At 66.9% G+C, this 111,653-nt stretch carries 111 protein-coding genes, 2 pseudogenes and 2 riboswitches (2 of these 115 running past the window's edge); of the genes and pseudogenes, 54 read left to right on the forward strand and 59 right to left on the reverse strand.

Translation table 11 applies throughout. The features are described from left to right. From acnA to QM701_RS19660, 14 genes are all read left to right on the forward strand, one after another. Positions 1-881: the 3' end of an aconitate hydratase AcnA gene (acnA, locus tag QM701_RS19595; RefSeq protein ID WP_415168679.1), read on the forward strand. Its footprint begins 1,729 nt before the window's first position; the window shows 881 of its 2,610 coding nt (coding positions 1,730-2,610); its start codon lies beyond the left edge, outside the window; it ends in the stop codon at positions 879-881. 47 nt (positions 882-928) lie between these two features. Next, positions 929-2,221 carry an MFS transporter gene (locus tag QM701_RS19600; RefSeq protein ID WP_415168680.1) on the forward strand — a complete coding sequence of 431 codons (1,293 nt, stop codon included), beginning with the start codon at positions 929-931 and terminating at the stop codon, positions 2,219-2,221. Positions 2,222-2,528: 307 nt separating this feature from the next. After that, positions 2,529-3,602, forward strand: a complete 1,074-nt coding sequence (locus QM701_RS19605; RefSeq protein WP_415168681.1) for an isocitrate/isopropylmalate dehydrogenase family protein — start codon at positions 2,529-2,531, stop codon at positions 3,600-3,602. 181 nt (positions 3,603-3,783) lie between these two features. Then, positions 3,784-4,776, forward strand: a complete 993-nt coding sequence (locus QM701_RS19610) for a tripartite tricarboxylate transporter substrate binding protein (RefSeq protein WP_415168682.1) — start codon at positions 3,784-3,786, stop codon at positions 4,774-4,776. Between the two features lie 84 nt (positions 4,777-4,860). Continuing rightward, the gene (locus QM701_RS19615) at positions 4,861-5,301 is read left to right on the forward strand and encodes a tripartite tricarboxylate transporter TctB family protein (protein WP_415168683.1); all 441 of its coding nucleotides are present in this window, start codon (positions 4,861-4,863) and stop codon (positions 5,299-5,301) included. Positions 5,302-5,315: 14 nt separating this feature from the next. Continuing rightward, the gene (locus QM701_RS19620) at positions 5,316-5,543 is read left to right on the forward strand and encodes a tripartite tricarboxylate transporter permease (RefSeq protein WP_415168684.1); all 228 of its coding nucleotides are present in this window, start codon (positions 5,316-5,318) and stop codon (positions 5,541-5,543) included. Positions 5,544-5,553: 10 nt separating this feature from the next. Next, on the forward strand, positions 5,554-6,840 hold the full coding sequence (locus tag QM701_RS19625; protein WP_415168685.1) for a tripartite tricarboxylate transporter permease: 1,287 nt from the start codon (positions 5,554-5,556) through the stop codon (positions 6,838-6,840). Between the two features lie 184 nt (positions 6,841-7,024). Then, complete coding sequence (locus tag QM701_RS19630) at positions 7,025-8,095, forward strand: Ldh family oxidoreductase (RefSeq protein ID WP_415168686.1); 1,071 nt, start codon at positions 7,025-7,027, stop codon at positions 8,093-8,095. 66 nt (positions 8,096-8,161) lie between these two features. Then, positions 8,162-8,932 carry a hydroxypyruvate isomerase family protein gene (locus QM701_RS19635; RefSeq protein ID WP_415168687.1) on the forward strand — a complete coding sequence of 257 codons (771 nt, stop codon included), beginning with the start codon at positions 8,162-8,164 and terminating at the stop codon, positions 8,930-8,932. A gap of 145 nt (positions 8,933-9,077) precedes the next feature. After that, positions 9,078-9,812, forward strand: a complete 735-nt coding sequence (locus tag QM701_RS19640; RefSeq protein ID WP_415168688.1) for an ABC transporter substrate-binding protein — start codon at positions 9,078-9,080, stop codon at positions 9,810-9,812. Between the two features lie 45 nt (positions 9,813-9,857). After that, positions 9,858-11,228: an NAD-dependent succinate-semialdehyde dehydrogenase gene (locus tag QM701_RS19645; protein ID WP_415168689.1), complete on the forward strand. Its 1,371-nt coding sequence runs from the start codon at positions 9,858-9,860 to the stop codon at positions 11,226-11,228. 22 nt (positions 11,229-11,250) lie between these two features. Beyond that, positions 11,251-11,667: a cupin domain-containing protein gene (locus tag QM701_RS19650; protein ID WP_415168690.1), complete on the forward strand. Its 417-nt coding sequence runs from the start codon at positions 11,251-11,253 to the stop codon at positions 11,665-11,667. Next, entirely contained in the window at positions 11,664-11,975 is a 312-nt protein-coding gene (locus QM701_RS19655; RefSeq protein WP_415168691.1) for an antibiotic biosynthesis monooxygenase family protein, read from the forward strand. The genes QM701_RS19650 and QM701_RS19655 overlap by 4 nt, the downstream gene beginning before the upstream one ends. Further along, positions 11,965-12,666, forward strand: coding sequence for an aspartate/glutamate racemase family protein (locus QM701_RS19660; RefSeq protein WP_415168692.1), 702 nt, complete (start codon positions 11,965-11,967; stop codon positions 12,664-12,666). Before QM701_RS19655 ends, QM701_RS19660 begins: the two co-directional genes overlap by 11 nt. 46 nt (positions 12,667-12,712) lie before the next feature. Here the strand turns inward: QM701_RS19660 and QM701_RS19665 are convergent, their stop codons facing one another. From QM701_RS19665 to QM701_RS19690, 6 genes are all read right to left on the reverse strand, one after another. Then, entirely contained in the window at positions 12,713-13,630 is a 918-nt protein-coding gene (locus QM701_RS19665; protein ID WP_415168693.1) for an FCD domain-containing protein, read from the reverse strand. 37 nt (positions 13,631-13,667) lie between these two features. Then, a complete protein-coding gene (locus QM701_RS19670; RefSeq protein ID WP_415168694.1) occupies positions 13,668-15,029 on the reverse strand; it encodes an 8-oxoguanine deaminase in 1,362 nt (453 codons plus the stop codon). 121 nt (positions 15,030-15,150) lie between these two features. Beyond that, entirely contained in the window at positions 15,151-16,071 is a 921-nt protein-coding gene (locus QM701_RS19675) for an ABC transporter permease (RefSeq protein WP_415168695.1), read from the reverse strand. A gap of 18 nt (positions 16,072-16,089) precedes the next feature. Next, entirely contained in the window at positions 16,090-17,145 is a 1,056-nt protein-coding gene (locus QM701_RS19680; protein ID WP_415168696.1) for an ABC transporter permease, read from the reverse strand. Then, on the reverse strand, positions 17,132-18,685 hold the full coding sequence (locus QM701_RS19685; RefSeq protein ID WP_415168697.1) for an ABC transporter ATP-binding protein: 1,554 nt from the start codon (positions 18,683-18,685) through the stop codon (positions 17,132-17,134). Before QM701_RS19685 ends, QM701_RS19680 begins: the two co-directional genes overlap by 14 nt. A 397-nt stretch (positions 18,686-19,082) precedes the next feature. Beyond that, positions 19,083-19,727 (reverse strand): pyridoxamine 5'-phosphate oxidase family protein, encoded by a 645-nt coding sequence (locus QM701_RS19690; RefSeq protein ID WP_415168698.1) that lies wholly within the window; start codon positions 19,725-19,727, stop codon positions 19,083-19,085. A 94-nt stretch (positions 19,728-19,821) separates the two neighbouring features. Between QM701_RS19690 and QM701_RS19695 the strand changes: the two genes are divergently transcribed. After that, complete coding sequence (locus QM701_RS19695) at positions 19,822-21,252, forward strand: PLP-dependent aminotransferase family protein (protein WP_415168699.1); 1,431 nt, start codon at positions 19,822-19,824, stop codon at positions 21,250-21,252. Between the two features lie 21 nt (positions 21,253-21,273). Here QM701_RS19695 and QM701_RS19700 read toward each other — a convergent pair whose 3' ends face one another. Then, complete coding sequence (locus QM701_RS19700) at positions 21,274-22,206, reverse strand: LysR family transcriptional regulator (RefSeq protein ID WP_415168700.1); 933 nt, start codon at positions 22,204-22,206, stop codon at positions 21,274-21,276. Positions 22,207-22,401: 195 nt separating this feature from the next. Between QM701_RS19700 and QM701_RS19705 the strand changes: the two genes are divergently transcribed. From QM701_RS19705 to QM701_RS19715, 3 genes are all read left to right on the forward strand, one after another. Further along, positions 22,402-23,412: a TRAP transporter substrate-binding protein gene (locus QM701_RS19705; RefSeq protein ID WP_415168701.1), complete on the forward strand. Its 1,011-nt coding sequence runs from the start codon at positions 22,402-22,404 to the stop codon at positions 23,410-23,412. 83 nt (positions 23,413-23,495) lie between these two features. Then, entirely contained in the window at positions 23,496-24,470 is a 975-nt protein-coding gene (gene denD / locus QM701_RS19710; RefSeq protein ID WP_415168702.1) for a D-erythronate dehydrogenase, read from the forward strand. Between the two features lie 34 nt (positions 24,471-24,504). Further along, positions 24,505-25,539 (forward strand): hypothetical protein, encoded by a 1,035-nt coding sequence (locus QM701_RS19715; RefSeq protein WP_415168703.1) that lies wholly within the window; start codon positions 24,505-24,507, stop codon positions 25,537-25,539. A gap of 82 nt (positions 25,540-25,621) precedes the next feature. Here the strand turns inward: QM701_RS19715 and QM701_RS19720 are convergent, their stop codons facing one another. Continuing rightward, positions 25,622-26,503: a GntR family transcriptional regulator gene (locus QM701_RS19720; RefSeq protein WP_415168704.1), complete on the reverse strand. Its 882-nt coding sequence runs from the start codon at positions 26,501-26,503 to the stop codon at positions 25,622-25,624. 127 nt (positions 26,504-26,630) lie between these two features. Between QM701_RS19720 and QM701_RS19725 the strand changes: the two genes are divergently transcribed. Both QM701_RS19725 and QM701_RS19730 read left to right on the forward strand, forming a co-directional pair. Then, positions 26,631-27,938: an MFS transporter gene (locus QM701_RS19725; protein WP_415168705.1), complete on the forward strand. Its 1,308-nt coding sequence runs from the start codon at positions 26,631-26,633 to the stop codon at positions 27,936-27,938. A 40-nt stretch (positions 27,939-27,978) separates the two neighbouring features. Then, the gene (locus QM701_RS19730) at positions 27,979-29,301 is read left to right on the forward strand and encodes a mandelate racemase/muconate lactonizing enzyme family protein (RefSeq protein WP_415168706.1); all 1,323 of its coding nucleotides are present in this window, start codon (positions 27,979-27,981) and stop codon (positions 29,299-29,301) included. On the opposite strand, the gene QM701_RS19735 is transcribed toward QM701_RS19730, so the two are convergent. Further along, positions 29,298-29,753: a MarR family winged helix-turn-helix transcriptional regulator gene (locus QM701_RS19735; RefSeq protein ID WP_415169435.1), complete on the reverse strand. Its 456-nt coding sequence runs from the start codon at positions 29,751-29,753 to the stop codon at positions 29,298-29,300. The genes QM701_RS19730 and QM701_RS19735 overlap by 4 nt on opposite strands. A gap of 169 nt (positions 29,754-29,922) precedes the next feature. Between QM701_RS19735 and QM701_RS19740 the strand changes: the two genes are divergently transcribed. Continuing rightward, a complete protein-coding gene (locus QM701_RS19740) occupies positions 29,923-31,548 on the forward strand; it encodes an MFS transporter (RefSeq protein WP_415168707.1) in 1,626 nt (541 codons plus the stop codon). A gap of 12 nt (positions 31,549-31,560) precedes the next feature. Here QM701_RS19740 and QM701_RS19745 read toward each other — a convergent pair whose 3' ends face one another. The 3 genes from QM701_RS19745 to cysK form a co-directional block, all read right to left on the reverse strand. Then, entirely contained in the window at positions 31,561-32,625 is a 1,065-nt protein-coding gene (locus QM701_RS19745; protein ID WP_415168708.1) for an alkene reductase, read from the reverse strand. Continuing rightward, positions 32,622-33,653: a zinc-binding alcohol dehydrogenase family protein gene (locus tag QM701_RS19750; RefSeq protein WP_415168709.1), complete on the reverse strand. Its 1,032-nt coding sequence runs from the start codon at positions 33,651-33,653 to the stop codon at positions 32,622-32,624. The genes QM701_RS19745 and QM701_RS19750 overlap by 4 nt, the downstream gene beginning before the upstream one ends. 177 nt (positions 33,654-33,830) lie before the next feature. Continuing rightward, positions 33,831-34,763 carry a cysteine synthase A gene (gene cysK / locus QM701_RS19755; RefSeq protein WP_415168710.1) on the reverse strand — a complete coding sequence of 311 codons (933 nt, stop codon included), beginning with the start codon at positions 34,761-34,763 and terminating at the stop codon, positions 33,831-33,833. A 286-nt stretch (positions 34,764-35,049) separates the two neighbouring features. Between cysK and QM701_RS19760 the strand changes: the two genes are divergently transcribed. Both QM701_RS19760 and QM701_RS19765 read left to right on the forward strand, forming a co-directional pair. After that, complete coding sequence (locus tag QM701_RS19760; protein WP_415168711.1) at positions 35,050-35,301, forward strand: type II toxin-antitoxin system Phd/YefM family antitoxin; 252 nt, start codon at positions 35,050-35,052, stop codon at positions 35,299-35,301. Beyond that, entirely contained in the window at positions 35,298-35,552 is a 255-nt protein-coding gene (locus QM701_RS19765; protein WP_415168712.1) for a Txe/YoeB family addiction module toxin, read from the forward strand. Before QM701_RS19760 ends, QM701_RS19765 begins: the two co-directional genes overlap by 4 nt. Positions 35,553-35,586: 34 nt before the next feature. Here the strand turns inward: QM701_RS19765 and QM701_RS19770 are convergent, their stop codons facing one another. The 9 genes from QM701_RS19770 to QM701_RS19810 form a co-directional block, all read right to left on the reverse strand. Then, on the reverse strand, positions 35,587-35,991 hold the full coding sequence (locus tag QM701_RS19770; RefSeq protein WP_415168713.1) for a hypothetical protein: 405 nt from the start codon (positions 35,989-35,991) through the stop codon (positions 35,587-35,589). Positions 35,992-36,072: 81 nt separating this feature from the next. Then, positions 36,073-37,005 (reverse strand): hypothetical protein, encoded by a 933-nt coding sequence (locus tag QM701_RS19775; protein ID WP_415168714.1) that lies wholly within the window; start codon positions 37,003-37,005, stop codon positions 36,073-36,075. Positions 37,006-37,224: 219 nt separating this feature from the next. Continuing rightward, positions 37,225-37,902: an HAD family hydrolase gene (locus QM701_RS19780; protein WP_415168715.1), complete on the reverse strand. Its 678-nt coding sequence runs from the start codon at positions 37,900-37,902 to the stop codon at positions 37,225-37,227. 57 nt (positions 37,903-37,959) lie between these two features. Next, complete coding sequence (locus QM701_RS19785) at positions 37,960-39,156, reverse strand: alpha-hydroxy acid oxidase (protein ID WP_415168716.1); 1,197 nt, start codon at positions 39,154-39,156, stop codon at positions 37,960-37,962. A gap of 4 nt (positions 39,157-39,160) precedes the next feature. Continuing rightward, positions 39,161-40,561: an FAD-binding oxidoreductase gene (locus QM701_RS19790; RefSeq protein WP_415168717.1), complete on the reverse strand. Its 1,401-nt coding sequence runs from the start codon at positions 40,559-40,561 to the stop codon at positions 39,161-39,163. A gap of 62 nt (positions 40,562-40,623) precedes the next feature. Continuing rightward, positions 40,624-41,421 (reverse strand): MetQ/NlpA family ABC transporter substrate-binding protein, encoded by a 798-nt coding sequence (locus QM701_RS19795; protein WP_415168718.1) that lies wholly within the window; start codon positions 41,419-41,421, stop codon positions 40,624-40,626. Between the two features lie 22 nt (positions 41,422-41,443). Beyond that, complete coding sequence (locus QM701_RS19800) at positions 41,444-42,121, reverse strand: methionine ABC transporter permease (protein ID WP_415168719.1); 678 nt, start codon at positions 42,119-42,121, stop codon at positions 41,444-41,446. Further along, positions 42,111-43,163, reverse strand: coding sequence for a methionine ABC transporter ATP-binding protein (locus tag QM701_RS19805; protein ID WP_415168720.1), 1,053 nt, complete (start codon positions 43,161-43,163; stop codon positions 42,111-42,113). The genes QM701_RS19800 and QM701_RS19805 overlap by 11 nt, the downstream gene beginning before the upstream one ends. Before the next feature lie 151 nt (positions 43,164-43,314). After that, positions 43,315-44,475 (reverse strand): DUF748 domain-containing protein, encoded by a 1,161-nt coding sequence (locus QM701_RS19810; protein ID WP_415168721.1) that lies wholly within the window; start codon positions 44,473-44,475, stop codon positions 43,315-43,317. 150 nt (positions 44,476-44,625) lie between these two features. On the opposite strand from QM701_RS19810, the gene QM701_RS19815 reads away from it, so the two are divergent. Continuing rightward, positions 44,626-44,877 carry a hypothetical protein gene (locus tag QM701_RS19815; RefSeq protein WP_415168722.1) on the forward strand — a complete coding sequence of 84 codons (252 nt, stop codon included), beginning with the start codon at positions 44,626-44,628 and terminating at the stop codon, positions 44,875-44,877. A 9-nt stretch (positions 44,878-44,886) separates the two neighbouring features. On the opposite strand, the gene QM701_RS19820 is transcribed toward QM701_RS19815, so the two are convergent. After that, positions 44,887-45,204, reverse strand: a complete 318-nt coding sequence (locus QM701_RS19820) for a hypothetical protein (protein WP_415168723.1) — start codon at positions 45,202-45,204, stop codon at positions 44,887-44,889. 2 nt (positions 45,205-45,206) lie between these two features. After that, positions 45,207-46,061, reverse strand: a complete 855-nt coding sequence (locus tag QM701_RS19825) for a class I SAM-dependent methyltransferase (protein WP_415168724.1) — start codon at positions 46,059-46,061, stop codon at positions 45,207-45,209. Positions 46,062-46,254: 193 nt separating this feature from the next. On the opposite strand from QM701_RS19825, the gene ylqF reads away from it, so the two are divergent. Next, positions 46,255-47,148 (forward strand): ribosome biogenesis GTPase YlqF, encoded by an 894-nt coding sequence (gene ylqF, locus QM701_RS19830; RefSeq protein WP_415168725.1) that lies wholly within the window; start codon positions 46,255-46,257, stop codon positions 47,146-47,148. Positions 47,149-47,170: 22 nt separating this feature from the next. On the opposite strand, the gene QM701_RS19835 is transcribed toward ylqF, so the two are convergent. After that, entirely contained in the window at positions 47,171-47,428 is a 258-nt protein-coding gene (locus QM701_RS19835; RefSeq protein ID WP_415168726.1) for a hypothetical protein, read from the reverse strand. 93 nt (positions 47,429-47,521) lie between these two features. Here QM701_RS19835 and QM701_RS19840 point away from each other — a divergent pair, with 93 nt between their 5' ends. Continuing rightward, positions 47,522-47,737, forward strand: a complete 216-nt coding sequence (locus QM701_RS19840; RefSeq protein WP_415168727.1) for a SlyX family protein — start codon at positions 47,522-47,524, stop codon at positions 47,735-47,737. 12 nt (positions 47,738-47,749) lie between these two features. Here the strand turns inward: QM701_RS19840 and QM701_RS19845 are convergent, their stop codons facing one another. Then, positions 47,750-48,649, reverse strand: a complete 900-nt coding sequence (locus tag QM701_RS19845) for a LysR family transcriptional regulator (protein WP_415168728.1) — start codon at positions 48,647-48,649, stop codon at positions 47,750-47,752. A 183-nt stretch (positions 48,650-48,832) separates the two neighbouring features. Here QM701_RS19845 and QM701_RS19850 point away from each other — a divergent pair, with 183 nt between their 5' ends. From QM701_RS19850 to QM701_RS19875, 6 genes are all read left to right on the forward strand, one after another. After that, positions 48,833-50,248, forward strand: a complete 1,416-nt coding sequence (locus QM701_RS19850) for an NAD(P)H-dependent oxidoreductase (RefSeq protein ID WP_415168729.1) — start codon at positions 48,833-48,835, stop codon at positions 50,246-50,248. Between the two features lie 64 nt (positions 50,249-50,312). After that, positions 50,313-51,695 (forward strand): CitMHS family transporter, encoded by a 1,383-nt coding sequence (locus QM701_RS19855; RefSeq protein ID WP_415168730.1) that lies wholly within the window; start codon positions 50,313-50,315, stop codon positions 51,693-51,695. A gap of 130 nt (positions 51,696-51,825) precedes the next feature. Beyond that, positions 51,826-52,464: an aspartate/glutamate racemase family protein gene (locus tag QM701_RS19860; protein WP_415168731.1), complete on the forward strand. Its 639-nt coding sequence runs from the start codon at positions 51,826-51,828 to the stop codon at positions 52,462-52,464. Between the two features lie 141 nt (positions 52,465-52,605). Beyond that, a complete protein-coding gene (locus QM701_RS19865; RefSeq protein WP_415168732.1) occupies positions 52,606-53,082 on the forward strand; it encodes a GyrI-like domain-containing protein in 477 nt (158 codons plus the stop codon). 54 nt (positions 53,083-53,136) lie between these two features. Continuing rightward, positions 53,137-53,928, forward strand: coding sequence for an enhanced serine sensitivity protein SseB C-terminal domain-containing protein (locus QM701_RS19870; protein ID WP_415168733.1), 792 nt, complete (start codon positions 53,137-53,139; stop codon positions 53,926-53,928). Positions 53,929-53,952: 24 nt separating this feature from the next. Then, entirely contained in the window at positions 53,953-54,507 is a 555-nt protein-coding gene (locus QM701_RS19875; RefSeq protein ID WP_415168734.1) for an NADAR family protein, read from the forward strand. A 117-nt stretch (positions 54,508-54,624) separates the two neighbouring features. On the opposite strand, the gene QM701_RS19880 is transcribed toward QM701_RS19875, so the two are convergent. From QM701_RS19880 to QM701_RS19945, 14 genes are all read right to left on the reverse strand, one after another. Beyond that, a complete protein-coding gene (locus QM701_RS19880; RefSeq protein WP_415168735.1) occupies positions 54,625-55,503 on the reverse strand; it encodes a LysR family transcriptional regulator in 879 nt (292 codons plus the stop codon). Positions 55,504-55,510: 7 nt separating this feature from the next. Further along, on the reverse strand, positions 55,511-56,608 hold the full coding sequence (locus QM701_RS19885) for an ABC transporter ATP-binding protein (RefSeq protein ID WP_415168736.1): 1,098 nt from the start codon (positions 56,606-56,608) through the stop codon (positions 55,511-55,513). Between the two features lie 10 nt (positions 56,609-56,618). Beyond that, the gene (locus QM701_RS19890) at positions 56,619-58,325 is read right to left on the reverse strand and encodes an ABC transporter permease (RefSeq protein ID WP_415168737.1); all 1,707 of its coding nucleotides are present in this window, start codon (positions 58,323-58,325) and stop codon (positions 56,619-56,621) included. Further along, complete coding sequence (locus QM701_RS19895) at positions 58,322-59,641, reverse strand: ABC transporter substrate-binding protein (protein ID WP_415168738.1); 1,320 nt, start codon at positions 59,639-59,641, stop codon at positions 58,322-58,324. Before QM701_RS19895 ends, QM701_RS19890 begins: the two co-directional genes overlap by 4 nt. Before the next feature lie 60 nt (positions 59,642-59,701). Beyond that, on the reverse strand, positions 59,702-60,082 hold the full coding sequence (locus QM701_RS19900) for a helix-turn-helix domain-containing protein (RefSeq protein ID WP_415168739.1): 381 nt from the start codon (positions 60,080-60,082) through the stop codon (positions 59,702-59,704). Further along, positions 60,034-60,390, reverse strand: a complete 357-nt coding sequence (locus QM701_RS19905) for a type II toxin-antitoxin system HigB family toxin (protein ID WP_415168740.1) — start codon at positions 60,388-60,390, stop codon at positions 60,034-60,036. Before QM701_RS19905 ends, QM701_RS19900 begins: the two co-directional genes overlap by 49 nt. An 81-nt stretch (positions 60,391-60,471) precedes the next feature. Further along, positions 60,472-61,542: an ABC transporter ATP-binding protein gene (locus QM701_RS19910; protein WP_415168741.1), complete on the reverse strand. Its 1,071-nt coding sequence runs from the start codon at positions 61,540-61,542 to the stop codon at positions 60,472-60,474. A 10-nt stretch (positions 61,543-61,552) separates the two neighbouring features. Beyond that, positions 61,553-63,253 carry an ABC transporter permease gene (locus QM701_RS19915; protein WP_415168742.1) on the reverse strand — a complete coding sequence of 567 codons (1,701 nt, stop codon included), beginning with the start codon at positions 63,251-63,253 and terminating at the stop codon, positions 61,553-61,555. An 11-nt stretch (positions 63,254-63,264) separates the two neighbouring features. Further along, positions 63,265-64,353, reverse strand: coding sequence for an ABC transporter ATP-binding protein (locus QM701_RS19920; RefSeq protein ID WP_415168743.1), 1,089 nt, complete (start codon positions 64,351-64,353; stop codon positions 63,265-63,267). A gap of 10 nt (positions 64,354-64,363) precedes the next feature. Beyond that, positions 64,364-65,359: an ABC transporter substrate-binding protein gene (locus QM701_RS19925; RefSeq protein ID WP_415168744.1), complete on the reverse strand. Its 996-nt coding sequence runs from the start codon at positions 65,357-65,359 to the stop codon at positions 64,364-64,366. A 185-nt stretch (positions 65,360-65,544) separates the two neighbouring features. Further along, positions 65,545-66,063 (reverse strand): MarR family winged helix-turn-helix transcriptional regulator, encoded by a 519-nt coding sequence (locus QM701_RS19930; protein WP_415168745.1) that lies wholly within the window; start codon positions 66,061-66,063, stop codon positions 65,545-65,547. Between the two features lie 8 nt (positions 66,064-66,071). After that, entirely contained in the window at positions 66,072-67,130 is a 1,059-nt protein-coding gene (locus tag QM701_RS19935; protein ID WP_415168746.1) for a mechanosensitive ion channel family protein, read from the reverse strand. A gap of 4 nt (positions 67,131-67,134) precedes the next feature. Next, on the reverse strand, positions 67,135-67,905 hold the full coding sequence (gene otsB / locus QM701_RS19940; RefSeq protein ID WP_415168747.1) for a trehalose-phosphatase: 771 nt from the start codon (positions 67,903-67,905) through the stop codon (positions 67,135-67,137). Then, complete coding sequence (locus QM701_RS19945) at positions 67,905-70,142, reverse strand: alpha,alpha-trehalose-phosphate synthase (UDP-forming) (RefSeq protein WP_415168748.1); 2,238 nt, start codon at positions 70,140-70,142, stop codon at positions 67,905-67,907. The genes otsB and QM701_RS19945 overlap by 1 nt, the downstream gene beginning before the upstream one ends. Before the next feature lie 355 nt (positions 70,143-70,497). Here QM701_RS19945 and QM701_RS19950 point away from each other — a divergent pair, with 355 nt between their 5' ends. Next, positions 70,498-72,285, forward strand: a complete 1,788-nt coding sequence (locus tag QM701_RS19950) for a glycoside hydrolase family 15 protein (protein WP_415168749.1) — start codon at positions 70,498-70,500, stop codon at positions 72,283-72,285. Positions 72,286-72,322: 37 nt separating this feature from the next. Here QM701_RS19950 and QM701_RS19955 read toward each other — a convergent pair whose 3' ends face one another. Then, positions 72,323-72,964 (reverse strand): NrsF family protein, encoded by a 642-nt coding sequence (locus tag QM701_RS19955; protein ID WP_415168750.1) that lies wholly within the window; start codon positions 72,962-72,964, stop codon positions 72,323-72,325. Continuing rightward, on the reverse strand, positions 72,961-73,524 hold the full coding sequence (locus QM701_RS19960; RefSeq protein WP_415168751.1) for a sigma-70 family RNA polymerase sigma factor: 564 nt from the start codon (positions 73,522-73,524) through the stop codon (positions 72,961-72,963). The genes QM701_RS19955 and QM701_RS19960 overlap by 4 nt, the downstream gene beginning before the upstream one ends. Before the next feature lie 174 nt (positions 73,525-73,698). Between QM701_RS19960 and QM701_RS19965 the strand changes: the two genes are divergently transcribed. The 4 genes from QM701_RS19965 (at position 73,699) to msrA (ending at position 75,061) form a co-directional block, all read left to right on the forward strand. Then, a complete protein-coding gene (locus QM701_RS19965; protein WP_415168752.1) occupies positions 73,699-73,830 on the forward strand; it encodes a hypothetical protein in 132 nt (43 codons plus the stop codon). After that, positions 73,827-73,955: a hypothetical protein gene (locus QM701_RS19970; RefSeq protein ID WP_415168753.1), complete on the forward strand. Its 129-nt coding sequence runs from the start codon at positions 73,827-73,829 to the stop codon at positions 73,953-73,955. Before QM701_RS19965 ends, QM701_RS19970 begins: the two co-directional genes overlap by 4 nt. A 71-nt stretch (positions 73,956-74,026) precedes the next feature. Continuing rightward, the gene (locus tag QM701_RS19975) at positions 74,027-74,296 is read left to right on the forward strand and encodes a pentapeptide MXKDX repeat protein (protein ID WP_415168754.1); all 270 of its coding nucleotides are present in this window, start codon (positions 74,027-74,029) and stop codon (positions 74,294-74,296) included. A 108-nt stretch (positions 74,297-74,404) separates the two neighbouring features. Then, positions 74,405-75,061, forward strand: a complete 657-nt coding sequence (gene msrA / locus QM701_RS19980; protein WP_415168755.1) for a peptide-methionine (S)-S-oxide reductase MsrA — start codon at positions 74,405-74,407, stop codon at positions 75,059-75,061. A 6-nt stretch (positions 75,062-75,067) separates the two neighbouring features. Here msrA and QM701_RS19985 read toward each other — a convergent pair whose 3' ends face one another. Further along, entirely contained in the window at positions 75,068-76,939 is a 1,872-nt protein-coding gene (locus tag QM701_RS19985) for a peptidase U32 family protein (RefSeq protein ID WP_415168756.1), read from the reverse strand. A 216-nt stretch (positions 76,940-77,155) separates the two neighbouring features. Between QM701_RS19985 and QM701_RS19990 the strand changes: the two genes are divergently transcribed. Continuing rightward, the gene (locus QM701_RS19990; RefSeq protein ID WP_415168757.1) at positions 77,156-77,440 is read left to right on the forward strand and encodes a hypothetical protein; all 285 of its coding nucleotides are present in this window, start codon (positions 77,156-77,158) and stop codon (positions 77,438-77,440) included. A gap of 222 nt (positions 77,441-77,662) precedes the next feature. Here QM701_RS19990 and ettA read toward each other — a convergent pair whose 3' ends face one another. The 5 genes and pseudogenes from ettA to QM701_RS20015 form a co-directional block, all read right to left on the reverse strand. After that, positions 77,663-79,327 carry an energy-dependent translational throttle protein EttA gene (gene ettA, locus QM701_RS19995; RefSeq protein ID WP_415168758.1) on the reverse strand — a complete coding sequence of 555 codons (1,665 nt, stop codon included), beginning with the start codon at positions 79,325-79,327 and terminating at the stop codon, positions 77,663-77,665. A 28-nt stretch (positions 79,328-79,355) separates the two neighbouring features. Continuing rightward, positions 79,356-79,877, reverse strand: coding sequence for a glycine cleavage system protein R (locus QM701_RS20000; RefSeq protein WP_415168759.1), 522 nt, complete (start codon positions 79,875-79,877; stop codon positions 79,356-79,358). Between the two features lie 79 nt (positions 79,878-79,956). Next, positions 79,957-80,235: an Hpt domain-containing protein gene (locus QM701_RS20005; protein ID WP_415169436.1), complete on the reverse strand. Its 279-nt coding sequence runs from the start codon at positions 80,233-80,235 to the stop codon at positions 79,957-79,959. Continuing rightward, complete coding sequence (locus QM701_RS20010) at positions 80,216-81,451, reverse strand: response regulator (RefSeq protein WP_415169437.1); 1,236 nt, start codon at positions 81,449-81,451, stop codon at positions 80,216-80,218. Before QM701_RS20010 ends, QM701_RS20005 begins: the two co-directional genes overlap by 20 nt. Further along, positions 81,450-81,899: pseudogene (locus tag QM701_RS20015) on the reverse strand (histidine kinase dimerization/phospho-acceptor domain-containing protein); the annotation flags it as partial. The gene QM701_RS20010 and the pseudogene QM701_RS20015, both read right to left, overlap by 2 nt. On the opposite strand from QM701_RS20015, the gene QM701_RS20020 reads away from it, so the two are divergent. Continuing rightward, positions 81,856-82,143: a hypothetical protein gene (locus QM701_RS20020; protein ID WP_415168760.1), complete on the forward strand. Its 288-nt coding sequence runs from the start codon at positions 81,856-81,858 to the stop codon at positions 82,141-82,143. The pseudogene QM701_RS20015 and the gene QM701_RS20020 overlap by 44 nt on opposite strands. Positions 82,144-82,377: 234 nt before the next feature. Then, entirely contained in the window at positions 82,378-82,638 is a 261-nt protein-coding gene (locus QM701_RS20025) for a hypothetical protein (protein ID WP_415168761.1), read from the forward strand. Positions 82,639-82,922: 284 nt separating this feature from the next. Here QM701_RS20025 and QM701_RS20030 read toward each other — a convergent pair whose 3' ends face one another. The 4 genes from QM701_RS20030 to QM701_RS20045 all read right to left on the reverse strand — a co-directional run bounded on the left by QM701_RS20030 (position 82,923) and on the right by QM701_RS20045 (position 88,797). Beyond that, positions 82,923-83,849, reverse strand: coding sequence for a transporter substrate-binding domain-containing protein (locus tag QM701_RS20030; protein ID WP_415168762.1), 927 nt, complete (start codon positions 83,847-83,849; stop codon positions 82,923-82,925). Between the two features lie 222 nt (positions 83,850-84,071). Beyond that, positions 84,072-85,391 carry a sigma-54-dependent transcriptional regulator gene (locus tag QM701_RS20035; protein ID WP_415168763.1) on the reverse strand — a complete coding sequence of 440 codons (1,320 nt, stop codon included), beginning with the start codon at positions 85,389-85,391 and terminating at the stop codon, positions 84,072-84,074. Beyond that, on the reverse strand, positions 85,388-87,244 hold the full coding sequence (locus tag QM701_RS20040; protein ID WP_415168764.1) for a sensor histidine kinase: 1,857 nt from the start codon (positions 87,242-87,244) through the stop codon (positions 85,388-85,390). The genes QM701_RS20035 and QM701_RS20040 overlap by 4 nt, the downstream gene beginning before the upstream one ends. A 245-nt stretch (positions 87,245-87,489) precedes the next feature. Further along, the gene (locus QM701_RS20045) at positions 87,490-88,797 is read right to left on the reverse strand and encodes a dicarboxylate/amino acid:cation symporter (RefSeq protein ID WP_415168765.1); all 1,308 of its coding nucleotides are present in this window, start codon (positions 88,795-88,797) and stop codon (positions 87,490-87,492) included. 340 nt (positions 88,798-89,137) lie between these two features. Here QM701_RS20045 and QM701_RS20050 point away from each other — a divergent pair, with 340 nt between their 5' ends. Then, on the forward strand, positions 89,138-90,019 hold the full coding sequence (locus tag QM701_RS20050; RefSeq protein ID WP_415168766.1) for an HDOD domain-containing protein: 882 nt from the start codon (positions 89,138-89,140) through the stop codon (positions 90,017-90,019). 47 nt (positions 90,020-90,066) lie between these two features. Continuing rightward, the gene (locus QM701_RS20055) at positions 90,067-90,384 is read left to right on the forward strand and encodes a thioredoxin family protein (RefSeq protein ID WP_415168767.1); all 318 of its coding nucleotides are present in this window, start codon (positions 90,067-90,069) and stop codon (positions 90,382-90,384) included. A gap of 77 nt (positions 90,385-90,461) precedes the next feature. Here the strand turns inward: QM701_RS20055 and QM701_RS20060 are convergent, their stop codons facing one another. Continuing rightward, positions 90,462-91,187 (reverse strand): GntR family transcriptional regulator, encoded by a 726-nt coding sequence (locus QM701_RS20060; RefSeq protein ID WP_415168768.1) that lies wholly within the window; start codon positions 91,185-91,187, stop codon positions 90,462-90,464. Positions 91,188-91,730: 543 nt separating this feature from the next. On the opposite strand from QM701_RS20060, the gene QM701_RS20065 reads away from it, so the two are divergent. The 5 genes from QM701_RS20065 (at position 91,731) to QM701_RS20085 (ending at position 96,612) form a co-directional block, all read left to right on the forward strand. Next, entirely contained in the window at positions 91,731-92,744 is a 1,014-nt protein-coding gene (locus QM701_RS20065; RefSeq protein ID WP_415168769.1) for a TRAP transporter substrate-binding protein, read from the forward strand. A 280-nt stretch (positions 92,745-93,024) separates the two neighbouring features. Beyond that, entirely contained in the window at positions 93,025-93,843 is an 819-nt protein-coding gene (locus QM701_RS20070; RefSeq protein WP_415168770.1) for a sugar phosphate isomerase/epimerase family protein, read from the forward strand. Between the two features lie 77 nt (positions 93,844-93,920). Continuing rightward, positions 93,921-94,661 carry an SDR family NAD(P)-dependent oxidoreductase gene (locus QM701_RS20075; protein WP_415168771.1) on the forward strand — a complete coding sequence of 247 codons (741 nt, stop codon included), beginning with the start codon at positions 93,921-93,923 and terminating at the stop codon, positions 94,659-94,661. Positions 94,662-94,719: 58 nt separating this feature from the next. After that, on the forward strand, positions 94,720-95,319 hold the full coding sequence (locus tag QM701_RS20080) for a TRAP transporter small permease (RefSeq protein WP_415168772.1): 600 nt from the start codon (positions 94,720-94,722) through the stop codon (positions 95,317-95,319). Positions 95,320-95,331: 12 nt separating this feature from the next. After that, positions 95,332-96,612 carry a TRAP transporter large permease gene (locus QM701_RS20085; protein WP_415168773.1) on the forward strand — a complete coding sequence of 427 codons (1,281 nt, stop codon included), beginning with the start codon at positions 95,332-95,334 and terminating at the stop codon, positions 96,610-96,612. A gap of 69 nt (positions 96,613-96,681) precedes the next feature. On the opposite strand, the gene gcvP is transcribed toward QM701_RS20085, so the two are convergent. From gcvP to scpB (QM701_RS20105), 4 genes are all read right to left on the reverse strand, one after another. Further along, positions 96,682-99,570, reverse strand: a complete 2,889-nt coding sequence (gene gcvP / locus QM701_RS20090) for an aminomethyl-transferring glycine dehydrogenase (RefSeq protein ID WP_415168774.1) — start codon at positions 99,568-99,570, stop codon at positions 96,682-96,684. 82 nt (positions 99,571-99,652) lie between these two features. Further along, entirely contained in the window at positions 99,653-100,033 is a 381-nt protein-coding gene (gene gcvH / locus QM701_RS20095) for a glycine cleavage system protein GcvH (RefSeq protein WP_415168775.1), read from the reverse strand. A 69-nt stretch (positions 100,034-100,102) separates the two neighbouring features. Further along, the gene (gene gcvT / locus QM701_RS20100) at positions 100,103-101,194 is read right to left on the reverse strand and encodes a glycine cleavage system aminomethyltransferase GcvT (RefSeq protein ID WP_415168776.1); all 1,092 of its coding nucleotides are present in this window, start codon (positions 101,192-101,194) and stop codon (positions 100,103-100,105) included. 72 nt (positions 101,195-101,266) lie between these two features. Continuing rightward, a riboswitch (glycine riboswitch) is annotated at positions 101,267-101,366 on the reverse strand. 3 nt (positions 101,367-101,369) lie between these two features. Then, a riboswitch (glycine riboswitch) is annotated at positions 101,370-101,475 on the reverse strand. A 44-nt stretch (positions 101,476-101,519) separates the two neighbouring features. Beyond that, entirely contained in the window at positions 101,520-102,299 is a 780-nt protein-coding gene (gene scpB / locus QM701_RS20105) for a methylmalonyl-CoA decarboxylase (RefSeq protein ID WP_415168777.1), read from the reverse strand. A 167-nt stretch (positions 102,300-102,466) separates the two neighbouring features. Here scpB (QM701_RS20105) and QM701_RS20110 point away from each other — a divergent pair, with 167 nt between their 5' ends. The 7 genes from QM701_RS20110 to rluB are packed head-to-tail and all read left to right on the forward strand — an operon-like array spanning position 102,467 to position 108,289. Further along, positions 102,467-103,300, forward strand: a complete 834-nt coding sequence (locus QM701_RS20110; protein WP_415168778.1) for a 3',5'-nucleoside bisphosphate phosphatase — start codon at positions 102,467-102,469, stop codon at positions 103,298-103,300. A 9-nt stretch (positions 103,301-103,309) separates the two neighbouring features. After that, a complete protein-coding gene (locus tag QM701_RS20115; protein WP_415168779.1) occupies positions 103,310-103,936 on the forward strand; it encodes an L-threonylcarbamoyladenylate synthase in 627 nt (208 codons plus the stop codon). A gap of 4 nt (positions 103,937-103,940) precedes the next feature. Then, entirely contained in the window at positions 103,941-104,636 is a 696-nt protein-coding gene (locus QM701_RS20120) for a site-2 protease family protein (RefSeq protein WP_415168780.1), read from the forward strand. 4 nt (positions 104,637-104,640) lie between these two features. Continuing rightward, positions 104,641-105,843, forward strand: a complete 1,203-nt coding sequence (locus QM701_RS20125) for a tryptophan--tRNA ligase (RefSeq protein WP_415168781.1) — start codon at positions 104,641-104,643, stop codon at positions 105,841-105,843. A 20-nt stretch (positions 105,844-105,863) separates the two neighbouring features. Further along, positions 105,864-106,778, forward strand: coding sequence for a segregation and condensation protein A (locus QM701_RS20130; RefSeq protein WP_415168782.1), 915 nt, complete (start codon positions 105,864-105,866; stop codon positions 106,776-106,778). Continuing rightward, a complete protein-coding gene (scpB, locus tag QM701_RS20135; protein ID WP_415168783.1) occupies positions 106,720-107,325 on the forward strand; it encodes an SMC-Scp complex subunit ScpB in 606 nt (201 codons plus the stop codon). Before QM701_RS20130 ends, scpB (QM701_RS20135) begins: the two co-directional genes overlap by 59 nt. Further along, on the forward strand, positions 107,306-108,289 hold the full coding sequence (gene rluB, locus QM701_RS20140) for a 23S rRNA pseudouridine(2605) synthase RluB (protein WP_415168784.1): 984 nt from the start codon (positions 107,306-107,308) through the stop codon (positions 108,287-108,289). Before scpB (QM701_RS20135) ends, rluB begins: the two co-directional genes overlap by 20 nt. Positions 108,290-108,451: 162 nt before the next feature. On the opposite strand, the gene QM701_RS20145 is transcribed toward rluB, so the two are convergent. The 3 genes and pseudogenes from QM701_RS20145 to QM701_RS20155 form a co-directional block, all read right to left on the reverse strand. Beyond that, on the reverse strand, positions 108,452-110,020 hold the full coding sequence (locus QM701_RS20145; RefSeq protein ID WP_415169438.1) for an EAL domain-containing protein: 1,569 nt from the start codon (positions 110,018-110,020) through the stop codon (positions 108,452-108,454). A 28-nt stretch (positions 110,021-110,048) separates the two neighbouring features. Further along, a pseudogene (locus QM701_RS20150) lies at positions 110,049-111,254 on the reverse strand (PAS domain S-box protein); the annotation flags it as partial. Next, positions 111,251-111,653 carry the end of an HD-GYP domain-containing protein gene (locus QM701_RS20155; protein ID WP_415168785.1) on the reverse strand. 941 nt of this gene lie beyond the right edge of the window, so the window shows 403 of its 1,344 coding nt (coding positions 942-1,344); its start codon lies beyond the right edge, outside the window — the gene reads right to left on this strand; the stop codon is at positions 111,251-111,253. The gene QM701_RS20155 and the pseudogene QM701_RS20150, both read right to left, overlap by 4 nt.

Here is a 111,653-nt window from a genome sequence, read left to right on the forward strand (position 1 = left end):
TCGGCCGCGCGCTCGATCCGGCGGACATCGCCATCGCCTACGACACGGCCGAGGCGAGCCCGGCGTGGCGGGAACTCGACGCGCCGGACAGCGTGGTCTTTCCCTGGGACCCGAAATCCACCTACATCCGCCGGCCGCCGTTCGCCAGCGCGCGGCTGCCGTCGCGGCTGGGCCGCTACAGCGCCGCCGTGCTGCTGTCGGTGGGCGACGACATGACCACCGACCACATCTCGCCGGTCGGACAGATTCCCGCGGCCAGCGACGCCGGCCAGTACCTGATCGCCCACGGCGACGATCCGCACGACCTCAACGTCTACGCCGCCCGGCGCTCCAACTGGGAGGCCATGGTGCGCGGGGTGTTCACCAACAAGTCGGTGGTCAACCTGCTCGATCCCTCGCTGCCGCCGGGGCAGACCATCCACCGGCCGAGCGGCGAGCGGCTCTCACTGTACGACGCCGCGCGGCGCTACGAACAGGAGGGCACTTCGCTGGTGATCGTCGCCGGCGAGCGCTACGGCATGGGCTCGTCGCGCGACTGGGCGGCCAAGGGCGCGGGCCTGCTCAACGCGCGGGCGATCCTCGCCGTCGGCTTCGAGCGCATCCACCGCTCGAACCTGATCGGCATGGGCGTACTGCCGATCAGGCTGCCGGCGGGCATCACGCCGGAGCGCCTGGCGCTCACCGTGGCGGACCGCATCGAGATCGAGGCGCCGGCCGAGACCTTCCGGCCGCGCCTGCCCATCCCGGTGCGCGTGGTGCGCCCGGACGGCACGATCGTCGCCTTCACCGCCACGGCGGCCGTCGAGACCTCGCTGGAGGTGGCGCAGCTGCGCGCCGGCGGAATCATTCCGTACATCCTGCAGCGCGTCATGGCGCGCTGACGGGCAAACACACAACGAACCTATTTTCAACAGGGAAGGGGCAACGAATGAAAACGGAAGCGAACCGCTACGCCTCGATGTGGCGGAGCAAGCGGATGCTGGTCATGCTCATGATGTTCTCGGCCTCGCTCATCAACTACGTCAACCGGGTCAGCATGTCGGTGGCCGCGCCGTCGGTGAGCAAGGAATTCGGCTGGGACCCGGCCACCATGGGGCTGGTCCTCTCCGGCTTCATGTGGACCTACGCCATCGCGCTGGTGCCGATGGGCTATCTCACCGACAAGTGGGGCGCCAAGAAGCTCAATACCTTCGCCATCTCGTTCTGGTCGCTCGCCGCCATGGCCACCGGCGGCGCCGTCAACCTGTTCACCATGATGGCCTCGCGGCTGGCGCTGGGCGCCGGCGAGGCGGCGACCATGCCGTCCAACAGCAAGGTCGTGCGCCAGTGGTTCACCATCCACGAGCGCGGCTTCGCCACCGCATTGGCGCGCTCGGGCGCCGAGGCCGGCCCGGCGATCGGCATGCCGATCATCGCCTGGCTGCTGGCCGAGTACGGCTGGCGCACGTCGTTCATCATCACCGGCGCCATCGGCTTCGTCTGGCTGTTCTTCTGGCTGCGCTACTTCCGCAACGATCCGCAGACGTGCACCTGGGTCTCGGAGGAAGAACGCCGCTACATCAGGGACAACACCGATCCGCCCCGGACCGCCGAGAAGCCGGTCGACCTCGGCCTGATCCGCCGGCTGCTGAAGACGCGCACCATGTGGGGCCTGCTGCTGTCGCAGGGCTGCATCATGTACACGCAGTACCTGATCCTGACCTGGCTGCCGACCTACCTGATGAACGTGCGTGGCATGGCGCTGATGAAGGCCAGCCTGTTCAGCTCGTTCGCCTTCGTCGCGGCCTGGGTGCTGGGCATCGCGGTCGGCGCAATCAGCGACAAGCTGCTGACGCCGGAAAAGGTCCTGCAGGGCCAGCGGCGCAAGCTGGTGGTGTTCTTCATGTGCCTGGCCAGCATCTTCGTGTTCACCTCGTTCGTCGAGGGCGCGGTGGCCATCTTCGTGATCATCACCCTGGTCAAGACCTTCCTGTCCTCGACCATCGGCCTGAACATGACGCTGACCAACGACCTCGTCGCCAATCCCAAGAACGCCGGCACCGCCTTCGGCCTGCTGCTGCTCGGCGGCAACCTGTTCGGCGCCTTCGCGCCGGTGGTGACGGGCTACCTCGTCAAGTCCACGGGCAACTACGAAAGCGCGTTCCTGCTGGCCGGAGTGCTGATCATCCTCGGCGCCGCCATTTCCTCGCTGATGGCGAGGAAGCCGATCGTGGTGGATTGATCCGCGCCGTGCGCGAAGGATTTTCAGATGAGGATTGACTGATTATGTATTTAGTGAAAACATAGTACAAAAATAAGTACTCTGATCGGAGGGCGGCCCGTGCCGGTATGGACGGCTGTTCGTGGCGAGACCGCCAGGCCGCTCGCCAGGCCCCCCGGTCGGTAAAGCAAAAGAATCAGCTGGGCCGCTTGGGATGACGCAGCGATGATGTGGCAATGATTGTATTTTTATTTTGACAAAAACATGCATCGCGCCCCCGGGCGGCGCCGCCGATCGATTTGATTCACTAACTGCAAGGAGCAAGCTTATGAGAGTACTGGTCCTTCCCGCCGACGGAATCGGTCCGGAGATCGTTGACGCGGCGGTAGAGGTGGCGAAAGCGGCGAGCCGGCGCTTCGATCTCGGCCTCGTCTTCGATTACGACGATGCCGGTTTTCCCAGCCTGAAGAAGTACGGCACGACGCTGCGCGACGAAACCCTGGAAAAGGCCAGGACCTACGACGGCATCATCCTCGGGACGCAGTCGCACGCGGACTATCCGAAGCCCGAACTGGGCGGCCGCAACATCTCGGCGGGCTTCCGCATCGGCCTGGACCTGTACGCCAACGTGCGCCCGGCGCGTTCGCGTCCGTTCATCCCGACCAACATGCGGGAAGGCAGGACCATGGATCTGGTGATCATGCGCGAGGCGACCGAGGGCTTCTATCCCGACCGCAACATGACCAAAGGCTGGGCCGAGCTGATGCCGAGCCCGGACATGGCGCTCTCGGTACGCAAGATCACGCGCCACTGCAGCGAGCGGATCGCCCGCCGCGCCTTCGAGCTGGCTATGACCCGGCGCCGGAAGGTCACGGCGCTGCACAAGGCCAACAGCTTCCACATGACCGACGGGCTGTTCCTCGAATGCGTCCGCGCCGTGGCCAGGGAATTTCCGGAAGTCGAACTTGACGACCTGCTGATCGACGCGGCGACGGCGCATCTGGTGCGCACGCCGGAACGCTTCGACGTCATCGTGGCGACCAACTTCTACGGCGACATCGTCAGCGACCTGGCCAGCGAAATGTCCGGCAGCCTGGGCCTCGCCGGCTCGATCATGGCCAGCGACACGCACTGCTGCGCGCAGGCGCAGCACGGCTCGGCGCCGACGCTCGCCGGCCTGGACAAGGCCAACCCGACCTCGATGATCCTTTCCGTGGCGATGCTCATCCAGTGGATGGGCGAGCACCACGGGAAACCGGAACTGGCGAATGCCGGGAAGGCCATGGAAGCCGCCGTTGACAAGGTCCTGGCGCAGCCGGCGTGCTGGACGGCCGATCTCGGCGGCGCCACGGGCTGCAAGGCTTTCGGGAAGCACGTCGCCGACGCGGTGAGCGCGATGTGACCGTCCACGCGGCCGCGGGCCGGCGGGGGACGCCGGCCCGAGCCGGATACCCCCGCCAGGAAGCACGCAACGCCCGTCCGCCATCCGCTTCACCGCATCCGGCCGCGCACCGCAAGACCGGGTGAATTTCAGCCGTCAAACCAAGGAGAGTGCAATGACGATTTCCAGGAAAGCGAATTGTTTGTCGATCCTTCCCGCCGTGCTCGTCGCGGCGACCCTGGCCGCCCCGGCGGCCGCCGCGGAAGAAAAAGCCTGGGCGCCCAGGAAGCAGGTGACGCTGCTGGCGCCCGCCGGCGCGGGCGGCGGGCTCGACATGGTGGCCAGAACCATGGCCAAGATATTCGACGCGAAAAAAATCGTCACCCAGCCGATCACCGTCGAGAACAAGCCGGGCGGCGGGCAGGTGACGGGCACCGTCTTCTTCGCCACGCAGGAGGCGAAGAACGATCACAAGCTGATGATCGCCTCCACGCCGTTCATCCTCAATCACATCAAGAAGGACGGCAACAGCCCGATCGGCCCGGACCAGATCTATCCGCTGGCCCTGCTGCAGGTGGATTACGGCGTCATCGCGGTCAAGGAGGATTCCAGATACAAGAGCCTGAAGGAACTGTTCGACGCGGTGAAGGCGAATCCGTCCAGCGTGCAGTTCGTCGGCGGCGGCGCGCCGGGCACCTGGGACCACCTGAATTCCGTCCTGCTGGCCCGCAATGCCGGGGTAGACCTCAAGGCGGTGAAATACAACACCTACGACGGCGGCGGTGAAGCCCTGACCGCGCTGCTCGGCGGACACGCCGACGCCATGACCTCCGACGTCTCGTCGATCAAGCAGTACCTGCAGGCCGGCAAGGTGCGGGTGTTGGGCGTTTCCTCCGCCGCGCGGCTGGGCGACGACGAGATCATGAAGAACATCCCGACCTACAAGGAGCAGGGCTACGACGTGGTCACCACCAACTGGCGCGGCGTCTTCCTGGGCAAGGACGTGCCGCCCGTGGCCAAGAAATACTGGGGGGACAAGGTGGCGGAGCTCGTCGGGACCCAGGAATGGAAGGACGAGCTGAAGAAGCAGGGGGTCATCTACGCCTACAAGGACGCCAAGGGCTTCTACGACTACATCAAGGCCGACCAGGACATGTACACGAAGATCTACCAGGAGATGGGCATCGCCAAATAAGAACACCTGAGGTCATGGCGGCGGAGCCTTGCTTTTCCGCCGCCATGCATCCGGCCAATTTTCAGCGGAGGCGTCGGTAAATAAATGTTCGATCGTTATGCAAGCATCGTTTTCATGGCCTTGGGAATCTCCCTGTTCTTCTACGCGCAGACCCTGACGACGTCTTCGACGGGAGGCTCCATCGGCCCCAAGGAACTGCCGTTGTTCCTGTCGGTCGTGCTCGTCATCTTCAGCGCCGTCAACCTCGTCGCGGCGCTGCGCGCCAAGGCTGCCGCACGGAAAGACGGGCTGGAGTACCGGCAATTCCTGATCATCCTGGGGCTGCTCCTGGCCTACGTGTTCCTGCTCGAACCCCTCGGCTACGTCATTTCCACCTTCCTGTTCCTGCTGGCCGGATTCCAGGCGATGGAGAAGGGGCAGCACTGGAAATCGGCGCTCATCGCGGCCGCGTTCTCGGGCGGGGTGTATTACCTGTATGTGGACGTGGCGCTGGGAGTTCTTCCCGGACTGCCTTTCATCGATTGATACGGGGGACAGACGTGGAGGCACTACAGTATCTCGCTCAGGGGCTGGGCATCGCCCTGCAGCCCATCAACATCCTGTTCGCGTTCATCGGCTGCCTGCTCGGCACGCTGGTGGGCGTCCTGCCGGGCATCGGGCCGATCAGCGGCGTCGCGCTGCTGATCCCGGTCACCGCCACACTGACCAGCGGCATGCCGACCGCCGACGCCGCCACCAGCTCGATCATCCTGCTGGCGGGCGTCTGACTACGGCGCGATGTACGGCGGTTCGACGACGGCGATCCTGATCAATACGCCGGGAGAAAACTCCTCGGTGTGCACGACGCTGGACGGCTACCAGATGGCCAAGCAGGGCCGCGCGGGCGTCGCCCTGGCGATCTGCGCGATCGCCTCGTTCGTCGCCGGCATCATCGCCTGCGTCGGGCTGCTGTTCATGGCCAAGCCGCTGGCCGAGCTCGCCCTGAAGTTCAGCCCCGCCGGCCAGTTCTCGCTGATGATCCTGGGCCTGTGCGCCCTCTCCAGCCTGGCCGGGAAATCGCAGGTCAAGGCGTTCATTATGACCACGCTGGGGCTGATCCTGTCCACGGTGGGCGTCGATCCGATCTCCGGCGTGGCCCGCATGACTTTCGGCTATCCCGAGCTTTATTCCGGCATCGAATTCCTGACGCTGGCGGTGGGCATGTTCGCCCTCGGCGAGGTGTTCAAGACGATCATCACCCGCGACTACGCCGAAGGCGAGCCGATCAAGGTCGGGCGCATCATGCCGAGCAAGCAGGACTTGAAGGACAGCTGGGCATCGATCCTGCGCGGCTCGATCCTCGGGTTTTTCCAGGGTCTGATTCCGGGGTGCGGCGCGACGCTGTGTTCGTTCATGGCCTACATCACCGAGAAGAAGCTCAGCAAGAACGGGGCGAATTTCGGCAAGGGCGCCATCCAGGGCGTCGCCGCGCCGGAAGCGGCGAACAACGGGGCGGCCGGCGGGGCGATGATTCCGCTGCTGACCCTCGGCATTCCCGGCACGGGCACCACCGCCGTGCTGATGGGCGCCCTGATCATGTTCAACATCACGCCGGGCCCGCTGCTCTTCCAGGACAACCCGCAGGTCGCCTGGGGGCTGATCGCCAGCATGATCGTGGGCAACGTCATGCTGCTGATCCTGAACCTGCCGCTGGTCAAGGTCTTCGCCAAGGTGATCGAGACGCCGCCGAAATATCTGATCCCCGGCATCCTCGCCATCTCGGTGTTCGGCGTCTATGCCGTGCAGGTCAGCCTGTTCAACCTGCTGCTGATGGTCGGCAGCGGCGTGGCGGCCTACTTCCTGTCGAAGAACGACTACCCGATCGCGCCGCTGGTCCTGTCGCTCATCCTGGGGCCGCTGATCGAGAACAATCTGCGCCGGGCGGTGAACCTGTACAACGGCGACTACAGCCGGTTCCTGACCGACCCGATTTCCCTGGTGTTTCTCGTGATCGCGGTCCTGTGGGTTTCCGTGCCGCAGATCATGAAGCTGCGGGGCAAGAAAGTGCTGATCGAGGAAAGCTGACGGATGGCAAGAACGTTTAACCACAACGAACACGACGGGCACAACGAAAAACGAGAAACAAGTTTTTGCTTTTCGCCGTGCCCGCCGTGTCGCCGTGGTTAATTGAAGATTTTGCTTTTCGTCGTGCCCGTCGTGTTCGTTGTGGTTAATAACGCCCTTTTGTGCAACCTTCGGAGGAGACTGAATGAGCGGGGAAACGGTAATCGTCAAGGCCGCGCCACTCGAAGCCTGCGTTGCGCGCATCTTCGTCGAACACGGGGTGCCGCAGGCGGATGCGCGGCTCGTCGCCAATGTGCTGGTCCAGGCCGACCTGTGGGGGCACCAGTCGCACGGCGTATTGCGCACCAGCTGGTACGTCGAACGCCTGCGCCACGGCGTCATGTCGCCGGTGACCGCCATCGACGTGATCAGCGACCGGCGCTGCGTCGCGGTGATCGACGGCAGGGAAGGCGTGGGCCAGGTCATCGCCGAGCGGGCGATGCGGATGGCCATCGCCAAGGCCAAGGAATTCGGCGTCGGCACCGTGGCGGTGAGGAATTCCAACCACTTCGGCACCCTGATGTACTACACGCGCCTGGCGACGCAGGAAGGCTGCATCGCCTTCATGACCTCGAACGGCGGCAAGGCGATGGCGCCGTGGGGCGGGGCGAAGAACAAGATCGTCGGCACCAATCCGTGGTCGATCGCCGCGCCCGGCGGCGCGCGTCCGCCCCTGATGCTGGACATGGCCAACACCGGCGTGGCGCGGGGCAAGATCTACCTCGCCCGGCAGCGCCACGAGAAGATCCCGTTCGGCTGGGCGCTCGATGCCGAGGGCGCGCCGACGGACGATCCGGCGGCGGCCATCGCCGGGATCATCCTGCCCATGGCGGGGCACAAGGGCTATGCCATCGCCACGCTGATGGACGTGCTGGCCGGGGTCCTGCCGGGCAGCGCCTTCCTGAGCGCGGTGAACGGCCCGTACCACTACGATAAGCGCAGCGGCTGCGGGCATTTCATCACCGTTTACAACATCGAGGATTTCATCGATCCCGCCGCGTTCGACCGGCGCATCGAGGCGTTCATCGAAGAAATCAAGTCCCAGCCCCTGGCGCAAGGGTTTTCCGAGATATTCCTGCCGGGCGAAATGGAAGCCCGCGCGCATCAACGCCAGATGGAGGAGGGCATTGCCCTGCCGGGCGACACGTGGGACGAACTGCTCAAGCTGGCGCGCGAGACCGGAACCACGGAACAGCTCGATGCGGCCCGGAAATGAACCGTTGCGCGGCCGCTCTCCACGGTCCGCGCCCTTTTCGACTTGCCACGCCTGCAGGAACGCGCCATGCCCAGACTGAACGCGCATCTCGGTTACCAATTCACGGAGTTCGAGCCGCTGGAGCGGTTCGCCCAGGCGGCGAGGGCGGGCTTCAAGGCCGTCGAATGGCCCGCCGTCTATCCGTACGACCCGGTGTGGCTGAGGGAAATCATCGACGCGCTGGACCTGCAGTGGGTGCAGGTCGCGTTGCCCTTCGGCGATGCGGCCAGGGGCGAGAAAGGCTTGGCCGCACTGCCGGATCGCCGGGACGAATTCATCGGCGGACTGCGCCAGGCGATCCATTACGCGAAGGTGCTCGGCGCGCGCTGGATTCACCCGATGGCCGGGATCGTGCGCGACTGGGACGAGGCTGCCCGGACGATCTACCTGGAGAACGTCGGGCGCGCGGTCGCAGAGGCGGCGGACCACGGCCTGGGAACCTTGATCGAGGTGATCGGCAGCGGCGAGGTTCCGGGGTACGCCATGAGCACGTATGAACGCGCGGACGAGGTGATCACCGGGATCGGCAGCGATTCCCTGCGCCTGCTCCTCGACACCTACCACGCGCAGACCGTGACGGGGGACGCCATCGGGCTCGTCGGCAGGTGGGCGGGCCGGATCGGCCACGTGCAGATCGCCGACGTGCCCGGCCGCCATGAGCCGGGGACCGGGAACATCGATTTCGACCGCTTCTTTGCGGTGCTGGAAAGCACCGGGTACGACGGCTGGGTCGGCTGCGAGTACAAGCCGGCGAACGGCACGCTGCCCGGCCTGGCGCATCTGCGGCGGTATCTGTGAAAAGAGGGCCTATCATGCAGGCCATGGGCGGCCGCAGGCAGGATTCGAAGGCGAATCTCCGCGCCGTCGGGAGGTTCGGCGTCCCGGAAAAGTCCCGCCGGGGCCGGTCGTGGAGGCTTTTCGTCGTTTTCGTGAGGATCGATAAATGATTACATCAGAGCAGGCCGCGCAACTGTTCGCCCCGACGGGCGTGCTGCGCGCATCCATCAACCTCGGCAACCCGGTGCTCGCCCGCCGCGATTCGCCCGAGGCGCCGCCCTACGGCGTTTCGATCGACATGGCCAGGGCGTTGGCCGAACGCCTGGGCGTCGGCATCGAGTTCGTGGTCTTCGATTCCGCCAGCCAGTCGGTCGACGCCGTGGCCAACGATCAGGCCGACATCGGCTTCTTCGCCATCGATTCGAAGCGGGGGGAGAGCATCGCGTTCACCTCGTCCTACCTGCACATCGAAGGCTGCTATCTCGTGCCGGAGGCCTCGCCGATCCGCGACAACGGCGACGTCGACCGCGCCGGGATTCGCGTCGCGGTCGGCCGCGGCAGCGCCTACGACCTGTTCCTTTCGCGCGAGCTGAAATCGGCGGAGATCGTCCGCGCGTCCAACCCGCAGGCCGTGCTGCCGCTGTTCCTCGACCAGCGCCTCGAAGTCGCCGCCGGGGTCAGGCAGCAGTTGCAGGCCGACATGGCGCGCCATCCCGGCCTGCGCCTGCTGCCGGAGCGCTTCATGGTCATCCGGCAGGCCATGGGCCTGGCGCGCCGGCGGGGCGACGCGGCGCACGCCTATCTCGGCGCCTTCGTCGAGGAGCTCAAGGCGTCGGGATTCGTCGCGCAAGCCCTGGAGCGGCACGGCATCCAGGGCGCATCGGTGGCGCCGGCGGGCTGAGTCCGCAAGCAGCATCCGTTCTTCGCAATTCGGAGGTTCGCAGTCATGATCGTTTCCATCAATCCCGCCAATGAACAGACGTTGGCGACGTTCGCGCTGCAAACGCAGGAGCAGGTGTCCGCCTTCCTGGACAAGGCGGTCGCCGCGCAGAAGCAGTGGGCCCGGCAATCCGTCGAGGCGCGCTGCCAGCTGGTGGCCCGCGTGGGCGCGGTGCTGCGCCGGAACAAGGCGGAATACGCCCGCCTGATCACGCTGGAAATGGGCAAGCCGATCGCCGAAGCCGAGGCCGAGGTCGAGAAATGCGCCTGGACGTGTGAGTTCTACGCGCAGGCCGCGCCCGGCTTTCTCGCCGACCGGAGCGTCGCCAGCAACGCCAGCGAGAGCGCCGTGGTCTTCGATCCGCTCGGCGTGCTGCTGGCGATCATGCCGTGGAACTACCCGTTCTGGCAGTTCATCCGCTTCGCCGCGCCGGCGCTGGCGGCGGGCAACGCGGCGGTGCTGCGGCATGCCAGCAATGTGCCGCAATGCGCGCTCGCCTTGGCAGCGGCGTTCAGGCAGGCGGAGGCGCCCGAAGGACTGGTCACCACGCTGCTGGTCGAACACGCGGCCGTCGCGGCACTGATCGACGACCCGCGCATCGCCGCGCTGACGCTCACCGGCTCGACCGAGGTCGGCAGGCAGATCGCCGCGCAGGCGGGGCGGGCGATGAAGAAGCAGGTGCTGGAACTGGGCGGTTCCGATCCGTTCATCGTGCTGGCCGACGCGGATGTCGAGCTGGCGGCGAAGACGGCGGTGAAGGCGCGCTTCTCCAACACCGGCCAGAGCTGCATCTCGGCCAAGCGCTTCATCGTCGAGGCGGCGGTGGCGGACCGTTTCGTCGAGCTGCTCTGCGCCGGCGTCGCCAAACTCAAGGTGGGCGACCCCCTGCAGCGCGACTGCGACGTCGGTCCGCAGGCGCGCCGGGGCCTGCGCGACGATCTGCACGCCCAGGTCGAGCGCAGCGTCGCGGCCGGGGCGCAGCTCCTGATGGGCGGGCATCCGCTCGACGGTCCGGGCCATTTCTACGCGCCGACCGTGCTGGACCACGTGACCCCGGACATGGCCGCCGGCTGCGAGGAAACGTTCGGCCCGGTCGCCGCGGTGATCCGCGTGGCCGACGCGGAGGAGGCGCTACGGGTCGCCAACGACTCCGAGTTCGGCCTCGGGGCAGCCTTGTGGACGGGCGACCTGGAGCGCGCCAAAACCCTGGCCCGGCGCATCGAAGCCGGCGCCGTGTTCATCAACGGCCTGGTCGCCTCGGACGCGCGGCTGCCTTTCGGCGGCGTCAAGCAGTCCGGCTACGGGCGCGAACTGGGCGAGTTCGGCATCCGCGAATTCACCAACGTGAAGACCGTCTGGATCGGTCCGGCGAAATGATCGACCCCTTGAAAGGAAACCCATGACCTTCAAAACCCCTTCCGCTGCGGCCGTGCTGCCGCTGGACGACCTGCCGACCTACGAACGCGGCGGCGGCGCGCGTACCACGCCGCTGGTCACGCGCGCCGTTGGCACCACCAGCTTCATCACGGGCTACACCGACTTCGACGCCGGCACCAGGATTCCCTTCCACAGCCACAACTGCGAGGAAAGCGTGGTGCTGATCGCCGGCGACGCGATGCTCGACATCGACGGCCAGGAATACCGCCTGAAGCCGCTCGACTGCACCTACATCCCGCCCAACGTCCCGCACCGCTTCCGCAACCTGTCGGATTCGCAGCCGATGCGCATCCTGTGGATCTATGCCAGCGCCGACGCCACCCGCACGCTGATCGAAACGGGCGCCACGGCCCCGGTTTCGGCGGAGCACAGGAAATGACGCAACAGACAGTCCTCGAAGTGGCCCTGCTCACGATCAAGCCGGGCATGGAAGCGGAATTCGAAGCCGGCGTGCGCCGCGCCGTGCCGCTGTTCCAGCGCGCCCAGGGGTGCCGGGGCATGGAAGTGCGGCGCTTCGTCGAAAAGCCGCACCTCTACCATCTGCTGGTCCGCTGGGACACGCTGGAAAACCACACGGTGGATTTCCGCGGCTCGGAGGATTTCCAGGAATGGCGCCGCTGCGTCGGGCACTGCTTCCTGGTGCCGCCCGAGGTCCAGCACACCGTGGAAACCGTCCATGGCTTCTGAAGAGAACCGCGCCGCCCGCCCGTCCGCGCCCCGGATCTTCCTGATCCACGCTACGCCCCTGGCGATCGCGGCGATCAACGACAGTTTCCGGAAGCTGTGGCCGGAGGCCGGGCTGGCCAACCTGCTCGACGATTCGCTTTCCCCCGATCTGCAACGCGCCGGGAAGATCGACCGCAGCCTGACCGACCGTTTCCTCAAGCTCGCCGCGTACGCGCGCGACGCCGGGGCGGACGGGATCATCTTCACCTGCTCCGCGTTCGGCCCGGCGATCAACGCCTGCAAGGAGGCGCTGCCGATCCCGGTGCTGCGCCCGAACGAGGCGATGGTCGGGGAGGCGCTGGCCCACGGCGACCGGCTCGCGCTGATGGCGACGTTCGAGCCGGCCCTGGCGCCGATCACGGACGAGATCCATCTCTACGCCGCCTCGCTCGGGCGCCACGTGACCGTTGACCGGATTCACGTTCCCGGCGCGCTGGAAGCCGCGCAGAAAGGCGATCAGGCCCGGCACAACGACCTGATCGCGCGGGCGGCGGGCGGCGTGCAGGACGCCGACGTCATCTGCTTCGCGCAGTTCTCGATGTCGCAGAGCGCAGCGGATATGTGCGCCGCGATTTCCGGCAAGCCGGTGCTCACCACGCCGGACAGCGCGGTCAGGCGGATGCGGCAACTGCTCGCGGACTCAGGGGAATAGCTTCAGGAATAGATTCGCGGCCGGCCAAGCCGAGGCAATCGCCGGCTTACGCCGCGGCGTTCTTCCGCGTCAGCGGGACTTTGATGCGCCGTTCGTAATCGATGTGCTCGCGCAGGAAGTCGGCGGCCTGCTGCAGCCTGTTCGCCTCGATCATGTCCAGCAGCTCCAGGTGTTCCTTGCAGGTATGCACCAGGCGCGAGCGGTCGCCGTGGGCGCGGTAGTCGAGCAGCCGGCGCAGGCGGTTCATGCGCTGGATCGCATCGATGAAGAACGGGTTGCGCGAACCGGCGACGATGGTTTCGTGGAACTGCGCGCCGATCTGGAACGTCTCGGCGCGGGAGAAGCGCAGGATGCCGCCGTCGAGCATCGCCTGCTGCAGGCCGCGCAGGCGCGCCAGATCGCCGGGCGGCAGGCGGTAGCCCTCCTGCAGGAGCGCCGCCGGTTCCACCAGCATGCGGAACTGGTACATCTGATCGTAGGCCTCCTCAGAGACGAGGACCGTCAGGAACTCCCATCCCTTCCCCGGCAGGCGTTCGATCCAGCCTTCCTGCGACATGCGGCGCAGGAGACTGGCCAGCCGGGACTTGGTTACGCCGTAGCGGCGCATCAGCTCCAGTTCCGAGATTTTTTCCGGCAGCGCGCCCGCCAGCCGGTCCTCGACGATGCGGTAATAGACGAGGTCCTCGGTGTTCTCGTCGACCAGCGGCTTGGCCACCAGCGACGCGGGATCGGCCTTGACGAAGTAGCCCTTGTTGGGCCGCTTCTCGACGATCTCCATGCCAGCGAGGAAGTCCAGCGCCGCGCGGACCGGGGTCCGCGACACCCGGAGATAGGCGGCCAGCTTCTCCTCGCCGAGGTGCGTATCCCGCTCGACCCGGTTGTCGGCGATGTAGGCGAGGATCTGCTGCGCCAGCTTGCTCGGCAGCGGCGATGGCGTCTTGGCGGGAGGCGTGGCCGTATCCATGGGATCGGGAGTGGCGAAGGACCGGAAGATACCGGGATTATACGGTCCGGCCGACCAGTTCTCGCGCCAAACGGTTGTGCCGCTCGATCAGCGCCGGCAGGTCCACCGGCAGCAGCTGGCCGTCGCTGACCACCACCTTGCCGCCGATCACCGCATGGCGCGCGTTGCGCGGCGTGCAGAAGAGCAGCGCGGCGACCGGATCGTGCACGGCGGCGCCGGCCAGATCGAGGCCGCCGGTGGCGAAGGCCGCCACGTCGGCGCTCATGCCCGGCGCCAGCGCGCCGATGTCGTCGCGGCCGAGCACGCGCGCGCCGCCGAGCGTGGCGAGTTCGAGCGCCTGCCGCGCGCTCATCGCCGCCGGGCCGAAGCCGACGCGGGCGAGCAGCATGGCCTGCCGCGTCTCGCCGAGCAGGTGCGCGGCGTCGTTCGAGGCGCTGCCGTCGACGCCCAGGCCGACCGGCACGCCGGCCGCGCGCATGGCCGGGATCGGCGCGATGCCGGAGGCCAGCCGCATGTTCGAGCAGGGGCAGTGCGCCACGCCGGTGCCGCTGCGGGCGAAGACGCCGATGCCCGGCGCGTCGAGCTTGACGCAGTGCGCGTGCCACACGTCCGGCCCGACCCAGCCGAGCGATTCGGCGTATTCGGCGGGCGTCATGCCGAACTTCTCGCGGCTGTAGGCCACGTCGTTGTCGTTCTCGGCGAGGTGCGTGTGCAGCGCGACGCCGTGGCCGCGCGCCAGCTTCGCCGCCTCGCGCATCAGGTCGCGGCTGACCGAGAACGGCGAGCAGGGCGCCACGACGATGCGCCGCATGGCGTGCCGTGCCGGGTCGTGCCAGGTCTCGATCAGGCGCTGCGTGTCTTTCAGGATGGCGTCCTCGTCCTCGACCAGCCGGTCGGGCGGCAGGCCGCCCCGGCTTTCGCCGACGCTCATGCTGCCGCGCGCGGCGTGGAAGCGCATGCCGATCTCGGCGGCGGCCTCGATCGAATCGTCGAGGCGCGCCCCGTTCGGATAGATGTACAGGTGGTCGCTGGAGGTGGTGCAGCCGGACAGGATCAGCTCGGCCATCGCCGTCAGCGTGGATACGCGGATCATCTCGGGCGTGAGGCCGGCCCAGATCGGATACAGGCGGCGCAGCCAGGCGAACAGCTCGGCGTCCTGCGCGCCGGGCACCGCGCGCGTCAGGCTCTGGTACATGTGGTGGTGCGTGTTGACGAGGCCCGGCAGGGCGACGCAGCCGGCCAGCGAGACAACCGTGTCGGCGGTTTCCGGCAGCTCGCCGGACGGCCCGACGGCCTCGATCACCCCGTCGCGGACGAATACCCCGCCGCCGGGAATCTCCCGGCGCTGGGCGTCCATGGTGACGAGGACGTCGGCGTTCTTGAGCAGTAAAGTGGGCATGTCGAATTCAAAGAATTAACCACAACGAGCACAACGGACACAACGAAATGCAAGACAGCTTTTTTTCTGTTTTTTTCGTTGTGCCCGTTGTGCTCGTTGTGGTTTGAATCAAGTTTTCCGCTTACGGCAGGAACGGCTTGCCGAGCGACGCCGGCAGGTTGTTCTGCAGCACGCGGCGGTCGCGCGAGATGATCACCAGCACGACGATGGTCGCCACGTAGGGCAGGGCGGCGAGGAGTTGCACCGGCACCATGATGCCGAGCCCCTGCGCGTGGAACTGCAGGATGGTCACCGCGCCGAACAGGTAGGCGCCGAGCATCAGCCGCGCCGGCTTCCACGAGGCGAAGACGACCAGCGCGACGGCGATCCAGCCGCGCCCGGCGCTCATGTTCTGCACCCACAGCGGCGTGTAAACGGTGGACAGGTAGGCGCCGGCGACGCCGGCCAGCGCGCCGCCGAAGGCCACCGCGCCGAAGCGGATGCTGATCACCGGATAGCCGATCGCGTGCGCCGCCTCGGGCGACTCGCCGATGGCCTTGAGCAGCAGCCCCAGGCGGGTCCTGGTCAGCGTCCAGGCGATGGCGGCGAAGGTCAGCAGCGAGAGGTAGACCACCGCGTCCTGCTTGAACAGGATGGGGCCGAGCACCGGGATGTCGGCGAGCAGCGGGATGGCGATCGGCTTCAGGCCGGGCAGGCTGTAGCTGATGTAGTGCTGGCCGATGAACGCCGACAGGCCGATGCCGAAGATGGTCAGCGCCAGCCCGCAGGCCGCCTGGTTGGCGGCGAGCGACAGGGCGAAGAAGCCGAAGATCATGGCTGTCGCCGCGCCGGCCAGCGCGCCGGCCGGGATGCCGGCGAGCGCGCCGTGGCCGCTCTCGGCGGCGGCGGCGAAGCCGGCGATGGCGCCGACCAGCATCATCCCCTCGACGCCGAGGTTGATCACGCCGGTCCGTTCGGCCACCAGTTCGCCGAGCCCGGCGAAGATCAGCGGCACGGCGGCGGCGAAGGTGCCGGCGAGGATGGGGATGAGGTGTTCGATCATGGTCGTCGGCGGAGGCGGTTACGCCAGGCGGCGGATGCGGTTGTCGATGAACACGTCCGAGCCGAGCAGGAAGAAGAGCAGCATGCCCTGGAAGATGCCGGTGATGGCGGCCGGCAGCTGCAGCGCGACCTGCGCCGCCTCGCCGCCGAGGTAGATCAGCGCCATCAGGAAGCCGGCGAGGACGATGCCCAGCGCGTGCAGGCGGCCGAGGTAGGCGACGATGATCGCGGCGAAGCCGTAGCCCGGTGAGATGTTCAGGTTGAGCTGGCCGACCGGGCCGGCGATCTCGCCGACGCCGGCGATGCCCGCGGTCATGCCCGAGACGAGCAGGCAGAACCACACCGTCTGCCGGGCCGAGAAGCCGGCGTAGCGCGACGCGGCCGGCGCCAGCCCGCCGACCTCAATCTGGAAGTGCAGGAAGCTCCTGGCGTTGAAGATCCAGAAGGCGAGCACGGCGAAGATGGTGATGTACACCGAGGTGTTGACCCGCGAGCCCTCGATCAGGATGGAGAACAGCGCGCTGTCGCCGAACATGATCGACTGCGGGAAGTTCATGCCTTCCGGGTCGCGCCACGGGCCGTGCACCATGTAGGCCAGGATCAGGTTGGCGACGTAGGAGAGCATCAGCGTGGTCAGCGTCTCCTCGGCGTTGAAGCGGGTCTTGAGCAGGGCCGGGATGGCGCCCCACAGCGCGCCGCCGACCGCGCCCGCCGCGACCATCGCCGGCACGATCCAGGCCGCGTCGCTGCCGTCGTTGGCGATGGCCACCCAGCCGCCGGCCAGCGCGCCGACGATCAGCTGGCCCTCGGCGCCGATGTTGTAGATGCGCGCCTTGAAGCCGATGGCCAGGCCCTGCGCGATGAGGATCAGCGGGCAGGCCTTGATCAGCAGTTCGCTCCAGCCGTAGCCGCTGGCCAGCGGCTGCACGAAGAACACGCGGAAGGATTCGGCGACCGGCTTGCCGAGCGCCCAGAACAGCAGCGAGCCGATCAGCAGCGTGGCCGCCACGGCGATCAGCGGCGCCGTCCAGCGCATCACGCGCGACGGGTAGGGGCGGGGCTCAAGCAGGTGCATGGTGCGTTTCCATCGGGGCGCTGGCCTCGCCCGGGTGATCGAACAGGCCCGCCATCTGCAGGCCGACCTTTTCGGCGTTGAGTTCCGCCTTGGGCTGCGCGGCGGACAGGCGGCCCTGCGCGAGCACGGCGATGCGGTCGGCGATCTCGAACAGCTCCTCCAGCTCCTCGGAGACGACCAGGATGGCCACGCCGGTGCGCGACAGGTCGAGCAGCGCCTGGCGCAGGATCGCCGAGGCGCCGACGTCGACGCCCCAGGTCGGCTGCGCGACGATCATCACTTCGGGCTTCAGCATGATCTCGCGGCCGACGATGAATTTCTGCAGGTTGCCGCCGGACAGCGCGCGGGCGTTGGTCGACGCGTCGCCGCCGCGCACGTCGAAGCGGCTGACGCACTCGTCGGCGTAGTTGCGGGCCATGCCGTAGCGCACCAGCCCCCAGTGCTTCATGCCCTGGCGGTGCGCGGTGAGCAGGGCGTTGTGGCCGAGCGAGAGCGGCGGCACGGCGCCGCGCCCCAGCCGTTCCTCGGGCACGTAGACGATGCCCTTGGCGCGCCGCTCGCCGGCGTCCAGATGACCGATGGAGACGCCGTCGAGGCGGATCACGTCGCGCGCGACGGCCACCTCGCCGGCCAGGGCCGACAGCAGTTCGGCCTGCCCGTTGCCCGAGATGCCGGCGATGCCGAGGATTTCGCCGGAGCAGACGGTCAGCGAAATGTCCTTGAGCGCGGTGCCGAACGGCGAGGTCGGTTCGAGATCGAGGCCCGCGACGGTCAGCACCGGGTGGTGCTCCCCGGCGTACACCGGCGCCTCGCACACCGGCAGCTCGCGGCCGATCATCATGCGCGCCAGGCTCGCCGCCGTCTCCTCGCGCGGCACGGCCTTGCCGGTCACCCGTCCGTTGCGCAGGATCGTGGCGTGGTCGCACAGCGATTGGATTTCGTGCAGCTTGTGGCTGATGTAGAGGATCGACACGCCTTCCGAGGCGAGCTGGCGCAGGGTCTCGAACAGCTTGATCACGGCCTGCGGCGTGAGCACCGAGGTCGGCTCGTCGAGGATCAGCAGCTTGGGCTTCTGCAGCAGGCAGCGCACGATCTCGACGCGCTGGCGCTCGCCGACCGAAAGGCTGTGCACCAGGCGGTTCGGGTCGAGCGGCAGCCCGTAGTGCTCGGAGACCTCCCGCACGCGCCGGGCCAGCGCCGGCAGGTCGAACGGCTCGTCGAGCACCAGGGCGATGTTCTCGGCCACGGTCAGCGTCTCGAACAGCGAGAAATGCTGGAACACCATGCCGATGCCGAGCCGGCGCGCCTGCGCCGGGTTGGCGATGTTCACCTCCTGCCCGTCGAGCAGCACGGTGCCGGCGTCGGCCTTGACCGCGCCGTAGATGATCTTCATCAGCGTGCTTTTGCCGGCGCCGTTCTCGCCGAGCACAGCGTGGATCTCGCCCGGCTGCACCGTCAGGCTGACGTCCTCGTTGGCCACGACGCTGGGGTAGCGCTTGGTGACGTGCAGCAATTCCAGGCGGGGAACGGGGGCGCTCATGCGTGCTCCGGCGGTGCGTTACGGTTCGGGCTGGCGGTTTACGGAATGCGCGGCAAAGGAAACGCACGCAGTCGTGGACCCTGCGCCGGCACTTCCCGCGCCGGCGCGGAAGGATCGAATGATACACGTTTGCGGGGTGGGAATTCAGCCCCGGCAGACCCGTTCAGGGCAATCGCCCGGATGTCCTCTCCCTCCCCTTCAAGGGGGTGAGGACGGGGTTTCGCAGAGCACCGCTCTGCGCCGTCCGAACGGGCTGGCTGTGTAAAGCCAGCACTGCCGGGCCGGGGATGGGGTGCAAATGGCGGCTGAACCGATGTGATTTCCGGCGGAACACCCCATCCCCCACCCGACCTCCCCCTTGAAGGGGGAGGCGATCATGCGCGGAGCACTGGTGCGCTTACCCGGCAACGCATGCGGGAAGACCCGGCTGTTCCATGCCGGCGCAGCCGGCGTCGGGCTCCGGGCAGCCGGCCCGCAGGCCGAGCGGCACCACGCCGGCCCATACCGGGAGGGCCAGGTCGTCCTCGGCGTCGATGACGCCGTCCGTGCGTATCTTGGCGGCGGCTTCCCGCAGCGGCAGGCGCAGCAGGCGCGTCCCCGCCGTCTCGGCCGCCGACGGCGGCCGCACGCGCGCGGCGCGGCCGGGGCTGACGTGCTCGACGAAGGCGGCGAACTCGGCGGCCTTGACCGCCGGGTCGGTCACTTCCTCGAAGCGGCCGTAGATCGCCACGGAGCGGAAGTTCATCGAGTGGTGGAAGGCCGAGCGCGCCAGCACCAGCCCGTCCAGGTGCGCGATGCACACGCAGCACTCGCCGGCCAGCAGCGCCGCCGCCATGCGCGAGTTGGCCGCGCCGTGGATGTACAGGTGGTCGCCGGAACGCCAGCAGGCGGTCGGCAGGCAATGCACGCTGCCTTCGTGGCTGAAGGCGACCTGGCAGATCAGCGCCGCGTCGACGATGGCCTCGATCGTGGCGCGGTCGTAGTGCGCGCGCTGCGGCTTGCGGCGGATTTCGGTGCGGGGGCTGGGCGGTTGGCCGGGCATGCGCGTTCTCCTCGATTCTCGATGTGGAAGCGTCACCCTAGCCGGAGTGTGGCACCATGCACAGGTCCAGTACCTTTCATCTGAATGGAGCCAGATGCCGCTCGAACTCGTCCTGCGCGCATTGCACGATCCGGCGGCGGATCGGCAGCGCGAACCGCGGCAGGCCCGGCTGTGCCGGCTGCTCAAGGAAGCCATCCTGTCCGGCCGGCTGGCGCCCGGCACGCGCCTGCCCGGCAGCCGCCGGCTGGCCGAGGACTACGCCATGGCGCGCAACGGCGTGCTGTTCGCCTACCAGCAGCTGCTGGCCGAAGGCTTCCTGGAGGCCGACCGGGGCGGCACGCGCGTCGGCCGCCTGCCGTTTCGCCGCGCGGCGGCGGAGCCGTCCGCCCCGCCACCCGTTTCCTTTCTGGCGCAGCGCGCGCGGCGGCTGCCGGCGGCCGCGCGCGACGAATCCTTCCTGCCCTTCGCGCCGGGCGTGCCCGACCTGAACGCTTTTCCGTGGCGCGCCTGGGCCAAGGTCCTGCAGCGCGCCTGGAGCGAAGTCAGCGCCCGCCAGGTGGCCTATGCCGAACCGGGCGGTGAGCCGGAGCTGCGGCGGGCGGTGGCGGCCTTCCTGGCCGCGCGGCGCGGCGTCGCCTGTACGCCGGAGCAGGTGTTCGTCGTACCCGGCGGGCAGACCGCCCTCGATGCCTGCGCCCGCCTGCTGGCGGACGCCGGCGATACCGTCTGGCTGGAGGAGCCGGGCTACGCGCCGGCGCGCAACGTGATGCTGGCGGCGGGACTGCGCACGGTGCACGTGCCGGTGGACGAGGACGGCATGGCGCCCGGCGCGGCGTTGTGGCGCGCGTCGCCGCCGCGTCTCGTTTACGTGACGCCCTCGCACCAGTATCCGCTGGGCAGCGTGCTCAGCCTGGAACGGCGCCTCGACCTGCTCAACCGCATCGGCGGCGGCTGGCTGATCGAGGACGATTACGACAGCGACTTCAACCACGCCCGGCCGGGCGCGCCGCTGCCGGCGATCCAGGGGCTGCGCCCGGACGCGCCGGTGATCTACGTCGGCACCTTCAGCAAGCTGCTCTATCCGGGGCTGCGCATCGCCTATCTCGTCGTGCCGCGCTGGGCGGTCAGGGAGATCGGCGAGGCGCTGCGCGCCCTGCATCGCGGCGGTCAGGCCATGGAACAGCGGGCGCTGGCGCGTTTCATCGACGGCGGCCAGCTCACGCGCCACGTCCGGCGCATGGCGCCGATCTACCGTGAGCGGCAGGCCGTGCTGCGCACCGAGCTGCGCGCGCGGTTCGGCGGCTGCGAAATCCTCGGCGGGCAGGCCGGGCTGCATCTCGTGCTGCGCCTGCCGGCGTCGCTGCCGGACACGGCGCTGGTCGAGGCCGCGCTGCGCCGGGGCGTGGTCGCGCGCGCCCTGAGCACCTACTACGCCGGGCCGGACGGCGGCAACGGGCTGCTGCTCGGCTACGGGATGGCGGCGGCCGAGCGGATTCCGGAACTGGTCGGCCGGCTGGCGCCCTGAAGCCGGGCGCGCGCCGGCCGCCTACTTGCGGGCCATCTTCAGGAATTCGACGACGGCGGGCGAGAGCGTCTTCGCCTTGCGGGTGATGATGCCGAGATTGATCAGCGAGATCGGCAGGTCGATCGGCAGGATCGCCAGCAGCCCGTATTTCGCGTAGTGCCGGGCGACGTCGTGCGGCACGACGGAGATCATGTCGGAGGATTCGATCAGCGAGGTGATGGTCAGCAGCGAGGTCGTTTCCACGATGTCGAGCGTCGACGAGCGCATGTACTGCTTGAGCGCGGTCTCGACGCGCAGGCGCATCGGGCTGCCCACGGGATGCAGAATCCACGTCTGCGCCTCCAGTTCGCCGGGCGCGATGCTTTGCTTGCCGGCGAGCGCGTGCCCCGGCCGGGCGACGACGCTCATCTGCTCCGGCTGGTCGAAGAAGTCGATTTCCAGCCCCTGGTTGTCGAGCCGGTCCGGAAAGCGCCCCAGGACGAGGTCCAGGTCGCCGCGGATGAGGTGGGGCAGCAGCGTGTCGCTCGTCCCCACGTCGATCGACAGCCGGACCCGCGGATACGCCGCCCTGAAATCGAGCAGCCAGCCGGTGAGCAGCGCGGGCACCGTGCCGATGACGCTGCCGATGCGCACGAAGCCGAGCGCGCCTTTGGCCAGTTCGGCGATTTCCGCCTCGGCGTGCTCGAAGTCGTGGCTGACGCTTTTCGCGTAGCGGATCAGGACTTCGCCGTACATCGTCGGCTCCATGCCTCGCGGATGGCGCTCGAACAGCTTGACGTCCAGCCGGGATTCCAGCTGCTGCAGCAACAGGCTCGCGGTCGGCTGCGTGGTGTGCATGGCCAGGGCGGCGCGCCGCATGTTCCGGTACTGGTCGAGCGCGTTCAGGAGCAGCACCTGGCGGCTCGATATTTTCAGGGGCCTGAACGGGGCGTCGGAGGCGTCGTCGGTCGTCATTCGGGTGCGTGCGCGAAAGGAGTCGATATCTCAGGAATGATATCAATTAATACATAAATACAATTGTACTTATATACCTTGGGCGCCTACCATCGATTTCGTCGTCCATGCCGGAGAGGCGGGCGATGCCTGACAGTAGATCAAAAGACGACCCATCCAGGGTTCCCGGTCAAACAATGCGAGTCGGAGGTTGCAATGCGTATGCGTAAAGGCGTTCTTTCGGTGTTGCTCGTCGCTCTTTGTTCGGTTTCATCCCTTTCACTGGCCCAGTATGCCGAGCGCAAGATACGGATTTCGGCCGGCGTTCCCGAGGAGAACCCGGTTTCGGTCGGCGTGAAGAAGATGCAGGAAATCCTCGCCGCCCGGTCCGGCGGCAAGATGAAGCTCACCGGCTACTACAGCGGCATGCTGGGCGGGGACGCCCAGGCGGTGCAGGCGCTGCGCGGCGGGACGCAGGAAATGGTGATCACCTCAAGCTCCCCGCTGGCCGGCCTGGTCAAGGAACTGGGCGTCTTCGACCTGCCCTTCCTGTTCGCCGACGAGAAGGAAGCCTACGCGGTGCTTGACGGTCCCGCCGGCGACTACTTCAATAAGCGGCTGGAAGAGATCGGGCTGGTCAACCTGGCGTACTGGGAAAACGGTTTCCGCAATCTGACGAACAGCCGGCGTCCGGTCGGCAAGCTCGACGATCTGGCGGGACTGAAGATCCGCGTGATGCAGAACAACATCTTCATCGATGCGTTCCGGGAGTGGGGGGCGAATCCCGTGCCGATGCCCAAGTCCGAGCTATACACGGCGCTCGAAATGAAGGCGGTCGACGGGCAGGAGAACCCCTTCATCGATATCGAGACCAACAAGATGTTCGAGGTGCAGAAGTACCTGACCGCCTCGCGCCACGCCTACACGCCGTGGCTGATCCTGTACAGCAAGACGCTTTGGGACGAACTCAGCGCGGACGAGAAGGCCGCCCTGCGCGAAGCGGCCGTCGAGGCGCGCAAGGTCCAGCGGGAAGCGAACAAATCGGCCGACGACAAGGCGCTGGTCGAACTGAAGAAGCGGGGCATGGTGGTCAACGAACTGTCCAGGCAGGAACGCGACAAGATGGTCGAGAAGGTCCGGCCGGTCTATGACAAGAACCTGTCGGCCTACAACAAGGAAGGGCCGAACCTGGTGCTCGAAGCGATCAAGAAGCTCCGGGCGAACTAGGCGACGCGGCGAGGGCGGCGGGGCTGGCCTGAAGCCGGCGTCCGCCGCGGTCGAGCCAATGATTTTTGATGGAGAGTGAAAAAATGAAAGTTCTAATCACCGGCGGCGGCGGATTCCTGGGCTACCGTCTGGCGCAGGCGCTGCTGAAGAAGGGCACGCTGGCGGATGCCGAGGGCCGGCAGGCGCCGATCGCGCGGATCACCCTGTTCGACATGGCGTTCCCGGAGCACGTCGATGCGCGGCTCACCTGCGTCAAGGGCGACCTCACCGACCGGGCCGGCGTCGAGGCCGCGCTCGGCGGCGACACCACGGCGGTGTTCCACCTCGCCTCGGTGGTCAGCGGCGGCGCCGAGGCCGACTTCGACCTCGGCATGCGCGTCAACCTCGACGGCACGCGCGGCCTGCTCGACCTCTGCCGAAAACAGGCCAAACCGCCGCGCTTCGTCTTCACCAGCTCGGTCGCCGTGTTCGGCGGCGAGTTACCGGCGGTGCTCGACGACGGCACCACACCCAACCCGCAAGGCTCCTACGGCGCCCAGAAAGTCTGCTGCGAATACCTCGTCACCGACTACTCGCGCAAGGGCTACATCGACGGCCGTTCGCTGCGCCTGCCGACCATCTCCGTGCGCCCCGGCAAGCCCAATCTGGCGGTTTCCTCGTTCGCCAGCGGCATCATCCGCGAACCGCTCAACGGCGTCGAAGCGATCTGCCCGGTGGGGCGCGAGGCGAAGATCTGGCTGCTCTCCCCGGCCAAGGTGATCGAAGCGCTGATCCACGCCGGCGAACTGCCGTCGTCGGCGTGGGGCACTAAGCGGGTGCTCAACCTGCCGGGCACCACCGCGGGGGTCGGCGAGATGATCGACACGCTGCGGCGGATCGCCGGCGACGCGGTGGCCGACCGCATCCGCATCCAGCCCGACCCGCGCATCGAGGCGCTGGTGCTCTCCTGGCCGGCGGCCTTCACGACCGAGCGCGCCGCGAAGCTCGGCTTCACCGCCGACCAGGATGTGGAGTCGATCATCCGCAGCTACATCGAGGATCAGGGCATCAAGGTCTGATATCTCCCGTTTTCAAGAACCGAATGGACAAGCAATGAAGATCGAGAAACGCACACTGGCCGCCTTGAACAGCGTCTATTCCTGCAACAGCATCGAGGTGGACGGGCAGACGCGCATCCTGCTCGCTTCCGAGGCGGAGGACCGCTGCCTGGCCTGGACCGGCCCGGACTACACCGGGAGCCACACGGTCTGGGACGGCCCGGGCGGCACCATGTCGATCGTGCCGATTCCGGGCACCAACGGCGAATTCCTGGCGGTGCAGAAGTTCTTCCGCATGTTCGACTGGGAAGAGGCCAAGGTGGTGCACGTGCGCCCGCTGCCCGGCGAGAAGTATGAAGTTACCGACATCCTGCACCTGCCCTACATCCACCGCTTCGACCTGCTCACCGTGGGCGATCGGCACTACTTCATCGCCGGTACCCTGGCGACCCAAAAGGCCACCAAGGAGGACTGGTCGAGTCCCGGCAAGATCTGGGTCGGCGAATACACCGGCCCCGGCCCGCTAGAGGTCACCGTGCTCCAGGACGGCATCACCCAGAACCACGGCTACAGCCGGCTGGTGCGGGACGGCGTGATGCGCGGGCTGGTGACCGGGCGCGAAGGGGCGTTCGAAGTCACCCCGCCGCAGACGCCGGACGGGCAATGGACGGTGCGGCAGTTCATGGACTGGCCGATCAGCGACATCGCGGCGCTCGACATCGACGGCGACGGCGAGCTTGAATTCGCCACGATCGAGGAATTCCACGGCCAGTACTTCCGCATCTACAAGCGGATCGCCGGCGTCTTCAAGAAGGTGTTCGAGCACCCGGAGGTGACCGAGTTCTACCACGTGGTGGTGGGGACGACGCTGGCCGGCGAGCCGGTGTTCATCGGCGGCTGCCGACGGGGCAAGCAGCAGCTGTTCTACGTGCGGGCCAAGCAGAAGGCGCCGCTGGCGCTCGAAGCGGTGCTGATCGAGGAAGGCGTCGGGCCCAGCAACGCCTACGTCCTGCACGAACAAGGGCGCGACATCCTCGTCGCCGCCAACCGGGAAACCAACGAGGCCGCGCTGTACATCGCCACGGCGTAAGCCGCCAACGCCTCGCAGCGCGCCGAGGCGGACGCGGAGCAGGGCGTGGCGCCGGAATCCGGCAATGGATTCCGGCGTTCGCCTATGCGCCGCTCAGCAGGCGCCGGGTGCGTTCCGTGAATCCGTTGTTGATGTGTTTTTCCACGATGCTGCAGGCTTGTTCCAGGTCGTCGCCGCACAGGGCCTGAACGATGTCTCGATGCTCGGCGATGGATTTGCGCACGTACTCCTGAGAAAAGGTCAGCCGGTTGCGCATGGCCAGCACTTTGGTGCTGATCATCCGGTAGGTATCCAGCAGATAGGGATTGTCGGCATGGATCAGGAAGAGGCGATGGAAGCCGTGGTCCAGCGACCGGTAAACCGCCAGGTCGATCTTCTCCCACAGGCATTCCGAGGCCTTCAGGTTCTTACCCAGGTCCACCAGCAAGGCAGCCCGGTTGGCCTTCATCGCCGCACGGATGGCGCCTTGTTCCAGCATGATGCGCAGCGTGCTGATGTCGCTGATTTCCTTCTCGGTCAGGGAAAAGATGAAAGTTCCGCAGCGCGGCTTGGCTTCCACCAGCCGCTCGCCGGAACTCAGGCGCAATAATGCTTCGCGGATGGGCGTCTTGCTCAGCTTGAACATTTCCGACAGGCGGGTCTCGGTGATCTGTTCTCCGAATTCGAGATCTCCGCTCACGATCATCTGGCGAATCTTGTCTTCCACCACTTCGGTCAGTGATCTGGGGATTTCGATGCTGCAGGACTGATCTCGACGCATGGGTTCGTCCCCTTTCGAATTTTTTCCCTCCGCCGCACGTTCGCGCCTCGGCTGCGCATGCAATCCGTGCGAGAACAGCCGCATGGTAACGGCTAAAGCCTCTGCCATCCATCGTTTCCGCTGATATATCAGATACCGGATGCCACGTGTATCCCATTGTTTGGCATTGTTTTTTCCAGTAATCACGGAGCGGATTGGCGTCATATTTCATACATCGATGCCAGTGGATTGACGCCTGTTCGGCCCATTCCTAACGTGTTGTCCACGCATGCGACGGCAAGCCCGAAGCGCCTCGTCGCCGTGGAAATCGTTTCGTTCAAGGGAGTCTGCAATGAACAGTGCGAACCTGCCGGAGTTGGGCGAACAGACCCTTCGGATCGTCAAGCGGAAGATCATTCCGTTCGCTTTCATCCTGTACTTTTTCAATTACATGGATCGGGTCAATGTCGGTTTTGCCGCATTGCAGATGAACGAGGCGCTCAATATTTCGCAGACCGAGTTCGGCACGATCGCCTCCGCCTTCTTCATTTCCTACCTGCTGTTCCAGATTCCCGCCAACATGGCCATCCAGCGCCTGGGCGCGAGACGCTGGATCGGTTCGATCGTCGTCGCCTGGGGAAGCGTCACGCTGCTGATGTTCTTCGTCAGAAACGTCGATCACGTCATTTATGCGCGCTTCCTGCTCGGCGTCTGTGAAGCCGGCTTCTTCCCCGGCATGATCTATTACCTGGCCTGCTGGTTTCCCGCCAAGGAGCGTGCGCGCGTCACTTCGCTGTTCATGCTGGCCATTGCCGTCTCCTCGGTCGTCGCCGCGCCGATGTCCGGCTGGATCGTCGAGCACGTCAACACCCGGAACTACGAAGGCTGGCGGTGGCTGTTCGCCATCGAGGGCCTGCCGACCATCGCGTTGGGCGTGATGACCTTTTACCTGCTGCCCGATACGCCGGACGATGCCAGGTGGCTGGACGCCCGGCAGCGGCAATGGCTCGCCGACGAACTGGGGCGCGAGCGGGCAGGCGCGCAAAACACCGGGAAGCCCAGGCTGGCCGCCGTCCTGGGCGAGCTCACGCTGTGGAAGCTGGCCTTCATCTACATGTTCATCCAGGCGGCGTCGCAGGCGTCCAACTACTGGCTGCCCGGCCAGGTGAAGGGGTTTGCCGAGGGACTGACCGACACGCAGGTCGGTCTGATTATGGCCGTGCCCTTCGTCTGCGCCATGTTCGCGATGCCGTTGTGGGGAGCGCATTCGGACCGGACGGGCGAACGCAAGTGGCACGCGGCCTGGCCGATGCTGCTGTCCGGCATCGCTTTCCTCGTCATCGCCAGCGTTTCCAGCATGACGCTGCGCATCCTGGGCATGGCCATGTTCGGCATCGGCATCCTGAGCTTCTACGGACCCTATTGGGCCATTCCCCCCGCGCTGCTTTCGCCGGCCGGTCTGGCCGTCAGCATCGCCTTCATCAATTCCTGTTCCAGCCTGGGCGGCTTCCTGACCAACAAGGCGCTGGGCCATGTCGCCCAAACCTACGGTTCGCATGGCGTGTTCATGGTCGAGGCCGCCCTGTGCGCCGTCTCCTTCCTGCTGCTGATCACCATGCGCATTCCCCGGCAGGTGCCTGCCGTTCCCGCCAAGGCATGACCTGGCAATCCGTCGTAGTCGTCAATCAAGGAGGCAATACATGAAAATCACGAGCGTCGAAATTTTCGATTGCGAAGTCAATCGCCGGGACCCGCGCATGGCGCGCTTCAATCCGGTCATCATCCGCATCCATACCGACGCCGGCATCAGCGGTCTCGGCGAGGTGGGGCTGGCCTACGGCGCGGGCGCCAAGGCCGGTTTCGGCATGGTGCGCGACCTCGCGCCGCGGATACTGGGCAAGGACCCGATGAAGATCGAGGCCATCTGGGAAAACCTGTTCCGGGCGACCTTCTGGGGGATGGGGGGCGGCAACGTCTTCTATGCCGGGATGAGCGCCATCGACATCGCGCTATGGGACATCAAGGGCAAGGCGCTCGATGCGCCGGTTTACCAGCTGCTGGGTGGAAAGACCAACGATCGGCTCCGTTCCTACGCCAGCCAGTTGCAGTTCGGCTGGAGCGACACGCACCAGATGCTGACCCGGCCCGAGCATTACGCCGCCGCCGCCGGCAAGGCGGTTGCCGAAGGCTACACCGCCATCAAGGTCGACCCGCTGCAGGTCGACTATAACGGGGGGCCGCCGCTGGACTGGGAGATCAACCAGAACTATTTCGGCCTGCTTTACCCGAGCCAGCTGCGCATGGGCGTCGAACGCATCGCCGCCATGCGCGAGGCCGTCGGCGATGACGTGGACATCATCATCGAGATCCACTCCCTGCTGGGGACCAACGCCGCCATCCAGTTCGCCCGCGCCGTCGAAAAATACAACATCTTCTTCTACGAGGAGCCGGTGCATCCGCTCAACACGGACAACATGAGGCTGGTCGCCCGCAGCATCAACATCCCGGTCGCCACGGGCGAACGCTCCTATACCCGCTGGGGCTATCGCGAGCTGTTCGAGAAACAGTGCGTGGCGGTCATCCAACCCGATCTGTGCCTGTGCGGGGGACTGACCGAGGGCAAGAAGATCTGCGATTACGCCAACATCTACGATGCCACGGCGCAGGCGCATATCTGCGGCGGCCCGGTGTCCACGGCGGCGGCGCTGCATCTGGAAGCGGCGATTCCCAACTTCATCATCCACGAGCACCATACGCACGGCCTCAAAGCCTGCATCCGCGAGCTTTGCACCAACGATTACCAGCCCGTCGAACGGCTATTATTCGATTCCCGACCTGCCGGGGCTGGGACAGGAGTTGAACGAGTCCGTCATGAAGGATTACCTGGCCTGCACGATCGAATGATCGGCTGCGTCGATGGCCGCCGGCGGGCCGAGATTCATCGGTTGGCGCCGGCGGCAATCGTCCCGGTACGGGACGATCGGCGGCGTCGCGGCAGGCGGGGCCCGGCTTTTCCCGGCTAGGCGCCGTCCGGCGGGTTGCGTTCGCTGCGCGAGATACTCTCCAAAGGGGAGGTACGCCCCCTGCGGGCGGCCGGGCGGGGGCGCTTTTGCCGGCGCGGGTCCCGCACCCATTGCATCAGGCTGTCGTTGAGCTGCGTGAGCGCCCGGATGAGCTGCTGCTGCTCCTCGGCGCTCCAGCTTTCAAGCAGCGTTTCGATCCGCTTGACGCGCACGGCGCTCATTTCGGCGCACAGCGTCCGGCCCTTCGCGGTGGCGACGAGGACAGAGCTCCGGCCGTCGTCCGGATCGGGCTCGCGCGTCACCAGGCCGCTCTTTTCCAGCGCGCTTATCTGGCGGGCGATCGTCGTGTGGTCGAGCACCAGCGCGTCGGCCAGGTCGCTGCTCCGGCGCGGGGCTTCGATCAGCATGCGCAGGATCAGGTAATGCGACCGTTCGATCGGGTAGCGGCGCAGCCGGTAGAACCGCCTCCTGCAGGCGGGCCAGCCTGGATAGCGTGAGGTCGAGCTCTTGTGCTATGGCCTGTCCTTCCATTCGGGCTTCCTCCTTTTTGCCGGGCAATTGCTCGACTTGTCTTTTGTGTGTATCATACACGTATTGATGATTACTCAGAGGATAACTCGGATGGAGCAGCAGGCGTCGGGTGGTACGGCACGTTTTTTCGATCAACCGAAAGCCGTCTGGGCGACGGCTTTCGCGTGCGTGGTGGGGTTCATGTCGATCGGGCTGGTCGATCCGATCCTGACGTCGATCGCGGAGGGGCTCAATGCGACCGCCAGCCAGGTGTCGCTGCTGTTCTCCAGCTATTTCCTGGTGACGTCGCTGATGATGCTGGTCACCGGCTTCGTGTCGAGCCGTCTCGGCGGGCGCAAGACGCTGCTGCTCGGCGCCGGGCTCATCGTTGTCTTTGCCGCTCTTTCGGGCACCTCCGGCTCGGTCGCCGAACTGGTGCTCTACCGCGGCGGCTGGGGATTCGGCAATGCGCTGTTCGTCGCCACGGCCCTGGCGGTGATCGTCGCCGCGTCGCGCCACGGGACCCGCTCCGCCGTGCTCGTCTATGAGGCGGCGATGGGCATCGGGCTGTCCGCCGGTCCGCTCATCGGCGCGGCGCTCGGCGCGCACGCCTGGCGCTATCCATTTTTCGGCACGGCGACCCTGATGGCGATCGGCCTGGCGGCCATCGCCATCTATCTGCCGGAGACGCCGAAATCCGGCACCAAGACCTCGCTCGTCGCGCCGCTCCGCGCGCTCGGCCACCCCGGCTTGTTGGCCGTCTCGGTCAGCGCCTTCTTCTATTACTACGCCTTCTTCACCGTGCTGGCTTTCGTGCCCTTCGTGCTCCAGCTGTCGGCGCATGCGGTCGGCCTCATCTTTTTCGGCTGGGGCCTGCTGCTGGCCGTCTTCTCGGTGATCATCGTGCCGCGCCTGCAGGCGCGCTTCGGCGCCCTGGCCGTGGTCGGCGTCGCCTTGGCCGGGCTGGCCGTGCTGCTGCTGGTCATGGGCGTGGGCTCGAAGGGCGCGGTCGCCGTCTGCGTGGTCCTGAGCGGCGCGGTCATGGGCGTCTGCAACACGGTGTATACCGAAATGGCCATGGAGGTATCCGACGTGCCGCGCCCGGTGGCCTCCGCCGGCTACAACTGCCTGCGCTGGATCGCCGGGGTGGCCGCGCCTTTCGTCGCGCCGACGCTCGCCGAGCATTTCGGGCCGATGTCGACGTTCTCCGTGGCGGCGCTGGCCGCCTTGATCGCGCCGGCCATACTGCTGGTCCGGCGCAAGGAGCTCAGCGTTTACGGGCACCTCGTGGCCGAGACGCGCAGTGCCGCCGTGCCCGCCTTCCGGCCGCTGGTCCTGGCCGCCGTCGATGGCAGCGGGCAGGATGACACGGTGGTGCGCAAGGCCATCGAGATCGCCGGCTCGGTGGCCGGCTGGGTGACGATGGCGCACGTGCAGATGCTGGAAGTGGCGGGCGAGGAGGCCATCGCCGATGAAACAGCGGAACAATCGGCGGCGATCGTCGCCCGGTCGCTGCGCCCCGTCGAGGCAGCGGGAATGCCGGGCGCGTCGATGATCCTCGAAGCCCCGGACGGGCTGGCGCCCCGGGTTCTGCTGGAGCGCGCGCAGGCGGTCGGGGCGCGCTACCTCGTCGTCGGCGCGCCCCACCGGAACGCGGCCGACGTGGTTCATGGCAGTTTTTCGCGCGCGGCGCAGGCGCTGCCGCACAGCGCGCTGGAACTCGTCGTCGCCTGTTGAACGGCCCGCCGGTCAGTCCAGCCGCGGATAGTCCGTGTAGCCGACCGTGAAGTCGGGCAGGCCGTAGCCGTAGAAGGTCTCCGGCCGCGGCGCGTTCAGCGCGGCGCCCAGCAGGAAGCGCCGGGGCAGGTCGGGATTGGCGATGAAATCGATGCCGAAGGCCACGGCATCGGCCTCGCCGGATTCGATCAGCCGCTCCGCGCCGTCCTTGCTCATTCTTTCGTTGGCGATGTACACCCCGCCGAACGCCGCCTTGAGCTGCGGCCCGAGGCGCGGCGACTCCAGGGATTCCCGGGCCAGGATGAAGGCGATCCCGCGCCGGCCGAGTTCGCGCGCGACGTGGCCGAACGTCGCCGCCGGGTCGCTGTCGCCCATGTCGTGCGCATCGCAGCGCGGCGCGAGGTGCACCCCGACCCGTCCGGCGCCCCACACGGCGATGGCCGCGTCGGTGGCTTCCAGCAGCAGGCGGGCGCGGTTTTCGATGCTGCCGCCGTAGGCGTCGGTCCGCCGGTTGGTGCTGTCCTGCAGGAACTGGTCGAGCAGGTAGCCGTTGGCGCCGTGCAGTTCGACGCCGTCGAAGCCGGCGGCCTCGGCGTTGATCGCCCCCTGGCGGTAGGCCGCGACGATGCCGGCGATCTCGCCGGTGTCGAGCGCGCGCGGCGTGACGAACGGCCGCTTCGGACGCAGCAGGCTGACGTGGCCCGCGGCCGCGACGGCGCTGGGCGCGACCGGGCGTTCACCGCCCAGGAATTCCGGGTCCGAGATGCGGCCGACGTGCCACAGCTGCAGGAAGATGCGGCCGCCCGCCGCATGCACGGCCTGCGTGACCCGCTGCCAGCCCCGCACCTGCTCGTCCGACCAGATGCCAGGCGTGTCCGGGTAGCCGACGCCCATCGGCATGACCGACGTGGCCTCGCTGATGATCAGCCCGGCGCTCGCGCGCTGCGCGTAGTACTCGGCCATCAGCGCGGTCGGCACGCGGCCGGCGCCCGCGCGACAGCGGGTGAGCGGGGACATCACGACGCGGTTGGGCAGCACCAGGTCGCCCATCCTCAGCGGGGTGAAGAGGGGATTCATGCGCCTCCCTCCCATCCTTCCAGCACGATCTTGCCGCGCGCCGTGCCGGATTCGATCAGCGTGTGGGCGCGCCGGAGATTGGCGGCGCTGATCGTGCCGTAGTGTTCGGAAAGCGTGCTGCGCAGGGTGCCCTTGTCCAGCAGGGCGGCCAGCTCCTCCAGGATCAGGTGCTGCGCGATCATGTCCGGGGTCTCGTAGATGGCGCGGGTGAACATCAGCTCCCAGTGCAGCGAGAGCGCCTTGCGCTTGAGCATCCTGACGTCGAACGGCGCCGGGTCGTCGATCAGCCCGAGGCGGCCCTGCGGGCGCAGGCTTTCGACGATCTCCGCGATATGCCGGTCGGTCTGCGTCAGGCTGGCCACATAGTCGACCTGGGGAATGCCGAGGCGGGAGAGTTCCGCCGAGAGCGGCCGGCCGTGGTCGATCACGTGATGCGCACCGAGATCGCGCACCCAGTCGGCCGTCTGCGGCCGCGAGGCGGTCCCGATCACCGTCAACTGCGTCAGCTGCCGCGCGAGCTGCACCAGGATCGAGCCGACCCCGCCGCCGGCGCCGACCACCAGGATCGACTGGCCGGCGCCCGCGCCGCGTTCGATGCGCAGGCGGTCGAACAGCAGTTCCCAGGCGGTCAGCCCGGTGAGCGGCAGCGCCGCCGCCGCGGCGTCGTCGAGCGACGCGGGCGCGTGGCCGACGATGCGCTCGTCGACGAGGTGCAGCTGGCTGTTCGTGCCCGGCCGGGTGATCGAGCCGGCGTACCAGACGCGGTCGCCGGGCTTGAACACGCTCGTCTCGGGGCCGGCCGCGCGCACGATGCCCACGGCGTCCCAGCCGAGCACCTTCGTTTCGCCGGCCTCCGGCCTGGTGCCGCGCCGGACCTTGGTATCCACGGGGTTGACCGACACCGCGCGCACTTCCACCAGCAGGTCGCGCCCGCGCGGCACCGGATCGGGCAGGGTGAATTCCGTCAGCGCGCCCGCGTCGTCGATGGGCAGGCCGAACTGTGTGGCGGTATAACCGATCGCCTTCATTTGCTTCCTCCTGGAAAGATCGCCTTGAAAACGTCCTGGTGGACCCGCCGGGGAGCGTGGCGTTTCATTTGCGGCGGAAAAACGAACGACCACGGCGACACGGCGGACACGGCGAGAGGCAATGCCTCGTTTTCCGCCGTGCCCGCCGTGTCGCCGTGGTCAGACTGCTTTTTTGTCCTAATCCACCAGCCCCGCGAAGAGCGGCGTGGAGAGGTAGCGTTCGCCGAACGAGGGAATGATCACCACGATCAGCTTGCCGGCATTCTCGGGACGCCGGGCGACTTCGGCCGCAGCCCACAACGCCGCGCCCGAGGAGATGCCGACCAGCAGGCCTTCCTTCTGCGCCGCCGCGCGCGCCGTGGCGAAGGCGTCGTCGGCCTTGACCCGGATCACTTCGTCGTAGGCCGAGGTGTTCAATACCTCCGGTACGAAGCCGGCGCCGATGCCCTGGATCGGGTGCGGCCCCTTCGGCCCGCCGGACAGCACCGGCGAGGCGTCCGGCTCGACCGCGATGGCCCGGAACGACGGCTTGCGCGGCTTGATCACCTCGGACACGCCGGTGATCGTACCGCCGGTGCCGACGCCGGAGATCAGGATGTCGACCTGCCCGTCCGTATCCCGCCAGATTTCCTCGGCCGTCGTCTGGCGATGGATCTCCGGGTTGGCCGGGTTCTTGAACTGCTGCAGCAACAGGTACTTCGGATCGGAGGCGGCCAGTTCCTCGGCCTTCTTGATCGCCCCGCCCATGCCTTCCGGCCCCGGCGTCAGGATCAGCTCGGCGCCGAAGGCGCGCAGCAGCGCGCGGCGCTCCTTGCTCATGGTTTCGGGCATGGTCAGCACCAGCTGGTAGCCGCGCGCGGCGGCGACCATGGCCAGCGCGATGCCGGTGTTGCCGCTGGTCGGCTCGACCAGGATGGTGTCGGGCTTGATCTGGCCGGCCCGCTCGGCGGCGGAAATCATCGCCTCGCCGATACGGTCCTTCACACTGTGTGCGGGATTGAAGTATTCGAGCTTGGCGGCAATGGTGGCCACCGCCCCCTCGGCAATGCGGTTGATGCGCACGAGCGGCGTGTTGCCGATCAGATCGGTGACGCTGTTGGCTATGGGCATGGTTTCCTCCTGTCTGGTTCGATGGCGCCGACGTCGCTGAATGCGCGAAATGCATGCGGTTCACGACAGGGTGTCCGGATCGGCGATTCGCCTAATTTACGCCCGCGCAAGGCCGTTTTGAACGACTTAATTTCTATATGAATATCTCCATAAAGAATATGTGCGATATTTATATCAATTTTTTATTATAAGAAGTCCGGTTGAGGAAAGGTGGCCTGCCGGCGGGCCGACTCGACAAAGAGGCTCCGTGGATGTACAGTAACACGTACATATCTGGAGCCTCGCCATGGATGCCATCACCTATACGACCGTTCGCGCCAACCTTGCCAAAGCCATGGATCGGGTTTGCGACGATCATGAAGCCCTGATCATCACCCGTAACGGAGAGCAGTCCGTGGTGATGCTCTCGCTCGAGGATTACAAGGCGCTGGAGGAAACCGCCTACCTGCTGCGCACGCCGGCGAACGCGAAGCGGCTTCTTTCTGCAGCCGCCCAGCTGAATGCGGGCAAGGGCGTCGAGCGGAAGCTGGACCAGTGAAGCTGATTTTCGCCGACGAGGCGTGGGAAGACTATCTGTATTGGCAGAAGCAGGACAGGAAGATGGTCGAGCGGATCAACAAGCTCATCCGTGAGATCCAGCGCGAACCCTTCTCCGGCATTGGCAAGCCCGAACCCCTGAAGCACGCCCTTTCCGGGTTCTGGTCACGCCGCATCACGGATGAGCACCGCATGGTGTACCGCGTTGACGGAGACGACCTGCAGATCGCTCAGCTGCGCTTCCATTACTGAGGCGCCGGCGCTGGACCCACGTGGAACGGCCCCGTCATCTTGCACAGGCAAGCGTGATCGCCACGCATGCGGCGGCCAGCAGGCACGCGGGAAACAGGGTCACGAAGCCGACGCTGTGAGGTCTGCCGGGCTTTGGATAGGCGCCCAAGGTGAAAAGGCGCAGGAGCGATTTCCCCAGCCCGTACATGCGGATGCTCAGAGGATGGGGATCGCGTGGCAATGCGGATGATTTTCCGGCCTCCGGAAGCTCGCGCCCGCTGCGCGGCGTGTCGGGGTCCACGAGTTCTTTCACGATGGCCTTCACCGCATCAACGGTGGCGAGTTCCCGGGTGATGGCGCGCCCGTCCCTTTGGGCGAAGTAGCGGACAAAAGTGTTGTCTTCCGTGATCCTGATGATGTCGAAGCCTCCGACATTCATGATCTTTTCCTTCTTGTACATCGTTGGTTCCGAAAAGCCTGAATGGAGCGAAATGGGCCGGAGCAGCGGCGCACGGCCGTGCGCCGCGGCGTGCGGCGGGGCCTACTTGGCCTTGTAGATCAACACCGTGCGGTCGTCGAAGCTGACGTTGCCTTGCTGCAATCCCTTGGTGGAAGGAGACTTGAGGCGCTGCGGATCGTCCTTGAGGAAGGCGGCGAACGTCTTCTCGTAGCTGTCCACGCTGGCTTCGGGCGGATATTCCTCGTAGCCGTCCGAGCTCAGTTCGATGACCTTCGGCGTCTTGTCGAAGCGCCACGTGCGGATTTCCTCGGGCGGGATCGGGAATCCGTCGATGGCCCAGTACTGGAAGGCCTTGGGCGCCGTGGGATTGTTCTGGAAGATGGACTGGCGTTCGAGCAGCGGCAGGATGTAGTAGCGGCCCAAGTCGTTCTTGGCCACCTCGGCGTCGGAGAGATTCAGGTGCCGGATGACCTTCACGCGCAGGTCGCTGTTGAGCAGGTCCACCAGCTTGCCCGCGTCGTTGTAGGCCACGCCGTTGACGCGCGCCTTCGAATCGCCCACGGCGGCCAGCTCCTTCCGGGCGAAGCTGTACCAGATCAGCGTGGCGGTGGGGCGCCACAGCGGATTCCTGGCGAAATCCATGTCGGGATGCGCCGCGTAGAACGCCTGGTAGGCGGCGTTGATGCGTTGCAGCACGTCCTCCTTGCCGGCGTCCGGCGGCAACTGTTCGAACACGCCGGCGATCAGCTCGCGCGCGATGCGGCCGCCTTTCTTGCCGTCGTAGGATTTGCCGGACTTGTCGGTGGCGCCGTCGAACACGGCGATGAAGTGATCGCTGTAGAACAGGCCGTCCTCGCACCGGGCGTTGCCCGCGGGCGTGGCGCCTTCCTTGCCCTGGATGAAGTATTCGACGCCGCCAGAATCGATCGCGGCGGCGACGGGCCGGTCATAGACGACGTCGGCCATGCAGCTCAGGGAGGCCAGCAGGGCGGCCAGGGTCAGCAGGGATTTCACGCCATGTCTCCCGGTACGGGAGCAGGGAAGGGTATCGGTAGTCGGCGGCATGGGAACTCCTATGGGCGGTTGAAGGGCTGGCGATGGAGGCATGTCCAGCGGCGGCGGGATCGTGTCCGGGAGCGGTCCCGGCACAAACGCCGCAGTTTACCGGCGAGGAGATTTTATGTCTACAGAATACGACGTTTAAATTTTGTTAAGACGGCGTCCGGCCGGCGGTCAAGCCGCGCCGGCGCGCCGGACGAATTCCGCCTGGATATGGGCGCGCGCCGCCGCCATGTCCGCGAAGATGCCGGCGGCCAGGGAGAAGTCGTGGTGCCGCGACATTGCGGTCGGCACGGCGAGGCACTCGACGCCGGCCAGCGACGCGGCCCGCAGCCCGTGCTCGGTGTCCTCCACGGCCAGGCACTCGTCGGCGCGCAGCCCGAGCCGTGCGAGGGCGAGCAGGTAGCAATCGGGCGCGGGCTTGCTGTGGCGGACGTCGTCGCCCGAGACGACGACGCTGAACAGCGCCTCGAAACGGTAGGCCCGCACCGTCGCGCGCACGCCGTTCGCGTTGGCGCCCGTCACGATCGCCAGCCTCAAACCGAGGTCCGCCAGCCCGGCGACGGCTGCGCGCACGCCCGGCATGAGCGGAAACGCGGTGCTGGACAGGTACCTTTCGGTGGCCAGGTTCTTCTCCAGCGCCAGCGCCGGCGGGTCCGCGGGCAGGCCGTACCGCTCGACCAGCGTGGCGGCGTTGGCGGGCGTGGGAACGCCGGCGTAATGCCGCGTGTACTCGGCCTCGGAAAGTTCGATCCGGTATTTCCGCAGGACGGCGTTCCACAATTCCAGATGGATCGGCTCCGAGTTGACGAGCGTGCCGTCGTGATCAAAGAGTACCGCGCGTAGAGGCATATGACGCCAGGCAAAGAGTCGCGAGGCCGGTCAGGGTAAACCGGAAAGCCGGATCGATCAAATCCCTGCCGGATGCGGCCGGGGCGCGGCGTCCGGGAAGCCTGTCCGCAGGTGCCGCGGCGCCAGTTCCGCCACGGAGGCCACGCCGAGCTGCCCGAGCGTGCGGTCGAGTTCGGAAGCGAGGATGGCGAGGGCCTTGTCGATGCCCGCGCGGCCCGCGGCGGCGGCGCCGTAGAGCAGGGCGCGGCCGAGCAGCACGGCGTCGGCGCCGAGCGCGAGCGCCTTGGCGACGTCGGTGCCGCGCCGGAAGCCGCCGTCGATCAGGAGTTCGAGGCCGGGGCAGGCCGCGCGTACGCTTTCCAGCGCCTCCATCGGCGAGATCGCGCCGTCGAGCTGGCGGCCGCCGTGGTTGGTCAGCACGACCGCGTCGGCGCCGAGCTCGGCCGCCCGCCGGGCGTCGCGCGCGTGCAGGATGCCCTTGACCACCAGCTTGCCGCGCCACTGATCGCGCAGGAAGCGCAGGTCGTCCCAGCGGATGGCGGGATCGAGGCGCGAGACGATGAACGCGGCGCCGCGCCCCTTGCGGTCCTCGGCCGGAAAGTAGCCGGCGAGGTTGCCGAAGCCGGGCACGCCGCGCCCGCGCCCGATCACGTCGAGCACCCAGCCGGGATGGCAGGCGGTGTCGAGCATGGAGCGCAGGCTCAGCTGCATCGGCGCGCGGAAGAAGCGGCGCTCGCTTTCGCGGTTGCCGAAATGCACGCAGTCGGTGGTGAACACCAGCGCCTCGCAGCCCGCCGCCTCGGCGCGCCGCAGGAGGTCGCGGGTGATCTCGCGGTCCCGGAGCATGTAGAGCTGGAACCAGAAGCGTCCGCCCGGAGCCTCGCGCGCGATGTCCTCGATCGACGCGCTGGACATCGTGCTCAGGGTGAAGGGGATGCCGGCGTCGCGCGCGGCCTGCGCCAGCAGCACGTCGGCGCGGTGGCACAGCATGCCGTTGAAGCCGGTCGGCGCGACGGCGAGCGGCATCCGGGCCGGCGCGCCGAGAATCCGCGTCTCCAGCGAGCGTTGCGAGGCGTCGACCAGCGTGTCCGGCACGAAGCGCCAGCGTGCGAAGACCTGCCGGTTCCAGTCCAGGGTGGCGTGGTCTTCCGCGCCGCTTTCCAGGTAGGCGAGGGCGAAGCCCGGCACGCGCCGCCGGGCGAGCCGGCGCAGGTCGTCGATGTTGAGCGCCCGGTCGAGAGGGGATCGCGTCATGGCGTCAATCGAAGATCTTGCCCGGATTCATGATGCCGTTCGGGTCCAGCGCGCGCTTGACGGCGCGCATGGCGTCGATCTCGGCGGCGCTGCGGCAGGCGTCCAGGAACGGCTTCTTGAGCGTGCCGATGCCGTGTTCGGCGGAGATCGAGCCGGCGAACGGCGGCACCTCGGCGTAGATCGCCGCCTCGACGTCGTGCGCCGTCGCGCCGGCCGGCAGGGAGGCGGCGTCGACGATGATGTGCAGGTTGCCGTCGCCGATGTGCCCGAAGTAGTGGGCGCGGTGCTCCGGCCAGCGCGCCGCCAGCGCCGCCTGCACGGCGGCGCGGAACTCGGCGATGCGCGGAATCGGCAGGCTGAGGTCGAAATTCACCGGCCGCATGTGCGTGAACAGGTCGGCCACGCAGTCGCGCAGCTGCCACAGCTGCGCGGCCTGATCGAGCGAGGCGGCGATGATCGCGTCGCCGATCCAGCCGCGCTCCATGCCTTCGGCGAGCGCGTCTTCCAGCACCTGTTCCAGCGCGTCGTCGTCGTTGCCGGAGACGTCGATCAGCGCCGCGACCGGCGGCACGGGATCGAAGGGGAACGGCACGGGAATCCAGCGCTTCACGGCGCCGAGGAAATCGTCCCACATGATCTCGAAGGCGGCGATCTGCTGCGGCAGCCGCCGGCGCAGCAGCGTCAGCACCTCCAGCGCGGCGTCGAAGCCGGGCAGCGCCAGCAGCGCCGTCCGGCGCGCCGTCGGCGCGGGAAAGACCTTCAGCGCCGCGCGGGCGATCACGCCGAGGGTGCCTTCCGAACCGATGAACAGCTGCGCGAGGTCGTAGCCGGTGCTGTTCTTCGGCAGCGCGCGCAGCGGCAGGACGTCGCCGTTGGGCAGCACGCATTCGAGGCCGAGCACCTGGGCGCGCATGGTACCGTACTGGATGACGCCGAGCCCGCCGGCGTTGCAGGCGAGCAGGCCGCCGATCTGGCAGGTGCCGCGCGGCGCGAGGTCGACGCCGAACTGCAGCCGCTGTTCGGCCAGCGCGTCCTGCACCGCCTGCAGCGTGGCGCCGGCCTGGACGGTGACGGTGCACGTCGCGGCATCGATCCGCTCGATCCGGTTAAGGCGGGACAGCGACAGGACGATGCCGCGCGCCAGCGGCTGCGCCGCGCCGGCGAGGCCGGTCAGGCCGCCGTGCGGGACCACTGGCACGCCGTGCGCATTGCACAGCCTGAGCACGGCGGCGATTTCCTCCGTCGAGCCGGGCCGCGCGACCGCCAGCGGCACCACCGGCCCGGCGCCGCTCCAGTCCTGGTGGTGGCGTTCCGGGATGTCGGCGCCGGCGAGCAGCGCGCCGGGAGGCAGCACCTGGCGCAGGGATTCGAGGAAAGCGGCGGGCGAAGGATCGGCGGTCGGCATGGCTCAAGAAACGGGGCGGCCAGGCCGCCCCGTCGCATTCAAAAACGGAAGCGTGGCACGAATCACCAGGCGGTGACAACCGAATCCTTGAAGGTGGCCTTGATGAACTTCTTCACCTCGTCGGACTGATAGGCCTTGACCAGCTTGGCCACCCACGGCTTGTCCTTGTCCTGCTCGCGCACGGCGATGATGTTGGCGTACGGTCCCTTGGGCCCCTCGATGGCGATGGCGTCGCGCGACGGGTCGAGGCCGGCGGTCTCGGCGTAGTTGCCGTTGATCGCCGCGGCGTCGAGGTCGCCCAGCGCGCGCGGCAGCTGGGCGGCGTCGAGCTCGACGATCTTCAGCTTCTTCGGGTTCTCGGCGATGTCCAGCGGCGTGGCCTTCAGGCCGGCGTCGGCGCGCAGCTTGAGCAGGCCCTTGCTCTGCAGGAGCAGCAGGCCGCGGCCGCCGTTGGTCGGGTCGTTCGGCACGCCGACGCGGGCGCCGTCGGCCAGCTTGTCCAGCGACTTGATCTTCTTCGAGTAGATGCCCATCGGGAAGGTCACGGTGTAGGCGACGGAGGCGAACTTGTAGCCGCGGTCCCTGATCTGCTGTTCCAGGTAGGGCAGGTGCTGGTAGCTGTTCAGGTCGAGGTCGCCGGCGGCCAGCGCCGCGTTGGGCTGCACGTAGTCGGTGAATTCGATGACCTGGATCTTCAGGCCGTCGCGCTCGGCGACCTTCTTGACGACTTCGAAGATCTGCGCGTGCGGCCCGGCGGTGACGCCGACCTTGAGCGGTTTTTCCTGGGCCGTGGCGGCGGTGGAGACGATGACCGCCAAGGACGCGGCGGTCAGGAAGCGGAACAGATGGCGACGGTTCATGTTGAAATCCTTCATGGGAAGTTCAAGGGGTGGTTTGCGGGGATCGCCCGCGGTGGGAAACGCGCAGCACGAGACGGTCGCCCAGGCTCTGCACGATCTGCACGAAGGCGATCAGGATGAGCACGACGGCGGCCATGACTTCCGGCAGGAACCGCTGGTAGCCGTAGCGGATGCCCAGGTCGCCCAGGCCGCCGCCGCCGACGGCGCCGGCCATCGCCGAATAGCCGACCAGACTGACCAGGGTGATGGTCAGCCCGGCGATGATGCCGGGGAAGGCTTCGGGCAGCAGCACCTTGCCGATGATCTGGCCGTTGGTGGCGCCCATCGCCTGCGCCGCCTCGACCAGGCCGGCGTCGACCTCGCGCAGCGCGGATTCGACGAGGCGCGCGACGAAAGGCGTGGCGGCGATGGTCAGCGGCACGATGGCGGCGCCGGTGCCGATCGACGAGCCGGTGACCAGGCGGGTGAACGGGATCACCGCCACCAGCAGGATGATGAACGGCGTCGAGCGCACGGCGTTGACCAGCAGGCCGAGCACGCGGTTGAACAGCGGGTGCGGCAGGATGCCGTGCGCCTCGGTGACGTTCAGCGTGACGCCGAGCGGGATGCCGAGCAGCGCGCCGATCAGCCCGGACAGGCCGACCATCAGCAGCGTTTCGAGGAAGGAGTCGAAGAACAGGCTGACGAATTCAGAGGACATGGTTGAGCTCCTCGACGGTGACGTGGTGTTCCCGCAGCAGGGAAAGCGCCCCGTCGAGCGCCTCCTGGCTGCCGTTGACCAGCAGGGTCAGCGAGGCCAGCCCCTGGCCCTGCACCTCGTCGATCTGGCCGTGCAGGATGTTGAAGTCGATGCCGAAGCGCTTGACCGCCTCGGACAGCAGCGGGCGGTCCACGTCCTCGCCAATGAAGACCAGGCGCAGCAGGTGGTCGGGATGCCCCTCGCCGTTGCGGTCCTCGATGCGCTGGCGCACGCGCCGCAGCACGGAGGCGGGCAGTTCGGCGGAAATCACGTCGCCGATCAGCGTGCGCGTGACGTCCGATTGCGGCGCCTGGAACACCGACAGCACCTTGCCGCATTCAACCACGCGGCCGGCGTCCATCACCGCGATGCGGTCGCAGATCTGCTTGATCACCTGCATCTCGTGGGTGATCAGCACGATGGTCAGGCCCAGTTCGCGGTTGATGCGCTTCAACAGGTCGAGGATCGAGCGCGTGGTTTCCGGGTCGAGCGCCGAGGTCGCCTCGTCCGAGAGCAGCACCTTCGGCTTGCTGGCCAGCGCGCGGGCGATGCCGACGCGCTGCTTCTGCCCGCCGGAGAGCTGCTGCGGATAGCGGTGGGCCTCGGCCGTCAGGCCGACCAGCGCCAGCAGCTTTTCCACCTCGGCGCGGATTTCCTCCTGCGGCCGGCCGATCAGTTCGAGCGGCAGCGCGACGTTGCCGAACACCGTGCGCGAGGACATCAGGTTGAAATGCTGGAAGATCATGCCGATCTCCCGGCGCGCGGCGCGCAGCTGCGCCGCGTCGAGCCGGGTCAGGTCGCGGCCGTCGACGACCACCTCGCCGGCATCGGGCGCAGTGAGCAGGTTGACCAGGCGGATCAGCGTGCTCTTGCCCGCGCCGCTGCGCCCGATGACGCCGAAGATTTCGCCCGCCTCGATGGTCAGGCTGACGTCGCGCACGGCATGCACGCTGCGCGCCGACGCTCCATGAAAGGTCTTGGATACGTTTCTTAGTGTGATCATGAAATGGAGACGCGGCCGGAAAGGCAGGCCGCGTCGTTTACCTGAGTCGGGCGATTATAGTCCTGAATAGAATATGGACTAAGGACTGATTTGTTATTTGCTTATAAGAAAAGGGTTTCGCAGGGCGCCTGGCGCGAGACCGTCCAGCATGCTAGCGGCCGCCCTCGCGCCGCTTGCCGAGCAGCCGGCCGAGGGATTCGCCGAGCGCCTTGGCCGAACCGCCACCGAGATCGCCGACGCCCTTGACCAGCGATTCGAGATTGACGCCCAGCGCGCCGGCCAGCGACGCGCCGAGACGCACCGCCATCTGCTCGTCGAGCGTGAAGCGCGGATCGTCGAGGTCGCCTTCGAGCACGAATTTCACCGTGATCCGGCCTTTCCTGTCCTTCAGCAGTCCCAGCGCGGCCTCGCGCGGGAGCCCCAGGAAGGTCGCCGAACCCGCGGCCAGTTCCAGGTCGGACAAGGTCAGCGTGCCCGGCGCGTGCAGCCTGCCGCCCGCCACCGACGATTTGATGTCGAGATCCAGCGCGCCGCGCCGCACGCCGGTTTCGGTCGTCCTGATCAGGTAGGGCTGCAGCGCGGTCACGTCCACGTTGCGCAGCCGGCCGGTCAGCCTGGACTCCTTCGCCGCCGGATCGACCGAGCCTTCGATGAGCAGCCTGCCGTCGTGGCGGCGGCCCTTGACCACGCCGTCGATCTTCACGCTGGTGGTCCCGACGAGGTCCGGCACGCGCAGCCGGCCTACCGTGGCGTCGATCTGCTCGATGCGGATCTCGAACGGCGCCGCCCGGACGCGGGCATCGTGAATTTCGACGACGCCGTCCGCGACGACGATCTGGCCGATGATAAGCGGCGCCTTGGCGGCGGCGTCCTTGTTCTTCTCCGTCACCTCTGCGCTCGCCGGGCCGGACGGCGGTTCGGCCGGGCGCTCGAACAGGCCCGGAACGAACTTCATCTGCCCGTCGCGGGTGCGCAGCAGGACGGCGTGGGCACCCTCGATGCGCACGCTGTCGATCGACAGGCGGCCGGTCAGCAGGTCCACGACGTCCGGCGCGATCCGGATGCGCCGCGCGCGCAGCTCGTCCTCCCCCGGCCAGCCCGCGTTCTCCGCCGCGCGGATGCGCAGATCGAGAATCTCGACGCCGCCCGGGCCGACCCTGATTTCCCGCGCCTCGCCGCGCGGCCCGAGCGCCTGCTCGACGCGGGCCTGCACGGAACGCACGGCGTATTGCCACGCGCTGACGCCGCCGATCACCAGCGCGACGGCGAGCGCAAAGAAGATCAGCAGTCGGCGGGTCGGGCGGCCGGGCATGTCGGGCTCATGGAATTGGACGAACGGAACGGGGCCATTCTGGATTCGGCCCGGCGATTTTGCAAATCGAACCCGTTGCACAAAAAATGGGCGATTGGGCTATGATGGCCGTCATTGGCGCCGGCGCGCCGGCGGAAGGAGGAGGGTCCCATGGAAATCGCTTCGACGAGTGCAAGCGCACGCGCGATGATCGACCTGCGGGCGGCGGAAACGCGCGCCAGCCAGTCCGGCCAGGCGCAGTCCTTCCCGGCCGCGCCGCAGGGATCGGAGAATCCGCCGCAGCCGTCCGAAGTCTCGCCCGAGCAGGCCGCCGCCGCGGCGCGGGCGGAGGCGGAACGCACGCATCCGGTGGTCAACACCAGCGGGCAGCTGGTCGGCACCCGGATCAACACCACGGCCTGAAACGCCGATTCAGGCGATCCGGCCCAGCGTCCACGACACGCCGCCGGCCATGGCGGCGAACCACACCACGATCAGCACGACGCGGATCGCCGCATAGAGCCCCGGCCGGCCGGCGCGGTCGGCCAGCGCGAAGACGTGCAGCGCGCCCCAGGCCGCGACGAGCCCGAGCACCAGGGACGCGCCGAGAATCTGCAGTTCGGCGCTGTTCATGGAAAACAGGCGGCCCTCGCGCCACGGCACCACCACGAACACCCCAAAGGTCCACAACAGGCCGGCGGTGCCCGCGGCGCAAAACAGGGCGACGATGCGGATGAGCCAGTTCTCCATGGTCAGCCCTCCCTTGCCAGCGTGGGGAGGAAGCGGAAGCGCAGTTCCTCCAGGCCCAGTTCGCGCAGGATCGCCTCCAGCCGTTCCGCCGCGTTGCCGCGCGCCTGCCCGGTGCGGCGGGCGATGATCAGCTCGTTCTTCAGCGAATGTTCCCAGCCGACCAGTTCGGTCACCGTCACCTGGTAGCCGTGGGCTTCCAGCATCAGGCAGCGCAGCGCGTTGGTCAGCTGGCTGCCGAACTCGCGGGTATGGAGCGGATGGCGCCAGAGCTCGGAGAGCGGCGTGCGGGCGAACGCGGCGTTCTTGCTGCGACGCAGCGCGGCGGCGACCTCGGCCTGGCAGCAGGGCGCCAGCACCATGAAGCGGGCCTCCTTTTCCAGTCCGAAGCGGATGGCGTCGTCGGTGGCCGTGTCGCAGGCGTGCAGGGCAGTGACCACGTTGACGCGCGCCGGCAGGGCGGGCGAGCCGATCGCCTCGCCGACCGTCAGGGCGAGAAATTCCATGCGGCCGAACCCCAGGCGGTGCGCCAGTTCGCGCGACCTTTCGACGAGTTCCGCGCGCGTCTCGACGCCGAAAACGCGGCCCGCGGCGCGGGACTTGAAGAACAGGTCGTAGAGGATGAAGCCGAGATAGGATTTTCCGGCGCCGTGGTTGACCAGCGTCGGCTCGGCGCCCGTTTCCGCGACTTCGGCGAGCAGCGGCTCGATGAAGTTGTACAGGTGATAGACCTGCTTCAGCTTGCGCCGGCTGTCCTGGTTGAGCTTGCCGTCGCGCGTCAGGATGTGCAGTTCCTTGAGCAGCTCGACGGACTGACCGGGGCGGAGCTCGGGGAGGTCGGGAGGGGTGGGCTTTTTCATAGACCGGTCATTTTAGTGAACAAATGGGATAATTGCGGTCTTTTGAGGTTCAACCCCTCCCCCTTCAAGGGGGAGGCCGGGTGGGGGATGGGTTGTTCGGAGCGCGGTTACTGAAATTTGACCGCCACTTCTACCCCATCCCCCACCCCAACCCTCCCCTTGAAGGGGAGGGAGTACGAGGACTTGGCAGTTTATGGCGATCCAGTGGTTCCCGGGACACATGACCTCGGCGCGCAAGAAGGCGGCCGAGACGATGGCGGTCACCGACGTGGTCATCGAGGTGGTCGACGCGCGCCTGCCGGAAGCGAGCACCAATCCGCTGGTGCATGAGTTGCGCCGGCAGCGCCAGCGTCCGTGCCTGAAGGTGCTGAACAAGTCCGACCTGGCCGATCCCGCGGCGACGCGCGCGTGGATCGCCTGGTACGACCGGCAGCCGGGCGTCAAGGCGGTGGCCGTCTCCAGCAAGAACGCCGGCGAGGTGGCGCGTCTGCCCGGCCTGTGCCAGGGCCTGGCCCCGCACCGCAACGACAACGTCAAGCCGCTGCGCATGATGATCATGGGCATCCCCAACGTCGGCAAGTCCACGCTGATGAACGCGCTGGTCAAGCGCCGGATCGCCAAGGTCGGCGACGAACCGGCGGTGACCAAGTCGCAGCAGACCCACCAGCTCGGCGTGCGCCAGTGGATCACCGACACGCCGGGCCTGATGTGGCCGAAGATCGAGCACGACAGCGACGGCTACATGCTCGCCGCGAGCCACGCCATCGGCCGCAACGCCATCATCGACGAGGAGGTGGCGGTGTTCCTGGCGGACCTGCTGCTGGCGCGCTATCCGCAGCGGCTGGCCGAACGCTACGGGCTGGCGGCGGACGGCCTGGACGGCGTGGCCGTCGTCGAGGGCATCGCGCGGCGGCGCGCCCTGCGCACGCGCGGCGGCGACCCGGACCTGGAAAAGGCGTCCATGGTGCTCTTGCAGGACTACCGCGACGGCAAGCTCGGGCGCATCAGCCTGGAGACGCCGCAGACGCGACAGGCGATGCTGGCGCGCGCGGCCGCGTCGGGGGACGCCGAGGGCAGGCAGGACTGATCGGACGGCTTCGCGCGCCGGTTCAGCGGCGAGCGCCTTGCGCCTGCTCGGCCTGCGGCCGGGCGAGAATTTCCTTGACCAGCGGGACGGTGGCGTTCCAGACGTACCACCCGCCCCAGCCCAGCAGGACGGCGGCGATCACGAACTGGACCAGCGCAACGATGATGTTCCGCTGCTGGCGGCTGAGCTTGTGCCCGGGGTCGGTCGCGCCGCATTCCGGGCAGGCGAGCGCCGACGTATCGACCTGATGGCCGCAGGCGCGGCAGGGAACGAGCGGCATGGATGACTCCTCCTGATGACTGCGGGATTGTATCCGCGCCGCCGCCCGTTGTGCTAACTTGCCGAATCCTCACGCCGGAAGAGACCGGGACCCATGGAAGACCGACTGACCGAACTGGAAATCAAGCTGAGCCTGACCGAGCATCTCGTCGAGGAACTCAACCGGACGGTGTTCCGCCAGCAGGAACAGCTCGACCTGCTGCAGGAGCAGCTGCGCCTGCTCTACAAGCAGATCCAGGCCAACGCTCCCGATGCCGCCGCGCCGGGGGAGGCGCGCAGCCTGCGCGACGAGATTCCGCCGCACTATTAGGATTTCCACGGCTCATTTACGCTTCCTGCGTCCCGGTTTTTCGGCGGGGCCGAGCAAGCGTTCCCGCATATGCCCGAGGAATCCTTTCACCAAAGGCACGTCGGAGAACTCCTTGTTCCAGACCATCCACGAGTTTCTTACGAGCGGCCGGCCATCCTTGTAGAAAAGCGGCTGCCTGTACAGGCCCCGCGAATGGTTGACGAAATTCGGTGAAAGGAAGATGCCGTAACCCAAGCCGTTGGCAATCATTTCATGGCACGTATCGCCGTGGTTCGCGTGCATGCCGATCAACGGGGGCTTCGAAAAGTGGCCGGACCACCACTCATCGAGCAGTTTCCGGGCAAAAGGATCTTTCAGGTACGTTATCTGGGGCAGCTTCGGGAGATCCTCCAGGGAGATTTCGTTCTTGCTGACCAGGCAGGCCTGCTCGGTGCTGATCAGTTCCCTCTCGAAATCTCCCTCCATGTCGCCGCGGACGAATCCGACATGGACCTGGTTGTCCGCCAGCATCTTGATGATTCCCGCGCTGATGTCGGTCGCGATGTCGAACTCGACGTCGGGGTGCAGTTGCTTGTACTGCATCAGCAGCGGCGGAATCGTAAAGCGCGCGAACGCGTTGGTCATCCCCAGCTTGATGGTTCCCGACTGGCCGTCGCCGATGCGCAGCAGGTTTTTCCGGATTTCGTCCATCTGCGCGAGCACTCTGGACGCCTGCCCGGCGACGTATTCACCCTCCGGAGTGAACACCACGCCTTTCGAGAAGCGCAGAACCAGTCGTGCTCCAAGCGAGCTCTCGATCATCTGCAGCCTTTTCGAAAGCGTCGGCTGAGTCATGAACAACCGCTCCGCGGTGCGCGTGATGTTCGGCGTCTTGTGCAACTCGACGATGATTTTCCAATCGCTCTCATCCATGAGATTCCCCGATCTGCACGGCGGCAATGTCCTCCTTCCATTCCAATTTTGAATGGCTTTCCATAAATAATCACAATTTCACAATAAAATCAACGGGATGTATAAATCCTCCCCGGAAGGCAAGCGCCCGCACGACGACCGGACCGCGGGCGCGACAATCGTGATCCAATCGAGAGGGTACAAATGATTTACCACCACCTGTATGAGAAATTTGCCAAGAAAGACCGCGTTTTCGCCGGCGTCATCGGCGCGGGCAATTATGGGACCGCAATCGTCACGCAGGAACCCCACACTCCCCGCTTGACCGTGGCCGCGGTCGCCGACATTACCGCAGATGCTGCCAGAAAAGCGTACGAACAGGCCGGCATCGACGGCGACGGCATCGTCTATTGCAGCACCGCCGAGCAGGCGCAGGCCGAGATCGAGAAAGGCCGCCACGTCTATACCGACCAGTGCGAGATGATCGCTCGGATTCCGATCATCGACGTCGTGTGCGAAAGCACCGGGATTCCCGAGGCAAGCGCCAGGTATGCGCTGGACTCCATCCGCCGCGGCAAGCACGTGGCCATGATCACCAAGGATTGCGACGCGAGCGTCGGCCCCATCCTGAAAAAGCTCGCCGACGAGCACGGCGTCGTCTATACGCCGGTTGACGGCGACCAGCACGGCCTGCTGATCCAGATGTACGAATGGGCGAAATCGGTCGGCTTGTCGGTGATCGCCGGCGGGAAGGCGACGGACGGGGAGTTCGTGTACGACGAGCAGCGGGGCACCGTCACGATCAAGACGGACAAGAAGATTCACCCCCCTTATGTCGAGACGATTTCCGTCACCGGGGAAGAGCGCAAATACCTGGGAATGATCCCGAAAGGAAAGGCGGCCGAGTACATCGCCAAGCGCGCCGAAATCCTGTCGAGGCTGCCGCAGCCGGGTTCCTACGACCTCTGCGAGATGACCGTCGCCGCCAACTACACCGGACTCAGGCCCGCCGTGAGCACGCTGGTGCACGCTCCGCTGCGGATCACCGAGATTCCGATCGCCTACTGCGAAACGGTTAATGGCGGGGTGTTTTCCGAGCGCGGAATCATCGACCTGGCGACATGCCTGCGCGCTCCGGAAGAATCCGGGCTCGGCGGCGGCGTGTTCCTGGTCGTCCGCTGCGACAACGCCTATTCCAACCACGTGCTCACCACCAAGGGCCAGATCGCCAACTACGACAATACTGCCGCCGTGATCTATCGCCCCTACCATCTGTGCGGAGTCGAAACGTCGGCGACGATTCTCGTCGCCGGACTGCTCGGCTTGAACACCGGGTCGGATACGTATCTGCCCCGCTTCGACCTCGTCAAGGTCGCCGCGCGGGACATCGAAGCGGGGGAGGTCTTCGGAAACGACCACAGCCACCAGCTGACCGCCCGCATCGTTCCCGCCCGGCCCATTGCGCCGGGCAACCACGCCAGCGCCCACCTGCTGACCGGCAACCGGGCGCGGGTGGATATTCCCGCCGGCACGACCATCACCTACGACATGGTCGAAGAACCCGCCGGATCGACGATCTGGGAGCTCAGAAGACTGCAGGACAAGACGTTTCTCGCCTGAGACGCCGGCCCGGACACACCGCGGCACGGACATGGATTCAATCAATTAAGGGAGGGTAGCAGCAATGTTGTTAACCGTACTTGCGTGGTCGATGGTCATCGTCTTCATGACCTTGATCCTAACCAAGAAGATGCACCCCTTTACGGCCATCGTCTTCATTCCCCTGCTCTTTTCGGCAATCGGGTCGATTGCCGGTCTTTACCAGAAGGCCACGGCAAAAGCCCTGAAGATTTCGGTGGAAAGCATAGGCACGTGGGATCAGCTGCAGGTGCTCGGCGTCTGGGTGAAGCAGGGGCTCACCAAGACGTCGGGGACGGCTTTCATGCTGTTCTTCGCGATCATGTTCTTCTCGCTGATGCTCAATGCGGGACTTTTCGACCCGCTGACCAAGAAGATCATCAAGCTGGCGCAAGGCGATCCGCTGAAAGTCCTGGTGGGAACCAGCATTCTGGCCACCGTCGTTTCGCTCAGCGGCGACGGCACCACGACCACGCTGATCTGCTGCACGGCGTTGATCCCCATCTACAAGAAACTGAATCTCAAGATGATGTATCTCGGCGTGCTGCTGATCCTGCAGAACACGATCCTGAACCTGTTGCCGTGGAGCGGTCCGACGGCTCGGGTCATTGCCGTGATCGAGGGCATCGAGGTGCAGGCGCTGCTGAACGCGCTGATGCCGGGCATGGTGCTCGCCAGCCTCTTCGTCACGGCGGGTTCGTACTTCATGGGTCTTTCGGAGCGCCGGCGGCTGGGCATTCAGAGCCTGTCGAGCCACGACATCAACGCGATTTTTTCCCATACGACCCACGAGGAGGACGCCCTCAAGCGCCCGAAGAACGCCATGGTCAACGGCATTCTCACGGTCAGTGCCCTGGGCCTGCTGATCGCCGGGGCATTCGAGCCCGTATTCATCTTCCTGATCGGGACGATAGTGGCGCTGCTGGTCAACTACAAGAAACTCAGCGAGCAGAAGGACCGTATTTACGCGAACTCCGGAGAAGTTCTCCAGACCGTCATCATGGTCATCGGCGCGGGCGCTTTCATGGGCTTGTTCACCAACTCGGGAATGTCGGACGCCTTGGCGGCCAGCCTCGTCAAAGTGGTTCCGGAGTCGTTCGGACGTTTCTGGGGACTCATCGTCGTCCTGATTTCCGCGCCGGGCGGGTTCTTCATGTCCAACGATGCGTTTTTCTACGGCGTGCTGCCCGTTCTGCTCGAGGCAGGCAAACTCTATGGGTTCACGCCCTTCGAGATCGGCTTCGCGTCCTTGCTCGGGCAAGCGTTCCACATGCTCAGTCCGCTGACGGCATTCATCTACCTGCTGCTCAGCATGACGGGGCTCGACATGGGAGAGTGGCAGCGGGCGTGCTTCAAATGGACGCTCGGGATATTCGTCATCTTCATCACCTCGGCGCTTGCCTTCGGGGTGGTTCCGCTCTACCGATAACAGGCTTGTGAATTGGGTTTCCCTCGCCAATGGCGGCGGGAAACCCGTGTTCGTTTCCATCATTTTTTAAGGCCGGATCATGCATTCAGCAGGCATCATCAGCGTCACGATCAACGCGGCGGCTCCGCTCATGGCGGACATGAGCGCCACGGCCGCGCGGGAGGATTGGAAACTCCGGAACTATCTGGATGAAGGCCTGCAAGAACTCGTGCAACGCGAGGGATGCGTGACGCCAGCGAGCATCGCCCGTCTGGCGCGCCTGGTGGGGGCCGCCGTCGAGGACGGCGCCGAGGCCGTTCTGCTGACCTGCACGGTATTCTCCCCGTATCTCGAGCTTGTCCAGAAGTTGTTTTCGACGCCGGTCATCGGCGCGGATCGAGCGATGCTCAGGCAAGCCGCCGGGCTGGGCAAGAAGACGGCGATCCTCTGCACCTTTCCCGCGGCGGTCGCATCCTCGGAACGCCTGTTCCGGTCGGAAACGGCCGCGCTGGGCACCGTTTGCGACGTCGATACGTTCCTGCTGGACGATGCCGCCGCCGCGCTGAAACGCGGCGACAGGCCGGGACACGACGGGATCATCGCCGGCAAGGCCAGGGAACTGGCGCAAGACTACGCGGCGATCGTCCTCGCCCAGATATCGATGGCATCGGCCGCCGGACTGTTGAACGAACTCGGTGTCCCGGTGCTGACCAGTCCCGGCTGCGTCATTACCGCGCTGAAGAATCTGTTCGGGTCGGCCGGCGACGTGAATGGAGCGCCTGGCCGGTAGGCATCCGTCCGCGCCAGCCGCCCGATTCGGCCGCCGATGCCGGCGTTTTTTCGGAAATGTCCCGGTTTGTCGTCGTCATGTGCGTGCTATGATCGGCCGGCGATTCATATTGAATATGACCATCTGTGGCGAGGAGAAGCGATGCTCGAATTCACCGTTGTGGAATTTCCCGAGACCCGCCTGGCGGGCGTAACGATCGAAACGGACATGGAGCGCGCGGAAAGCGACTGCACGGCCGTCTGGCAGGCTTTCTGGCCGCGCATCGCCGCCGAGCTGGTTCCCCGGGCCGTCATTCCGGAAAACGTGCATGCCTTCGGCGTCAGCCGCATGATCGACGAGCAGCGTTTTTTCTATAGCGCGATGCTGCAGGTCGAGTCGATCCGCGACCTGCCGGGCGACATGCGGGAAATGCGCATTCCGGGCGGGCTGTACGTCCGCTGCGCGGTCCCCTCGCTGGCCCGGCTGGCCGAGGCCTACACCGCTTTGTACGAGCAATGGCCGTCGGCGCAGGGCGAGTACGAACTCGATTATCAGGGCGTGTGCTTTGAGCGCTATCCGCCCGATTTCACGCACGAGAAGCCCTTTGAAATCCTCGCCGCCGTCGTACGACGGGGCTGACGGCATCCCGGCCGTCAGATACGCCAGTGTCCGCGCATGCCTGAAGGAGTTCCTGTGAGCGAATCGCCAAACGATCTTGAACGAAAGCTGATGCTCGCCGCCGACGACCCGGCAAGTCGTCCCGAGTTCTACAAGGCATTGATGACGTCCGACGTGTTTGTGATCGGCTTTACGGACGCTGAAGGCGAAGGAGCGAAAACAATCCCCGCCGGCGCGAAATTATCAATAATGAATTGGAAAAAGAATGACGGAACCCCGATCATTCCATTTTTTTCCAGTCTCGCAGCCCTGCGGCGCGTCCTGGACGAAGAGTCGAAATATGCAGCCTTGCCCGCCAGAAGCCTGTTTGAAATGACTCTCGGGTCATCCCTGGTGCTCAACCCGGGCTCGTCTCATGGCAAGGAGTTCTTGCCCGACGAGATACATGCGCTGCTTGAAACCGGCATGAACCATTCCGCCCAGACGAGAGTAGTGCAGGAGGAAACCAAGGTACTGCTTGGTCAGCCGGCCAATTACCCGTCAGGAATGGTATCCGCGCTCACCGCCTTCCTGGCGAAGCATTCAGCCGTCAAGGCCGCGTATTTGTGCTTGATGCATGACCCCTCATCCGGCGAAAAACCATCGCTGGTTGTCGGTTTTGCAGGCGATGGGGATCTTGCTCAGGTCATGAAGGAAGCCTGCTCCGTGGTGGCGGATACGGCTCCCAGGGGCGAACTGGTTGATTTTGCCGTACTCAAGAGAGGCGAGCCGGGAATCAGCGATTACATGTTCAAATCCGTGAAGCCGTTTTACGAACGCACCTGGGGCGCCAGACTGCGGTCTCTGTTTGCTTCGGTCAAGGCATGACGAATCCTTCCGGCGGCAGGCGCCATGATGCACGCAGTGCGCGACACCCGTCTTCTTGAATATCTACGTCGCCGCTTCAACGCCGGCGAGAAGATGGAGTACGTCTTTTTCTGGGGGCATCAGGCAAGCAAGAGTGGCGTAACTGCCTCCTGCTTTAGCCAGTGGTACGGCGCTCCGTTCGTTATCGAAGGCCGGCGCTATCCAACGGCGGAACACTACATGATGGCGGAGAAGGCCGCGCTGTTCGGCGATCAGGCAACCCGGGCACAAGTGCTTCAAGCGCCAACCCCAAGCGCCGCTAAGGCGCTGGGTCGCCAGGTGCGTGGCTTCGATGAAGAAACATGGTTGGCGAACAGGTTCTCCATCGTTATCCGTGCCAATGAAGCCAAGTTTGCCCAGAACCCGGAACTGGGCCTGTTCCTCAAGCAAACGGGCTCCCGCGTTCTCGTGGAGGCGAGCCCCGTGGACAGAATCTGGGGCATAGGCCTCGCCCAGGATGATGAAAACGTGAACGACCCGAACCTCTGGCGGGGGCTCAACCTGCTGGGTTTCGCGCTGATGCGGGTGCGCGATGCCTGACGAATCCGTCCAGGACTGTGTTTTCCCGGAAAAGCCGCCGTGTGGTTTTGCCTCCCGCGGAATCTCTTTGAAATCTTCGCTCCCCGTCGGCAAGCGGGGCTGACGGCATCCCGGCCGTCAGATCTGCCAGTGTTCGCGCAGCACCGAGAGCATGCCGACGATGGCCGGGTCGTGCTCGGCGCTGGCCTTGTACACGAAAGTCAGGCGGCCCTCGGTGCGGCCGTGCGGCCAGAGGACGATTTCGCCCTTTTCCACCGCGTCCAGCGCCACGTCCTCGCGCAGCAGGCCCATGCCGAGGCCGGAGCGCACCAGGTCGAGCATCGCCGAAAGCTGGTCGCATTCGACGACTTCGTTCGGTCGCGCGCCGTGCTGGGCGAACAGCCCGCGCAGGAAGCGGGCCACGTGCGAACGCTCGGGCGGGGTGACCCAGGGCATGCCGGCGACGTCGTTCCAGCCCGCGCGCGACAGGCGTTCGCCATACGAGGCCGGCCCCGCCACGAGGTAGGCGATGCTGCGCAGCGGCAGCAGGCCGATGTCCGGGTGGTCGATGTTGCCGATGTGGAAGCCGGCGTCGAAGTCGGCGTTGAGGATGCCGTTGACCACGTCGTCGGCCGGCACCAGCCGCGTCCTGAACTGCAAGAGCGGCAGCGCGGTGCGCAGGCCGTAGAGCAGTTCGCCGAGGCGCAGGAAATCCGAGTCGTCCACCGTGGCGATCTGCACGCTGCCCGAGACTTCGCCCTTGATCTGCCGGGCCTTGGCGGAGAAGCCCTCGAACACGGCGAGCACGTGCTCGGCCTCCGGCAGCAGCAGCTCGCCGTGGCGCGTCAGCGTGATCCGGCCCGGCGCGCGGTCGAACAGGGTGACGCCGAGTTCCTGCTCGATGGCCTTGATGTGGGCGGTGACCGCGGGTTGCGTGAGGAACAGGCGTTCGGCCGCGCGCGTCAGGTGGCCGAGGCGGGCGACCATGACGAAGGAACGGAGCTTGAGGATGTCCATGGGCGGCTCAGTCCGGCGCGGGCGCGGAGAAGAGGCGGGCGCGCGCCGGGTCGAAGCCGACCAGCACCGGCGTTCCCGGCGGCGTGGCCGGCGAACCGGGCAGGTGCGGCTGCTTGACGGCGAGTTCGAGCGTGCCGATGGCGACGCGGTAGCGCACGGCTTCGCCGAGGAATTCGCTGGCGGCGACCTTGCCCTCGATCCAGGAGTAGCGGCCGTCGCGGAAGCTGTCGATCGGGCAAATGTGCAGCGCGTGCGGGCGGATGCCCAGCACCGTGTCGCCTTCCGGCGGGCGGTCGCGCATCGGCCAGCGGAACAGGCCGATGTCGGGCGAGCGGAATTCGATGAGCGGGGTTTCCGCGTGCCGGAGCGCGCCGGGGATGAAATTCTCGATGCCGACGAAGCGCGCCACGTCGATCGAATTGGGAAAGTCGTAGATCGCCGTCGGGCTGCCGATCTGGCGGATTGTGCCGCGGATCACCACGGCGATGCGGTCGGCGATGCTGAAGGCGTCCTCCAGGTCGTGCGTGACCAGGATGGCGGTGATCCCCAGCCGGCGCTGCAACAGGCGCAGGTCGCGGCGCAGCTGTTCGCGCAGCCCCTGTTCGAGGTTGGAGAACGGATCGTCGAGCAGCAGCAGGCGCGGCTCGGTGACCAGCGCCCGGGCCAGCGCGGCGCGCTGCTGCTGGCCGGCGGACAAGAAGGCCGGCCGGGTGTCGCGCGTCTCGCCGATGTCGAGCAGCGCGAGCAGCCGTTCCACGCGGGCGGCGAGCGGCGCGCCGGCGGCGTCCGGCCGCGGCGAGGCGCCGAAGGCGACGTTCTCGAACACCGTCATGTGCGGCCACAGCGCGAAGCTCTGGAAGACCATGCCGACGCTGCGCTGCGCGAACGGGATGTCGTTAACGTTGGTGCCGTTGATCAGGATGCGTCCCGTCGACGGCTGTTCGAGCCCGGCGATCACCCGCAGCAGGGTCGATTTGCCCGCGCCGGACGGGCCGACGACGGAAAACAGCTCGCCGGCCTCGATGGCGAGGCAGATGTTGCGCAGCACGCGCGGCTCGCCGTAGGAAAAGGCGATGTTGTCGGCTTCGATGCGGATGTCGTTCATGATGCGGGGCTCATTGTGCCGGACTTTCCGGCAGGACGATACGCCGCAGGCCGGCGGCCGGTCCCCGGCGGCGGACGGCGAATGCGGCGACGGCCATGGCCGCCGCGACGGCGACGATGGTCAGCACCGCCAGGGCGGAGCCGGTGCCGCGCCCGGTGGACGTCTGCATGTGCAGGTAGATGGCGTAGCTCACCGGCGCGTCGGTCTCGCTGGGCACCAGCAGCATGGCCGAGGAAAGATCCACGGCGGCGATGCCGAAGCAGATCAGGAAGGCCGACAGCAGGCCGAAGGCCAGCATCGGCAGCGCCACGCGCAGCGCGATCGCCAGGCGCGACGCGCCGGACATCAGCGCGGCTTCCAGGTAGGGCGCCGGCATGCTCCGCAGGGCGAAGGCGCAGGCGCGGATGGCGAAGGGCAGGCCGCGCACCGAGAAGGCCATGGGCAGCAGGAACCAGGTGGCGTCCAGGGGCCGGCCGAACAGCTGCATGCCCTGGAAGAACTGCAGGTAGGCGATGGCCAGGGCGACGCCCGGCACGCACAGCAGGCCGGTGGCGGCCCACGACAGCGCCCGCTGCCAGCGCGCCGGCGAGCGCTCGATGGCGAGCGCCATGGTCAGCCCGGCGAGCACGTCGATGACGGCGGCGATTCCGCAATAGACCAGGGTGTTGACGAAACTGCCCGTCTCGTTTTCCAGCGCCGAGACGTAGTGCGACGCCACGTAGGATTCCGGCAGCGGCGTGTGGCTCCAGATGCCCGCCAGCGAGGCCAGCAGCGTGCCGGAGTAGCAGAAGAGGTAGAACAGGGAAACGGCGGCCAGTCCGCCCACGGCGATGCGGCGCTGCCGCGGGGTCTGCCCGGCGGCGGACGCGGCGGCCATGCCGTCCGCCATGCCGTGGCGGACGCAGCCGGCGGAGGCGATCCACACCAGCGCCGAGATGCCGATCATCGCCATGGCCATCAGCGACGAGAGCGGGTCCTGGAAGCCGTAGGTGGACACGCGGAAATAGGCTTGCGGCGCGAGCAGGTTGGTGACGCCGAGGGACAGCGGAGTCGCCAGGTCGTCCAGCGTCTTGAGGAAGGTGATGGCCATGCCGAAGGCCGCACCGGGCAGGCCGAGCGGCAGGAAGACGCGGGCCGTCAGGCGGGACCAGGAAATGCCTAGGCGGGCGGCCTCGCCGGCCTGGCGGCCGGAGTCGGCGGTGGTCAGGACCAGCGTCGCCAGGACCAGCGGAAAGTAATGGATGGCCTCGACGACCGCCACGCCGGGCAGTCCCCACAGCGCCGGGTCGAGATCGAAGGCCGGCTGCAGCAGCAGGCCGATCGCCCCGCCGCGCCCGAGCAGCGATTGCAGCGACAGCGACAGCATGAACGAGGGCACGAACAGCGGCAGGAAGCCGAACAGCCCGAGGACCAGCGGAATGCGCAGGCGCAGGCGCCACACGGCGACGGCGACCGGGATGGCCGCCAACGCGGCGAGGAACGCGGCCCCGCAGGCGGTGGCGACGCTGTTGACCAGGCTTTCGATGTACAGCGGGTTGTCGCGGAAGACCGCGATCGCCTCGCCGAGGCGCCAGCCGCCCCGGCTGGCCTCGCCCATGAAGACGGCCTTGAGCATCGTGCCGAGCGGCAGGGCGAGGAAGATCAGGAGGTAGGCCGCCAGCAGGCCGGCCGGCACCCAGGAGCGGCCGGCGGGGCGGCGGCGCGGCCGGAACATCATGGCTTGGCCAGCCGGTCGCGGGCCTGCGCCAGCCAGGCCCGTGCCGCGGCGAGGTTGCCGCTGGTCTGGCGCGCCCATTCGGCCTCGCGCACGGCCAGCGCGGCGATCCGCTCGCGCGTCGTCTGGGGCGGCGCGGTCAGCAGCGCGTCGTCTTCCCGGACGGGTGCGCGGAACACCCGCTCCCGCGCGCGCGCCACCAGCGCCGCGGCCTCGGCGTCGGGTCTCTGCCGCAGCGCGCTTTCCAGTTCGTGGATGGCCTTGCTGACGTCCGCCAGCTCGCGGTGGCGGAAGGTGATCAACTGGTCGAACAGCGCGCCGACCATCTGGTAGCGCGACGCCGAGACGTCCGGCGCGTATGCCGGCAGGTTGCTGCGCAGGAGGTCCAGGAGGTCCGGAAAATCGGCCGGCCGGTCGCCGGCTTCATACACGCTGGGCAGCACCGGCAGGCGGCTGATCTCCGGGCGCAGCAGCAGGCGCTGCCCGGCCTCGGACAGGGTGAAGGCGATGAAGGCCTTGCCGCCCTCCGGATTGCGCGCGCCCTTGATCAGGCCGATGCCGGCCGGCGTGACCACGTTGGGCGAGGCGTAGGCGAAGTCGACCGGAAAGCCCGAGTACTTGCCCGACAGCGCCAGGAAGTCCACCACCGGGCCGGCGCCGAAGCGGCCGCGCGTGATGCTGTTGGGCACGTCGAAGGCACGCTCGGTGATCGTCGCGCAGTTGCCGGCGATCTGCAGGATCAGCGCCCAGCCGGCGTCCCAGCCGACGCCCTGGAGGATCGATTCGACGATCAGATGGGTGGTCGACGAGCGCGACGCCGAGGACATGACCACGTGGCCGAAATACTCCGGCCGGGCGAGGTCGGACCAGGCGGCGGGCGGGGGGATGCCGCGCGCCTCCAGGTAGCGCGTGTTCCACATGATGCCGTAGCCGGAAAGCGCCTGGCCGCGGTAGAAGCGGTCGGGGTCGTCGATGGCCAGCCCGCCGGCGGCGGCCGGGATCGCCGGGTTGCCGGTGTCCGCCAGCGATTGCAGCAGGTCGTGGCGGCGCAGCGCGCGGAAGGTGTCCGGCGACGAGCCCCAGAAGACGTCGGCCCGCGAGCCGGGCGCGCGGTCGCGCACGTAGGAGACGGTGTTGGTCGCCGGGAAATTGACGAATTCGACGCGGTACTCCGGCGACTGCGCGTCGAAGGCCCGCTTGTACGCCGACAGGATTTCCTTGGGGAAGGACGAGGCGACGAGCACGATCTCCGCCGCCCATGCGCCGCACGGCGGCAGGGCGAGGGCGATCGCGCAGAACAGGCGGGCCAGGCGCTTCATCGGCGGAAGCCGGTGTGTTGGTCAACGATATTCACCGGCGTGCCGCCCGATTCCTCGCGCTCAGGCCGCGGCCGACAGCTTGGGCGGGCGGATCAGGCTTTCGGCGGGAATGCCGAACATCTCGTGCAGCCGCCAGATCATGGTGAGCGTCAAAGGGCGCTTGCGGGCGAGGATTTCATAGACCCGGTTCAGGCGGCCGATCGCCGGCACCAGGTCCTTCGGGGTCAGCCCAGCCTGCTCCATGCGGAACTTGATGGCCTCCACGGGATCGGGCAGGTCGATGGGGTACTGCCTGGCCTCGTAGGCTTCCACCAGCGTCAGCAGCACCTCGAAACGATCGCCCTCCGGCGTGCCGGGTTCGGGCTCGTTGTCGAAATACGCCGACACCTCGCTCAGCGCGGCCTGGTAGTCGGCTTCCGTGTGAATCGGGCGAATGTCCATGTCAGTGCTCCATCTCGACGGTTTCGGCATCGATCGCATCGTACTCGGCGTGCGTGCCGGCGAACTTCACGTAGAACGGCCTGATAGCGGTAAGCCACCGAGACCACCAGGCGATAGTCGTTGCCCTTGATGTTGAAGACAACCCGCCGGTTCTTCAGGATGCTGGCGCTGCGGTACTGGCGCTTGATGTCCGCCGGCTGCTCCCAGGCTGCCTTCTTCACCTCATCCAGCCACGATTTCAGGGGCTGCTCGGCATCCGGGTTCTTCTCCCAGAAGACACGCAGGTGGCTGACGGCAACGATTCGCATGGAGATACTATAGTCCCATATTGGGACATGGTGCAACGGGGTTCCGTGCGCATGTCCCGGTTTTTCGCCGTGCCGCCGTGGTCAGCCGCCTTTCTCCGTCGCCGGGTACCAGTGCGGACGAGTGAAGCGCAGCCCGCACGCATCGCCCACCGATGGTCCCGGCGTGCGCCGCGTCTTCTGGATGCGCACTTCGGTGTCGGCCACGCGCACGCGGTAGTCGATCGTCTCGCCGAGGTAGACCTTGCGCAGCACTTCGCCGCGGATGCCGCCCTCGCCGACGAAGTCGATTTCCGTCGGCCGCGCGGCCAGCAGGCCGCGGCCGGCGGCGACGAGCTCGCCCGCCGGGGCGACGCCTTCCGGCCACGGATGGCGTTCGCCGCCGAGGAGGAATCCCTCCGGCGAGAGCCCGGCCTCGATGAAGCACGACAGGCCGATGAACTCGAAGACGAAGCGGTTGGCCGGGTTGCTGTACACCTCCAGCGGCGTGCCGATCTGCTGCACGACGCCGGCGCGCATGACCAGGATGCGGTCGGACAGCGCCATGGCCTCCGACTGGTCGTGCGTGACGTAGAGGATGGAGAAGCCGAAGCGCCGCTGCAAGTCCTTGATCTCGAAGCGCATCTCCTCGCGGAAATGCGGGTCGAGGCTGGACAGCGGTTCGTCGAGCAGCATCACGTCGGGCCGGATGGCCAGCGCCCGGGCCAGCGCCACGCGCTGCTTGCCGCCGCCGGAAAGGTCGTCCGGGCTGCCCTGCGCCACCGCTAGCAGGTTGGTGTGCTTGAGGGCTTCCTCGGTGCGGGCGTGGATTTCCTCCTTGGGCAGCTTGCGGATGTGCAGTGGAAACGCGACGTTCTCGTACACCGTGAGGTGCGGCCACACGGCGAAGGCCTGGAAGACCATGCCGAAATTGCGCTGCTCGGGCGGCAGGTAGTAACGCTTGGCCTTCGACGAGATGATGCGTTCGCCGACGCGGATCTCGCCGTCGTCGAGGTCCTCGAAACCGGCGACCATGCGCAGCGTGGTGGTCTTGCCGCAGCCGGACGGGCCGAGCATGGCCATGCATTCGCCCTGGGCGATCTCGAGGTTCATGCGGTCGACCGCGACGACGCTGCCGAAGCGCTTGGTGACCTGGTTCAGTTCGATATATGCCATGGTGACTTCCCTATGCGCCGTTCTTGCTGGTGACGAGGCGTTTGATCAGGACTTCGCCCAGCACGATGATGATCAGGGCGATGCCGGCAAGGGCGGCGGAGTAGACCGTTTCGCCGTCCTCGTTGAGCGTGTAGATGGCCACGCCGATGGTGCGCGTGGTCGGGCCGTAGAGCAGCACCGAGACGGTGAGCTCGCGCAGCGCCGGCAGGAAGATCAGGAAGAACGCGGCGACCATGCCCGGCCGCACCAGCGGCACCACCACGTCGCGCAGGGCCTGCGCCATGCTCGCGCCGGAGGCGCGCGCGGCCTCGACCAGCGAGTCGTGCACCTGCTCCAGCGCCGCCGAGTTGGCCTTGAGCGAGAAGGCCATGTAGCGGGCGATGTAGGCGACCAGGATGATCCACACGGTGTTGTACAGGTTGATCCCGAACTTGCCGCTCCAGGCCAGGATCACGCCGAGGGCGATCACCGAGCCGGGCACCGAGAACGGCAGCATGCCGAGGAATTCCAGGAAGCCCTTGCCGCGCACCTTCATCTTGACGATGACGTAGGAGATGATCACGCCGGCGAACATGGTGATCAGCGCCGAGGCCAGCCCCAAGCTGATGCTGTTCCAGATCGAATCGCGGGTGAGGTCCCACTCGAACAGGATGTGGTTGTAGTTGCCCCAGGTCAGGTTTTCCAGGGTGAAGGGCAAACCGTAGGTCTTCAGCCCGCCGACCAGGAAGATGGTGGCGGTGGGCAGCACGATGGTCAGCGCGATGTAGGCGATGCACACGATCAGCAGCGGAATGCGCAGCCCGCGCAGCTTCAGCTCGGTCGGGCGGAAGCTCTTGCCGGCGATGATCTGGTACTTGCCCTTGGCCAGCACCCGGTTCTGCGCCCACAGGATCAGCGCCGCGGTGATCACCAGCACGGTCGCCAGCACGGTGGCGGTGCGGATCGAATCGAAGCTGCCCGCGCTCTGGTGGATCTTCTCGTAGATCAGCACCGGGATGTTGTAGATGCCGGTCTCGACGCCGAGCACGGCCACGGTGCCGAAGTGCGCCATCGAGTAGAGCATGATCAGCAGCGCGCCGGAGACGATCGACGGCATGACCAGCGGGATGGTGATCTTGCGCGTGATGGTGAACAGGTCCGCGCCGGAGATGCGGGCCGATTCCTCCAGCGTCGGGTCCATGCGTTCGAGCGCGCCGCTGACCTGGATGAAGACGAAGGGGAACAGGTACATCGTCTCGACCAGGATGATCCCGGCGTAGCTGTAGATGTCGAAGAGCGGGGTGTCGAAGCCGAGCACGTCCATGAACAGCCGGTTGATGTAGCCGGCGCGCGGGGAGAGCAGCATCTTCCAGGCCAGCGCGCCGATGAAGGCCGGCAGCATGAAGGGCACCAGGAACAGCAGCTTCATGGTCTTCTTGAACGGCAGGTCGGTGCGCGTGACCAGCCAGGCGAAGAAGGTGCCGACGATGGTGCCGGTGACGGTGACGCCGCCGGAGAGGATCAGCGAATTGAGCAGCGCCTGGTAGGTTTCCTTGCGCTGCAGCACCTGGACCACGTCCGCCACGTTGAAGTGGCCGTCGACCCAGAAGGCGTTGAAGAAGATCAGCAGCATCGGGAACGCGACGACGACGACCAGCACGCCGACCGAAAGCAGGAACAGCAGTTCAGGCGTCCCGAATCCTCCGGACGCCGGTTTTCTTGGTGTATTCATCAGGGCTCCCGTTAGAGTTTTTCGGCGGCGGCGATATGACCCGCGAACCATTGCACGGTGGCCAGGTTCACGCGGCAGGCGTCCCCTTCGGCGAAGAGCAGGCCGCGGGCGACGCATTCGTGGCTGGGCAGCGCCGCGCGGATCAGCGCGCCGGCGATCTCGATCAGGTAATCGAACTGCGCGCCGAGGAAGCTGGCGCGGCGGATCAGGCCCGGCAGGCCGTCGCCGTCGCGCGACAGGATCACGTCGCTCGGCCGGAAGCCGGCGGTCAGCAGTCCGTCGCTCTTGTCGGGCGGCGCCCCGTGCCACGATTCATGAGAATTGCCGGCGTACAGCACGTCGCCCTCGCGCCGGAACGGCACGAAGTTGGCGATGCCGAGAAAGCGGAAGACGAAGTCGTCCGCGGGATGTTCGTAGACCTCCTCCGGCGTGCCGATCTGGCGCAGCACGCCGTGCTCGTCCATCACCGCGATGCGGTCGGCGATGCCCAGGGCGATTTCCTGGTCGTGCGTGACGTAGAGGATGGTGACCCCGGTCTTCTGCTGCAGCGCCTTGATCTCGAAGCGCATTTCCTCGCGCAGGTTGGCGTCGAGGTTGTTCAGCGGCTCGTCGAGCAGCAGGATGCTCGGCTCGGAGACCAGCGCGCGGGCTAGCGCCACGCGCTGTTGCTGGCCGCCCGAGAGCTGCGAGGGCAGGCGCTGGTCGAGGCCGGTCAGGCCGACCAGCTCGACGCAGCGCATCGTCCGGCTGCGCAGCTCACCGGCTTCCACGCCCGCCAGCTTGAGCGGGTAGGCGATGTTGTCGAAGACCGTCATGTGCGGCCACACCGCGTAGTCCTGGAAGACCATCCCGAGGCTGCGCTTGTCCGGCGGCACCATCTCTCCCGAGGCGGCGTCGGCGACGATGCCGTCGCCGATCAGGATGCTGCCGCTGTCCGGCGCCTCGAAACCCGCGATCAGCCGCAGCAGCACGGTCTTGCCGCATCCCGACGGGCCGAGCAGGGTGAAGCACTCGCCGTCGTTCAGCGCCAGCGACAGGCCGGACAGGATCGTCCGGCCGGCGTACTGCTTGCTGACATTCCTGATTTCAATGCTGGCCATGGTTCACCGGTCACTTCTGCATGATGTCGGTGAACTTCTTGATCGTCGCTTCCTTCTCGGCCATGATCGCCTGATAGTCGATCTTCATGGCGCGCTTCATCGCATCGTCGACCGCCGGCAGCTGCTTGAAGCGTTCCGGCAGCTTGACGTCGGCGCGCACCGGCAGCGTGCCGTCCTCGACGATGATCGCCTGGCCTTCCTTGGACAGGATGAAGTCCACGAACTTCTTGGCCGCCTCGGCGTTCGGGCTGTTCTTGAAGATCGCCACCGGGCTCGGGACGACCAGCATCTCGGGCGGATAGACGAGCTGCAGCGTGGCGCCCTTGTCGATCTTGTCGAGGGTGATGTAGTCGACCGCCAGGCTGGCCACCAGGTCGCCGGACGCGGTGTCGTCGACCACCTGGCCCGAGCCCTTGCCCATCTTGGCGCCGTTGGCGCGCAGCGCCTCGAAGTAGCCCCAGCCGAAGGTCTTGGCGATCACCGCCACGCTCATGTAGGCGGTGCCGGACAGCGCCGGGTTGGCGATGCCGAAGGCGCCCTTGAAGGCCGGCTTCTTGAGGTCGTCCCAATTCTTCGGGGCTTCCTTGATGTGGCGCGTGTTGTAGGCGATGCCCAGCGTGCCCAGGCGGGCGGCGGTGAACGAGCCGTCGTAGTCGGGCAGCGGGTTGATCAGGGCCTTGGACTCGGCCGGGGTGTACGGCAGCAGCAGGCCGTTGGCCTTCAGCTGGTAGAAGTCCGGCACTTCGCTGGTCCACAAGACGTCGGCGAGGATCTTGCCGGATTCGCGCTCGGCGGCGATCTTGGCCATCAGCTTGCCGGCGCCGGCCGACTGGAAGTCGATCTTGATGTCCGGGTGCTTCTTCATGAAGGCGGTTTTCAGGCCGCCGACCATCGATTCCTTCATCGACGTGTAGACGTACAGCTTCTGCTGGGCGGCGGCGCCGAACGAAAGGCCGCCGAGCAGCAGGGCGGCGGAGCAGAGCGACAAGAGTTTCGTGGAACGCATGGATTGACCCCTCCAAAAAGGTTCGGAAAGCCGGCCGTCGCCGAGGTCCGTGCGGACGCCGCGGGCGCGGCCGGTTCTGTACTGCCAGCGTGCAATCTAGGCGCGGGCGGGGGCGCCGGCAAATCACTAATTTTGATCGGCGCGATAAGCGATTTTTTGGCCGGGGCCGGCCGCCGCCGGCGTGCTCAGAGGTCGGCGGGCGGCCGCGAGGAGGATTCGCCGGGGCGTTCGTGGGTGCGCATCTGTTCGAGGAGGAGCTGCAGGTTGCCGTGCAGGTCGCGCCGCGCGGCTTCCGGCAGCCGGCCGAGCGCGTCCGGCAGCAGTCCGCGCACCGGCCCCGGCGCCTCCCCGAGGCGGCCGGCGCCGGTCTCGGTGACGAACAGGCCGGCGACGCGGTTGTCGCGCTGGCTGCGCTCCCGGCGCACCAGGCCCTGGGCGCACAGCTTGGCCAGGATGTTGCTGGCCGTGGACTGGTGGATCGACATGGCGCGGGCCAGTCCGGTGAGGTTGATGCCCGGCCGTTCGGCGATGATCGACAGCGCCCAGAGCAGCGCGCCGCTGATGCCGAGCCGGTCTTCGACCGACTGCACGTGCTTGCGCACCGAGCGGAAGATGATGCGGAACTGGCCCAGGATCGCGAGGTCCAGGCCGGCGTCCGGCGTTTCCGCGGCCGGGCCGTGCTGCGGAGGATGTGCGCTCGTCATGGCGGGCCTCACGCGGCCGGGTCGGTGGCGACGTGCAGGAACTGCGAGGGGGCGAAGCGGATGCCCTCTGCCGCGAGCCGTTCGACCAGCACGAGGTTGATCGCCTGCTGGATGTCCATGTACTGGGCGAAGTCCGGCGTGAGGACGTAATACACCACCTCGAAGTCGAGGCTGCCGGCGCCGATGGTCTTGAAATGCGCGCGGTCGAGCCGGGTGCCGGGCTGCGCGCGCACGGCGTCAAGGATGATCTCGCGCGCCCGCCGGAGCTTTTCCGGCGGCGTGTCGAGCACCAGCCTCAGCTCGAACGCCACCCGGCGCTCGGCCATGCGCTTGTAGTTGCGGATGCGGCTTTTCAGCAGGTCGGCGTTGGACAGGATCAGCTCCTCGCCGGATAGGCTCTGGATGCGCGTGGTCTTGAGGCCGACGTGCTTGACCGTGCCCATCATGGTGTCGACCACGATGAAGTCGCCGGCCACGAAGGGCTTGTCGAGCGCGATCGACAGCGAGGCGAACAGGTCGCCGAGGATGTTCTGCACGGCCAGCGCGACGGCGATGCCGCCGATGCCGAGGCTGGCGATCAGGGTGGTGATGTTGACGCTGAGGTTGTCGAGCGCCATCAGCAGCACCAGGACCCACAGCGCGGCCTCGGTCAGGAAGGTGATGACGCCGTAGTTCATCACCGCCGCGCCCCGCTCGTTCTCCTCGCAGCGCTGGAGCTGCAGGCGCCGCCATTCGCGGATCGCCCGCCGTCCCCACAGGCCGATCTGCACCAGCAGGATCAGCGCGAAGCCGCGTTCGGCGAGCGTTTCCTGCCGGGACGGCAGTTCCAGGTTGTTCAGGCCGGCCAGCAGCGCGACGCCGAACAGCATCAGGCCGTGGGTGGCCGCCACCGTGCCGGCGAGGAGGTTCTTCCACGGCTCGGCGCGGTACTCCTCGCGGCGGGCGAAGCGGTGTGCCGCGATCCGCCGGATGGCATACAGCACGGCGTAGACGAGGACGGCGATGACGGCGGCCAGGATCAGGTCGTCGGTGCCGTTGCGTTCGAGGAAGCGTTGCAGATTTTTCATTCCGTTATCTTATCTCCGGGCCGGGCGTGCGCACCAGGGCGTCGAGCCGGGCGATCAGCGCGACGATTTCCGTCTGCGAGTTCAGGCACCAGGCGGCGGCGGACCGCCGCTCATGGCCGATGCGGATGGTGATCCAGCCGGGCAGCGCCTTGCGGAACACCGCCTCGTCGGTTTCGTCGTCGCCGACGAAGAGGGCGTTCGGCGCGTGTTCGGCGCGCTGCAGCGCGAGCAGCGCGTCGAACTTGTCGGCGGCTTCCGCCGGCAGCAGGTTGATCACGCATTTGCCGCCGGAAGCGCGCGGCGCCGGCGCCAGCGTGCGCACCAGCGCTTCGAGCGCGTGCCGGGCGGCTTCCCGGTGCTCGGCCATGCGGTAGTGCAGGGTCAGCGACTGTCCCTTGTTTTCCAGCAGCGTGCCGGGCGGCAGCTGGTCCGCCAGGGCGGCGAGCTGCGCCTCCCAGGCGGCGACCGCCGGATGCCCGCCGGGTTCGGCCGGCCGCCCGGGCAGCCCTTCCGAGCCGTGGTTGCCGACGATGTATCGGGGGGAGAAGCCGATCCGTCCGTGGACGTCGGCGACCGCGCGGCCGCTGATGATCGCCACCGTCGCCGCCTCGCACAGGCGGCGCATGGCGCGCTCCACGCTGATCGGCGCGCTGGCCGCGTCGGGCCGGGCGACGATCGGCGCCAGCGTGCCGTCGAAATCGAAGGCGAACAGCGTCCGCCGGCTGACGAAGCGGTGCAGGACCGCTTCGCCCTGCGGGGAAAAGAGGTAGCGCATCAATGTTTCTCCCCCTGCGGCAGCAGCCGCGCCTCGACCCGTTCCCGGCGGCGGATGCGCGCGGCGTCGAGCAGCATGAAGCCGGCCCAGCGGTAGACGTTGCGCTCGCGCACCGTGGCGCGCAGGTTGCGCATGCGTTCACGCTGCTCGTCGGCGGGCATGGTCAGGGCGCGGTACAGCGCGTCCGCCGTTTCCTCGACGTGGTAGGGATTGACGATCAGCGCCTCGGACAGTTCGCCGGCGGCGCCGGCGAACTGGCTCAGGATGAGCACGCCCTGCTCGTCGTTGCGGCTGGCGATGAATTCCTTGCTGACCAGGTTCATGCCGTCGTGCAGGCTGGTGACCACGCATACGTCGGCGCCGCGGTAGAGGCGGTTGACGGTCGCATGGTCCTGGTGCCGGGCGAACAGGATGAACGGGGCGTAGCCGCGCTCGCCGAAGCGCTGGTTGATCTCCTCCTCGCGGCGGGCGAGGCGCTCCTGGAAGTAGCGGTACTCTTCGAGCTCGCTGCGCGACGGCGCGGCGACCTGCACCAGGGTGAACCGGCCGATCAGTTCCGGATGCTTTTCCAGCAGGCGCTCGACCGCGTTGGCCCGTTCGAGGATGCCCTTGGTGTAGTCGAAGCGGTCCACGCCGACGGCGACCAGACGGTCGGCCGGCAGGCCGAAGCGCTCGCGCAGCTCGGCGCGGCAGGCCTCGATCGACGGCCACGCGGCCTCGGTTTCCGGTTCCGGCCAGCTGATCGAAATGGGATAGCTCCTGATCAGCGTTTCCTGCCCGTCCAGGGTGATGACCGAGTGCTCGTGCTCGATGCGCGTCTCCAGGAAGCGGTCGACCGTCTCGATGAAGTTCTTGCAGTGGAAGCGGGTATGGAAGCCGAGCACGCTGCTGCCGAGCATGCCGCGCAGCAGCTCCGTGCGCCACGGGCAGATGCCGAACGATTCCGGGTTGGGCCAGGGGATGTGCCAGAAGGTGATGATCGTGGCGCGCGGCAGGCGGCTGCGGATCATCTGCGGCAGCAGCGCGAAGTGGTAGTCCTGCACCAGGATGATCGGATCGTCGGTGTGCGCCGCTTCGACCACCTTGGCGGCGAAGCGCTGGTTCACCGCGCGGTAGTGCTCCCAGTCCGAGACGCGGAAGACCGGGCGCACGTGCGCGATGTGGCACAGCGGCCACAGGCCCTCGTTGGCGAAGCCGTAGTAGTAGCCTTCCTCCTCCTCGCGCGTCAGCCAGACGCGCTTTAAGGCGTACGACGGGTTTTCCGGCGGCACGCGCACGATGTCGTTGGCGTCCACCGCGTCGAGGTCGCCGGAGCCGCTGCCGTGCGCGATCCACGTTCCCGAACAGGCGCGCATCACCGGTTCGACCGCGGTGACCAGCCCGCTGGCCGGGCACTTGACCACCAGCCCGTCGGGCGTCTTTTCGTGGATGTACGGCTCGCGGTTGGAGACCACCAGGATCTCGTCGCCGCGCAGGTCGGCGTGGAGCAGGTCGCGCAGCTTGTCGGGCGTCCACATGTCCGGCGGATTCTCGCGGTAGCGGCGCTCCTCCTCCAGTTCGCGCAGCATGGCGCGCAGATCCTGCGCCAGCGGCTGCAGCTCGGGCCTCGGCGGCGGCGACGGCTTGAGCAGGGCCTTGCCCTGCAGCAGCGCGCGCACGCCGGACAGCCAGCCGCGCAGCGACAGGTGCGCGGTGACCACGGTGATGGCGGCGATCACGCTGCCCAGGACCACGAAGAACAGGATCAGGTAGCGGCGCGTGTCCTCGCTGCGTTTTTCGGCGTAGCTCAGGTCGTGCATCAGGACCAGCTTGCCGAGGTCGAGCGGCGGCGGGCTGAGCGGCTCGACCGCGATGTGCACCGAGCCGTGGCGCAGCTTGAAGGTCGGCCGGCTGCTGTGCGCCACCCGTTCGGCCAGGGCGCAGTCGATCTCCTCGGGAAAGCCGGCCGTCTTGACCGAGAACTTCCCGTCGCGGTCGCACAGCGCGACGCCGAGCACCCGCTCGTCCATGATCACGCGGTTGAAGATGGTTTCCAGCCGCCGGTCGTCGAAGGTGAGCACGGCGTTGATGGCGTTGTCGCTGATGGTGTTGGCGATCAGGTGCGAGCGGCTGTTCAGGTCGCGGATCGTCCAGCGCAGCGACAGCTGGTCGACCAGCGGCACGGTGAAATAGGCGGCCAGGCCGATGACCAGGAGCAATGGGGCGATGAAACGGAACTGCAGGCGCAGGGTGTTCATGGCGGTATCTCCGTTGCGAACGGGGCGGTCGGCGGCGGGCCGGCCCCGGCGAGGGCGCCGGCAACCCGGAGCGCGAAACGCGGCGGAAAAGGCCCGGGGAGCCGGGCCGGGGAACCCGGCGGCCTGGAGAGAGGATCAAAAGGCCGGAAACCCGATCCGGCATCTGCCGCGGCGCGGGCGGGGCACCGCCGGCGAGGCCGGTGCGCGGTGCCGGGCGCCGGGGCGAAAAGCCGTCCGACTGCCGTTGAAACGAAACATCAGGAGGCCGATTGTATTTGCACAAATCTAATTTGTCACCCCGTCGTGTAAAAATACGGACATGCCGCCGCCGGCGTGAAACGAGAAAGGAATGTGTATGAGCCATCTCAACCTGGGCCTGATCGGTAACGGCGCGGTCAGCGCGCTGATCGACGACCGCGGCCGGATCGTCTGGAGCTGCTTCCCGCGTTTCGACGGCGATCCGGTGTTCTGCCACCTGCTGCAGCCGGGAGACCACGAGACCGGGCGCGGCGCGTTCGGCATCGAGCTGGTCGATTTCTCGCATGCGCAGCAGCACTACGAGGCCAACACCGCCGTGCTGACCACCTTGCTGCACGACCGCCAGGGCGGCTGCCTGGAGATCACCGATTTCGCGCCGCGCTTCCGGCTGTTCGGCCGCATGTTCCATCCGATGATGCTGGTGCGCCAGGTGCGCCGGGTGGCCGGCGCGCCGCGCATGGCGGTCAATCTCCAGCCCCTGTTCAACTACGGCGGCACGGCGCCGGAGATCACCTTCGGCAGCCACCACGTGCGCTACGTCGGCGCGGAAACGGCGCTGCGCCTGACCACCGACGCCTCGATCAACGCCGTCCTCGAACGGCGGGAGGTGTTCGTCGAGGACACGCTGACCTTCATGCTGGGCGCGGACGAGACGCTGCACGAGGCGGTGGCGGTGGTCGGCCGGCGCTTCCTGGAGGAGACCAAGAACTACTGGCACGCCTGGGTGCGCAGCCTGTTCGTGCCGGTCGACTGGCAGGACGAGGTGATCCGCGCCGCCATCACCCTGCAGCTCAACGCCTGCGAGGACACCGGCGCGATCGTCGCGGCGATGACCACCTCGCTGCCGGAGCACGCCGATTCCGGGCGCAACTGGGATTACCGCTACTGCTGGCTGCGCGACGGGTATTTCGTGGTCAACGCGCTCAACCGCCTGGGCGCCACGCGCACGATGGAGAAATACCTGAGCTACATCCTCAACGTCGCCGCCGGCCACGAGCATGGGATGCTGCAGCCGGTCTACGGCATCAGCGGCGAGAAGACGCTGCACGAGCGCACCGCGCCGGCGCTCGCCGGGTATCGCGCCATGGGGCCGGTGCGCATGGGCAACCTGGCCTACGCGCAGGTGCAGCACGACGTGTACGGATCGGCCATCCTGTCGGCGACGCACATGTTCTTCGACCATCGCCTGTTCCGGCGCGGCGACGTGGATCTCTTCCACCGCCTGGAACCGCTGGGCCAGAAGGCGCTGGCGAATTTCGACCAGCCCGACGCCGGCCTCTGGGAGCTGCGCGGCCGGCAGCGCGTGCACACCTATTCGAGCGTGATCTGCTGGGCCGCCTGCGACCGCCTGTCGCGCATCGCCCGGCAGCTCGGCCTCGGCGAGCGGCAGGACTACTGGCGCGGGGAGGCCGACCGCATGCACGAGATCATCTGCCGCGAGGCCTGGCACGAAGGCAAGCAGGCCTTCGTGGCCGCCTGGGGCGACGACGCGCTCGACGCGAGCATGCTGCTGCTGCACGAGTTCGGCTTCCTGGCCGCCGACGACCCGCGCTTCGCCTCCACGGTGGCGGCCATCGAAGCCGAGCTCAAGCACGGCGACTTCATCTACCGCTACGTCGAGCAGGACGACTTCGGCACGCCGGACAACGCCTTCCTGGTGTGCACCTTCTGGTACGTCTACGCCCTGCAGGCGCTGGGCCGCAAGGACGAGGCGTGCCATACCTTCGAGACGCTGCTGGGCTGCTGCAACCCGCTCGGCCTGCTGGCCGAGGACTACTGCGAGCGCAGCGGCGAACTGTGGGGCAACTTCGTGCAGACCTACAGCATGGTCGGCCTGATCAACTGCGCGCTGCGCCTGTCCCGGCGCTGGGACCAGGCGTACTGAGCGGGCGTACTGAGCGGGCGGCCGCCGCGCGGCGCCGCTACCAGCGCAGCACGCGGCGGCCCAGGAGCAGCCCGAGCAGGCACGGCAGGAGCATGCCCAGCAGGTACCACGTGGCGACGAACGGCGCGCCCATTTCCGGGCAATGCAGGCAGTAGACGACGGTCGCCGTGGCGCCGGCGAGCAGGCCGGCCGCCGCGCCGGCCAGGGGCAGGCGGGTGGGCGCCAGTCCGCGCATGGCCCACAGGACGCTTAGGAAGACGGGCACCGAGAGCAGGGCGATCAGCCACGGACAGCGCCGCCACGTCGCGCCCAGCAGCAGTTCCGGGCGCTCGGCCGGGGCCGCCATGAGCAGCGCCGCGATGGCGACCAGCCAGATCGCCAGCACCGGCGCGATCACCCCGAGCGCGGCGCGGCCGAGCCGCGCGCCCGGCCGCGACAGGCGCTCGGCCAGCCGCCAGCCGCCCCACGCCATGCTGGCCGCGAACGCCAGCTTGACCCAGAACATCGGCCGATAGACCGCCTCGCCCAGGTCCGGGCGCACGCCCAGCACGGCCAGCATGAGCAGCGCGGACACCGCCGCGCCGCCCAGCAGGGCGACCGCGTAGCGGCGGCCCACGAGGCGCCTGTCGATTGGGCCGCTTCCGGCCGCCAGCATGGCCGCCAATTCGTCCGTTTTCATCTTCCTCCCCTGATCAGCGCCGCCAGCGCCTTGAGCCCGCGATGCACGCCCACCTTGACCGCCGCTTCCGACATGCCGGCCGCCCGCGCGGCCTCCGCGACGGAGAGCCCTTCCAGCTTGGTATGGACGATCGGCAGGCGCAAGCGGTCGGGCAGGGCGTCGAGCAGCCTGGCGAGGTCCCGGCGGGCCTCGGCGGCCTCGGTGTCCGAAGCCGCCAGCAGCTCGGCCTCGTCGTCCAGCGGATCGGTGACCGCCTCCCGGAGCGACCGCCGACGCAGCAGATCGACCAGCTTGTACCGGGCGATGGCGAAGATCCAGGCCGTCAGCGGCATGCTCGCGTCGTAGGTCTGGCGCTGGTTGTGAAGAGCGAGCAGCGTTTCCTGCACCAGATCCTCCACGTCGTCCGGTAAACGCGACAGGCGCTTCCGGAAGTAGGCCCGCAGATATCCGGCCAGGAGCTTCAGGAACGCCTGATACGCCGATGCGTCGCCCGCGAGCGCGCGCCTGAACAGCTCGCCCAGACGCTCTTCGTTCGCGGCGGCCCGGTCCTGTCTGTTCATTCGCTGGAAGGTCGCATCCGGTTACACCCCTGGCGGAAGAGCGCGAAAAAAAGTTGGTGAATTTTGCCCCGGTCTGTAACCGATCGCCAGGCCGGCACGAAATAGCCGCTACAGGCCGGGCGATCCGCGACGGGATCGGACCGGCGTTCACCGCCTTCGAGGAAAGGACCGCGCATGCCTGCTTCCGACATTCCCCGCTCCGATCCGGTTCATCCGCTCTGGCTGCGCCTCACCCATTGGCTGAACGCGGCGGCGGTGTTCATCATGGCGGCCAGCGGCTGGCGCCCCGCTACGGCTTCCCCATGAAGCTGCGCATGCCGACCAAGCTCGGCTACAAGAATCCGAAGCACATCCAGGCGATTTTCGTCACCAACACCTACCCCGGCGGTTATTGGGAAGACCAGGGGTACAACTGGTTCGGTGGGAGCTGACCGGCTGACGGTCCGGCTCGCCCGAAACTTCGGCCAATGCGCCGCTCAACCTGCAAGCAAAGGAGATCACCATGAAAACCCTCGTTTCGATGTGCCTGTCCGTGTCCATGCTGTTTGCCGGGGCCGCCTTCGCCCAGGACGCGATGAAGAATGACAAGGCCATGGATGGCATGGCCAAGGATTCGATGTCCAAGGACGGCATGGCCAAGGACAAGATGAAGAAGGACGCCCAGTCCGCGATGAAGAAGGACGCCATGGGCCGTGACGGGATGGGCAAGGGCGACATGAGCAAAGGCAACATGGGCAAGGATGCGATGTCCAAGGACGAGATGAAGAAGTAAGCGTCCCCGGCGGGGCGCCGGCGGCGCGGGCCTTCGTCGCGCCGGACCGGTGCCTCGCCGGCCGGAGGCATGGAAAGGAAGGCATCCACGCATTTGGAAGGAAAGGAAATGAGGACTGTTCATGAGCCCATCGCGCTGGTATTTGCGGCGCTTTTTTCGGTAATTTCGTTCGCCTGGAGCGTGCCGGCGGGCGCGGCGTCCGGCGAGGCCGCGCCGCAGGCGAGCGCCGGCGAGCGGCAGACCGCCGTGTTCGCGGGCGGCTGCTTCTGGGGCGTGGACGCCGTTTTCAAGCATCTCAAGGGCGTCACCGAGGTCGAATCCGGCTACGCGGGCGGCGAGGCGGCGACGGCGCATTACGATCAGGTCAGCACGGGGACCACGGGGCACGCCGAGGCCGTGCGCGTGCGGTTCGATCCGCAGCGCATTTCTTATCCGCAGCTGCTGCAGGTATTCTTCAGCGTGGCGCACGACCCCACGCAGCTCGACCGGCAGGGGCCGGACGTCGGCAGCCAGTACCGTTCCGCGATCTTCTATGCCGATCCCGGCCAGGAGAAGGCGGCGCAGGCCCATATCCAGCAGCTCACCGCGGCACGCGCGTTTTCGCGCCCGATCGTGACGCAGGTCGTGCCGCTGCGACAGTTCTATCCGGCGGAGGCGTATCACCAGAACTATCTGGCGCTGCATCCGCGGCAGCCCTACATCGTCTTCAACGACCTGCCCAAGCTGGAAAACCTGCGCAAACGGTTCCCGGAGTTGTACCAGTAAAGAAAGTCATTTCCGCCGGGCGGAGCCGACGACCTGCATTTCACAGCGCTTGCAGTCGAAGCGCAGCGTGAGCCGGTCTTTGCCGCTGATCAGCAGCAGCGGGTCCGGCCGGATGCCCCTGGTCTGCTTCGGACAGAGGTCGAAGCTGTAGCGCAGGCAATGCTTGGTCACCATCAGCGGGACCTCGCCTTGTTCACCGCCGCATTCGTAGGCCGGCGCGATGACCTTGACCCCGTGCCTCGCGTAGAAGGCGCGCGCCTGGCGGTTGTACACGTTGCCGAGATAGCTCAGCGCGTCGTCCGGGTACGGCGTCGGCGGTTCGGCGGCCGGCCGGCGGGGCGGCCGCCGCCAGGCCTTTGCGCGCGCCGCGTCGAGCGCCGCGACGGCCGCGCGGCGCAGCGCGTTGAGCGCCGACGCGGGGATGAACCACGGCGCGGACAGCGCCAGTTCGATCGACTCGGCGGCGTAGATCGTGCCGCCCAGCTTGCCCAGGTTTTCACGCAGCGCGTCCGGCGCCCGCTCCGGATCGCGCGCCGTTTCCCTGGCGTGCGCCAGCGGCACCGTGACCGCGACGCCGCGCTCGTCGGCCAGCGTCAACTCGAAGCCGTCGGCGGTTTCCCCGAGGCGCAGCCGCACGGGGATGCGCCGCTCGGCGCTTTTCTTCTCCAGCAGGCGGATGAAGGCCTGATCGTGGTTGCGATAAACGACGCTTCCCGCGTTCAGCCCTGGCGGCAAGCCGCCGTTTTCCAGCGCCGGGAACAGCCGGTAGCCGTCCGGAACGCGCTCGGCGAGGTTCACGCGCAGGCCGGCCAGCGCGCCGGCTGCGTCGAAATAGGTCAGGCCGTCGCCGTTGCCGAGCGTCAGCGCGGTGGCGACGTCGAAGCTGTCGCGCGCCACGCGGCGGATTTCCCCGACCCGCTCGCCGACGAACTTGGGCGAGTCGAAGGCGCCGACGTCGGCGTGCCGGCCGCGCACGAAATAGTCCGTGGCGCCGCGGTTGAAGGTCTTTTCCGGCCGCGGTTCGAACAGGAAGGCGCAGCGCCCGGACGAACTCCGTCCATAGCGGCCGGAGGACGATTCGATGATCGCGTCGAGCCGGCGCCGGTAATGCGCGGTGACGTTCTTGACGTAGGCCAGGTCCTTCAGCCGCCCCTCGATCTTGAACGAGCGGATGCCGGCGTTGATCAGCGCGGCCAGGTTGTCCGTCTGCTCGTTGTCCCTGAGCGACAGGAGATGGCGGCCGCGGGCAAGCGTCTGCCCGTGGGCGTCGGCCAGGTCGTAGGGCAGGCGGCAGGGCTGCGCGCACTCGCCGCGATTGGCGCTGCGCCCGGTGCGCGCGTGGCTGAGGTAGCACTGGCCGCTGTAGCTCACGCACAGCGCGCCGTGCACGAAGAATTCGAGCGTGGCCGCCGTCCGCGCGGCGATCGCCCGGATCGCGTCGAGCGACAGTTCGCGCGCCAGCACCATCTGGGAGAACCCGGCGTCCGCCAGGAAGCGCGCCTTCTGCGGCGTGCGGATGTCGCACTGCGTGCTGGCGTGCAGCTGGATCGGCGGCAGGTCGAGTTCGAGCAGGCCCATGTCCTGCACGATCAGCGCGTCGGCGCCGGCGTCGTGGATCTGGTGCGCCAGCGTCCGCGCCACGTCCAGTTCGTCGTCGCGCAGGATGGTGTTGAGCGCGACCAGCACGCGGGCGCCGAAGCGGTGCGCGTATCCGGCGAGGCGGGCGATCTCGGCCACCGCATTGCCGGCGTCCGCCCGCGCGCCGAAGGCCGGCCCGCCGATATACACGGCGTCGGCGCCGTGGTTGATCGCCTCTATGCCGAAATCGGCGTTCCGCGCGGGCGCGAGGAGTTCCAGGGAGAGGGGGTCGGCGGGCATGGGCGTCGTTTCCGCTTCCGGCGGAGGCGGGGGAATTTCCGGAAGCGCGATTTTAACCCATTGAATAGGAATGTAAATTCCAATTTTTTCGCGGCCTGGAAGGCGGGGCGTCCGCGAAAAGGGCGTTTTTTCGTAAAGACGTGTCAACCGCGAAAAATAACGCGCGTTATTGGTCTCGTGGTGGCCATCCACCGAATTGGAAAACGGAGTGAAATCATGGGCAGTCTGAGCAACGAATCTTTCGACGAGTTCCTGGATTCTCTTAAACGGGCAGGCATCGCGATCAGCAACGAACGCGAACTGCGCGAGCGTCTGGCCGAAGCGCAACGCTGGCGCTACGCCTTCTCCACCCTGGCCTCGAACGGCCGTTCGCTCGGCATCCGCTTCAAGGACGAAAGCGCCAGCGTCGACCAGGCCTACATCCACAACACCTTCGCCCGCTTTCAGTTCCCCGAGAGCATGGAAGTCGCCTTCGCCGCCAGCCTGAAGGCCGAACACTGATCATCCGATGCCGCGCCCGCTGCGCGGCATCTCCTCTCCGCTGGCTTCCGGCATCGCGCGGGAAGCCAGGGAAACAAAAAAGACCCACCACGGAATGTGCGTGGGTCTTTTGCTTTTTCGGGCTGGAACAGAAAAGGCGAATCAACCACGACGACACGGCGGGCACGGCGAGAAGCAATTCCTTGTTTTCCCGCCGTGCCCGCCGTGTCGCCGTGGTTTGAACTACCGGTTGATCGGCTTGTAGCGGATGCGCTTCGGTTTGGCGCCTTCCTCGCCGAGCCGCTTCCTCTTGTCTTCCTCGTATTCCTGGTAGTTGCCGGTGAAGAAGCTCCACTGCGATTCGCCTTCGCAGGCCAGGATGTGCGTGCAGATGCGGTCGAGGAACCAGCGGTCGTGCGAGATGATCAGCGCGCAGCCGGCGAATTCGAGCAGCGCGTCTTCGAGCGCGCGCAGGGTTTCCACGTCGAGGTCGTTCGACGGCTCGTCGAGCAGCAGCAGGTTGCCGCCGGTCATCAGCGTCTTGGCCAGGTGCAGGCGGCCGCGTTCGCCGCCGGAGAGCTTGCCGACGATCTTCTGCTGGTCGGCGCCCTTGAAGTTGAAGCGGCCGATGTAGGCGCGGCTGGGCATCTCGAATTTGCCGATCTGCACGATGTCGCGCCCGTCGGAAAGCTCGTCGAAGACGGTCTTGTCGTCGGCGAGGTTCTCGCGGCTCTGGTTGACGTAGGCCATCCTGACCGTCGGACCGACGTCGATGCTGCCGCCGTCGGGCCGCTCGGCGCCGGTGATCATGCGGAACAGCGTTGATTTGCCGGCGCCGTTCGGGCCGATGATGCCGACGATGGCGCCGGGCGGGACGGTGAACGAGAGGTCGTCGATCAGCAGCCGGTCTCCGTAGCCCTTGCTGACGTTCTTGAACTCGATGACCTTGTCGCCCAGCCGCTCGGCGACGGGGATGAAGATTTCCTGCGTTTCGTTGCGCGCTTGGTATTCATGGCTCGACATTTCCTCGAAGCGGGCGATGCGCGCCTTGCTCTTGGCTTGGCGCGCCTTGGGGTTGGAGCGCACCCATTCGAGTTCCTGCTTCATCGCCTTCATGTGCGCGTCGAGCTGCTTCTGCTCGGTTTCCAGGCGCGCTTCCTTCTGCTCCAGCCAGGAGGAATAGTTGCCCTTCCACGGGATGCCGTGGCCGCGGTCGAGTTCGAGAATCCACTCGGCGGCGTTGTCGAGGAAGTAGCGGTCGTGGGTGACGGCGACGACGGTGCCGGGGAAGCGGCACAGGTACTGTTCCAGCCATTCGACCGATTCGGCGTCGAGGTGGTTGGTCGGCTCGTCGAGCAGCAGCATGTCGGGCCGCGAGAGCAGCAGCTTGCACAGCGCGACGCGGCGCTTCTCGCCGCCGGACAGGTTCCGGATCGAGGCGTCCCACGGCGGCAGGCGCAGTGCGTCGGCGGCGATCTCCATCTGGTTCCCGGTGTCGGCGCCGGCCGTGGCGATGATCGCTTCGAGCCGCGCCTGCTCCTCGGCGAGCTTGTCGAAGTCGGCGTCCGGTTCGGCGTAGGCGGCGTAGACCTGCTCCAGCCTGGCCTGCGCCTCGATCACTTCGCCCATGCCGCTTTCCACTTCCTGGCGCACGGTCTGGTCCGGGTCGAGCTGCGGTTCCTGCGGCAGGTAGCCGATCTTGATGCCGGCCAGGTGCTGCACTTCGCCGTCGTAGTCCTTGTCCTGGTTGGCCATGATGCGCAGGACGGTCGACTTGCCGGAGCCGTTGAGGCCCAGCAGGCCGATCTTGGCACCGGGGAAGAAGGACAGGGAAATGTCCTTGATGATCTGTCGCTTGGGGGGAACGGTCTTGCTGACGCGCAGCATCGACATTACGTATTGAGCCATGGTTTTCCGTGAAAAAGAGTTGCGGAGATCAGCGACGAATCGACTCGTCGAGCGTGATGTTGACCATCAGGTCGTTGGAAATCTGTTCGAGGTCGTGCACCAGCGCGCGCGTGTCGAGCGCGGGTGAGGCCGTCAGTTCGGCGGTGGCGTGGAAGAGGATTTCCGCCGACATCGGCGCGCTGGCCGTGTGCGTATTCAGCTCCTCGACGTTGACCGCGTGCCGGGCGAGCACGTGCGAGACTTCGCGCACGATGCCGACGCGGTCGTGGCCGACCAGCGCCAGGCTCAGGCGGCGGCCGGCGGGCGCTGGCGCGCTGTCGGACACCTCGGCGTTGACGCGCAGGCCGGGGAGGGCGGCCAGTTCGGCGCGCAGCGCGTCGAGGCGTTCCTCCTCGATGGCCACGCAGACGATTCCGGCGAATTTGCCGGCGAGATGCGACATCGACGATTGCAGCCAGTTGCCGCCGTGTTTGCCGATCGCCGCCGACAGCTGTCCGACGAGGCCCGGGCGATCGTCGCCGATGACCGTGAGAATGAGGGAAAGGTTCATGAGTCGTTCCTCCGGCAAGAGAACCGGCATTGTACCGCCTGGCTCCGTCCGGGCATAAAGCGCGGCGGCTGCGTCCGCTTCAGTCGCCCTGCAGCAGCGGCGCCAGCCCCGCGCAGACGACGCGCAGTTCGTCCGCCAGCCTTTCCAGCAGCTGCCGGGCGGTTTCCGGCTGCTGCGCGTCGCAGGCGCTTTCGAGCGCGCTGCTCAGATCGCCGAGCTGCGCCGCGCCGATGATCCGCGCGGCGCTCTTGAAGGAATGGGCGTGGCGCGCGGCGTCCTTCCAGTTTTCCCGGGCGAGCGCGTCGTGTACGTCGAGCGTGAAGTTGCGCCCGTGCGTTTCATGAAACAGGCGCAGTATCTTGCGGTAGTTCGACCAGCTGGCCGTCGGCGTAGCGCAGGCCGGTGGCGACGTCGATGCCGGGAAGCTCGGGCAGGGCGGCTTCGTCCAACGGCGGCGGCGCGGGAACCAGCACCGGCGCGATCGGCGCGCCGCCGTGGCCGGCGCGCGGCCGGGCGTGCCTGGCCAGCGCCGCCAGCAGATCGGCCGACCTGACCGGCTTGACGATGTAGCCGTCCATGCCCGCCGCGCGGCATTTTTCGCGTTCGGAGGCCAGCGCGTTGGCCGTCAGGGCGATGATCGGCAGATCGCGGTGGCGTTCGTCGAGGCGCAGGCGGCGGGTGGCTTCGTAGCCGTCCATGATCGGCATCTGGCAGTCCATCAGGATGCAGTCGGGACGCCTGGCGGCCACCGCGGCCAGCGTGTTGACGCCGTTGCCGGCGATGCGCACCGACAGCCCGGCGTCCTCCAGCATGTCGCGCACGATCTCCTGGTTGAAGGGGACGTCGTCGACCAGCAGCACGTCGAGCCCGCGCAGACTGTCCGGCAGCGCGCCGGGAGCGCCGTGCGGCAGGAGCACGGGATCGACCCGGATGCCGAGGAAGGGGGCGATCTCGGCGTACAGCTGGTTGGCCGTGGTCGGCTTGGTCAGGATGCCGTCGAACATGGCCGCGTCGGCCTCGTGGTCGATGTCCTGCGCATAGGTGGTGAGCAGGAAGATCGGCGGGACCGAGCCGATCCGCCAGGCGTTGCGCAGGCCCCGGATGGTTTCCAGCCCGCTCTTGCCCGGCATGCGCTGGTCGACCAGGATGGCCAGGTGGTCCTCGCGGTCGTGCCGCGCCACGGCGGCGATCGCCTCGTCGCCGGACGCGCAGGCCATGCACGACAGGCCGATCTGGGCCAGCTGCGCGGCGATCGCCTGCCGGTAGGCGGGGTTGTCGTCGATGACCAGCACCGGCCGGGCGGCGAACAGCGCGAGCTTCTTCTTCAGGGCGATGAAGCGGGACGGCTGTTTCGGATCGACCCCCAGCCGTACCGAGAAACTGAACGTGCTGCCCTGTCCGGGCGCGCTGCGCACCCGGATGCCGCCGCCCATCAGTTCGACCAGCCGCTTGGAGATCGCCAGCCCGAGCCCGGAGCCGCCGAAGCGCCGGGTGGTGGTGGCGTCGGCCTGGGTGAAGGCATTGAACAGGCGGGCCTGTTGTTCTTCCGAGATGCCGATGCCCTCGTCGGTGATGTTCTACGTGCAGCTGCGCCGAATCCGGCGCGCTTTCCTCGCAGCGCACGCGGATGGTGATGTTGCCGCGTTCGGAGAATTTGACGGCGTTGCCGACCAGGTTGATCAGCACCTGCTCCAGGCGCAGCGAGTCGCCGATGAAGATCCGGTTGCACGACGCATCGACGTCGAAGACGATTTCGATGTCTTTTTTCGCCGCGTCGCCGGAAAGCAGGTTGCCGACGTCGCCGAGCGTGCGGTCGAGGTCGAAGGGCGTTCTTTCGATTTCCAGCTTGCCCGACTCGATCTTCGAGAAGTTCAGGATGTCGTTGATGATGCGCAGCAGCAGATCGGAGGTCTGCTGGATCTTGGTCAGGTAGCTGCGCTGCTTGCGGCTCGGCTGCGAGGCCAGGCACAGCTCGGTCATGCCGATGATGGCGTTCATCGGCGTGCGGATCTCGTGGCTCATGTTGGCCAGGAAGTCGCTGCGCGCCTGCGCCAGCCGCTCGGCTTCGGTCTGCGCCAGGATGCGCAGGTTTTCCAGGCGGCGGCGTTCGAGGACGTCGAGGAAGCCGACCAGCACGACGATGAACGGGACCACGGCGGCGGCGATGACGAACAGGCGCGCCGTGCCGTTCTCGGCCGCCCGCGCCGGGGCGATCGAGACGAAGGCGATGGGCGTCTGCTCGATGTCGAAACGGGCGACGTGGTAATGCCGGCCGTCGCTCGCCTGGGCGAAGACGCGCGCCTTGTTGTCGCGCGCCGACAGCGCGCTGATCGCCTGCCAGTCCTGCGGCCCGAAGCGGGGGCCGTCGTTCCGGTCGCGCAGCGGTTCGCCGGTCTGGCGATCGACCAGGAGGCCGTAGCGGTTGGAGCGCGCGGGGCCGAACTGGGCGAAGCTGCTGTCGGCGTCGAGCCAGGCCAGGAGTTCGCCGCGGTAGGCGCCGTTGATCCACACCGGGGCCATGATCGCCAGCGTGCCGTGCCGCGCGCCCAGGCGGACGCGCGGCTCGTGGTTGCCGGGCAGGAGCCAGGCCGAGGGCACCGTTTCGCCGCCGGGCGCCTGCCATTCGGCGACCGCGGCGCCGTTGTGGTCGACCAGCATGAAGCCGGTGAACACCGGCATGCCGCCGCTGCGCTTCCTGTTGAACACGTACTCGAAACGATCCTCGATCAACTGGATGTTGACGCCGAGGCCGTACTGGTAGCTCATGCCCAGATCGCGGTTGCGGAAGAAATTGACCACCGGTTCGGATTCGGCGAGTTCGACCGCGTCGCTGCGCCGCTCGGAGAAGAAGTAGGAGAGGGCGTAGGCCTGCTTTTCCGACTCCATGCGGAACTGGAGCAGCGCGTTTTCCTGCGCGCTTTGCAGCGACTGGTAGTTGCTCCAGAAGACGGCGCCGGCGTAGGCGATGAAGATGAGGAACGTCAGGACGCTCTTCTTGTGCCGCGCCAGGAAGGAAAAGAGACTCCGTTCTTCCTGCATGGCGGCTCAGCGCCTGATCGAGGGGTCGCGGAAGAACTTGGGCAGGTAGCGCGGCGCCGACCGGTAGTATTTGCGCACCAGCTCCATGTAGGTGCCGTCCGCCTTGATGCCGGCCAGGAATTCCTCGAAGGCCTGGCGCAGTTCCGGCGAGGTCTTGCGGAAGCCGGCGCCCATCAGCTGCTCTTCGGAGATCGGCCCGATGACCTTGATCTGGCCGGGCCACTTTTCCATGGCGACGATGATGTCCGGCACGTCGAGCAGGGTCATTTCGCCTTCCCGCTTGAGCACGGCGGGAACGAGATCGTTCTGGCTGGCCGCGGGGAAGCGCAGCAGCCGGTAGTTCTTGCCGTCCAGGCCGTGCAGCTTGGGATCGAGGCAGGAATCGTCCATGACGAAGGTGCCGCCTTCGAGCATTTTCGCCTTGGTCGCCTCGATGTCCCTGGACAGGCTGCCGCTCGGGCTGATCGGCTTGATCTTCGCGTCCGCGCGGGCCACCAGCCACACGGCGGAGGGGAAGGTGGGCGTCGAGTAGTCGATGTACTTTTCCCGGCTCGGCAGGATGGTCAGCCCGTTGGCGATGATGTCGCCGCGCACCGGCCGCTTGCCGGCCGGGCGGACGGGCGAGCGGTAGTCGATCTCGCCGCCGATCAGGTCCTGCATGACGTTGGTCCAGTCGGCCGGGACGTATTCGTAGCGGACGCCGATATGCCGGGCGAACATGCGCACCATTTCCGCGTCGAAGCCTTCGCCGCTGCCGTCAACAAACCGGGCGTAGGGCACGCCCAGGTGGCGGATCACGCCGTTCGCGCGGATTTCCGGCAGGTCCTGCGCCAGGCCGGGAACGGCCCACGCGGCGAGCAGCAGTGCCGCCGCGAGCGCGCGGCGGAAAATGCCGCTGAATCCTGATTGCATGGTTGTGGACGTCTGGTTCATGGGCGGATCGATATGCCGGAATCACGAAAATATAGCATGCCGCGTCTGGTTTTTCCGGCCGGCTGTGGATCGCGCCAGCGTGGCCGGATGCCTGGACTCCTCCCCCTTCAAGGGGGAGGCCGGGTGGGGGATGGGGTATTTGCCGGCATTTGCCCCCATCCCCACCCCGACCCTCCCCTTGAAGGGGAGGGAGAGAGGACGGAGCGACGCGCCGATGCTGGTTTACAGGCCGTATTTCCTGATCTTGTCATGCAGGGTGGTCTTCGGGATGCAGAGGTACTCGGCGCTGCGCGCCAGGCTGCCCTGCGTGCGCTGCAGCGCGTCGGCGATCAGCGCCCGCTCGAAGGCTTCCACCGTCTCGTGCAGCGGGCTGGGCTGGTCGCCCCGCTCTTCGCCGAACGGCGGGGCACCGGATTCGATGCCGAGCACGCAGCGGTCGGCCACGTTGCGCAGTTCGCGGACGTTGCCCGGCCAGTGGTAGCCCATCAGCCGGTTCATGCGTCCGGAATCGATCTCCGGCACGGGGCGGCCGTGCCGCGCGGCGGCCTGCATCAGGAAGTGCTGGAAGAGCAGCGGCACGTCCTCGCGGCGCTCGCGCAGGGGCGGCAGCGCGATGGTGGCCACGCTGAGCCGGTAGTAGAGGTCGGTGCGGAACAGCCCCTGTTCGGCCAGCGCGCGCAGGTCGACCTTGGTCGCGGCGATCACCCGGCAGTTGACGGGGATCGGCGTGTTGGAGCCGAGCCGTTCCAGCGAGCGCTCCTGCAGCACGCGCAGCAGCTTGATCTGCATGGCGACCGGCATCGATTCGATCTCGTCGAGGAACAGCGTGCCGCCGTTGGCGTATTCGATGCGCCCGATCCGCCGCTTGGCCGCGCCGGTGTAGGCGCCCGCCTCGTGGCCGAAGACCTCGCTTTCGAACAGCGTGTCGGGCAGGCCGCCGCAGTTGATCGCCACGTAGTTGCCCTTGTAGCGGGGGCTCGCTTCATGCAGACAGCGCGCGACGAGTTCCTTGCCGCAGCCGGTTTCGCCGCGGATCAGCACGTCGGCCGCGCTGTCGGCGAGTCCGACGATCAGCTCGCGCACGCGCGTCATGCCGCTCGACTGGCCGATCAGCCGGGCTTCGATCTGGTCGCGGCCTTCCAGGCGGCGGCGCAGATCCCGCACTTCGAGGACCAGCCGCCGCTTTTCCAGCGCGCGCCGCACGACTTCGACCAGCTGTTCCGGCGGAAAGGGCTTCTGCAGGAAATCGTAGGCGCCGTCCTTCATCGCCTGCACGGCCATCGAGATGTCGCCGTGGCCGGTGATCAGGACCACCGGCAGTTCGGGGTCGATGCGCGTCAGCTCGCGCTGGAAGGCCAGCCCGTCCATGCGCGGCAGGCGGATGTCGCTGACCACGATGCCCCGGAAATCGGCGCTCAGGCGGTGCCGCGCTTCCTCGACGCTGCCGAAGCCGTCGGTGGCAATGCCTTCGAGCTGCAGCGCCTGTTCGCAGCCGAGGCGGACGTCGGGGTCGTCTTCGACGAGGAGTACTTTGAGATTCATGATGATGGCTCGTTTTCGGCGAGAGGCAGTTCCAGGGTGAATACCGCGCCGCCGTCGGGATGGTTGCTCCCGCTCAGCGCTCCGCCGAAATCGCCGACGATGCCGGCGGAGATGGCAAGGCCCAGTCCCAATCCCTGGCCGGCTTCCTTGGTGGTGAAAAAGGGTTCGAACAGCCGCGACAAGGCATCGTCGCTCAGCCCCGTGCCGTGATCGCGGACTGCGAGGCGGATCGTCCGGTCGCGGACGTCGGCGGTGATGTCCACCTGCGGCGAGGCCTGTCCCGCCATCGCGTCGAGCGCGTTGCCGATCAGGTTGATCAGCACCTGCTCCATCCGGTTGGGGTCGCACAGGGCGTACGCCGGCGTGTCGGGAAAGCGGTAGGCGACCCGCGCGCCGCTGCTGCGCAGGCGTTGTCCGAGCAGAGCGACGGCGTTGGACACGATCTGCCGCAGGTCCGTGGGGCGCGGCTGGCCGCTCGACTTGCGGGCGAAACTCTTGAGCTCGCCGGTGATCTGCCCCATCCGGTCGACCAGCTGGCCGATGCGTTCGAGGTTGGCGCGGGCCGTGGCTTCGTCCCCGCGTTCGAGGAAGCGGGTGGTGTTGGCGGACAGCGTGCGCAGCGCGGCCAGCGGCTGGTTGAGTTCGTGCACGATGCCGGCGGACAGCTGGCCGATCACCGCCAGCTTGCCGGCCTGGATCAGTTCGTCCTGCGCGGCCCGCAGGGTGCGCTCCGCGCGCACGCGCTCGGCGACCTCGTCCTGCAGCTTCTGGTTGGCCATGGACAGGTCGAGCGTCCGTTCCTCGACCTTCCGTTCGAGCTCGTCGTAGGCCTTCTGCAGCGCCTCGCGCGCCGCCAGGCGGTCCTGCAGGTGCTTGCGCCGTTCGTTGAACATCAGCGTGACGATGCACAGCAGCACCGTCGTCACGCCCGCCACGACGGCCCGGATCGCGCTCATCTCGTTGACCTGGTCGAGATTGGAGTAGACCGTCAGCGTCCAGCTCGACCCCACCAGCGGCTGCGACTGGGCCAGGAACTCGCCGCTGATCGGGTAGACGGACGTCGTTTCGCTCTTCTCGCGGGCCATCCGGATGATGCTGGTCTGTTCGTCGAAGCGGGCGATTTCCCGGAGGCCGAGGGGTTCCAGCGCGCGCCGGCTGTATTGCTGCGTGCGGTCGAACGCCGCGCGCGTCTTTTCGTCGATCGGGCGCAGCGTGCTGAATTTCCACGCCGGGACGGAGCTCAGGATGATCACCCCGTTCTCGTCATTGACGAAGACCGGCGCTTCCACCGTGGACCACGATTTCTCCAGCTGTTCGAGGCTGACCTTGACCACGGCCACGCCGATCATGTTGTCGCCGTTCTTCAAGGGGGACGACAGGTAATAGCCGGGTTCCCCGCGCGTCGTGCCGATGCCGAAGAAGCGTCCGGTGCCGCCTTCCATGGCGTCGCGGAAATACGGGCGGAACGAAAGATCCTCACCGACGAAGCTGTCCGGCTGGCGCCAGTTGCTCGACGCCAGCACGCGCCCGGTGCGGTTCATGATGTAGATCGACAGCGTGCCGGCGCGCTGGTTGAGCTCTTCCAGGTAATGATTGACCTTGCTGGTCAGCCGGGCGTCGAGCAGATCGAGCACGTCGCGTTCGAGGCCGAGGGTGGCCGGGAAGTAGGCGTATTTGCTGATTTCACGTTCCAGGCTGGCGGAATACAGGTCGAGCCGGTGGCGCCCGGTGGCCTGCAGTTCCAGCAGCGCCTGCTGCTGGCTGAGCCGGTAGGTGGCCAGCGCGACGGCGGCGGCCACGAGCGCGACCGCCACGAAGACCAGTGCCAGGCGGAGGGAGCGGCGGAACGGCATGGGAGACGTCGGCAACGTGGCGAGATGAAGGGGAGCGCTATTGTGACCGGAATCGCCCGGCCGCGGCTCGTTTTTCGCGGCAAGGGACGCGGAGGACGGCGGTCCGGACACCAGAAAAAATCCCCGGAACGGTGTCCGGGGATGAGGTGACATTGTTGCAGCGAGGCGGGCGCTACCGTCGATCGGTCTTCATCGCCGGAGCGGCGGATGAATGGCCAGGCGACGGCACTCCCGCTTGTTGTTATTTATGCCACGGCATCGGCATCGGCAGCATGCAAGGCGGCCACATCCGCGTCGCTGAGCGACGAAGTGATCAGCCTGGCGATGACCAGGTCGCCGGCCACGTTCAGCGTGGTGCGGCACATGTCGAGGAAGCGGTTGACGCCGAGGATCAGGCCGATGCCTTCGGCCGGGACGCCGACGTTGACCATCAGGACCACGATCAGCGGCAGCGATCCGCCGGGAATGCCCGCCGTGCCGACGCCGGCCAGCATGGACATCATGACGACCAGGATCTGCTGTCCGACGGTCAGGTCGATGTTGAAGACCTGCGCCATGAACAGGACGACCACGCCTTCATAGAGGCCCGAGCCGTTCTGGTTGGCCGACGCGCCGATGGTGATCACGAAGCGGGCGATCCGGGGCGGAATCTTCAGCACGTCCGTGGCGCACTTCAGAGCGACCGGCAGCGTGGCGTTCGAGGAGGCCGTCGAGAATGCATAGATATAGACTTCGCGGCACTTCTTGTAGAAAGCGAACGGGTTGGTCTTGCCGACGGTCGCCAGGAACACGCTATACACGATGAAGAACTGCAGGAGCAGGCCGAGGATGACGACGAAGGCGAAGTAGGCGACGTTGCCCAGGAAGCCCGCGCCCATCCGGTACGAGGTGTTGAAGACGATGCCGAAGATGGCGTAGGGCGCGAGTTTCATCGCCACTTCGATGATCTTCATGGTGGCCTGGAAGATCGCGTCGAGGACGCGCGGCAGCGGATGATCCTCGTCCTTGATGACGGTGCTCAGCGCCCAGCCGAAGAACAGCGCGAAGACCATCATGGCGATGATTTCGCCGGAGAAGGCACGCGCGGCGGAGTCGATCGGGTTTTGCGGCAGGAGGTTGACGATGTACTGGTACCAGGCCTTGTCCTGCGCCATCGAGGCGTTCTTCGCGATGGTCAGCACGCCCTGGTTGGCGGCCAGCGCGGCCTTGTCGAACACCAGGCCGGCACCCGGCTTGAGCACGTTGGTGGTGAGCAGGGCGATGCACGCCGCGATGCCGCTGAGCACCACGGTGTAAAGCAGGCAGCGGCCGCCGACCTTGCCGAAGCCGCCGGTGCCCTGGCTGAGTTCCATGGTGCCGAGCATCAGCGCGGCCAGGATCAGCGGCACGACGACCATGAAGATGATGCGCAGGAAGAGCGCGCCGACGAAAGTGAATACCTCGGTGACCCGCCCCATGAAGGCGAATTCCTTGGTCGGGAAGAAGTAATAGCCGATCAGGCCGAATACCACGCCCAGCAGGAAGCCGAGCAGTATTTTGTTGTGTTGCTTCATTGAGAACCCCCGTTGTGTTGTGAATCCGGTTTATATCCGTGCTGCTTTGCTTCCGATCCGTCCCCTGCTTGCGATCTCCTGACGGATCACCCGGCACCGTTCCGTCAATTCCCTGAATTGTCCGTTTGGTGGCGAGTCGCCTGAACAGACAGCAGGAATCGTTCCTGTTTTTGCCGGCCGTAGCGCGATGATTCGGCGGAAGTTTTTCGAGGCTGTCCAGAGTCCCGTCCGGTAAAGCGGACAGGGCTGCAGGCAGGCGTTCGGAAAACCGTACCGGTGGCGCCTCGGCCCGCGTTTTCTTTTGCGGCCGGGCTGCTATGATCGGAACTTGGATGATGCGATGCTTGAAGCCATGAATCAGCGCACGGAACAGGACAAGATCGGCGAGGAACTCACCGCGCAGCGCTTCGGCATGCTCGCCGACATCGCCCGCGAACTGGCCGGCGAGGTGCTTTTTCCCACCTGCTTCGATGCCGTCCTGCGCCTGCGCAAGGAACTGCAGAACCCGAATCTCACCCTGGCGCGCATCGCCCAGGTCGTCCAGTTGGAGCCGCTGGTCGCCGCCAAGCTGGTGCGCCTGGCAAATTCGGCGGCCTATGCCGCCCATGGGCAGGCGGTGCGCGACCTCCCCGCGGCCATCAACCGGCTCGGCCTGAACGTCGTGCGCGCCACGGCGCTGGCGGTGGCCATGGGCGAGATTCTCCACGCCAAGGAAATGGCCGGCTTTTCCGCGCTCGCGCAGCGCCTGTGGGAGCATTCGATCCGCAGCGCGGCGGCGGCGCGCCTGCTCGCCCAGACCCACACCCGCATCAGTTCCGACGAGGCGATGCTGGCCGGCCTGGTGCACGACCTCGGCGCCTTCTACATGCTGTACCGGGCCGTGCAGTACCCGGAGCTGCGCGAGCGGCCGGACACGCTGATGCATCTCATCCTGCAGTGGCACGAGGCGATCGGCGTGACGCTGCTGGAGACGCTGGGTCTGCCGCAGGAGATCGCCCAGGCTTCCGTCGACCACGACCATCCGCGTCCCGTCCCGGAAGTCCCCAGGACGCTGGCGGACCTCGTCTACATCGGCAACCTCCTGGCCGGCGGCTACTACGAGTGGCTGCGCCAGGATCGCGATTTGCAGGAGGACGAAGTCCGGCTCTTCAACGAGAAGTATGCCGGCCTCCTGCCGGAGATCGAAGCCGCCGCCCGGGAAATGCGGGCCGCGCTGGCGTAGCGGACGGCCGCGATCGGCCCGGCGCCTCATTTTTCAAGGAGAAACGTATGGAATCGTCGTCGCCATCCACCGAACTCTCGCGCGCCGAGGTCGATGCCCTGAAAGGGCCTGCCGTGCTCGAATTCGGAGCGTCCTGGTGCGAACACTGCCGCGCCGCGCAGCCGCACGTCGCGGCGGCCATGGCGGGATTTCCCGGCGTCCGCCTCATCTGGGTCGAGGACGGCAAAGGCAAGCCGCTCGGGCGCTCGTTCGGCGTCAAGCTCTGGCCGACGCTGGTCTTCCTCAAGGACGGCCGGGAGATCGAACGCCTGGTCCGGCCGACGGGCGCCGGGCCGATCGACGAGGCGCTGAGAAAGGTCGCCTAGGAAGCCTTTTTCGAACAGTCGGATCGGCTTGCTGAAAACCGCTCGGGTCGAACCTGGATCGGCTTAACTGAAGCCCGTCAGGCCAGGGAAAGATTCATCTCCTGGGGCCGGGCGCGGGGGTGGGGCGTCGAGAGAAAACCTTCCTTTTGCGCCATCTTGAACGCTTCCAGGGCCATGCTGATATGCAGGGCCAGAGTCGATTCCGCTTCGGACAGATTCCCGTTTTCGATGGCGGCGATGATCGCGTGATGTTCCGACATGGAACGGTTCCGGATATCACCGACCGCCAGCAGGACGTGCGAGCGTATCGCGACGAAGCGTCCTGACGCCAAGTGGTAGGCTTCCACCAGATATTTGTTGCCGCTGTTCTCGATCAGCGCCGAATGAAATTCGGTGTCGGCGCGTGCGACGGCCAGGAAATCGCCGGCGGCTTTCGCCGTCTCCATGCTGTCGGTGGCGGCGCGCAGCCTCTGCAACGTGGCCTCCTTGTTGCGCACGACGCTCAGGCGCAATGCCTGGACTTCGAGAATGCTCCTGATCTCGCACAACTCCGCCACGTCCTGGGTCGAGGGAAAGAAAACGAAGCTGCCCCGCTGCGGCTTGATCTCGATCAGTCCCTGAATCTGCAGCGCGGTCAGCGAGTCGCGCACCGGGGTGCGGCTGATGCCGAAGGCCGTGGCGAGCTTGTCTTCCGACAAGGCTTCGCCGAGACCGAATTCGCCCTCGAGGATCGCTTTGCGGAGTCGCTCGGTAACCTGCTTGGTCAGGGAGCCTGTGGGTGAATCAGAAGACGGCCGTGCCAATTTGCCTCCGGTCAATGTGCGAGTTCAAAACGTAGTGGCGGGGAAATCTGAAAGAACAGCCGCCGCATTCTGGTGTTGTGGGCGTAATTATCCTAGAAACGACCTCGACCGTATCCAGACGGTTGTTACCCGTGGCAGAAACTCGACGCGGTCGGCCAAATTCCTGTTTGGCATGAAAGGCACGTTTGGAGGATCGCTTAACTAAGGTACTAGTGACTACTATACTCCGCCGATAACTGCTTTTGAGGAATTGTGTGACACCTCTAAAAATACTCTGTTCGTTGATATCCGTTAGTTGATTTCAGCCACATCCGATACGTACCGCCAAGAGCTGGATGCTCGCAGGTGATCGCAAGGCAGGGATTTCCTGGGCACGCCTTCCTCGGTGCGTAATCCAGCCTGGTTCGTTCATCAAGAAGCACTTCTCTGAAATTCGATTTTTCTGTTGACGATGTGAGGTACTAGTGCTCTAATTATTTCTGAGGTACTAGAGTGTTATCGGTGGTCCTTGGTTAACGTGCTCACAACTCAATGGAGAGGTCTATGAACGTAACGGTCAGGAAAATCGTGCTCGGCGTCGCGTCGGTGACGCTGTTTGTGGCAGGTTCGGCGGTCTATGCGCAGCAGAAGGTGTTGCGCCATTCGTTCAACAATCAGCTTGATCACCCGGAAGGAATCGGCGCGCAGAAATTTGCTGAACTGGTCGCCAAGAAAAGCAATGGCCGGATCGTCGTGAAGCCGTTTGCCGCCGGGGTCCTTGGCGGCGATTTGCAGTCGCTTTCCGGAATACGGGCCGGCAACCTCGATATGACGTCGATGAACGCGGGCAACCTGAACGGCGTCGTCAAGGAATTCATCGTTTTCGACTTTCCGTTTCTCTTCCCCGGTTCGAAAGAAGCCGATGCCATCATGGACGGTCCGGTCGGCAAGAAAATGTTCGACAAGCTTCCGGAGCACGGCATCATCGGCCTGGCCTATTTCGACAACGGTTTCCGCAATCTCACCAACAGCAAGCGGCCCATCGTCAAGATTGAAGATATCAAGGGCCTGAAGATCCGGACAATGCAGAACCCGATCTGCATCGACATGTTCAATACCCTGGGGGCGAACGCGACGCCGCTGCCGATGCCGGAAGTGTTCACCGCGCTGGAGCAAAAAACCGTCGATGGACAGGAAAACCCGGCGCGCACGATCGAGGCGTCGAAAATCTACGAAGTGCAGAAGTACATGACGCTGACCCGGCACATGTACAACCCGATGGCGCTGATGATGAGCAAGAAGACCTGGGACAAGTTCTCGCCCGAGGACCAGAAGATCCTGCGCGAGGCGGCCCAGGAAGCGGCGGTGTATCAGCGCCAGGCGTCCCGCGAGCAGAATCAGCAGGCGACCGAGCGCATGCAGAAAACCGGGATGCAGGTCAATGAACTTTCGGCTCAGGAACAGGCCGCTTTGCGCGAGAAGGTCAAACCGGTCACCGACAAATACGTCAAAGAAGTCGTGGGTGAAGCGCTCTACAAGGAGTTTGTCGACGAGATCGCCAAGGCGCACGGCAAGTAATAGCAACGGTCACGGTCGCGCCTTTGCCGGTGCAGGAATGGCCTCACCCTCCATTCCGGAAAAGCCGGGCAGTCGGGGTCTCCAGTCCTTGCTGAGGAAAGCAGGGATCGCATGATCAACCGGTGTTTCATGTTCATCGGTTGAACTGCCAGGCCCTGGACCGGCAAGGGCGCATCCACCGTGATGGAACCCCTTCTGCAACACATCAGGCCGCATATGCGGCGGGGGTTCGTGTTGTCTTGAATACGCGGCCACAGCCACACGTTGAAAGAAAAGGGAAATGAACAGACAGTTTTCGCTGCTTTACCTGACGGCAGCCAAGTGCCCGCCGCCGGAAATGATCTATATCGCCGGCCGGGCAGGTTATCAGTACGTCAGCCTGCGCACCATCGCCATGGGATTACCGGGGGAATTGAATTTCGGCCTGTCGCGCAATGCCGAATTGCTGAACCACACGATGCAGGCGCTGGCCGATACGGGCGTCAAGCTGCTCGACATCGAATGCGCGCGCATCGACGAGAGGACGGACCTGCAGCGCTATCAGCCGGAAATGGAAGTCGCGGCCAGACTGGGTGCCAAGGCGGTGACCGCCAACGTGTGGACGAACGACAGGCACTACAACGTCGAAATGTTCGCGCAACTGTGCGCGCAGGCGGAGCGGTTCGGCCTGCAGGTCAATCTCGAATTCGTGACCTGGTCGGCCATCAAGGATATCCGTGAAGCCGTTGCACTGATCGACGCCGCCGGCGCCGACAACGCGGCGATTGCCGTCGATACGCTGCATTTCCATCGTTCGCGATGCCGACCGGAAGAGCTGGAAAATCTGCCGCTCCGCCTGTTCGGATCGCTACACCTGTGCGATGCGCCGGGCGGGATTCCGACGACCGTCGAAGGGCTGATTCATACGGGGCGCGCCGAGCGCCTTTATCTGGGGGAAGGCGGCATCGATGTCGCCAGCATCGTGCGGCACGCGCCGCCCGGGATGATTTGCGCCATCGAAATACCGCATCTGGAACGTGTAGATGTGATCGGCAGCGCCGAGCATGCGCACCGGGCGCTGGAAACGGCGAAAAGTTACCTGCAGGCGAACGGGCTCTAGGCGCAGTCCGGTCCGCGGTCGGGACGATAAAAATTCAAGCGGATGAACGATTCACATTGGAGCGGGAGAAAGCAAGCATGCGATTAAAGGACAAGGTTGCACTGATTACCGGAGGCGGCGGCGACGTGGCGATCGCCATTGCCGCCAAATTCATCGAGAACGGCGCCAAGGTCGTATTGACCGATCTTAACGAGCCGCTGCTGCAGGCGGCGGCGCAGAAGATCAATGGCGGCGAGGCATTGCAGACCGTGATCGGCAACGTCTGCCTGCTCAAGGATCAGCAGCGGGCAGTCGATCTGGCCGTCAGCCGCTACGGGCGGCTGGACATCATGGTGCCCTGCGCGGGCGTGATCCGCCACCTGCCGATCGATGAAATGTCGGCCGAGGACTGGAAGTGGGTTGTCGACATCAATCTGACCGGTGTCTTCCTGTCGTGCAAGGCGGCGGTGCCGGTGATGAAGCGGCAGCAGGCAGGCCGCATCGTCATGATCTCGTCGGTGGGCGGGCGTACCGGCCGCGCCAAGGTCGGCGTCAACTACGCCGCCTCCAAGGCCGGGGTGAACGGACTGACGATGTGCCTGGCCAAGGAACTGGGTCCCTACAACATCACGGTCAACAGCATCTGCCCCGGCCCGCTGGCGGGCCGCATGACCGCGTCGATGCCGCCCGAGAACGTGCAGGCCCTGATCAGCACGGCGTGCATCGGCCGGCTCGGGCAGCCGGCGGACGTCGCCCACGCGGCGGTATTCCTGGCGAGCGACGAGGCCGGCTGGGTGACGGGCGAGATCCTCGACGTCAACGGCGGCGTATTCATCTAGGCGGCGTGATCATGAAAACGAGATTGAATCTCTTACTGCGGCGAATGGAGGGTGAATCATGAGCCGGTTTGTGGACCTGTATTTCAAGACGCTCAAAGTAATCGTCGGCCTCTGCCTGCTGGTGATGGTCGTGCTGGTGTTCGGCAACGTCGTCCTGCGCTACGGCTTCAATTCCGGCATCACCGTGTCGGAGGAACTGTCCCGCTGGGCGTTCGTCTGGCTCACCTTCATCGGCGCCGCGGTCGCGCTGCGCGAGAACGCGCACCTGGGGATGGAGACCGTGGTTTCACGTTTGCCGGTGCTGGGCAGAAAAATCTGTTTCATCGCCAGCCACCTGATCATGCTGGTATGCGTCGTCACGTTCCTGTTCGGCGCATGGGACCAGACGGTCATCAATCTCGAGGTCGCCGCGCCGGCCACCAAGCTGTTAACGGGTTTTTTCTACGGCATCGGCGGCTTCTTCGCCGCGATGGCCAGCCTGATCCTGCTCTACAACCTCTACGCGATGGCCAGCGGCAAGCTGAAGGACGAGGAATTGATCCAGATCCGCGAATCCGAGGAGGAGCTGGACGACAAAAAGATGGCCGAGCTGCAGCACGAAATGCGGCAGGGCCTGCGCGCGGGCGGCACGCAGCGCCAGCACGCGGACACGGAATAACGGGGGAGCGTCATGACTGTACTGATTTTTACCGCGGCACTGCTCGGCTCGATGGCCTTGGGCATGCCGATCGCCATGGCGCTGGTCGCCTGTGGCCTGGCGCTGATGGTGCATATGGACATGTTCGACGCCAGCATCGTCGCGCAGAACCTGATCCATGGCGCGGACAGCTATCCGTTGATGGCGGTGCCGTTTTTCATGCTGGCCGGCCACATCATGAACGCGGGCGGGCTGTCCAAGCGGATCATCCATGTCGCCGTCACGCTGGCCGGCCACATCCGCGGCGGCCTGGGGTACGTCACCATCGTCGCCTCGTGCATCCTGGCGTCGCTTTCCGGTTCCGCGGCGGCCGACGCGGCCGCCATGTCGGCGCTGCTTTTCCCGATGATGGTGAGGTCGGGCTACGACCCCGTCCGCTCGGCCGGACTGATCGCCTCGGGCAGCATCATCGGCCCGATGGTGCCGCCGTCGCCGCTGCTCATCCTGTTCGGCGTCACGGCCGGCCTGTCGATCGTCAAGCTGTTCATGGCGGCCATCGTGCCCGGCCTGATGATCGCCCTGGGCCTGACGGTCGCCTGGTGGTGGGTGGCGCGCACCCAGAATGTCCAGGTGAGCAGGCGCGCCTCCTGGCAGGAGTCGCTGCAGGCGATCCGCGACGGACTCTGGGCGCTGGTCATGCCGTTCATCATCGTCTTCGGCCTGAAGTTCGGCATTTTCACGCCCACGGAAGCCGGCGTCGTCTGCTCCGTCTATGCGCTTTTCGTTTCCATGGTCGTTTACAAGGAGCTCAAATGGAGCCAGCTCCCCGGCGTCTTCATCCATGCCGGGCAGGCGGCCGCCGTGGTGATGTTCCTGGTGGCGGCCTCGCTGGTCTCCGCCTGGCTGATCACCGTGGCCGAGATACCGGGCGAAGTCATCGCCATCCTCCAGCCGTTCATGGGCAACAAGATCCTGCTGATGGTCGCCATCATGATCCTGGTGGTGGTGGTCGGCACGGCGCTCGATTCGGTGCCGACGATCCTGATCCTGACGCCGGTGCTGGTGCCGGTGGTGGTGGCGGCGGGAATCGACCCGGTCTATTTCGGCGTGCTGTTCATCATCAACAACGCCATCGGACTGGTGACGCCGCCGGTGGGCACCACGCTGAACGTCGTCTGCGGCGTCACCGGGGTGAGCATGGACGATTCGATCGTCGGCGTGATCCCGTTCATGATCGCCCAGCTGGTGGTGCTCGCGCTGCTGGTGCTTTTCCCCGACATCGTCCTCGTCCCGATGCGGCTGCTCATCGGGTGAGCGATCGGGGCGGCGGCAGGCTCGATGCGTTGTACCGGCTCCGGCCGGCACAACGCATCGGCCGTTTTCCTATGACGAATACGCCTCGGTGCGCACGCAGGCGCAGAACAGGTTGCGGTCGCCGTAGACGTCGTCGATGCGGTTGACGCTCGGCCAGAACTTGTTCTCGCGCACGTAGGGCAGCGGGAAGACGGCTTCCTCGCGGCTGTACGGGCGGTCCCATTCGGCGATCACGTCGGCCTGCGTGTGCGGCGCGTGCTTCAAGGGGTTGTCGTCGGCCGGCCAGACGCCCTGCTCGATCTTGCGTATCTCTTCGCGGATCGCCGCCATCGCCGCGATGAAGCGGTCGAGCTCGGCCTTCGATTCGGATTCGGTCGGCTCGACCATGATCGTGCCGGCCACCGGGAAGCTCACCGTCGGCGCGTGGAAGCCGTAATCCATCAGGCGCTTGGCGATGTCGATCTCGGCGATGCCCGTCGCCGCCTTGATCGGCCGGATGTCGAGGATGCACTCGTGCGCAACGCGGCCGTTCCGGCCGGTGTAGAGCACCGGGTAGTGCTCCCGCAGCCGCGCAGCGACGTAGTTGGCGTTGAGGATCGCCGTTTCGGTGGCGCGCTTCAGGCCCTTGCCGCCGAGCATGGCGATGTACATCCACGAGATCGGCAGGATCGACGCCGAGCCCCACGGCGCCGCCGAGACCGCTCCCTGTCCCCGGTTCGGGCGCTGCGCGCCGCCGGTCGGCTGCACCACGTGGTCGGCCATGAACGGCGCCAGATGCGCCTTCACGCCGATCGGGCCCATGCCCGGTCCGCCGCCGCCGTGCGGAATGGCGAAGGTCTTGTGCAGGTTCATGTGGCTGACGTCGGCGCCGATCAGCGCGGGCGAGGTCAGGCCGACCTGCGCGTTGAGGTTGGCGCCGTCCATATATACCTGGCCGCCGTGCGCGTGCACGATGGCGCAGACGTCGCGCACCGCCTCCTCGAACACGCCGTGTGTCGACGGGTAGGTGATCATCAGGCAGGCCAGCCGGTCGGCGTGGCGCTCGGCCTTGGCCGCGAGGTCGGCGACGTCGACGTTGCCGTTCTCGTCGCAGTCGACGACCACGATCTCCAGGCCGCACATCTGCGCGCTGGCGGGGTTGGTGCCGTGCGCCGACTTCGGGATCAGGCACACGTCGCGGTGCGCCTCGCCGCGGCTGGCGTGGTAGCGGCGGATGGCGACGATGCCGGCGTATTCGCCCTGCGCGCCGGAGTTCGACTGCAGGCTGACGGCGTCGAAGCCGGTGATCGCCTGCAGCCAGTTCTCCAGCCCGCCGATCATTTCCATATAACCCTGCGCCTGGTCGAGCGGGGCGAAGGGGTGCAGGTCGGCGAATTCCGGCCAGGAGATCGGGATCATCTCGCTGGCGGCGTTGAGCTTCATGGTGCAGGAGCCCAGCGAGATCATCGAGTGGTCGAGCGCCAGATCCTTGTTCTGCAGGCGCTTCAGGTAGCGCAGCATCTCGTGTTCGGTGTGGTGGCGGTTGAACACCGGGTGCGTCAGGATCGCGTCGCTGCGCCGCAGGCTGCCGGGCAGGAGCGCGTCCTGCTGCCGCACCTGCTCGTCCAGCACGTCGAGATCGACGCCGACGCCGGCGACGAGGCGGATCAGCGCGGCGACGTCGTCGCGCGTGGTCTTTTCGTTGAACGCCACGGCGAGCACGCCGCCGCCGACCTGGCGCAGGTTGTAGCCGGCGGCGAGCGCCGCCTGGTAAACCGAGGGCGCCTTGGGGCCGAGGTCGAGCCGCAGCGTGTCGAAGGCATGCTTGTTGAGCACGACCACGCCGGCGCGCTGCATGGCTTCGGCAAACAGCGCGGCCAGCCGGTGGATGCGTTCGGCGATCGTGCGCAGCCCGCGCGGGCCGTGGTAGACGGCGTACATGCCGGCCATGTTGGCGAGCAGCACCTGCGAGGTGCAGATGTTGGAGTTGGCCTTCTCGCGGCGGATGTGCTGCTCGCGCGTCTGCAGCGCCATGCGCAGCGCCGTCTTGCCGCGCGCGTCGACCGAAACGCCGATGATGCGGCCGGGGACCGAGCGCTTGTGCTCGTCGCGCGTGGCGAAAAAGGCGGCGTGCGGGCCGCCGAAGCCCATCGGGATGCCGAAACGCTGCGTCGAGCCGAGCGCAATGTCGGCACCCATTTCGCCGGGCGACTTGAGCAGCACCAGCGCCATCGGATCGGCGGCGACGGCGGTGACGCCGCCGCGCGACTTGACGGCGGCGATCGGGCCGGACAGGTTGGCGATCTCGCCGGCATCGTTCGGATACTGGAACAACGCGCCGAAGATTTCCTGCTGCGCCGCCTCCTCGGGCGCGCCAAAGATCAGTTCGAAGCCGAAGAAGCCGGCGCGCGTCTTCAACACGTCGATCGTCTGCGGAAAGCAGTCGGCGTCGACGAAGAACAGGTTCGATTTCGACTTGCTGATGCGCCGCGCCATGGTCATCGCCTCGGCGGCGGCGGTGGCCTCGTCGAGCAGCGAGGCGTTGGCCAGTTCCATGCCGGTGAGGTCGATGACCATCTGCTGATAGTTGAGCAGCGCTTCCAGCCGGCCCTGGGCGATCTCGGCCTGGTAGGGCGTGTAGGCGGTGTACCAGCCCGGATTTTCCAGCACGTTGCGCAGGATGACGGCCGGCGTCAGCGTGTCCGCGTAGCCCATGCCGATCAGCGACTTGTTGATCCTGTTCTTCGCCGCGATGCTCTTCAGCGCGGCCAGCGCCTCGGCTTCCGGGCGCGGTTCGGCGAGCGGCAGCGGCGCCGGCAGGCGGATGGCGGCCGGGACGGTCTGCGCGATGAGCGCGTCCAGGCTGGTGGCGCCGATGGCCTCCAGCATGGCTGGCACGTCGTCGGGCGAAGGGCCGATGTGGCGGGCGATGAATTCCTCGCGGTTTTCGAGGGCGCTGAGTGGCGGATTCGAAGGCATGGGCTGTCCGTGTCGATGAAATGAACGGTGCGGGCCGGGGCGGCGCAGCGCCGTCCCGGCCCGCGGAAGGCGGGGTGGCGGCTTATTCCGCCGCGCAGGCGGCGTAGGCGGCGGCGTCGAGCAGCGCGTCGACGTCGGCGGGGTTGGCCGGCTTCAGGCGGAACAGCCAGGCCGCGTAGGCATCCTCGTTCAAGGCTTCGGGCGTGTCGGGCAGGCTGGCGTTGACGGCGGTGACGGTGCCCGCGATCGGCGCATAGACGTCGGACGCGGCCTTGACCGATTCGACCACGGCGGCCTCCTGCTCGGCCGCGAGCTCCTTGCCGACGTCCGGCAGTTCGATGAAGACCAGGTCGCCGAGCAGTTCCTGCGCGTGGTCGGTGATGCCGACGGTGACCGTGCCGTCGGCTTCGACGCGCACCCATTCGTGGCTCTTGGTGTATTTGAGATTGGCGGGGATGTTCATGGATGGCTCCTGGAAAAGAAAGGCGGGATGGGGAGGCGCGGCGGGCAGGACGAAGCGCGGGTCAAGGGTTCAGACCAAGGCCTTGCCGTTGCGCACGAAGCAGGGCTTGACGATCCGGGCGGCCAGCCGCTTGCCGCGGATCTCGACCTCGGCCGTGTCGCCGACGGCCGCGGCCAGCGGCAGGCGGGCGAGGGCGATGGACTGCTGCAAGGTCGGGGAAAACGTGCCGCTGGTGATCTCGCCTTCGCCGTGCGCGGTGACCACCTTCTGGTGCGCGCGCAGCACGCCGCCCTTGTCGAGCAGCAGCAGGCCGAGGAACTGCTTTTCCTGCGGCTGGGCGAGCAGGGCGGCCTTGCCGACGAAATCGATGCCGTCGCGCGGGCCGGTGAGGTCGACCGTCCAGGCCAGGCCGGCGTCGAGCGGCGAGACGGTCTCGTCCATGTCCTGGCCGTACAGGTTCATCCCCGCTTCGAGGCGCAGCGTGTCGCGCGCGCCGAGCCCGACCGGGCGCACGCCGGCGTCCAGCAGCTTTTGCCACAGCTCCTCCGCCTTGGCGGCGGGCAGGGTGATCTCGAAGCCGGCTTCGCCGGTGTAGCCGGTGGTGGCGATGAAATAGTCGCCGACCTCGACCGCGTGGAAGGGCTTCAGCGCCTCGCTGGCCGCCCGCGTTTCGGGCAGCACCTGCCAGACGCGGGCCTTGGCGTTTGGTCCCTGCACGGCGATCATCGCCAGGTCGCGGCGCGGCGTGCACGTGACGTCGAGCTGCCATCCGGCGATGCGCGCCGCCATCCAGTGCAGGTCCTTCTCGGCGGTGCCGGCGTTGATCACCACACGGTAGCTGTTGTCGCCGACGCAATAGACGATCAGGTCGTCGACCACGCCGCCGGCCTCGTTGAGCATCGCGCTGTAGAGCGCCTTGCCGGGGTCCTTGAGCTTGTCCACGTTGTTGGCGACGAGGCGCAGCAGAAACGCCCGGGCGTCCGGGCCGGCGACGTTGACGGCACACATGTGCGAGACGTCGAACATGCCGCAGTCGCGGCGCACGGCGTGGTGCTCCTCAAGCTGCGAACCGTAGTGCAGCGGCATGTCCCAGCCGCCGAAATCGACCATCTTGGCGCCGAGCCGGCGATGCATCTCGTTGAGGACAGTTTTCTGAGTCATGTCAATCCTTCGGAAAGGTTGTGCGGTGCGTTCCAGAAACGAAAAAAGGGTGAACCCGCGTCGAGTTCACCCCCCTGTCCTTGATACCTGAGAGATTATCGCGCCGGCGCGCCTGGCGGCCGTCGCGTTGCCCCATCGGTGGGCGCCGCAGATCCGGCGCCGCTCTCCAGAGTTCATTGCACGAACGGTCCTTTTGCCTGAGCGTTTTCGGGTGGATTGCGCCTTCGGCGGCGGGGTCGCTGGGCTGCTTGCGCGCTGCCGCTCTCTCCCGTTCGCCGGCGAACTATAGCGCGAGGCGCGCTTGCGCCGCAAGCCGCGCGGCGTCCTACTTGCCGGGGAAGCGCGGCCTGCGCTTTTCGCGGAAGGCGCGGATGCCTTCCTGGTAGTCCTCGCTGTCGTAGACGATGCGCCGCATGCCCTGGATGCGTTCGAACAGGTCCGGCGTGACGGCGTGGGCGCTCGACAGCAGGCGCAGCGCGTCCTTCATCACCGAGATGCTGAGCGGCGAGTTGTGGCCGATGCGCTCGGCCATGGCCATGACGAACGGGCCGATTTCGTCCGCCGCCTTGATGTAGTTGATGATGCCCAGGTTGAACGCCTGGTCCGCGGGCAGCGGCTGCGCGGTAAACAGCATTTCCTTGACGATCGGCAGGGGGATCATGTTGACCAGCGTCATCAGCCCGCCCAGGTTGTAGGGGACGCCGAGCTTGGCCGGCGTGATGGCGAAGGTGGCGTCCGGCGTGGCGACCAGGATGTCGCAGGCCATGGCCACTTCGCAGGCGCCGCCCCAGACGCTGCCCTCGATCAGGCCGATCACCGGGATCGGGCTTTCCTGGATCGAGCGGATCAGGATGCGCAGCGGATCGTTCCAGCCGAGGGGGTCGCGCCCGCCGGCCGGCAGTTCGTTGACGTCGTGGCCCGCCGACCACACCTTGATCCCCGGCTGCGCGCGCAGGATCACGGCGCGGGTGCCCTGGGTCCGGAAGGTTTCGAGCGCGGCGATGATTTCCCCGACCAGCGCCTCGCTCAGGGCGTTGCGTTTCTCGGCGTGATCCAGGGTGATGATGCCGGTTGCATCCTGCTTTTCGGTGAGTACGTACTGCATCGCGTTTCCTTTTCTGATCGTGTTGGGCCGCCGCGAGTTTACCGCAGGCCGGCCGCGCGCGGGGGCGATGCGAGGCGTTTGTCATTTCAAGCGCCGCCGGCGGGGCGTGGGGGTGGGGGTATGCTATTATTTCAAGCTTCAATTTTTTCCGGATGGCGGTCGTTCCCGTGCTGATTGTCGATCTTCATTCCCATTCCCGGGCATCGGACGGGCTGCTGTCGCCGGCCGACGTGGCGCGGCGAGCGGCGGTCAACGGCGTCGACATCCTGGCGCTCACCGATCACGACGAGACGAACGGGCTGCCGCACGCCAGGGCGGAGGCCGAGCGGGCGGGCCTGCGCTTCATCGACGGGGTGGAAATTTCCATCGAGTGGGGCGGCCTGCAGGTGCATATCGTCGGCCTCGATTTCGACGTGGGCAACGCGGCCCTGAACGCCGGCCTGGAAACCATCCGTTCCGGCCGGGTCACCCGGGCGCGGCGCATGTCGGCGGAGCTGGAGAAGGCCGGCATTCCCGGCTGCTTCGAGGGCGCCATGCGCTACGCGGAGAACCCGAACCTGATCGGCCGTTCGCACTTCGCCCGCTATCTGGTCGAGATCGGCGTCTGCCGGGACGTGCGCAGCGTCTTCGAGTCCTATCTCGTCCCCGGCAAGCCGGGCTACGTGACCCATCAATGGGCGACGCTCGCCGAATCCGTCGGCTGGATTCTCGGCGCCGGCGGCGTGGCCGCGATCGCGCATCCGGGGCGCTACAAGTTCTCGCGCCTGGAAATGCGCAATCTGCTCGACGACTTCAAGGGGCTGGGCGGGCAGGCGATCGAAGTGATCTCCGGCAGCCATTCGCAGGAGCACCTCATCCAGTTCTCGCGGCTGGCGCGGGAGTACGGATTTCTCGCCTCCTGCGGTTCCGATTTCCACGGGCCGGAGGAGAGCCACGTCAACGTCGGCGGCAACGCGCCGCTGCCCGCCGACCTGACCCCGGTGTGGACGGCCTTTCGCTGAACCGGCGCCATGGCCCGCTATCTTTCCATTCATCCGGACGATCCGCAGCCGCGCCTGCTGGCCCAGGCGGCCGAGGCGGTGCGCGCCGGCGGCGTGGTGGCCCTGCCGACCGATTCCTGCTACTCGCTCGGCTGCCGCCTCGGGGACAAGGACGCGGTCGAGCGCATCCGCCGCATCCGCGGCCTCGACGACCGCCACCACCTGACGCTGATGTGCCGCGACCTGTCCGAGATCGCCCAGTTCGCGCGCGTGGACAACGCCCAGTACCGGCTGCTCAAGGCCGCCACGCCGGGCAGCTACGTGTTCATTCTCGAAGGCACGCGCGAATTGCCGCGGCGGGTGCTGCATCCGAAACGCAAGACGATCGGGCTGCGCGTGCCCGATCACAAGGTGGCGCTGGCCCTGCTCGCCGAACTGGGCGAACCGCTGCTCACGTCCACGCTGCTGCTGCCCGGCGACGAGGCGCCGCTGACCGAGGCCTGGGAAATCCAGGACCGGCTGGACGACCTGATCGAGCTGATCATCGACGGCGGCCATTGCGGCACCACGCCGACCACCGTGATCGACCTGACCGGCATGCCGCCGGTGCTGGTGCGCGCCGGGCGCGGGCCGCTCGAACCCTTCGGCCTGGAGTGAGGCGATGGACGTCACCGGCCTGATCCAGACGATCTCGATCGCTGCGCTGCCGATCCTTTTCGCCATCACCCTGCACGAGGCCGCGCACGGCTACGCCGCCCGCCATTTCGGCGACACCACGGCGTGGGTGGCGGGGCGCATCAGCCTCAATCCGCTGCGCCACGTCGATCCGGTCGGCACGCTGCTGGTGCCGGCCCTGATCCTGGCGGCCAGCTATTTCGCGGCGGACACCGCGCTGCTGTTCGGCTGGGCCAGGCCGGTGCCGGTGAACTTCCGCCGCCTGCGCGACCCCCGGCGCGACATGATCTGGGTGGCCGCCGCCGGCCCGGCGGCCAACCTGCTGATGGCGCTCGGCTGGGCGGCGCTGCTCAGGCTGGCCATGTTCCTGCCGGACGGCGCGTATACCATGCCGCTCGGGCAGATGATCGTGACCGGGATCAACATCAACCTGGTGCTGATGGTGCTCAATCTGCTGCCGCTGCCGCCGCTCGACGGCGGCCGGATCGCCCTCGGCCTGCTGCCGTACCGCCTGGCCGTGCCGTTCTCCCGGCTGGAACGCTGGGGTTTCCCGATTCTGCTGCTGTTGCTGTTCGTCCGGGTTGGCGATGCCGACAACAAAGCCAGCCTCCTCGACTTGATCATGTGGCCCGTCATCGCCATGATCAAGCGTCTGCTCCTCATCCTTTTCCAACTGATCTGACATCATGTTCGCAGAACGAGTCCTTTCCGGCATGCGCCCCACCGGCAGCCTGCATCTCGGCCACTATCACGGCGTGCTCAAAAACTGGGTCAAGCTCCAGAACGAGTATCCCTGCCTGTTCTTCGCCGCCGACTGGCACGCGCTGACCACGCAGTACGACGATCCGCACGGCATCGAGAAGGCCACCTGGGACATGGTGATCGACTGGCTGGCCGCCGGTGTGGACCCGGAGAAGGCCACGCTGTTCATCCAGTCGCAGGTGCCCGAGCACGCCGAACTGCACCTGCTGTTCTCGATGCTCACCCCGCTCGGCTGGCTGGAGCGCGTGCCGACCTACAAGGACCAGCAGGAAAAGCTGTCCAACAAGGACCTGTCGACCTACGGCTTCCTCGGCTATCCGCTGCTGATGAGCGCGGACATCCTGATCTACCGCGCCGACAAGGTGCCGGTCGGCGAGGACCAGATTCCGCACGTCGAATTCACCCGCGAGCTGGCGCGCCGCTTCAACCACCTGTACGGCCGCGAACCCGGCTTCGAGGAAAAGGCCAAGGAGGCGGTCAGGAAACTGGGCAGCAAGAACGCCCGTTCGTTCGAGCACCTGCGCACGCGCTTCCAGCAGGACGGCGATGCCGGCGCCGTCGAACGCGCCCGCGCGCTGCTGCAGGAAGCGCAAAGCCTGTCGCACGCCGACCGCGAGCGCCTGATGGGCTACCTGGAAGGGACCGGCAAGATGATCCTGGTCGAGCCCGGCTACCTGCTCACCGAGGCGTCGAAGATGCCGGGCCTCGACGGGCAGAAGATGTCCAAGTCGTACAACAACGCCATCACGCTGCGCGAGGACGCCGCGTCGGTGACCCAGAAGATCCGGCGCATGCCGACCGATCCGGCGCGCGTGCGCCGCACCGATCCCGGCGATCCGGACAAGTGCCCGGTGTGGCAGCTGCACCAGGTCTATTCCGACGCCGCTTGCCAGGCGTGGGTGCAGACCGGGTGCCGCAGCGCCGGCATCGGCTGCCTCGAATGCAAGCAGCCGGTGATCGACGGCATCCTCAAGGAACAGGCGCCGATGCAGGAACGCGCGCAGCACTACCTCGACCACCCGGAACGGGTGCGCGAGATCATCGCCGACGGCAACGCCAAGGCCGGCCGGCTGGCGCGCGAGACCATGCGCGACGTGCGCGCCGCGATGGGCCTGGCTTACCGCTGACCACGGGGCGATCCAGCGCGATGGCCGGGGACTTCGTCCCGCCCGCCGAGGCCGTGCTCGACGCCGCATCCGACGCCGAGCCGGTGGCGCGCATCTACGGGCAGCCGATGGCGCAGCTGCCGCTCGACCTGTACATCCCGCCGGACGCCATGGCGGTGATGCTCGACGCCTTCGAGGGGCCGCTCGACCTCTTGCTGTACCTGATCCGCAAGGCCAACATCAACGTCCTCGACATTCCGATGGCGCCGCTCACCGTGCAGTACCTGACCTACGTCGAGGCCATGCGCGCGCAGAACCTGGAGCTGGCGGCCGACTACCTGGTCATGGCGGCGATGCTGATCGAGATCAAGTCGCGCATGCTGCTGCCGCGGCTCAAGAGCGTCGAGGGCGAAGAGGCGGAGGACCCGCGCGCCGAGCTGGTGCGCCGGCTGGTCGAGTACGAGCAGATGAAGCAGGCGGCGCGCCGGATCGACGAACTGCCGCAGGCGGAGCGCGACTTCGAATGGATCGAGACGTGGGTCGAGAAGTCCCTGTTCAAGCCGCTGCCGGAAGTCCGCCCGGAGGACCTGCGCGAGGCCTGGCAGGCGATCGTGCGCCAGGCCAAACTGCACACGCGCCACACCATCCAGCGCGAGGAACTGTCGGTGCGCGAGCACATGGGCGTGATCCTGCGCGTGTTGCGCGACGCCGGCGGCTTCGTCGAGTTCGGCGACATGTTCGACGTGACGCAGGGCGCGCAGGTGGTGGTGGTACATTTCCTGGCGATGCTGGAACTGGCGCGCGAGCACCTGCTCGAAATGACCCAGTCGGAAGCCTTTGCCCCGATCTACGTGAGGTTGACGGATGGACGAGCTGACCACGAAAGCGAACACGGACATGCCGCCGGAAGCGGAGACGGCCCCGAATCCGCCGCCGGCAGCGACACCGCCGGGTAGCACCGCGCAGTTGAAGCGGGTGCTCGAAGCGGTGCTGCTCAGCGCGCAGCAGCCGCTGACCGTGCACGAGCTGAAGCGGGTGTTCGTCGAGGAGATCGGCGGCGACGTGCTGCGCGTGCTGTTGGAGGAACTGCGCGCCGAATGGGCCGAGCGTCCGCTGGAACTCATCCAGGTGGCGAGCGGCTGGCGCTTCCGCACGCGCGCCGAGTTCCTGCCCTATCTCGACCGGCTCAATCCGGAAAAGCCGGCCAAGTATTCGCGCGCCGTATTGGAAACGCTGGCCATCATCGCCTACCGGCAGCCGGTGACGCGCGGCGACATCGAGGAAATCCGCGGCGTGACGGTGGCCACGCAGGTGATCCGCACGCTGGAGGAGCGCGGCTGGGTCGACGTCGTCGGCCACCGCGACACGCCGGGCCGCCCGGCGCTGCTGGCGACGACCCGCAAGTTCCTCGACGACCTCGGCCTGCGCAGCGTGAGCGAGCTGCCGCCGCTCGACATGATCAATCAAACCCTGGACCTGAACGATGCCCCGCAAGCCGCGTAACACCCCTTTCCGTCCGGCCGCGCCGGACTCCCGGCGTTCGCGCACGGGCCGGCCGGCACCCGCCGAGGCGCCGACAGAAGAGGCGCCGGAGGTTGCCGCCCGCACGCGCCGGCCGCCGCGCCCGGCCGCCGCCCCGTCCCGCGCTCCCGGCGCCTCGTCGCGCGCGCGCCACCAGGAAGCGCCGGGCAAGCCCGAGCGCCTGCACAAGCTGCTGGCGCAAAGCGGCATCGGTTCGCGCCGCGAGATGGAGGAGGCGATCGCCGCCGGCCGCGTCACGGTCAACGGCGAAACGGCGCGGATCGGCCAGTCGGCGACGCCCGGCGACCGCATCAAGCTCAACGGCCGGCTGGTGAACGTGAAGTTCTCCAACCGCCTGCCGCGCGTGCTCATCTACCACAAGCCCGAGGGCGAGATCGTCTCGCGCGACGACCCGGAGCACCGGCCGAGCGTGTTCACGGCGCTGCCGCGCCTGTCCGGCTCGCGCTGGGTGGCGGTCGGCCGGCTCGACTTCAACACCAGCGGCCTGCTGTTGTTCACCACCTCCGGCGAACTCGCCAACCGGCTGATGCACCCGCGCTACGAACTGGTGCGCGAATACGCCGTGCGCGTGCTCGGCGAACTGTCGTCCGAGGCGCAGCAGCGCCTGCTCGACGGCGTCGAACTGGATGACGGGCCGGCGCAGTTCTCCACGCTGCAGGAAGCCGGCGGCGAGGGCGTCAACCACTGGTACCGCGTGTCGCTGTTCGAGGGCCGCAACCGTGAAGTCCGGCGCATGTTCGAGGCGGTCGGCGTCGCCGTCAGCCGCCTGATGCGCGTGCGCTACGGGCCGTTCGCCCTGCCGCCCAACCTGCGGCGCGGGCAGTCCCTGGAACTGGACGAGAAGGATATCCGGCGCCTGCTCGCCGACTTCGGCATGGAGGATGCCGTGCCGAGGCCGGTGGTGCGCAAGCCGCGCGCGCGGTAAGGCGGCGAGCGCGGCAAGGGGCGTGACGGGGCCGATGCCGAAAGACAAAATCTTTAGTTAACCACGGCGACACGGCGGGCACGGCGAAAAGCAAAATCTTGTTTCTCGCCGTGCCCGCCGTGTCGCCGTGGTCAATCGCTTTTCCCGCGGCTTATCAACCTTTCACCGCCGGCTGTCGACCGCGATCGCCGCCGACAGCGCATGCAGGCGGTCGATCAGCGCCTCGTGCCGGGTGCGCAGTTCCGCCAGCCGCAGCTGCGCCGCCTTGGCGTTTCCCGCCCGGACCAGGGCCACGATTTCCTCCGCGGTTTCGTGCGCTGCCCGGTGCAGCGTGCCGACGGCCGCGAACTCCGCCAGGTGCGCGTAGCGTTGGCCCTCGACGCCGAGGTACCACTCGCCGAAGCGGCAGGCGCCGGTTTCTGGCGGCGGCCCCTGCGTGGCCGACAGGAAATTCTCCAGGCTCTTGAACCAGTTGCGATGGTCGACCTCGGCGTAGGTCAGCGGCAGCTCCTCCCGCCGGGCGGCCATGTTGTGCGCGCTCGACCACGCCGCAGGTGGGCGCCAGGTGGCGATCCACGCCGGCAGCTCGCCGGCCGGCATCGGCCGCGCGATGCCGTAGCCCTGGGCCAGGTCGCAGCCTAGGCGGAGCAGCAGCTCGCCGTGCTCCGCAGTTTCCACGCCTTCGGCGATGACCGTCCGGCGGAACGCGGCGGCCAGGCCGATGATGCCCTCGACGATGGCCAGGTCGCCGGAGTCCCAGAGCATGTCGCGCACGAAGCTCTGATCGATCTTGAGCACGTTGGCCGGCAGGCGCCGCAGATAGGTGAGCGACGAATAGCCGGTGCCGAAGTCGTCCAGCGAGAAATGCACGCCGAGCGCCTGGCAGCCTTCGATCAGGCTGGAAATGCGGGTGATCCCTTCGAGCGCCGCGGTTTCCACGACTTCGAGTTCGAGGCAGTCGGGCCGCACCGTCGGGTAGGCCGCCAGCCGCTGCTCCAGGTTCGGCAGGAAGTCGGCCTGCTGCAGGTAGTGCGCGGAAATGTTCACGCCGACCGCGATGTCCAGTCCCCGCGCGTGCCACGCGGCCATCTGCGCCAGCGCGGCGTTCAGCACCCAGTCGTCCAGGCGCGCCATGTGCTCGCTGTCTTCGATCAGCGGCAGGAAGTCGCCGGGCAGGACCATGCCGCGTTCCGGATGCCGCCAGCGCAGCAGGGCCTCGGCGCCGACGATGCCGCCGGTGCGCATGTTCACCTTGGGCTGGAAGTACAGCTCGAACTCGTCCTGCGCGATGGCCTGGGCGATGCGGTCCAGGCTCTGGTGGTGGGTGCGGGTCTGCCGGTCCTTTTCCGGGTCGAACAGGTGGTAGCGGTTCTTGCCGGCCTGCTTGGCCTGGTACATGGCCTGGTCGGCGTGGCGCAGCAGGGTGTCGGCGTCGCCGCCGTCCTGCGGGAACAGGGTCACGCCCAGGCTGGCCGAGAGCTGGAAGGTGTTCTGGCGGACGTCGATCGGCGTGGCCGCGGCGTTGAGCAGGCGGGTCAGGATCAGTTCGCATTCGTCGCGGCCGCCCAGGTCGGTGAGCACCGCGACGAACTCGTCGCCGCCCAGGCGGGCCAGCGTGTCGCCTTCGCGCAGGGCGTCGCGCAGCCGGTGGGCGAGGGTGATCAGCAGCTGGTCCCCCGTTTCGTGGCCGTGGATGTCGTTCGACTTCCTTGAAGCCGTCGATGTCGAGATAGACCAGCGCCAGCCCCCGCTTGTGCCGCCGCGCCTGCGCGATCGCCAGGTTCAGGCGGTCGGCGAGCAGCACGCGGTTCGGCACGCCGGTCAGCGCGTCGTAGTGCGCCATGCGTTCGAGCCGCTGCTGGTGCTCCTTCAGCTCGGTGATGTCCGAAATGAGCGCGACGTAGTGCAGCGAGGCGTCGATCACGTCCTGCACGGCGGTGATGCTCAGCCGTTCCGCGTAGAGCCGGCCGTTCTTGTGCCGGTTCCACACTTCGCCTTCCCAGTGCCCGCGCGCGACCAGCTCGCTCCACATGGCGCGGTAGAAATCCTCGCTCTGGCGCCCCGACTTGAGAAAGCGCGGGTTCTGCCCGACGGCTTCCTCGCGCGTGTAGCCGGTGATGCGGCTGAAGGTGGTGTTGACGTCGACGATGTTGCCCTCGGCGTCGGTGATCACGATGCCCTCGTGGGCGTGCGAGAAGACGCTGGCCGCCAGTTTCAGGCGGGATTCGCGCGCCTTGTTCTCGGAAATGTCGGTGAAGGAGAAGACGCGGCCGATGATCAGTTTGCCCAGTTTCGCCGGCCGCGACTTGCGTTCGAGGTAGCGTCCGTCGTCGAGCGTCAGCAGGTCGTAGGTCTCCTCGTCGCTGTCCGGCCGGATTTCCTCCAGGCGCCGCCGGTACGCCTGCGGATCGCGCATGCAGGACGCCAGGAAATCGAACACGGCGTTGTCGTCGCAGGCCAGCAGCGGTTCGTCGGGAATCTGCCAGATGCGGGCGAACTGGCGGTTCATGTTGACGATCGCCCCGCCGCGGTCGAGCAGCAGGATGCCGTCCGCGGTCGCCTCGAGCGTGGCGCGCAGCCGCGCGCCGGTGTCGGCCAGCTCGTTCTCGGTGCGGTGCAGCTTGCCGGTCGGGATGGCGCAGACGACCAGCGCACCGGGGTGCGCGGCCGGCCGGATGACGGTCTTGGACGCGCTCAGCAGCTCGCCGTCGGCGCGCAGGTACGAGGTGTCGGCGTTGTGGATCTCCGGCACCGCGCCCTGGCGGACGTCCTCCCAATAGAAGATGTCGGTGAGCGCGCATTCGATGTCGGTGATCGGCCGGCCGATCAGCTCGTCCCGCGTGTAGCCCAGGTGCCGCGCCGCCGCGCCGTTGGCCGCGCGGATTTCCTGCGTCGCCAGGTCGACCAGCAGCACGATTTCGTTGCCGTGCTCGAGCAGGAGTTCGCGGATGTCGTCGGAAGTCATGCGTTTCCCTTGCTGTCCGGCCGCGCCTCGCTGTCGAAGAAATAAACCATGCGCCGGCCCGGACTCAGATAGGCGATGACGGCCGGTGGCAGCATCGCCGGCCGCACCGCGCCGGCGATGTTGATGTCGGTTTCCCGTTCGAGATCGAGCAGGATGGCTTCCTCCCTCGGCACGCTCTCGTCGTACACCATCACCCACGGACGCAGCGGCCGGGCGGGGTTGACCGACATGACCACGGCTGTCGCGTCGTTCGAGAGGGTCACGATCGACCCCGGCGGATAGACGCCGAGGCAGCGGATCAGCCGCTGCAGCGCCACCGCGTCGAACTTGCCGCGCTTCTGCCCGAACAGGAAGGAGAGGGCTTCGTGGGGCGTGATGCCCTGCGTCGGGTCGGCCGGA

The sequence above is a fragment of the Propionivibrio sp. genome (assembly GCF_047602565.1).
Classification (GTDB): domain Bacteria; phylum Pseudomonadota; class Gammaproteobacteria; order Burkholderiales; family Rhodocyclaceae; genus Propionivibrio.

Bases quoted from the DNA above. Each gene is read 5' to 3' on its own strand.
- QM701_RS19600 (WP_415168680.1), top strand. From the start codon at position 929: ATGAAAACGGAAGCGAACCGCTACGCCTCGATGTGGCGGAGCAAGCGG.
- QM701_RS19605 (WP_415168681.1), top strand. From the start codon at position 2,529: ATGAGAGTACTGGTCCTTCCCGCCGACGGAATCGGTCCGGAGATCGTT.
- QM701_RS19615 (WP_415168683.1), top strand. From the start codon at position 4,861: ATGTTCGATCGTTATGCAAGCATCGTTTTCATGGCCTTGGGAATCTCC.
- QM701_RS19625 (WP_415168685.1), top strand. From the start codon at position 5,554: ATGTACGGCGGTTCGACGACGGCGATCCTGATCAATACGCCGGGAGAA.
- QM701_RS19630 (WP_415168686.1), top strand. From the start codon at position 7,025: ATGAGCGGGGAAACGGTAATCGTCAAGGCCGCGCCACTCGAAGCCTGC.
- QM701_RS19635 (WP_415168687.1), top strand. From the start codon at position 8,162: ATGCCCAGACTGAACGCGCATCTCGGTTACCAATTCACGGAGTTCGAG.
- QM701_RS19640 (WP_415168688.1), top strand. From the start codon at position 9,078: ATGATTACATCAGAGCAGGCCGCGCAACTGTTCGCCCCGACGGGCGTG.
- QM701_RS19645 (WP_415168689.1), top strand. From the start codon at position 9,858: ATGATCGTTTCCATCAATCCCGCCAATGAACAGACGTTGGCGACGTTC.
- QM701_RS19650 (WP_415168690.1), top strand. From the start codon at position 11,251: ATGACCTTCAAAACCCCTTCCGCTGCGGCCGTGCTGCCGCTGGACGAC.
- QM701_RS19655 (WP_415168691.1), top strand. From the start codon at position 11,664: ATGACGCAACAGACAGTCCTCGAAGTGGCCCTGCTCACGATCAAGCCG.
- QM701_RS19660 (WP_415168692.1), top strand. From the start codon at position 11,965: ATGGCTTCTGAAGAGAACCGCGCCGCCCGCCCGTCCGCGCCCCGGATC.
- QM701_RS19665 (WP_415168693.1), bottom strand. From the start codon at position 13,630: ATGGATACGGCCACGCCTCCCGCCAAGACGCCATCGCCGCTGCCGAGC.
- QM701_RS19670 (WP_415168694.1), bottom strand. From the start codon at position 15,029: ATGCCCACTTTACTGCTCAAGAACGCCGACGTCCTCGTCACCATGGAC.
- QM701_RS19675 (WP_415168695.1), bottom strand. From the start codon at position 16,071: ATGATCGAACACCTCATCCCCATCCTCGCCGGCACCTTCGCCGCCGCC.
- QM701_RS19680 (WP_415168696.1), bottom strand. From the start codon at position 17,145: ATGCACCTGCTTGAGCCCCGCCCCTACCCGTCGCGCGTGATGCGCTGG.
- QM701_RS19685 (WP_415168697.1), bottom strand. From the start codon at position 18,685: ATGAGCGCCCCCGTTCCCCGCCTGGAATTGCTGCACGTCACCAAGCGC.
- QM701_RS19690 (WP_415168698.1), bottom strand. From the start codon at position 19,727: ATGCCCGGCCAACCGCCCAGCCCCCGCACCGAAATCCGCCGCAAGCCG.
- QM701_RS19695 (WP_415168699.1), top strand. From the start codon at position 19,822: ATGCCGCTCGAACTCGTCCTGCGCGCATTGCACGATCCGGCGGCGGAT.
- QM701_RS19700 (WP_415168700.1), bottom strand. From the start codon at position 22,206: ATGACGACCGACGACGCCTCCGACGCCCCGTTCAGGCCCCTGAAAATA.
- QM701_RS19705 (WP_415168701.1), top strand. From the start codon at position 22,402: ATGCGTATGCGTAAAGGCGTTCTTTCGGTGTTGCTCGTCGCTCTTTGT.
- denD (WP_415168702.1), top strand. From the start codon at position 23,496: ATGAAAGTTCTAATCACCGGCGGCGGCGGATTCCTGGGCTACCGTCTG.
- QM701_RS19715 (WP_415168703.1), top strand. From the start codon at position 24,505: ATGAAGATCGAGAAACGCACACTGGCCGCCTTGAACAGCGTCTATTCC.
- QM701_RS19720 (WP_415168704.1), bottom strand. From the start codon at position 26,503: ATGACGCCAATCCGCTCCGTGATTACTGGAAAAAACAATGCCAAACAA.
- QM701_RS19725 (WP_415168705.1), top strand. From the start codon at position 26,631: ATGAACAGTGCGAACCTGCCGGAGTTGGGCGAACAGACCCTTCGGATC.
- QM701_RS19730 (WP_415168706.1), top strand. From the start codon at position 27,979: ATGAAAATCACGAGCGTCGAAATTTTCGATTGCGAAGTCAATCGCCGG.
- QM701_RS19740 (WP_415168707.1), top strand. From the start codon at position 29,923: ATGGAGCAGCAGGCGTCGGGTGGTACGGCACGTTTTTTCGATCAACCG.
- QM701_RS19745 (WP_415168708.1), bottom strand. From the start codon at position 32,625: ATGAATCCCCTCTTCACCCCGCTGAGGATGGGCGACCTGGTGCTGCCC.
- QM701_RS19750 (WP_415168709.1), bottom strand. From the start codon at position 33,653: ATGAAGGCGATCGGTTATACCGCCACACAGTTCGGCCTGCCCATCGAC.
- cysK (WP_415168710.1), bottom strand. From the start codon at position 34,763: ATGCCCATAGCCAACAGCGTCACCGATCTGATCGGCAACACGCCGCTC.
- QM701_RS19760 (WP_415168711.1), top strand. From the start codon at position 35,050: ATGGATGCCATCACCTATACGACCGTTCGCGCCAACCTTGCCAAAGCC.
- QM701_RS19770 (WP_415168713.1), bottom strand. From the start codon at position 35,991: ATGTACAAGAAGGAAAAGATCATGAATGTCGGAGGCTTCGACATCATC.
- QM701_RS19780 (WP_415168715.1), bottom strand. From the start codon at position 37,902: ATGCCTCTACGCGCGGTACTCTTTGATCACGACGGCACGCTCGTCAAC.
- QM701_RS19785 (WP_415168716.1), bottom strand. From the start codon at position 39,156: ATGACGCGATCCCCTCTCGACCGGGCGCTCAACATCGACGACCTGCGC.
- QM701_RS19790 (WP_415168717.1), bottom strand. From the start codon at position 40,561: ATGCCGACCGCCGATCCTTCGCCCGCCGCTTTCCTCGAATCCCTGCGC.
- QM701_RS19795 (WP_415168718.1), bottom strand. From the start codon at position 41,421: ATGAACCGTCGCCATCTGTTCCGCTTCCTGACCGCCGCGTCCTTGGCG.
- QM701_RS19800 (WP_415168719.1), bottom strand. From the start codon at position 42,121: ATGTCCTCTGAATTCGTCAGCCTGTTCTTCGACTCCTTCCTCGAAACG.
- QM701_RS19805 (WP_415168720.1), bottom strand. From the start codon at position 43,163: ATGATCACACTAAGAAACGTATCCAAGACCTTTCATGGAGCGTCGGCG.
- QM701_RS19810 (WP_415168721.1), bottom strand. From the start codon at position 44,475: ATGCCCGGCCGCCCGACCCGCCGACTGCTGATCTTCTTTGCGCTCGCC.
- QM701_RS19815 (WP_415168722.1), top strand. From the start codon at position 44,626: ATGGAAATCGCTTCGACGAGTGCAAGCGCACGCGCGATGATCGACCTG.
- QM701_RS19820 (WP_415168723.1), bottom strand. From the start codon at position 45,204: ATGGAGAACTGGCTCATCCGCATCGTCGCCCTGTTTTGCGCCGCGGGC.
- QM701_RS19825 (WP_415168724.1), bottom strand. From the start codon at position 46,061: ATGAAAAAGCCCACCCCTCCCGACCTCCCCGAGCTCCGCCCCGGTCAG.
- ylqF (WP_415168725.1), top strand. From the start codon at position 46,255: ATGGCGATCCAGTGGTTCCCGGGACACATGACCTCGGCGCGCAAGAAG.
- QM701_RS19835 (WP_415168726.1), bottom strand. From the start codon at position 47,428: ATGCCGCTCGTTCCCTGCCGCGCCTGCGGCCATCAGGTCGATACGTCG.
- QM701_RS19840 (WP_415168727.1), top strand. From the start codon at position 47,522: ATGGAAGACCGACTGACCGAACTGGAAATCAAGCTGAGCCTGACCGAG.
- QM701_RS19845 (WP_415168728.1), bottom strand. From the start codon at position 48,649: ATGGATGAGAGCGATTGGAAAATCATCGTCGAGTTGCACAAGACGCCG.
- QM701_RS19850 (WP_415168729.1), top strand. From the start codon at position 48,833: ATGATTTACCACCACCTGTATGAGAAATTTGCCAAGAAAGACCGCGTT.
- QM701_RS19855 (WP_415168730.1), top strand. From the start codon at position 50,313: ATGTTGTTAACCGTACTTGCGTGGTCGATGGTCATCGTCTTCATGACC.
- QM701_RS19860 (WP_415168731.1), top strand. From the start codon at position 51,826: ATGGCGGACATGAGCGCCACGGCCGCGCGGGAGGATTGGAAACTCCGG.
- QM701_RS19865 (WP_415168732.1), top strand. From the start codon at position 52,606: ATGCTCGAATTCACCGTTGTGGAATTTCCCGAGACCCGCCTGGCGGGC.
- QM701_RS19875 (WP_415168734.1), top strand. From the start codon at position 53,953: ATGATGCACGCAGTGCGCGACACCCGTCTTCTTGAATATCTACGTCGC.
- QM701_RS19880 (WP_415168735.1), bottom strand. From the start codon at position 55,503: ATGGACATCCTCAAGCTCCGTTCCTTCGTCATGGTCGCCCGCCTCGGC.
- QM701_RS19885 (WP_415168736.1), bottom strand. From the start codon at position 56,608: ATGAACGACATCCGCATCGAAGCCGACAACATCGCCTTTTCCTACGGC.
- QM701_RS19890 (WP_415168737.1), bottom strand. From the start codon at position 58,325: ATGATGTTCCGGCCGCGCCGCCGCCCCGCCGGCCGCTCCTGGGTGCCG.
- QM701_RS19895 (WP_415168738.1), bottom strand. From the start codon at position 59,641: ATGAAGCGCCTGGCCCGCCTGTTCTGCGCGATCGCCCTCGCCCTGCCG.
- QM701_RS19900 (WP_415168739.1), bottom strand. From the start codon at position 60,082: ATGGACATTCGCCCGATTCACACGGAAGCCGACTACCAGGCCGCGCTG.
- QM701_RS19905 (WP_415168740.1), bottom strand. From the start codon at position 60,390: ATGCGAATCGTTGCCGTCAGCCACCTGCGTGTCTTCTGGGAGAAGAAC.
- QM701_RS19910 (WP_415168741.1), bottom strand. From the start codon at position 61,542: ATGGCATATATCGAACTGAACCAGGTCACCAAGCGCTTCGGCAGCGTC.
- QM701_RS19915 (WP_415168742.1), bottom strand. From the start codon at position 63,253: ATGAATACACCAAGAAAACCGGCGTCCGGAGGATTCGGGACGCCTGAA.
- QM701_RS19920 (WP_415168743.1), bottom strand. From the start codon at position 64,353: ATGGCCAGCATTGAAATCAGGAATGTCAGCAAGCAGTACGCCGGCCGG.
- QM701_RS19925 (WP_415168744.1), bottom strand. From the start codon at position 65,359: ATGCGTTCCACGAAACTCTTGTCGCTCTGCTCCGCCGCCCTGCTGCTC.
- QM701_RS19930 (WP_415168745.1), bottom strand. From the start codon at position 66,063: ATGACGAGCGCACATCCTCCGCAGCACGGCCCGGCCGCGGAAACGCCG.
- QM701_RS19935 (WP_415168746.1), bottom strand. From the start codon at position 67,130: ATGAAAAATCTGCAACGCTTCCTCGAACGCAACGGCACCGACGACCTG.
- otsB (WP_415168747.1), bottom strand. From the start codon at position 67,905: ATGCGCTACCTCTTTTCCCCGCAGGGCGAAGCGGTCCTGCACCGCTTC.
- QM701_RS19945 (WP_415168748.1), bottom strand. From the start codon at position 70,142: ATGAACACCCTGCGCCTGCAGTTCCGTTTCATCGCCCCATTGCTCCTG.
- QM701_RS19950 (WP_415168749.1), top strand. From the start codon at position 70,498: ATGAGCCATCTCAACCTGGGCCTGATCGGTAACGGCGCGGTCAGCGCG.
- QM701_RS19955 (WP_415168750.1), bottom strand. From the start codon at position 72,964: ATGAAAACGGACGAATTGGCGGCCATGCTGGCGGCCGGAAGCGGCCCA.
- QM701_RS19960 (WP_415168751.1), bottom strand. From the start codon at position 73,524: ATGAACAGACAGGACCGGGCCGCCGCGAACGAAGAGCGTCTGGGCGAG.
- QM701_RS19965 (WP_415168752.1), top strand. From the start codon at position 73,699: ATGCCTGCTTCCGACATTCCCCGCTCCGATCCGGTTCATCCGCTCTGG.
- QM701_RS19970 (WP_415168753.1), top strand. From the start codon at position 73,827: ATGAAGCTGCGCATGCCGACCAAGCTCGGCTACAAGAATCCGAAGCAC.
- QM701_RS19975 (WP_415168754.1), top strand. From the start codon at position 74,027: ATGAAAACCCTCGTTTCGATGTGCCTGTCCGTGTCCATGCTGTTTGCC.
- msrA (WP_415168755.1), top strand. From the start codon at position 74,405: ATGAGGACTGTTCATGAGCCCATCGCGCTGGTATTTGCGGCGCTTTTT.
- QM701_RS19985 (WP_415168756.1), bottom strand. From the start codon at position 76,939: ATGCCCGCCGACCCCCTCTCCCTGGAACTCCTCGCGCCCGCGCGGAAC.
- QM701_RS19990 (WP_415168757.1), top strand. From the start codon at position 77,156: ATGGGCAGTCTGAGCAACGAATCTTTCGACGAGTTCCTGGATTCTCTT.
- ettA (WP_415168758.1), bottom strand. From the start codon at position 79,327: ATGGCTCAATACGTAATGTCGATGCTGCGCGTCAGCAAGACCGTTCCC.
- QM701_RS20000 (WP_415168759.1), bottom strand. From the start codon at position 79,877: ATGAACCTTTCCCTCATTCTCACGGTCATCGGCGACGATCGCCCGGGC.
- QM701_RS20020 (WP_415168760.1), top strand. From the start codon at position 81,856: ATGCCGATGATGGCGTTCATCGGCGTGCGGATCTCGTGGCTCATGTTG.
- QM701_RS20030 (WP_415168762.1), bottom strand. From the start codon at position 83,849: ATGAACCAGACGTCCACAACCATGCAATCAGGATTCAGCGGCATTTTC.
- QM701_RS20035 (WP_415168763.1), bottom strand. From the start codon at position 85,391: ATGAATCTCAAAGTACTCCTCGTCGAAGACGACCCCGACGTCCGCCTC.
- QM701_RS20040 (WP_415168764.1), bottom strand. From the start codon at position 87,244: ATGCCGTTCCGCCGCTCCCTCCGCCTGGCACTGGTCTTCGTGGCGGTC.
- QM701_RS20045 (WP_415168765.1), bottom strand. From the start codon at position 88,797: ATGAAGCAACACAACAAAATACTGCTCGGCTTCCTGCTGGGCGTGGTA.
- QM701_RS20050 (WP_415168766.1), top strand. From the start codon at position 89,138: ATGCTTGAAGCCATGAATCAGCGCACGGAACAGGACAAGATCGGCGAG.
- QM701_RS20055 (WP_415168767.1), top strand. From the start codon at position 90,067: ATGGAATCGTCGTCGCCATCCACCGAACTCTCGCGCGCCGAGGTCGAT.
- QM701_RS20065 (WP_415168769.1), top strand. From the start codon at position 91,731: ATGAACGTAACGGTCAGGAAAATCGTGCTCGGCGTCGCGTCGGTGACG.
- QM701_RS20070 (WP_415168770.1), top strand. From the start codon at position 93,025: ATGAACAGACAGTTTTCGCTGCTTTACCTGACGGCAGCCAAGTGCCCG.
- QM701_RS20075 (WP_415168771.1), top strand. From the start codon at position 93,921: ATGCGATTAAAGGACAAGGTTGCACTGATTACCGGAGGCGGCGGCGAC.
- QM701_RS20080 (WP_415168772.1), top strand. From the start codon at position 94,720: ATGAGCCGGTTTGTGGACCTGTATTTCAAGACGCTCAAAGTAATCGTC.
- QM701_RS20085 (WP_415168773.1), top strand. From the start codon at position 95,332: ATGACTGTACTGATTTTTACCGCGGCACTGCTCGGCTCGATGGCCTTG.
- gcvP (WP_415168774.1), bottom strand. From the start codon at position 99,570: ATGCCTTCGAATCCGCCACTCAGCGCCCTCGAAAACCGCGAGGAATTC.
- gcvH (WP_415168775.1), bottom strand. From the start codon at position 100,033: ATGAACATCCCCGCCAATCTCAAATACACCAAGAGCCACGAATGGGTG.
- gcvT (WP_415168776.1), bottom strand. From the start codon at position 101,194: ATGACTCAGAAAACTGTCCTCAACGAGATGCATCGCCGGCTCGGCGCC.
- scpB (WP_415168777.1), bottom strand. From the start codon at position 102,299: ATGCAGTACGTACTCACCGAAAAGCAGGATGCAACCGGCATCATCACC.
- QM701_RS20115 (WP_415168779.1), top strand. From the start codon at position 103,310: ATGGCCCGCTATCTTTCCATTCATCCGGACGATCCGCAGCCGCGCCTG.
- QM701_RS20120 (WP_415168780.1), top strand. From the start codon at position 103,941: ATGGACGTCACCGGCCTGATCCAGACGATCTCGATCGCTGCGCTGCCG.
- QM701_RS20125 (WP_415168781.1), top strand. From the start codon at position 104,641: ATGTTCGCAGAACGAGTCCTTTCCGGCATGCGCCCCACCGGCAGCCTG.
- QM701_RS20130 (WP_415168782.1), top strand. From the start codon at position 105,864: ATGGCCGGGGACTTCGTCCCGCCCGCCGAGGCCGTGCTCGACGCCGCA.
- scpB (WP_415168783.1), top strand. From the start codon at position 106,720: ATGCCGCCGGAAGCGGAGACGGCCCCGAATCCGCCGCCGGCAGCGACA.
- rluB (WP_415168784.1), top strand. From the start codon at position 107,306: ATGCCCCGCAAGCCGCGTAACACCCCTTTCCGTCCGGCCGCGCCGGAC.